The following is a 112,506-nucleotide window of genomic DNA, read 5'->3' on the forward strand; positions in this document are numbered from 1 at the left end:
TTGGTGACAGGCTGGTTCGAACGACCGGATCTTACACCACCGATGGGATGACCCCTCTGACCGAGGACTACCTTCTCGACGAGTTTGGTTCCGCACGCATTGAAAGCCAGCGCCGCGGCGATATTGTCGTTATCCAGGACATTCAAGCAGATAGTACGAGCGCAGAACCTGTCTGGGCGGCCCTTGATACACGCGGGGTGGTATCAGTGCCTTTGGTACGCGATGGCAGATTTGTGGCCGCGCTCTATGTGAACACCCGCCTGCCTCGCCTGTGGTCACCTGACGATGTGTCTCTGATCCAAGAAGTAGCCAATCGGAGCTGGGATGCTGGACAACGTGCAATAGCAGAGATGGCTCTCCGCGACAGCGAAGTCCAATTTCGGCTGATGGCTAATGCTGTGCCCCAGATCGTCTGGATTACTGACGACGAAGGCCATGTCGAGTTCATGAATAAGCAGTGGTTTGACTATATTGGCCAACAGCTCGTTCCCCCTTCCTCAGATGCCTTGATTGAAACCTATGTGCATCCCGATGACCAGAAGGCTACCTTCGCGGTCCTTGCTGAAACTCGCCGTACGGGCGCGCCATTTTCAATAGAGCACCGTCTTCGCGGCGGCACTGGCCAGTATCGTTGGTTCCTCGCCCGCGGCGAACCTCACCTTGATGACGCCTCGGGCAAAGTGTTGCGATGGTTCGCATCATCGGTGGATATCCACGATCGAAAGTTGGCCGAAGAGGAATTGCGCAGATTTAACGAACAACTGGAGCAACGGGTCGCTGAGAGAACGGCGGAGCGTGATCGCCTTTGGACGCTGTCACAGGACATGTTCGCCCAAGCGAATCTAGAGGGCATGATGTCCGCTGTCAGCCCTGCGTGGACGAAGATTCTCGGTTGGTCTGAATCGGAACTCACCAGCCGACCCTATGCGACGTTCATGCACCACGAGGATATGGAGCCAACACTGGCCGCGTTGGCCAGCATGGGTGAATCTGGCCAACCGAAGCGATTTGAGAACCGGATCGCTACCAAGGATGGCGATTGGAAGTGGATCGAGTGGACTGTTGCGCCTGAGCCTGATGGTCAGAACTTTATCGCGGTTGGACGCGACTTAAGCGCTGCTAAAGTTCGAGAACAAGAACTTGCTAGCGCCCAAGAAGCTTTGCGCCAGGCGCAAAAAATGGAAGCCGTTGGTCAATTGACTGGCGGCCTTGCCCACGACTTCAATAATATCTTGGCGGGGATCAGCGGTAGCCTTGAGATGATGACGAGCAGGCTCGCTCAGGGCAGGGTTGGGGAACTCGACCGCTACATTGATGGTGCTTCTGTTGCAGCAAAACGCGCTGCGAACTTGACACAGCGACTGCTTGCCTTCTCACGACGTCAAACGCTTGAACCCAAGCCGGCAAACCTCAACAATCTGGTCGCGGGCATGCTTGAGTTGATCCACCGCAGCGTCGGTCCCGGCATTGAGGTCGAGGCGGTTAGCGGCACGGGTTTGTGGCCAACTTTCGTTGACGTGGGCCAGCTTGAGAACGCACTGCTTAATCTTTGCATCAACGCCCGTGATGCCATGCCCGAGGGCGGCAAACTCACCATCGAAACGGCCAATCGGTGGATGGATGAGACGAGTGCCAAACGTCACAACCTGGATGCTGGACAATACGTATCGCTGTGCGTCAGCGATACTGGCACCGGCATGACGCCTGATGTTGTCGACCGCGCCTTCGACCCATTTTACACCACGAAACCCATTGGAGAAGGTACTGGGCTCGGACTTTCAATGGTTTACGGATCTCGCAGGTCAATCCGGCGGTACGGCGCGAATCCATTCTGAGGTGGATAGGGGTACGACGCTGTGCCTCTACCTGCCGCGACACCTAGGGAATGCTGATCCGGTAGAACTTACCGAGCACCTTCCTGAGCCAACTCGAGCTGATGAGAATGAAACGGTACTGCTCGTCGACGACGAACCACTTATTCGCATGATCGCTGCCGAGGCCCTCCAGGAACTCGATTACACGGTTATCGAGGCCTACGACGGTGCGTCGGCGCTCAAAGTTCTTAATTCAACGCAGAAAATCGATTTGTTGATCACTGATGTTGGGCTTCCCGGTGGCATGAACGGTCGCCAGATCGCAGACGCAGCTCGCGAGAGCCGCCCGGAACTACGTGTCCTATTCGTCACCGGTTATGCGGAAAAAACAGTTCTGAACCACGGCCACCTTGAAACTGGCATGCAAATCCTGACCAAGCCATTTCAGATGGACCAACTCGGAAGGAAGGTCCGGGAGTTAATCGAACAGTAAAATTTCGCAAGGTCCCGCATTTGTTAGGCGGTTCTATCCACGCACTATCCTTATCTGGATTGCTTAACATGCTCAGAACAGCGACAACCGGATTCACACCGAGGTGCCAGTGACAATACTCCAGCGAAACAACATTTCTATCGACGGTTCAGGCGAACGTACGATTGTCTTTGCGCACGGGTTCGGTTGTGATCAGAATATGTGGCGTTTTGTTGAGCCGTCTTTCCGCGGCCAGTTTAGGACCGTGTTATTCGATCATGTGGGCGCCGGGCGTTCAGACCATTCGGCCTATGATCCGAAGAAGTACGCCACGCTCGGTGGCTATGCCGCGGATGTCGTCGAGATCGGTCGCGAACTGGGTTTGAAGGATGCAGTATTTGTCGGCCATTCGGTTAGCGCCATGATCGGCGCCCTCGCCCAAATTGAGGCCCCAGAATTGTTCTCTGACCTCGTTATGGTGGGGCCATCCCCGCGATACATTGACGACGCGGACTACACCGGCGGCTTCAGTGAAGCGCAGATCGAGGAACTTCTTGCATCACTTGCGGACAACCACATGGGGTGGTCTGCGGCGATGGCACCGGCGATCATGGGCAATCTCGAAAAGCCCGAGCTCAGCGAGGAGTTGACCAATAGTTTTTGTCGGACCGACCCAGAGATTGCCAAGCAGTTCGCGCGGGCGACTTTCACTTCGGATAATCGCGCTGACCTGCGAAACGTCACGGCGCGCACTCTGATTCTTCAATGCCGAGACGATATCATTGCTGCTGAAGAGGTCGGCGAATATGTTCACCGTGAAGTGGCCGGCAGCCAAATTGTCTATCTCGACGCGAGTGGTCACTGTCCCAACTTGAGTGCGCCCCAAGAGGTCATCAACGCGATGGACGCCTTTGTCTGATCAGTTGGTGCCCGAGGACCTTGAAGACCTTTATGAGAATGCGCCTTGCGGATATCTATCGCTTTCGCCAAAAGGCCGTATCGTCAAGTTCAATGGCACCTTTTGCCGATGGACCGGTCTGAGGCCCGAAGATCTGCTTGAGAAGCGGCTACGGGATCTGCTGAGTGTGTCCGGTGCCATATTCTATGAAACCCACTTCGCACCGCTGCTGCGAATGCAGGGCTTTTTCGATGAGGTTGCTCTCGACATTATCAAGGCAGATGGTGAGCTTTTGCCAGTGCTGGCAAACGCTGCAGAGAAGCGCACCGAAGCCGGCGACGTTTTGTTTACGCGGGTGACAGTTTTCCGAGCCCATGAGCGCCGGCGTTACGAACGCGAGCTGGTCAATGCTCAAGAAACCGAGCGGGCCGCCAGATTGCAGCTCGAGAAGGCCAATGCTGCGCTCCAGGCCGACGCCGAGTTGCGGGAGCAGTTTATTGCCGTGCTGGGTCATGACCTGAGGAATCCACTGGCGGCCGTCGATGCGGGACTAGGCCAGCTGCTAAAACGCGGCTTTTCGGAGCGCACGCCGACGATACTCCAACTCATGCAGCGCAGCGTGTCACGCATGAGTGGACTGATTGAAAACATCCTGGACCTCGCTCGGACGCAGCACGGCGACGGTATGGTGCTGCATATTGAACACGGGCGGCCTCTTGAGCCGACGCTAACCCAGGTCATTGACGAACAGCAGGCGGCTTGGCCGGAACGTGAGTTTTCTGTCGACATTCGCATCGACCACAACCCACCAGTCGATCATGTCCGATTGGCGCAACTCGTTTCAAACCTGCTTGGAAACGCAGTCACGCACGGCGCACGAGATCTGCCAATTCGAATCCAAGCGGCGGGTAATGAAGAGATACTGGAAGTATCCGTTTCAAACGGCGGCAAACCCATTCCACCGGAGATGATCGGAGAGCTATTTAAGCCCTTCCGCCGTGGGTCGGTGAAATCGAATGCCAAAGGTCTGGGCTTGGGGCTCTATATCGCCAATCAAATCGCTGAGGCGCACTGTGGGCGTATCGATGTCATGTCAGACGCGACAGAAACGCGATTCACCTTCTCGATGTCGACGATAGACCGCAGTTCCAATACGCGTGATTTAGACGACTAATTGAACTGGCAATTCCCCCCAGTTTTCCGGCGTTTTCTCCAAAATTAGTGTGCTCGCTTGAAAGGTCGCCCCATACTCTTGGGCTTGAACAAAGCGTCTGGGAAATTCGTTGAGGTTTAGAATGCGCATTCTTCGAAAGCGTTATCTTGGAGCGCTAGCACTCGTGCTCGTCGGCATCATTGGCGCATTTGCGGCGATCATACTGGTCCCGGAACCACATGAGTTATCAGGACCCGTCGACACTGAGATGGTCGTTGGGTCCGCAGAATTCGAGCGCGCCATGCTTGGGCTTCACGGAGGCAGTAGCGATGACGGAAATGCCGTCGAAACGCTCCAAAATGGTGACGAAATCTTTCCGGCAATGCTCCAAGCCATCGCGGGCGCTGAGCACTCAATCAACTTTGAAACCTACGTATATTGGAGCGGCTCGATAGGGACCCGTTTTGCTAAAGCGTTGGCCGAACGCGCAGCTGCTGGAGTTGAAGTAAACGTGCTGCTTGACTGGCAGGGTAGCGTCTCAATGGATTACGGTCTGATACAGTCGATGGTATTGGCAGGCGCCAGTGTCGAGCGGTTTCGTCCCGTCGAATGGTTCACATTGGATCGCCTGAATTCGCGAACTCACCGCAAACTGCTGGTCGTCGATGGGCGCATTGGGTTTATCGGAGGCGTGGGAGTTGCCGACGAGTGGCTTGGCGATGCTCGCAATCCAGAGGAATTCCGCGATCTTCACTACCGTGTTGAAGGCCCTATCGTGAGGGGCATGCAGGGGGCTTTCGCATTCAACTGGGTGGAGGCCACTGGTCTGGTGTTGCAGGGAGAGGAGCATTTCCCTGAGACTGCCCCTGCCGGAAATGTACTCGCGCAACTGGTCTATTCAACAACGGGCTCGCGCAACGTTATGCACACAATGCTCATGACTGCACTAGCTAGCGCTCAGGATCACATTCGAATTGGCACGGCCTATTTTGTGCCGGACGAGATTGCCATCGCTCAGCTGATCGCCGCCCGGCGTCGCGGTGTAATGATCGATATACTTATTCCTGGCGAGCACCATAACAAGGATGTTGTTCGGTCTGCGTCCAGACACTTCTGGGGGAGCTGCTCGAAGCGGGCGTCAATTTCTACGAATATGAACCCACGATGTATCACGCCAAGATAATCGTAATAGACGAAAGCTGGACCTCCATAGGATCTGCTAATTTCGACGAACGGTCGTTCCGGCTCAATGATGAGGCAAATCTCAACGTGTACAGCCACGAATTTGCCACCGAACAAATAGCCATTTTTGAACAAGATCTGGCGCGCTCATCGCAGGTCGCGCCCAAGGATTGGGCGGGCAGGCCTCTGCTGCAAAAGATCACAGACTGGATCGCCAGCACATTACGTGTGCAATTGTAGACGATGCGAGGTGTCCTCGTGCGGCCAAAATCAAGGATCAACGTCGATGCACTCGTTGTGATCTAAACGATATTATCCCGCATCAAGCGATGCTTGATCATGCCCTGACTGGTGCACATCCGGCGCGCTGGTTTGGCGCCACCCCGCTGCGTAAGGTCAGTGAGGTAGGTTTCGCGGAAACTGGGATCTTTATGTAGGGCAAAGCGGTAGCCATCGACACGATGCAATTGCGCAAACTTACCAGTCTTTCCAGAGGCGCCGTCGGCAGCGAACGAGAAGAGGAATTATCCTATGACCGACGACATTTGGCATTGTCGGGATGTCTGTTTACACCGCCGCTCTCACTAAAGCCGCCAGTCCGCACGCCACCGGTTGTTTCCATTGTCGCGAGGTGAGCGGACAGTCCGTTTTCAGGAATCCAAGCGGACACAAATCAGGCGTCGAGTCAGAATGCCGAGCCTCAAAAGGGGCGGTGTGAGGCGAGCATGCCTTTTTCGCGAAGACGCTAAAGCTGCTGCAGAAGATACTCGGTTTTTACAGCGCTTCGGGGGTTGATGGGCACTCCGGTTTCGACGAACACGCCCCTTACGCCGGCGCGCTGCGCGGCCAGGATATCGGTATCGAGTTGATCGCCCAGCATGATTGCGGATTGCGCCTGAACGCCAAGCCGTTCCATTGCCAGATGGATGATGTCTGGTGATGGTTTGCCAATGAACTTTGGCGAGACACCCGCCGCCGTGGCGATAGAGTGTGCGATAGCGCCGGCGCCCGGTTCGAAGCCGTCATCGACAGGGCGGATGAGATCCGGATTGGTGCCAATGAGCTCGGCGCCGCCGAGCACGTTGCGCAGGGCGGCCTTCATCATCGAATAATCAAACTGGCGGTCGAGCGCGACGAGAACCACTTGCGCTGCCGTGCCTGTCAGCACGAAGCCAGCCTCTTCGACCCTGTTCTTGAATGACGGTGTACCGACAACATAAACCGGGGTGCCGGGGGCATAGCGGGCGCTCACATAGGCCAGGGTCACCTCTGCTGCGGAGACGACCTGATGGGGCGTGCAGGGTATGCCAAGTCCGATGATCTTGCTGGCGAAGTCGTCCGCTGATTTCTCGGCATTGTTGGTGATGAAGCAGTAGGGCAGGCCCTGGTCGTGCCAGCTTCTAAACCGCGCGACCGCACCTGCGATAGCGTCATCGCCCCGATAGACAATGCCATCAAGGTCCGAGAGGACAGCGGAGAACTCCAGTTCGTCAAGCGATTGGAGGCGCGTAGGGTTGTGGGGCTGCGTCACGCGATCTCGCCTTTAAGGTTTGGGTCGAGCATATCACGCAGCCAATCTCCAACGAGACTGATAGCGAGCGTGGTGAGGAAGATTACGACGCCGGCAGGTATGCCGATCCACCAGGCAGTGGCAAGGTAGTTTCGCCCTTCGCCCAGCAACAAGCCCAGGCTGGTACCAGGCGGCTGCACCCCCAGACCGAGGAAGGACAGGGAGGTTTCCAGCAGGATGATTTCGGGGAAATTCAACGTGATCTGTACCATGATGATGCTCAGCATATTGGGCAGTACATGGCGGAAATACACCCGCGCCGGGTGGACACCCAATGTGCGGATCGCGAAGGCGTAACCCTGGCCATTGGTGGAAAGGACCAGACCGCGCGCGATACGTGCATAGCCGTCCCAGCCGAACAGGCCGATCAGCACCACTAGCAGCACGAAATTGTTGCCGAAGAACGCCAGAACGGCCAGCGCCACGATCAGGAACGGTATGGCTGCCTGAAAGTCGACCAGCATCATGATCAGGTCATCGACCCAGCCACGGAAGTGAGCGGCGATAATGCCCAGAGCGGTGCCGACGGACGCGCTGATGACCGTGCCCATCACAGCAATGACAATGCTGGTCCGCATGGCATAGATGACCCGGCTGAGCACGTCGCGACCCAAACCATCAGTTCCAAGCAGATAGTCAGGGAGCCCACCCAGAAAGGCCGGCGGCTGCAGCCGCTTGAGCAGGCTCTGATCGGCATAGCCATGGGGTGCCAGAACTTCGGCGAACAGGGCGGCGATGAGGACAACAACCAGCCAGATGATCGACAGGCCAATCACTACGGGCGGACGCGTCTTCCACAATCGAGTCAGCCAACCAAGGCGCCGGAGCGGTATGGGGGCGGAAGAAAGAGGTATTGTTGTCATGCTTTGACGGCCCGCTTGTTATGGAGTTCGATGCGCGGATCGAGCCAGCCATAGGCGAGGTCGACACACAGATTGACCACCACCATGGTCAAGGCGATGAGCAGGACGACCGCCTGCACTACGGCAAGGTCGCGTTGGTTGACCGAATTGACGAGCAGCAAGCCAACCCCGGGCCAGGCGAATACCGTCTCGATGGTGACGGCACCACCAATCAGCCCGCCAATACGCATGCCGACCACAGTCACGACCGGAATAGCGGCATTGGGCAAGGCGTGACGCAGCACCCGCCTGTCGTAAGGGATGCCCTTGGCCTTGGCGGTGCGCATGAAGGGTTGGTGCAGGACGTCCAGCACCGACGAGCGCGTAAAACGCGCTATTGTCGCGGCGGCGCCAGTCCCCAGGGTTATTGCGGGCATTAGCAGGTGCCAGATTGTCCCGGTGCCCGAACTGGGAAGCCAGCGCAGGGTCATTGAGAACACCAGGATGAGGATGATGCCGAGGAAAAAATTCGGCACGCTGTGGCCGAAAATTGTTGCGGACATGGTCAGTTGGTCAACCAGCTTGCCCCGAGACAAGGCAGCAAAGATGCCCGAAGGAATGCCCAGGACCAGTGTGATCATGAAAGCTGTCGAGCCGAGCAATAATGTTACAGGAACGCGCTCCATCACCAGCTCGAGTGCGGGACGTCCGTCGCGAAAGGAGAGGCCGAAGTCACCCTGCGCGATGGCCGAAAGATAGGTCAGGTATTGTTCGAGATAGGATCGGTCGAGACCCCATCGTTGGCGGAACCTGGCGATGGCATCGGGGGAGGCTTCATCAGACATCATGATCTGGGCAGGGTCGCCCGAGGCGCGAAGCACGATGAAGACGAAGGTGACGGCGAGCAGCAGGGTCAGCGCGCCGCGGGCCAGCTTGGTAAGGACAAAAGTCAGTTTCATTGCGACCACGCCCCGGTGCCGGCTGTCCAACCGCAGTCGACGATGGTCTGACCATCGACGATCCATTGACGCAAATATTGTTCGTGCCCGTTGCATTCGGCGTGCAGGAGACGCGTTTCGACAAGTGGCACGAGACCAAAGCGCGGGTCAGCTCCCGCGAGTGCTTCGACCAGTGGGCGCCCTTCGGTGCCATCCAGAGGCAGCCCCATTGTCGTCAGCACTGTTGGCAGAATGTCGGGCAGCCAGCACGGCGCATCGGCGGTAAAGCCGCTGCGATAAGCGGGACCCTGCGCAGCCAGCACGGTTGAAAGCTCGCCCTTGTTCAGCCCCCCATGCATGCCGCCGCCGGGCGAAATCCAGGCGGCGAAAATGCAGGCGTCGATGTCCGGCCCATAGTTCTTGGAACAGTCGGTGGCGCGCAGCGTAAAGCCGATATCTGCGCCCCGCGCATGATTGTTACGGACGGCGCTCCAGGGGAGGGCGCCGGCAATGGGCGCGCCATTTGCTGCGGTGGCGAAGACCAGCCCGCAGAAATCCTGCCGGGTCAGCCAGTCAACCACCTCTTGTTTGTTCTGATCGCTCGTATCGTGCAGATACAGGCCGCTGAACGAGCCAATGGAGGCTCGACCGAATTCGGCTGGTATGATGTCCAGATTGGCCAGTTGGCGCTGACCCGTGATCTGGCCATGGTCCGACATGACAATGATGTTTTCGGGTCCGTTGCCGGCGCGCCACCAGTCAAGAATGCGACCAAAATTGTCGTCGCACCCTTTCTGGGCCTGCGCTGTTTGGGCTGCCGTCACGCCATAGGCGTGAGAACTCATGTCGGGATCATTCATCCAGTAGACGCAGAAGTCCGGATCATATGTGTCGTAGACCAGCCCGATCAAAACGTCAGTGGCATAGGTCATTCTGGCCGTGTTGGGCGCTTCCGCCGCGGGGATTTCGCCGAACCGGGTGAGGACTTGCTGGTGCAGATCCTGACTGGAAACGGGTGCGCCATGCATTGAAAACACCGGTTGGCTGAGCGCATGTGCGCTCGAATTCATCATCCGCGATGCGCCCTTGGTGGCCGTGCTGACCACCGCCATGGTGCGGCCTGCCTTCGCCATGTGCTGGCCCATGGTGGGCCGGTCAAGAAGCTGTCCGGCCTGCGCGGCCAGTTCGAGATCGTCCCATTCAGCGGTTCGGAACAGGCCGTCGGCGCGCACCGGGTGGATAAACTGGTTGGCTACCACGCCGTGGGAGCCTGGTGGACAGCCAGTCATGGTTGATGTGACAGCGACCCGCGTTTCGCTGGGAAAGACAGAACGGGAATTGATGAAATTGCTGCCTTCGCGCATGAAACGATCAAGATTGGGCATCAGGTCGGCCGTGGCGCGGTCCCGGCGCAGGCCGTCGAAGGTTACAAGCAGCGTTGATCCGATGCTCATGCCAGTGCCTCCGCTTGTCTGGTGGCCATGGCCACGTCATTGACCAACAGGCAGCTGACCCCTGACTGGGCGAGTTGCGCGATGTCTGTGCCCGTGTGATCGCCGCCCGCAAGGCCGGTGCCATGGCCGCCACTGGTGACCCAGACTTCGGCTCCAAGGCTGCGCAGGCGCTTTACCAGCGCGGGTGATGCATCGTTTTCCCAAAGCCGGATTGATCTTGCGCCGGCGTGCCAGAACGCTTCGGCCTGCTCGGGCGAGGGAATGAAACCCAGAATACTGGTCTCGCCCTGCGCGCAGAAGAACCGGACGGCTTCGAGCGAGTGGCAGCCAGCGATAAGCAGCGGACGCAGCGTTGCCGGCACCTCAGCACCTATTGTCTGCCATAGGCGGTCCAGAGCTTGCGGCGTTTCTTCCTTGAGATCGAGCAGAACCCGATTGCCGTCACGAACATAGCTTAGCACATCCGAAAGCAGTGCAATTCGGGCCCCGTCTGCATTCTCAAGTTTGGCCAGCTCTGCATAGGGCAGGGCGCTGACTTGCTCGGGCCGCTGAAACAGGCGGGCAAGATCGGCATCGTGGGCGCAAACACCGACGCCATCGCTGGAAAAACGGATGTCTGTTTCAATGGCGAAGGCGCCGGCCGCCAAGGCAGCGTCCCAGCTCTGGGTGGTGTTCTCGGCAAATCCGGCGCTGAAACCGCGATGGGCGATAATTCTCATGGAAAAACTCTGGTGTGGCGCTGTCTGCTCATGGCAGGGCGGCAAAGGTTTTGAGGTCGCGCTCGCGGCGCTGGCGAGGGGTGTCGGCAGGAATGGCAGCGAGCAGACGACGGGTGTAATTGTGCTGCGGTGCCTCAAAAAGCGTGCGCGCGTCACCGATTTCGAGCAGCTGGCCGCGATACATCACGCCGACACGATGGCTGATATGGCGGACAACGGAGAGGTCGTGGGAGATGAACAGCAGGGAGAGTTGCAGTCTGTCGCGGAGTTCAAGCAACAAGTTGATGATCTGGGCTTGCACGGAAACATCGAGCGCGCTGACGGCTTCATCGCAAACCAGCAATTTGGGCTGGAGCACAAGCGCTCGTGCGATCACGGCACGTTGTAGCTGTCCACCAGAAAGCTGGTGCGGCAGACGATTGCCCATGGTCCCGAGCCCGACAAGCGCAAGCATTTCCTGAGCACGATGATCGGCCTCGGCGCGGGCCAGGGTTTCATGGGTGGTCAGCGCTTCGCGAACCTGGGCGTGTATGGTCCAGCGCGGATCAACAACGGCGGCCGGGTTCTGGAACACCATCTGCACCAGCCGCCTCTGTCGGCGCCATTGTGCTGCGCCAACAGGCGCGTAGCGCTGGCCCCAGAAAGTCACGTCACCGCTGGTTGGTGCCTCAATGCCGGCAATCATCCGACCCAGTGTCGACTTGCCGCTGCCGCTTTCGCCGACGATCCCAAGGGTCTCGCCTTGCTCAAGATGGAAGCTGACGCCATCGACGGCGCGAAACTGTTCGCCACGGCCGAAAATAGTGCGACCCACCGGATAGGTTTGCACCAGATGGGATGCGACGACGCCCTGGTCAGGTGAGGGATTCATTGTGGCACCGTGGGCTGCGCGGGAAACAGATGGCAGGCGATCGTACCCGCGTTCGTCGAGGTGAGTGGGGGCTCGACCTGACACTGTGCCTGCACTTGCGGACAGCGCGGTGCGAAATTGCAGCCGGCAGGGCGGGAGGATGGTGCAGGCACCGTGCCCGCCACGGCATCAAGCGGGGTGCCGGGCTCGCGCTGAAAACCAATGCGGCAAGCCATCAAGGCGCGGGTGTACGGGTGGCGTGGGTCCTCAAACAGTGCGTCAACCGTTCCTGCCTCGACGACGCGTCCGGCGTACATGACAGCGACGTGGTCGGCGATCTCGGCAACCACGCCCAGGTCGTGCGTGACAAAGACAATTGCCAGTCCCAGCTCGTCCTGCAGATCGCGCAGCAAGCGTAAAATCTGCGCCTGAATGGTCACGTCAAGCGCCGTGGTGGGCTCGTCTGCGATCAGGAGTCTGGGACGACAGGCCAGTGCCATGGCGATCATCACGCGCTGGCACATGCCGCCGGAAAGCTGGTGTGGATAATAGGTCTTGTGGCGAGCGGCATTGGGAATGCCAACCTGATCGAGCAGTTCCACCACACGGCGATCCACTGCGCCGCCAACCAGATCCGTATGCTCCCGGATCGCTTCGGCGATCTGCTGGCCCACCCGCTTGACCGGGTTGAGTGCAGCCATGGGGTTCTGGAAGATCATGGTGACATCACGGCCGCGCATGGCGTTGAGAACGCGCTCGGGTGCGCCAAGGGTTTCCGTTCCAAACAGCCGCACCGAGCCACGGGCTGTCAGGCCCTCGTCGAGCAGACCGAGGGCAGACATGCAGGTGAGGCTCTTGCCGCAACCGCTCTCGCCGACAAGGCAAAGAGTTTCACCCGGCATGACGGCGAGGCTCACCTGCTCGACCAGTTCGAGATTGCCCGAAGACACCGTGAGGTTGGAAATCTGTAGGACCGGCTCGGCACCGGAATGCTCGGTGGAGCGCTGAGAGGCGGCACGAATGCCGCCTCTGCCCTGTGTGATCAAACTGGCCATCAGTCGCGATTAAAGCTGAGGTTTTCGGGCCGCAGGTCCATGTAGTAGAACGTGTACGGCTGCCAGTTCACGTCCTTGGCGACGCCATAGGTCTCGAGCGGCTGATAAAGGATCGTGCCGGGGGCATCGGTCTTCCACAGCTCGAGCATTTCCCAAGCCGCCTGCTGGCGCGTTTCGAGATCAACCGTGCTTTGCAGTATGGCCCCCAACTCGTTGAAACGGGCGAGGTTTTCTGTGCCAATCCAGCTCTTGTTCGCGCGCTGGGCGCTGCCAAATGGCCCCCAGACATTCCACAGGCCACCGACCGGGTCGGGATAACGTGTCGAATTGGACCAGGTCCGGACCTGAAGCGTTGAAGGGTCGATGCCCGAGAAGCTCTCGACAACGTTGAGTTCGACGTTGAGGCCGATTTCCTTCCACATCTCGATGATCGCCTGCGCGGCGGGCAGCGAGTTCAGATAGTAGTTGGGCTGGGTTGTGTAGCGGATGAGCTCGCCATTGTATCCAGCCTCGGCCAGAAGCGCCCTGGCGCGGTCGGGGGCGTATTCGAGCCCGACATGGTCAGGATTATACATGTCGCCGTATTCGGGGTACTGGTGCCCGTTCGGAACCACGGCCTGACCGCCCCAAAGCGCCTGATTGAGGAGCTCGCGGTCGATGCCCAGATTCATGGCCTGGCGGATCCGGATATCGTCAAGGACGGTGTCGGTGACGTTGTAGACCAGCACATGGGAGTTCGCCAGAACCACCGAGCGCGTCTCGATGTCATCATACCCGTTAATCTGGTCGATCTGGTCCGGTGCAACATTGGTGACAATGTCGAATTCGCCAGAGACCAGGCCCGCAACACGGGTCGAGGGCTCGGGGACCTCGCGGAAGGTCACCGAAGCGGCTGTTGGCATGCCGCCGAAATAGTCATCGAAAGCAACAAGGTGGATGGCCTCGTCAGCCTTGTAGCTTTCAAGCATGTAGGGGCCGGTGCCGACCGGGAACATCGGCACGCCACCATCGGTTGCCGCCTTGGCTTCCCAGTCTGCCTTGTTGACCACCCAGGATGCCCAGGATGCCAGACGCTGTTCCAGCAGCGGATCGGGTGCCTTGGTGACAAAGCGCACGGTAAGGGGATCAACTGCCACGACTTCATCGAGCACGGAGAAATAGGCCGGGCCTTCGGGAAGCAGCGCATTCTCGCCGCTGAGGCGCTCTGGCGAGAAGGTAAAAACGATGTCTTCAGCGGTCAGGGCGGCACCATTGTGGAAGGTAACACCCTCGCGCAGCTTCACTTCCAGTGTCAGGTCGTCGATGCGGCTCCAGCTTGTGGCCAGGCCCGGAATCAGGGTGGAGCCGCCGCCGCCTTCCGCCGAGAGAAAGTCGCGTCGGATCAGCGTGTCGAAAATGCTGTAATTGACGCGGGTGCCAACATTGGAAAGCTCTTTGCCTGGTTCGAGCGTTGCCGGCAAATCGGCTACGCCAACAACCAGATCATGTCGATCCTGCGCGAATGCCAGAGACGAGCATGTGGTAAGGAGCAGTGCTGCCGCTACCTTCGTGAGGTTCGTTGAGAACTTGCGAGTAAATGGCACTATGCGCCCCCTTCGTTGTTGAATGGGGTGCTGCTACGGTACCGCTATTACGTAAAGGCGACGGTGCAATGTCAGTTTGGTGACATTGCAGGACACTGCCAGTGCTTGCCTCGCCTGATCTGGGTACCGCCACCAGAATTTGGTTGAACAGATTCCGGGCTTCCCAGCACAGGTCCGGCCCTTACCCGCACTCTGGTGAGCGCTCGCCGCTAGGGGCGACGCGGTTTGAATGGTCCGCGCCGTGTGGCTCTGATCGCCCTGAAGCTGTGCTGCAGTTGCCGCGCTATTTCTGGCGCAGGTTTTGGCGCCATTGGTCGAGAAAAATCCGGCGTTTGTGCTGGTCCATGCCAGCCAGCAGAATGGGTGACAGGGCGATGGGGCGCAGGCTTGATGGTCCGCCCCCGGGCAGATCGAAGTCGGCGCCATCGGCTCCGCCGATCCTGACCACCAGTCGGGCCTCGCTCAGCGCGGTCTGGCCGGCGCTGGAGAGCAGAAAGTCGATGAAGCCGCCAGCAGCGCCGACATTTTTTGCGTGTTTGGGGATCAGCGCTGCGCGGGACAGGACCAGCGCGTAATCGCTGGGCGCCCGTACGCCGATGCGCGGGTCCTTGTCGGCGCGGGCCAGCGCGTAGGAACCCAGCACATTATAGGCGATCAGGTACCGGCCATCGGCCACCGCGTCGATCAGTTCGGCCGAACAGCAGGTGGCCACAGCGCCCGAACGGCCAAAAGCTTCAAGCAGCCGACCAAAAGTATTGGCCTGCAGGGAGTCCATGAAGGCGAACAGATAGCCCAGACCAGAGGCTTCGATATCATAGGTGGCGACGCGGCCGACAAAGCGGGAATCGGCGGGGCGCAGCAGGTCGATCAGGTCAAAGCGCGACAGGGGCACTTCGTCCGGCGCCACCAGCTGGGTGTTGTAGATCAACACCGCAGGTTCCTCGGTGATGCCGAAGATCTCGTTGCGCCAGTTGCGCGCGGCCGGCAGGGCGTCCGTGGCGGGCGATCTGTGCGCCACCGCGCAGCCATTGTTGACCAGCTGGACCTGCAGATCGACAGCCGAGCTGATGACCAGATCGGCGCTGCCGCTGCCTGCCGCGCAATGGCTGGCCGCCAGTGTCGCCAGATCGTTTGAGCCCCACTGTTCATAGGCAATGGCCAGATTGGGTCGACTGGCCAGAAAGTCGAGCATGACCGGCGCGAAGACGCCGATATCGGTGGTGCTGCGCACGACCAGTGTTTCGGTTGCCGTGGGCAGGCCGAATACCGCGGAGTCTTCCTGAGCCAGGCAGGCGGTACAGGCCATCATGGCAACAAACAGGGCCGAGACGATGCGGTTCATGGCGCGCGCTCCTCGTGCTGCAGCGGGATCGTCAGGCTGATGGTAAACCCGGTATTGGAGGCGATATCGACCGCCATCGTTGCGCCATGGGCATGGGCCACGGCGTGAGCGATGGACAGACCAATGCCGGTGCCGCTGGTGCGGTGCTGGTCGGCCGACAAAAAGCGCTGTCCGAGCAGGTGCGCTTGCTCGGCCGTCATGCCCTTGCCCTGATCATGCACGGTCAACACCGCCTGACCGCCTTGGCACAGCACGGCGATGGTCACTCTGCCAGCCCCATGCTGGAGCGCATTGCTGATCAGGTTCTTGACCGCCTCTTGCAGCGACAAGGCATCTCCGGCGACCCATGCCGGGGTCTCGCACAGGTCAAGATGCAGTCGCCCGGCTTCAAAGATCGCCCCATCATCAAAGACCTCGGCGGCGGCCATGGCGACGCGGCGCAAGTCGATCCTTTTGTGGGCGGCGCTGTCGCCGCGATGGATGACCAGTGCGCGGTTCAGCATCTGATCGGTCAGGCGGCTGAGGCCGACCGAGCGCGTCAGGATCTTGCTGACAATCTCGGACTGGCGGTGTGGGTCCTGTTCCTCGGCGGCCAATTGGGCCTGCGCCCGCAAGGCAGAAATCGGCGTGCGCAATTGGTGCGCGCTGTCGGAAATCAGGTTCTGCATGCCATCGATCTGGCGGTGCAGGCGGGTGATGAACCGGTTGATCGAATCGACGATGGCGCGCAGTTCGCGCGGCACCGCGATATCGAGCGGGGTGAGGTCCTTGGGGTCACGTGCCAGCAGGTCCTGACCGATGCGTTTGAGCGGCACAAGGGCCGAGCGGATCGAGAAAACGGCAAGGGCAACCATGCCGATCCCGGCCACGGCCAGCATCATCCAGGCATTGCGCGCGATATCCCAGGCCAGAGCCTGACGGGCAATGGTAGTGTGGGCAACAATGGTGGTCACGGTGCCGCTGAAGCCGCGTTCGGCGAAATGCCGTCGCACGGCCACCAGCCGGACCGGGTCGCCGGCAAATGTGCCATCGAAGAAGCTGAGATCGGTGTCGGTGGGGGGCAGCGCCAGATCGTCATAGCCGGTCAGGGTCACGCCCTGGGGGTCGATAACGCGATAGGCAATGCGATCTTCGGGCGCCAGAGCGAGCAGTTCCAGCGCGGTCACCGGCAGATCCACCAGCGGATCGCCTTCAACGATGGAGATCGAGGCCGAGATCTGGTTGGCCGCGCCCACCAGCAGGCGGTCAAAGGCATTGCGGGCGGCCTGATGGCCATAGGCCAGCGCCGCAGCGGTGACGATGATGCCGCCGGTCAGCAGGATCAGCCCAATGGCCAGAAACAGGCGGGAGGCCAGGGACAGGGGGCGGCCATTGCGGGCCCCGATATGCCGGAATGCGCTATTGACTGGCAAAGAGCTGATATCCCAATCCGCGCAGGGTCTTGATCGACACTTCGCCCCCGTCCAGCTTCTTGCGCAGCCGGGCGACATAGATTTCGACAGCGTTCAGGCCGACATCGCCCTGATCGAACGAAAAGATGCGCTCAAATATCTGTTCCTTGGAAATGACCCGGCCACGGTTGATCAGCAGCGCCTCAAGCACACCAAATTCGCGCCGCGTCAAATTGATCGGCTGACCGCCCAGGGTCACGACGCGCCCGGCAATATCGACTTCAAGATCCGCATAGGTGATTGTCGAGCCTTCGGAGGGATCGCGCTGCGCCCGTCGGGCCAGGGCGCGTACACGCGCTTCAAGCTCACGCAGATCAAAGGGTTTGACGAGATAGTCGTCGGCACCGCGATCAAGCGCGGCCACACGGTCATCGACCTCGAGCCGTGCCGTCAGCATCAGGATGGGGGTGGTAACACCCTGTCGTCGCTGGTCGGCGAGCAGCGACAGACCGTTGCCGTCGGGCAGGTTGATATCGAGGATGATCACGTCATAGCGCTGCAGGGCCAGCAGGTCATCGGCGGCGACCCGCGTCAGCGCATGATCCACCGCATCGCCGCGCCGGCCGAAGCTGGCGACGATGGCATCGGCGACATCGTGAGTGTCCTCAACCAACAGAATGCGAATGATGTGCGCCCTCCCAAGCGTGTGCGCAATTGAGCGCTTATGCACGGGGCTTGCAAGCCCAATGCCCGAAGTGGGGCGACGACAGCTTGATGACAGGTTGGCCTGTTAGACATCGAGCAGGCCCGCAAGACCGGTAATCGGCGGCGGGCACAAAATGAGGAGATTCCGATGAAGCTGCTTTCCGTGGCGAAAGCCACTTTTCTGGCTGCTGCGCTCAGCGCGGCTGCTTACGCGCCGGGCGCCATGGCGTTCGAGGCCAACAATACCGAATGCATTGCGCCAGCGGGCGCAGGCGGCGGCTGGGACTTCACCTGCCGTCAGGTTGGCAAGGCTCTGCAGGATCTCGATCTGATCCCAGGCACCATGCAGGTGACCAATCTGGCTGGCGGTGGTGGTGGCGTGGCCTTCGCTGAAGTCGTCAACAAGCGCAATGGCGAAGACAATCTGATCGTGGCGGCCTCTTCGGCAACCTCGACGCGTCTGGCCCAGGGGGCTTACCCCGGCAATGACATGAGCCAGGTACGCTGGCTGGCTTCGGTCGGTGCCGATTACGGCATCATCGCGGTGGCCAAGGATTCCGAGATCAACACGCTTCCCGAGCTGCTCGAGATGATCAAGGCTGATCCAACCAGTGTCTCGGTCGCCGGTGGCTCCGCTGTGGGTGGCTGGGATCACCTCAAGGTGCTCATCGCGGCCAAGACGTCGGGCATTGATGACGTGCGCAGCGTCAAATATGTGGCGTTTGATGGCGGTGGTGAGGCTGTGACCCAGCTTCTGGCTGGCAGCGTGCAGGCGTTTACCGGCGATGCGTCCGAAGCCAAGGGTTTCGTGGATTCCGGCGATATCAAGGTGATTGCCGTGCTGGCGCCTGAGCGTCTCGAAGGCGACTTCGCCTCCTACCCAACGGCCCGCGAGCAGGGCGTCGACGTGATCGGTGCCAACTGGCGCGGTTTTTACGGCCCCGGCGACATGTCTGACGAAGCCTATGATTTCTGGGTTGAGCAGATCGGTGCCGTTTATGACTCGGCCGAGTGGAAAGACACCATGGCGGCCAATGGTCTGGCGCCGCTCGACCTGCGCGGCGCTGACTTCGAGGCTTTTGTGGCCGAATCCGTGTCCAGCATCTCGACCCTGTCCAAGGAAATCGGCCTGATCGAATAGATCACGCCACATCCGGGGCCCGCGCATCGCGGTGCGGGCCTCGTTTTGCTGACCCCATGGGGGTCATGGTGTCATGTCGCAGGAGGGGGAGCCGATGAGGAATTCCAGCGATCGTCTGCTCGGAATTGCCGGTCTGGTGCTTTCGGGACTTATTATTTGGGGGGCTTTCCTGATCAAGGAGAGCTTTATCCAGGACCCTCTGGGTCCACGCGCCTTTCCGATTGTCATTGCTGTTGTTATCGGGCTCGCCTCGGCCACCATTCTGGTGCGGCCCGATGAAGAACCCGTCTGGCCCGCACTGCCGCGGCTGCTCGAAATCGGCGTCGCCGTGGTCGCGCTGATTGCCTATGCCCAGTTCCTGCCCATTGTCGGCTTTGTGCTGTCGACCGCGGTTTGCGGCGGGTTTCTGTCCTGGCGTCTGGGCACCCCGCCACTCAAGGCGGCGCTGGCCGGGCTGCTGATTTCAGGCGGCATCTTCCTGGTTTTCCGGATCATCCTTGGCCTTTCCCTCGCCAGAGGGCCCTGGGGTTTCTGACCCCGGCTAGAAAGACATAAAGACATGGATTCTCTTCAATCTCTCGCCGACGGCTTTCTGATTGCCCTGACCTGGCAAAATCTTGGACTGGCCCTGATCGGCTGCCTTCTGGGCACAATTATCGGGGCTCTACCGGGGCTCGGGCCCTCCAATGGCGTCGCCATCATGATCCCCCTGGTGTTCACACTGGGGCTGCCCGCCACGCCTGCGCTGATCCTTTTGACCAGCGTCTATTACGGCGCCATGTATGGCGGGCGCATATCCTCTATCCTGCTCAACATACCCGGTGACGAGCCGGCGCTGATGACCACGTTGGATGGCTATCCCATGGCCCGCAAGGGGCAGGCGGGTGAGGCCCTGTCGATCTCGGGGATTTCCTCGTTTGTTGGCTCGTTCTTTGCCACCTGGGGACTGGTGTTTCTGGCGCCGCAGCTGGTCAAGGTTGCGCTGCTGTTTGGGCCTGCGGAGTATTTCGCGCTGTTTACGCTGGCCTTTGCGACCCTGGGTGGTCTGGCCAGCCGCAATCAGGCCAAGGCTGCCTTTGCCGCCGCACTGGGGCTGGCAATCGCGCTGATCGGCGTGGATGGCCAGACCGGCGTGCCGCGCTTCACCTTTGGTGAAGTCCACTTCTATGACGGCATCGACTTCCTGGTCGCCATTGTCGGCATGTTCGCGCTCTCGGAGGTTTTCACCTTCCTTGAACACCGTGGCACGGCCAAGGCAACAGGCGGCGACGGGACCGTCAAGCTGGGCCGTATTACCCCGCCAGTTGCGATGCTGAAACAGACGTCTGGCTCCATGGCCCGTGGTACTGTGCTGGGCTTTATTGCCGGTGTGCTGCCCGGTGCTGGCGCGTCGCTGGGTTCGTTCATCGCCTATTCGTTCGAGAAACGTCTCAAGGACAAGAACGGCACGTTCGGCAAGGGCGATCCGCGCGGTGTCGCGGCACCCGAGGCGGGCAATAATGCGGCCGCCGGTGGTGCGCTTGTGCCCATGCTGGCCTTGGGCGTTCCCGGCTCGGGCACGACCGCCGTGCTGCTGGCCATGCTGCTGGCGCTCAACATTACACCCGGCCCCTTGCTGTTCCAGAACAATCCGGATGTGGTCTGGGGCCTGATCGCGGCGCTGTTCATCGCCAACTTCATGTTGCTGGCGCTCAATATTCCCATGGTCGGGTTCTTTGTGCGCCTGCTGATGATCCCGCCGCGCTATCTCATGCCGGGCGTCGCGATGATCTCGTTTGTCGGCATTTACGGTGTGTCAGGCTCGACATTTGATCTGATGGTGATGATCGCCTTCGGTGTCCTGGGTTGGGTGCTGCGCAAGCTCGATATTCCGCTGGTGCCGATCATTTTGGGCGTATTGCTCGGCGATCAGATGGAGAAAAACCTGCGGCGCGCCATGACCATTTCGGATGGTGATGTGATGACGCTGGTCGCTTCGCCACTCTCGATCGCGCTGTGGACGATGGCCATTGTCGGTTTCATCCTGCCGGTGATTGTGGGCCGCTATCTGCGTCCCAAGATCGCCGATAAGGATGACGTTGAAGGCGCCGATCCCGACTGATCGTACGCCAAGGGTCTGACAGACAAGAGGGCGCCGCATCACACGATGTCGGTGCCCTCATCCTCTCCCGGCATAGTGCCTGCGAATGCGCGTGGCGCTTCATCTCCTCCCGGCCCCCCCCGATCAAGGGGGACAGATTGAGTTCGTCGTGTAATTTCGCGCCAGCAACGGGCGGGCAATGCCGGTGCTGATAATGCCGGTCACCCCGATGATGAGAATACGCATGGTCGATCTCCGGATATGGGGGGATATGATCGGGCCCGCGGTGTGTGCCAGCGAGCCCGGGCCGTATCTGGGTTTTAGAGCCTAGCTGCGGTGGTCACGCGAGCCACGACGATGGAATTGGGCAAGCTTGGCCCACAGATCCTCGTGCACGAAGCGGGTATTGACGCTGTCGTAGACGCGGATTGGGCGGTACTTGCCGTTGTGGACATATTTCATCTGTTCATCAAACAGGGGCGCAGGCCGGTAGTCCCATACCCCCGCCTCGGGATCGAGGATGAGGCCGATACACGAGGAGTCACCGAGCGAGCGGTACTCCATGTGCGGATCGGTGCGCATATTGTACTCGATCACCTGCTCGACCAGATATTTGCCGATCTCGCCGCAGGGCGAAACCTTCTCGATCATCTCGGCATAGGTCACGCTCATGGTGCGATAGGCGGTCCGGGGCACCTGCCAAACGGTCAGCTTGGACTTCATCAGCACGTTGGCGGCGGGAATATCGTTGGACAGGTTGTATTCACGGCCACCAGCGGGCCAGTGGCCGCCGCCGATCCAGATCACGATGATATTGCGGTTCTCGATTTCGGGCTTGAGCAGCAGTGCCGAGGCGATGTCTGTCACCGGGCCATAAAAGGCGATGAACAGCGGACGGTCGTCGTCCTTCATGGCCTCCTCGATGATCAATTGCGCGCCGGGCGAGTCGACGGGCGTGGTCTCGTCGGGCATGGCATGGGTGGCGCCGTCCTCAACCCGAACCTTGCCTTCAAGATTCATCAGCTTGAGCACCAGCATGGTCTCGTCGTGACTGTCCTTCAGGCTGGTCTTGGACTTCTTGTCACCGAAATGGGCGGGAATGATGCCATGCAGTTCAAAGGACGGCGTAAGGATGGCCTGAACGATGGCAAACTGGTCGTCACATTCGTTCTTGGCGTCGGTGTTGACGATCACGCGCTGGCGCGCATGGGGCGGATAATCAACGTCGAACACGGTAAAATCGGTCATATTGGTCGGCCTCGGTAAAAAAAGTGATCATGGTCGGGTTGCTCGCCAAGTGCGCGAGCGACGGTTGGTCCGAGAGGGAAAAACCCCATCAGGCCTGACTTTCGGCGACGGGTGTTGACGCGCGAACGCTGGCATCCGGCCGCGCGTCATCGCATCCCCGCAGAAGGGGTTCAGTGGTGCTCCTCACCGTATGGACGCTGGCCGCTATGGGCGACAAGCTATCGTTTGTATTCGAATTGTGCGCAGGTTCGTCAGTCGCCAAAAAAATTCAATATAACGCCTATAATATGGGGTTTTGGTTGAATTTCTGGGTGTGGAAGAAGCGCATTCTCAATGAACCGGTCGTTCGGTTTATTTTGATTATTTTCGACTTTTGATTGTTGTCGCAACTTGCTGCCGCTGTCAATTGTCCAGGCCGCAGTCCGTGGGGTGGGGTGGGCAGACGTGTTGGCTTCCGGCGTGTGGGTGGGTGGTTTGCCTTGTCTCCAAGGTCGCTCACCATGGTCGGGGTGGTGTGATCGACAGGGGCGTTTCTTCAGCAAACTCAGGCTTTTCCCTACGTGTCAGAAATTTTAGGTAAGGTGCTGTTCATCCCCTCAGGGCTACGCTCACGGTGCCCAGAACGCCGAATGTTGAGACAAAACCCGATGGCTACACGTGTCGCCGTCATCGATGATGACCCGCTCTATATGGAATTTGTCGCCTCGTTGTTCACCAATGAGGGTAGTCTTCACGCGGTCAAAACCAGCACTTCCGATGAGTTGATGGCCTTGCTCAAGGTCGATCCTTCCATTGAGTGTGTGGTGCTCGACTATGATCTGGGCATCGATACCGGGCTGGCGCTGGGCAAGGCGATCAAAGACGGCTTCGAGGATCCCCCGCCGATCATAATGCTGACCGGGCAGGGCAGTGAGCGTACGGCGGTCAAGGCCTTCCGTATTGGCTTCAGCGATTATGTCTCCAAGCGCAATCTGGATCGCAGCGAACTGATCCGGGCCATTCAGGGCGCCATTGCGCGCCGCAAGGAAGATCGGCTGCGGCTGGCGGAAACTGACAAGCTGCGCAGCAATGCGCGCTTTGACAGCCTGACAGGGCTGCATTCGGCCAGCTATGTCGAGGCCCGGTTGAGCGATCTGCGCTTCCGGCACGCCCAGGACGGGTTCACGCTGATCATGGTGCGGCCAAAGCTGCTGCCCAAGATCCGCAGCGATCTGGGCTATGTGATCGCCGACAAGTTGTTGCGCAATTTCGCCAGCCTGCTGAAAGAGGCCACCGCCGAGAGCGCGTTGTGTGGCCATCTGGGGGCTGATCAGTTCGTCATCGTCTTCGAAGGGCGGACCGACCCCGATTTTGTGGCGTCCGCCTGCAAACGTATCTACGAGAGCGTACGGCTGTCCGAAGAACACAACCGCATGCAGATCGAAATCGAACCCGCCATTGGCGCAGCGACATTTCCTGCCGATGGCGATAGTGCCGATGCTGTCACCAAGGCGGCGGCAAAAGTGCTGGAGCAGGCCGAGCAGTTGGGACTGCCCTATGGCTTCACGCTCGACGAGCTGCCCGAAGGTGAACTCAGCCCCATCGTGGCTGAGACCATGTCGATGCGGCAGTTGGAAGAGATGCGCAAGGAGGCCCGCAAGCGGGTGCTCAAACGCGGCAAGATCATCATTGAGGGTCTCAACTCGGTGATTGATTGCTCGGTGCGCAATGTTTCAGAATCAGGTGCGCACCTGCGCATTGAGAGCTATTTTCAGGTTCCGGACCGATTCAAATTTCAGATCGTGGGTGTGGGCGCACCGCGAGAAGTTGAGAAGCGCTGGCAGGTCGGCGCGGATCTAGGGGTAGAGTATCGTGAGTAAGCGCCCATGACAGCCAAGGCAGAATTTGAAGCCAAGATGGCGGCTCTCAGCACGGCCTTTTCGCAGCGCACTGCTGGGGATGCCGCCGAGTTCGAAGCGCTTGGCGTTGCGCTGTGCAAAGCCGACGATCAGGCGCATCGCGACCGGATCCAGTATCTGGCACATCGGCTTGCCGGCGGCTCGGCGACATTTGGTCTGGTGACGCTCGAAGAGCCAGCCAGTCATCTCGAGACGCGTATTCTGGCGCAGGCCGATGCGACCGAGATCGGGGAGGGCAGTCAGGCGCTGGCCGAGACGATCCGACGGATCTGTGGTGAACCTGTCACCCAGAACGGGGGCAACCATGCTCCGGCCTGAAACAGAGACAGACGAGCCAGCAGCCAAGCTGATCTGCATCATCGATCACGCACGACAGACCAAGGAGCTGGCCGACAAGCTGGCGGGTCTGGGTTATGCGACAGTCGATCTGCAGCACGACATGCCGCCCGAAAACTGTCTGGCAGTGATCATCGGGCACAGCATTGATCCCGAACTGAAACTGGCGCAGGTGATGTCGGCCTATCACCCGGTGATCCTGGTGGGTGAAGAGCAGGGTTTTGCGGCCAATCTGGCAGCGGTGCGGGCCGGGGTGCGGGCCAGCCTGGCCCTGCCGCTCGATATGGTGGAACTGGGTGCCTGGCTGACCAGCCTGAGCCAGTCCGAAACCAAGCCCTATTCGATCATGGTTGTCGATGACGACGAAATCGCCGCCCAGACTTACGGTCTGGCGCTTGAGGCGGCGGGCATGGAAGCCACCATCGTCACTGATGCGGTCAAGGCGTGCGATGAGATTAATCGCTGCGCGCCTGATCTGGTACTGATGGATATGAACATGCCCACCGCTGACGGGCTTGAAGTCGCCAGCGTCATGCGCCTGTCGCGCAAGAACCTGTCGCTGCCCATCGTCTTCCTGTCGGCGGAAAAAGACATGGAACGCCAGCGCGAAGCACGCAAGATCGGCGGCGACGACTTCATCTCCAAGCCGGTGGATCTGGAGGGTCTGGCTTCGCTGATCGCCATTCGGGCGGAGCGGGCACGGGCGCTGCGTCAGGTCATGGACCGCGACAGCCTGACGGGCCTGCTCAACCATGCCCGGTTCAAGGATCGCGTGGCCGACGAGTTGGGCCGGTCGCGCCGTACGGGGTCGACCTTCTCGCTGTGCCTGCTGGACCTCGATCACTTCAAGCGGGTCAACGATACGCATGGCCATCTGTGTGGCGACCGGGTGCTGCGCACGCTGGCCCATTCGCTGCAGGGCACGCTGCGCCAGACCGACGTGATTGCCCGCTATGGTGGCGAAGAATTCGCGGTGCTGCTGGTGGGTACCGATGCAACGCGGGCGCAGATTGTCATGGACAAGGTGCGCACATCATTTGAGCAACTCAAATTTGATGGCCCGGAAACCTCGTTCTCCGTCACGGTCAGTGTCGGGGTAAGCAGTGAGCAAATGGGAAGCTCAGTGGAGGGGTTGATTGGGCGCGCCGACGAGGCGCTCTACATCGCCAAGGATAATGGACGCAATCGGGTGGTCATCGCGCCCACGCTGCAGGCACGCAGCGCTTAGGGCGATGAACCAGGTGAGGGCCATTCTGGCTCTCCGCAGCAAAAGGGCCGGTGCGCAGGTGAGTGAAACAAGACCAGTCGAGTATCGTTGGTTGAGACTGGCCGGACTTAGTCTGGGCGTAGCGTTGCTGTATGTGGTGACAGGTGTGCTTGGCCTGCGACTTGCGGTGCCGCCGGGCTATGCGACTATCATATGGCCCGCCTCGGGCATTGCCATTGCCGCGCTGTTGATTTTTTCCCCGCGCCTGGTGGTCGGCGTTTTCCTCGGCTCGTTCGTGGTCAATGCCTATGTCGGCGCTGTGCTGGGCGGCGACGGTATCGACTGGCGCGCCCTGGCAGTTGCCGTTGCGATTGCCGCTGGGTCCAGCCTCCAGGCCTTGGCAGCTGCATTTGCCGCGCGGCGGCTATTTGGTGTGCCGACCATTCTGAAATCCATCCGGGATGTGGTGGTCTTCGCAGGCGTGGTTGGTCCGATCGCGAGCCTGATCGCCGCCAGCGTTGGCACGGGCACGCTGCTAATTGCCGGTCTATTGCCGGCCGAGGCCGTCGCCACCAACTGGGTGACCTGGTGGATGGGCGATCTGATCGGTATTCTGGTCGTTCTGCCGCTGGCCCTGTTGGGGCCCTGGCGCAGCTGGGGCGCGGGCTGGTCGCGGGACAATGCCGCGGGCTTGCGGGCGGCCTCGATCCTGGCCTTGATGGTGCCGCTGGGCATGACCTTCTATGGCTGGATGTGGACCAGCGAAGCGGCCTATCAACGCGGACACGCAGCGTTTCATGGTCTGGCCAATGACAGCAAGCAGGCCCTTCTGCACCGCATGGATTCCTATGCGCAGGGCCTTGATGGCGCGGCTGGCCTGTTCATGGCCTCTTCCGTGGTCACGGCCGCTGACTGGCGCGCCTATGTCGACGCGCTCAATATTGGCAAGACGCTGCCTGGCATTAATGGCATCGGCGTTATCGACGATGTGCCCACCACAGAACTGGCCGACTTTTATGCGCGGATGAGGGCGCTGGGTGTTCAGGGGCTGGAGGTTCATCCCACCGAAGTGCCGCGCGACAATCATTTTGTCATTCGTTTCATCGAGCCGCTTGAACCCAATCTACCAGCGCTTGGTCTTGATATTGCTTTTGAAGAAAATCGCCGCGAAGCGGCCATAACGGCCCGGCAAACCGGGCGCTCGACAATTACCAAGCGCATTTTTCTGGTGCAGGACGAAGTTAGGCGCGCAGGCTTTCTGCTGCTCAAGCCATTGTACCAACGTTCGGTGCCTTTGCGTACGGTCGAGCAGCGTCGGGTTGCATTCCGTGGCTGGGTGTATGCCCCGTTCATCGGTGCGCGCTTCATGACGGATCTGACGTCGAGCCAGCAGGATACCCTGGAGCTGCAGGTCTATGATGGCCCGGTGGTCAACGAAGACCGACTGATCTATTCGAGCCAGTCCGGTGACGAAGCCCGCGGCGTGCCGACCTATACCATCAAGGAAACCATGCCGGTGATGGGCCAGTACTGGACCATCGTCTGGATCAGTACCGCGCAGTTCGACGCAGAAACAAAGAATAACGAGCCGATGGTGGTGCTGCTGGCTGGCCTGCTGGTCTCGGGGCTGTTTGCCGTGTTCCTGCTCAGCTATGCCCGACGCGAAGAGACCATCCAGCATCAGGTGGTGCAGAAAACCCTTGAGATTACAGCCCGCGAACAGGAGAACCGCGCTGTGTTCAACACGGCTGTGGTCGGCATTTTGCTGCTTGATGAACACGGGCGCCTGTTATCGGCCAATGAGGCGGCGCTGGAGATTTTTGGCGCCGAGGCCCAGGACATCCCCTCAATGTCGATCAGGGACCTGCTCAAGCTTGAGGGCGCGCGCTCGGTGGCCGAGCTTCTGGGCGCCCTGATGACGCGCACCACGCGAACCAAACCCGCTACCGGGCTGACCCGCGATGGCAAGCAGCTTGATCTGGAATTTCAGATCAACCCCTGGAAGACCGAAGAAGGGGAGATGCGGTATACCGCCATTGTGCGGGATGTGACCCGGCAGCGGCAGATCACCATCGCCCTTGAAGATGCCGAAGAGCGCTGGAGCAGCGCGCTGCGCGGGGCCCGGATTGGTGTGTTTGACGTCGATCTGGTCGCCGGAAAGTCAATTGTTTCAGATACCTGGATGGAGATGCTCGGCTTTCACGTCGACGACGCCATCAACCCTCAGGAAGAATGGCGCAAGCGGGTACATCCAGACGATCTGGCCGTTGTCGATGAAGCGGATGCTGCATGCTTTGCGGGGACGACGCCGCGCTCGGAATGCGAGTACCGGATACGTAAGAAGAGTGGCAACTGGATCTGGTTGCGGTCGGACGCTACCGTTACCCAGCGCGACGAAAACGGCGCAGCGTTGCGCCTTGTGGGTACGCAGACCGACATCACCGCGCTCAAGGAAGCCGAGGCGGCGCTGCGTTCAAGCGAGGAACGCCTGCGCAGCGCGATCGACAATGCGCCGATTGGCATGGCGCTGATCGACCCGCAAGGGGAGTGGATCAGCGTCAACGAGGCCCTGTTCGCGTTTCTGGGCTATTCGGGCGAAGACTTCCTCAAGCTGAACTTCCGCGAGTTGACCCATCCCGATGATGTCGGGTTGGACCGCGAACTGCTCAGTCAGCTGACATCCGGCGAGATCGCCGACTATCAGCTTGAGAAGCGTTATCTTCACAAGGAAGGCCACGCGGTGTGGGGCCTGCTCAGTGTTTCGGTTGCGCGCGGCCAGGATGGTCGGATTGACTATTTCATCGCCCAGATTCAGGACATTCAGGACCGCAAGGAAATGGATCGGATCAAGAGCGAATTCATTTCCAATGTCAGCCATGAATTGCGCACGCCACTGACCTCGATCCGCGGGTCGCTTGGGCTTGTGACCGGGGCAATGGCCGCCGAAATTCCTGCCGGAATCATGCGTCTTTTGACCATTGCGCACAAGAACAGCGAACGGCTGATCCTGTTGATCAATGACATTCTCGATCTTGAGAAGATGAACTCCGAGAAGCTGCAATTCGACATTGGAACGCACAAGCTGCTCGAAGAAATTGAGCTGGCGATGGATACCAACCAGAGCTATGCCAACCAGTTCGATGTGACCTTCGTGCTCGACACGCCCGATGTGGACATGGATTGCGATTTCGACGCAGCCCGCCTGCAGCAGGTGTTGTCCAACCTGATGTCCAATGCCGCCAAATTCTCACCGGCAGGTGGTACGGTGCATCTGAGCCTGTCCCGTGTGGGCAAGATGGCGCGGGTGAGTATTACCGATACTGGGCCGGGCATTCCGGCCAGTTTCCGCAGTCGCATCTTTTCGCCGTTTTCTCAGGCCGACGCTTCGGCCACGCGCGAAACAGGCGGCACCGGGCTTGGCCTGCACATCTCAAAGCAGATGATGGACAAGATGTTCGGGGGGTTGGATTACACCAGTGTCGAAGGCGCCGGCAGCACGTTCTGGATAGATCTGCCGCTGACAGCCGATGCGCCGGCGCAGCTTGAAAACGCCAGCAATGGCGCACAGTTGCCACGCGTGCTCCATGTGGAAGACGATGCCGGTTTCCGTGATTTTATCGCCACCGCGATGTCTGGTCAGCTCAACATCACGCAAGCTGCGACCCTGGGGAGGCTCGGGCTTATCTGGTGGGCCAGAGCTTTGATGTGATCCTGCTCGATCTGCAGCTTCCAGATGGCCATGGCATGGATTTGCTGGAGGGGCTGGATCTGCATACCGGCTGTCCGGTGATTGTGCTTACGGCCACCGAAAGCGTTGACGATGATCCCCGGGTGAGCGCTACCCTGGTCAAGTCACGCACGCCCGAAGATGCAATCGTCGCCCTCATTCTTGAGGCTGCAGCAGAATCCCAGCGGGCGCAGGCCCGCGGCCACTAGGGGCGTCGGCGCCCAATGCGCGCCGACAGCCGGTCTAGTTCTTCCAGCCCATCAATGTACTCACCTGTTCGGCAAGCGACATGGGGTCAAACGGCTTGGCGATGACGCCTGTCACGTCAAGTTCGAGCAGGCGCTCGACCTCGGAGGGTTGGGTGCGGGCGGTGACAAATACCACCGGAATATGAGTTGTTGCAGGATCATCGCGCAGCGCGATCCGCGTCATGGGGCCATCCATTTCGGGCATCATGACATCAAGCAGCACCAGATCAGGTTGCCAGTCGCGGGCGACCTGCAGGGCGTCCATGCCACTGGCACACTCCTGAACTTCAAAATTGTCGTTCAACTGCAGGCACATGACCGCGACAACCCGGATATCGGGCTCGTCATCAACATATAAAACGCGCATCGGCTTCCCAAATCATGCCGGCCGGTGACGCTTGCGTCGCGGCGGGGTTGTTGTCGCTAAATCCTACAGCACTCAGACGAATTTGGGTATCGGCCACAGCCCTTGGTGGGCAGATCAGCGTTGCTAGCCTTGCCAAATGCTTGACGCGGGCGCGCGTTGGTCCTAGGTACGCCCTCGGTTGCAGACGCCCGCCGCTCGCTGACCCATGGTCATGGTGAAGTTCTGCTTGATAACGATCATCAATCGTCCTCCGCATTTCGCGCGGATGGCAATGCGGGCTCCCATCCTCTCTGCGAAATGCTTGCCAGAGGAAGTTGGGATTGTGTCAAAACCCCCTGAGAATGCATTTACCCATGGCCCTATGCCGGCCATTTTCGCCAGGACCGCGCTGCCGATCATCTTTGTGATGGGCATGAACGGCCTGCTGACGGTAGCCGACGCCGTTTTCCTGGGCATCTATATCGGCCCCGAGGCGCTCGGTGCCGTTACGCTGATGTTTCCGATGTACATGCTGGTGGTCGCGCTGGCGACGCTGGTGGCCAGCGGCATGTCAAGCCTGTTGGCGCGCCATCTGGGCGGGCAGAGGCTGGATGCCGCCAAAGCCGTGTTCACCGGCGCGCACGGTCTGGCACTGGCCATCAGTGTCGTTCTGAACGTGTTGTTTGTGCTGGTGGGGCACCAACTGGTGCTGCTCACGGCCGGCGGGTCGGCTGAACTTGCGGCGCTGGGTGAGATCTATCTGCGCATTACAGTGCTGTTTTCGCCGCTGGTGTTTGTGCTCTCGGTCAATTCTGACGCGCTGCGCAATGAGGGCAGGGTAGGGCTTATGGCGGCGATGAGCCTGCTGGTGGCGCTGGCCAATATCGGCTTCAACTATGTGTTGATTGCCGTGCTCGATATGGGGGTGGCCGGCTCGGCCTATGGCACGGCCATGGCGCAGATACTGGCCCTTGCGATTATCGTGGTGTTCCGTCTGCGCGGGCAAACCGTGTTGCGGCCGCAGGTGCTGCTGGCGCACAGCTGGGTGTCGGGTTGGGGCCGTATTCTGGCGCTCGGCGCGCCGCAAAGCCTGGGCTTTGTCGGGCTGGCGCTGAACGCGGCGGCCATTGTCGCGGCGCTGCAACTCCATGGCGAGGGCGACTACGCCGTGACCATCTCGGCCTATGGCATTACCACGCGGGTGATGACCTTTGTCTATCTGCCGCTGCTGGGGCTGGGCCATGCCATGCAGACCATTGCTGGCAATAATTACGGCGCGCGCGATTTCGGACGCACCGATGCCAGCCTCAAGCTGACGCTTGGCATTGCGCTGATCTACAGCCTGACGTCGCAGATCATCCTTGTGCTGTTCGCCGCCCCGATTGCCGGCATGTTCGTCAGCGCACCGGCGGTCATCAACAGCGTTGTGCGCATCACCCCGATGATGACCGCGCTGTTCTTTCTGGCCGGGCCGCTGATGATGCTGGCCAGCTATTTTCAGGCCATCGGACAGGCCAGCCGGGCGGCGATACTAGGGTTGAGCAAACCCTATCTGTTTGCCCTGCCGCTGACCTTTGCCTTGCCGCTGGCCTTTGGTGAAACCGGGGTCTGGCTGGCAGGGCCCATGGCCGAAATACTGCTGGCGCTGGTGGCAATGGTCGTGCTGGCCCAGACCGCGCGATCACTGGGGCTGCGGCGTGGGTTGTTCTCCGCAGAGAGAGTGCAGCCAGCCTAGCGCGCCACCGGGATCAGGGATCTGGCGCCAGCCATTGGGCCAGGATCTCGGTGGCTTTCGGGCTTTCGACAAGGTCGAGATGCCCCAGATCGGGAACAATAGCGTATGTGCCGGCGCTGGTGTAGGTGCTCACCAGCGCCTGATAGGCATCGGCATAAAAGGCTTCATCATTGGCGCCAGCCAGCAGCAGGAAGGGCTGCTGCATCGCCGACAGGTCAGCTGCCAGATCACGGCGGGGGGAATAGCCGGTATTGAGGCGATAGCTATAGCTGGTGGTGGCCGTATGGCCCTGGGGGCCGTCCAGCACCGCCTGTGGGAAGGCAAAGCTAATCACCGGAAGGCCGTTTAATGCGGTAATGCCGATCTGGTTGAACAGCACCAGCCCGATGATCCGGCGGATTGCAACCTGGGCCCAGCCCCCGGAATCGGGGCGGCTGGTGGTGGCATTCTCGCCCAGAAACGGCGCCAGCAGCACAAAGCGATCGGCCAGCGCGCCATGGGTGCCGCCGGCAAACCGTACCACCAGACCACCGCCGGATGAGTGCCCGCCCAGCACGATTTCGGCGTCGGGCTGTACGGTTTGCAGCATGGCAATCAGATCGGCCAGATCGTCCTCATATTGCGCGATATAGTCGATATCGCCGCGCCGTTCCGGTTCGATGCCATGGCCGCGCAGATCGGGCACGATCACGGCAGTCTTGCCGGTCTCGGCCAGCGCCGTGGCCATGGTGTTGAACTGGGCGCCATGCCAGCCCGAGCCGTGCACGAGCACCAGAATACGAGGGGCATTGGCCAGCTCGCCATAGCTGCGGAATGGCAGATTGGCCCCATCACGGGCCTGATAGAATTGCTGCTCGGGCAGGGGATGCTGGGGGCTGTCGGCGATGCTGGCAAAATCGAGCCCACCGCTTGGCGTGGCCGGTGCCTGCGACGGCGCGTCGGTGAGCGTCAACAGCGTTGCCAGTCCCAGATATAGACACGCCAGCGCCAGCGGAATGATCAGAAACAGTTTCATGCAGGTGCCTGACTGGTTGGGCTGGGGCGCCGGGTCTCTCAATGAGGTGCTGCCTGTATAGTGTCTTTTATTGAACAGGGCCAACTACATATGCCCTGTTTCGGGCAGAGTTCGATGGAAAGCATCGCCTTGATTTGCTCGCGTGGCGCTGGTTTTCCCTGCTGGTCGCGGATCGGCGGACAATTGGGTGGCAGTGCTGGGCGCACGCGCGTCTATCTGGTAAGGCGTGGGTTCTCTTTTCGACTTCCAGCGAGTGCGGCCCCTGTGACTTACGAGCAGATTTTTCTCTTCACGCTTCTCGGTTTTGTCTTCGCGTTTCTGGTCTGGGGGCGCATTCGCTACGATCTGGTGGCGTTCTCGGCGCTGATCATTGCGGTGATTGGCGGGGTGGTGCCGATGGAGCACGCCTTTGAGGGTTTTGGCCATGAAGCGGTGATCATCATCGCGCTGGTATTGATCGTGTCGCGGGCGATGATGAATGCCGGGGCGGTCGAGCTGGTGGCCCGGCTGGTGATCTCGCCGGACCGGCCGCTGTCGACCCATATCGGCATCATGTCGGTGGTGGGGGCGGCCATGTCGGCCATCATCAATAATGTCGCGGCACTGGTCATGCTGATGACGCTGGATATCGAGGCCGCCAAAAAGGCCAAGCGTGCCGTATCGCGCTCGCTGATGCCGTTATCGTTTGCCACCATTCTGGGCGGCATGATCACGCTGATCGGTACCCCGCCCAATATCGTGATCGCCCAGTTCCGCGAGCGCGCGCTGGGCACGCCGTTCTCGATGTTTGATTTCTCTCCCGTGGGACTGGTCTGCGCCGTGGTCGGCATTGTCTTTGTGACAACCATTGGCTGGCGCCTGCTGCCCGAGGCAGGCACTGAAGGCACTGCCAGCGAAGCCAGCGATAGCGGGCTGTTTGTGGCCGAAGCGGCGCTGGACGAAAAGTCCAAGACGATGGGCCAGACACCGGGCGATCTGATGCCGTTGGCCGATGAGCACGATGTCACCATTCTAGGGCTGGTGCGCAATGGCAAGCGTCTGCCGGGCTTTGCCAGCAATGAGGAAATCCGGGCCAGCGATCTGTTGGTGCTCGAGGGTGACCCCAAGGCTATCGAAGCCTTTATTGGCGCGGCCGAGCTCAAGGCGCAGGGCGCCGAGGATCATGGTGGATTGCGCGGCAAGTCGCTGACGCTGGTCGAGGCGATCGTGCCCGATAATGCCCGCATTGTCGGGCGTACCGCTATGGGGCTGCGCCTGCTGTATCGGCGCGGGGTTACCCTGCTGGGCGTGTCGCGCCAGGGCAAGCGCTTCCGCGAGCGGGTGCGCAAGCTGCCGATCCTGCCCGGTGATGTGGTGCTGCTGCTGGGGCCCGAGGCCCGTGTCGCGGACGCAGCCGAATGGCTGGGCGTGCTGCCGCTGGCCGAAAAGAGCCATGTCGTGGTGCAACGCAACAAGGCGCTGTTTGCCATTGGCGCCTTCGGTATTGGCGTGGCCGCGGCCGTGGCCGGGCTGATGCCGCTCGCCATTGCGCTGGCGGCGGTTGTGGCGGTCTATGCGCTGACCAATATTGTGGGCGCGCGCGAGGTCTATGAGGCCGTCGAATGGCCGGTGATCGTGCTGCTGGCCTCACTGATCCCGCTGGGGCTGGCGCTGGAGAGTTCGGGCGGCACGCTGCTGATTGCCGAGGCGATCCTGTCGCTGACCGGCTCACTGCCGACCTGGGGCATTCTGGCGCTGCTGATGGTGGTCACCATGACCCTGTCCGATTTCCTGAACAATGTGGCGACAGCTTTGATCGCGGCGCCCGTGGGGCTGTCCATTGCGCAGTCGCTGGAAGTGTCGCCCGATCCGTTCCTGATGGGCGTGGCCGTGGCGGCCTCCTGTGCTTTCCTTACGCCGATCGGGCACAAGAACAACACCATCATCATGGGCCCCGGCGGCTACCGCTTTGGCGATTACTGGCGCATGGGTCTGCCGCTGGAAATCCTGATCATCGTGGTCGCCGTGCCCTCGATCCTGTTCTTCTGGCCGCTCTAGCGGCTGGAGGGACAAGCAGCTGGTGTTCAATGGATTAGAATGGTCGTGCACGCCGCTACGTTAATGCAACGACACCAACCGTCGATGATTTGCAGTCGCGACTAAAGCCGCCGTAAACAACTGTCGTGATATCGAGCCGATCAGTGCAATAATGATCGTGCGACCAATGCTGCGTCAAACCGAACAGATCGATGTCTACAAGGCCCTGGTATCAGCGCTTGCTGATAACCTGCTGCCAACGGTGGCAATTGGGGCGGCCTTTCTTGGCGTTGGACTTTACGCATTTAGCGAGACTGGCGCGGTTGCGGCACTGGGTATCACGATCCTTGGAGTCGTGGCCTCAGTCCTCAAGGCTGTATTGATCCTGTTTCATCGTCGCGCCCTTGCCCAGGGGGCGCCGACGCTCGCGGTCATCAAACGGTTCGAGGCCGCGCACGCGGTTACGACATGGTGCATGGCGGGGCTTATCGGTGCCCTGTGCGCGTTCTTGTTTTCGTTGCCCACGCTGTCCCTGCATCTGGTGGCAACCGCCTTGCTGTTTGGGTATTGCGCGGGCCTGGCGACCCGCATTTCAGTCCGCCCAAAGATCGCAATGGGCGCGGTCATCCTCGCCGCAGGCGTGGCAATTGTCGCAGCGATGGTCTTCACCCAGGATGCCCGGTTCCTGATCGGCGCCGTATTCGTGCTGTTTCTCGTCAGCGCCGTGGAGACCATTGCCTATCTGCATCGAAATGCCTGCGGCCTGATCACCATGCGCCTGCAGATGGCGCAACTGGCACGGCTTGATCCATTGACATCGCTGTCCAACCGTCTGGGCTTGCAGGAGGCCGTCGAAGAGTTGCCGCGTGATGCGTCTGGCTCGATTGCGGTGCACACTTTCGACCTGGATGGCTTCAAGGCGGTCAATGATCAGTTCGGCCATGCCACCGGGGACCGGCTGCTGCAGGCCCTCTCCGAACGGCTCCGCCGGCTTGTGGGTGAGAACGATATCGTCGCCCGCGTCGGCGGCGATGAGTTCGTGGTCTTGCAGCCAGATCTGGACGGGCAGTCCGACCCGGAACGATTGGCACAGCGTATCCATCGTAACCTGACCGAGCCTTATGAACTGGGCACCGACCAGCCAATCAGCGTGGGGCTCAGCCTTGGCTACAGCATTGCCCCCGTTCGCACAGCGTCACTGGACGCGCTGCTGCACGAGGCCGACGCGGCAAGCTACAAGGTCAAGAGAAATGGCGGCGGTTTTCGTCCCCATAACACTCCACCGTCCGGCCCCGGATCAGCGCGCAAGAACAGCGCGGCGAGGGCCGCCGCCAGCCTCGCGAGCTAGGCTTGGCCCGTTAGGGGGGGCTACTCACCCCGCGAAAAAGCCGCCGATAAAATAGGGCCAGAGGATCAGGCCGAGCACGCCCTGCCAGAAGCCAAGCTTGAGAAAGCCGATAGTGAAGAGCCAGCCGGCGAACCAGAAGGCGCCGAGCGAGCTGTGCTGGGTGATATGGATGCGGTTCATGGATCGATCTCCCTCTTGGTAACCCAATAGTGGTCCCTTTGCGCCAGACTGTCTTGATCAGGATCAAGCCAGTGGACGCTGGGCAAGCGACAGCAGTGACTTGATCGCGAGATTTCAGATGAGGGCCGGGGGCAGAGCCATGGATGCGAGCGATAGCGCGACGATAGCAGTACCGGGACCAAGCGGGCCGTGGCGGCGCATCAAGCGGGAGTGGTTTCTCGCCATTGCGGTGCTGACCTGCGCCATCTTTGTACTGTTTGGCGACGTAATTTTTGCAAGCCTGGGCAATTACCTGACACTGGGACTGGTGTTCGTCTGGTTGTTTGCCGTGGTGATCGGCTCAGCCCTGGGCGTTGTGCGCCACGCCGAAGCCATTTCGCGGCGTCTGGGCGAGCCCTATGGCACGCTGGTGCTGACCCTGTCGATTACCGCCATTGAGGTGATGAGCATTACCGCGGTGATGCTGCATGGCGAGAACAATCCGACGCTGTTGCGTGACACGATGTTTTCCGTGGTGATGATCCTGATGGGCGGCACGATCGGGCTATCGCTGCTGCTGGGGGCGCTGCGCCATCGCGAGCAATCGATCAATCTGCAGGGCGCCAATGCTTATCTCGGCGTGATCGTGCCACTGGCCGTGCTGAGCATGGTGCTGCCCGACTTTACCAGCACGACGGACGGTCCGACCCTTTCTTTGGTGCAACAGATCATGCTGGGCACGATAGCGGGTGGGCTCTATTTCACCTTCCTGCTGATCCAGACCGGGCGTCATCGCAGCTATTTCACCCAGCCCGATGCTGTCGACAGGGCCGAGGAACAGGCCTCTGGCGCGCTCCCGCTGCATTTCGGACTCCTGCTGGCCTATATCGTACCGGTCGTGCTGCTGGTGGAACAACTGGCCCGCCCGATCGACTACGTCATCGAGACGCTGGGGGCGCCACATATGGTGGGTGGTGTGATGGTGGCCATACTGGTGGCCACGCCCGAAGGGATTGGTGGCATCAAGGCCGCCCTGCGCAACGAATTGCAAACGTCGGTCAATGTGTTCCTGGGTGGTGTGTTGGCCACGATCGGGCTGACGGTGCCGATTATGCTGGTGCTGGCCCACATGCTGGGGCTCGACCTGATCCTGGGCCTGCAGTCGAGCAATCTGGTGCTGCTGATGCTGATGCTGGCGGTCAGCGTGATCACGTTTTCCAGTGGGCGCACCAATCTGCTGCAGGGTGCGGTGCACCTGCTGCTGTTCGGGGCCTTCCTGATCCTGCTGTTTGAGGGCTGAGCCCGGAGGTTTTTGGATTCTGGTTAGTTTTGCGCAACCAAACTGTTGTCCAATGCGCCACAACCCGCCTTAGACACAGCGCCCAGGCACGCATGGCCGAGCCATGGCCTGGGCGCCCAGCGAAAGTGCCTGAATTGATCGACAAGCTCCGTTCCGTCCTCGCCGCTCATCGGGCTATGCAATTGGTAACCGCGTCGCTACCGGACAGGCGCGCGATAGCCCTGCTGCTTGCGGTTATCTGTAATCTGGTTCTGGCCGGGGCGGCAACGGCCCAGAACGCAACGCCCCCGACACCGAGTGCAGCGCAACCGGTAACCGTTGGGTATCACGTCAGTCCGCCCTTTGTGATGCGCGACGGCGATGGGGCGCTGGGCGGAATGGCTATCGAGCTTTGGGAGGAGATCGCCCGGGGGCTCGGCTACAACTCCGACTATGTCGAATACCCAACCATTGGCGCCTTGTTGGCGGCGACCGAGGCGGGCGAAATCGACATTGCCACCAGCAATATCTCGATCACCGAGGATCGCGCCGCTGTGGTCGATTTTACCCAGCCCTGGTTTGACGGTGGGCTGCGGGTGATGATCGACGAGAGCGGCACCACTACGGCGGGCGATATCTGGAGCGGGCTGAGCAATGCTGGTTACCTCAAGGCCTATGGTTGGATTGTCCTGCTCATCGTTGCGGCCACGCTGGGGCTGACCCTGTTCGACCGGCGCTTTGACAAGGATTTTCCCAAGCGCTGGCGCGAGGGCGTGGCCGAGAGTTTTTATGCCATCATGCTGTTGGTGACCAAGGGGACCTTGCCCGGACGCACCCGCCTGTTTGGCTGGCTGGGGCGCATCTTCTCCGCCCTCTGGCTGATCATCGGCATCGCCGCCTTTGCCTATGTCACCTCTTCGGTGACCAGCGTGATGACCAGCCTGGCCATCGAAGGCACCATTAACGGCCCCGATGATCTTGAGGGGCATACCATTGGCGTGCTGGAGGGCAGTGTGGGCGAGCGCGCCATGCTGGCGGACTATGTCGACATTCGCCGCTTTGAGGGGATTGAAGCGGCTGTGCAGGCGTTGCGTGACAATCGGGTGGATGCGGTGGTGCACGATGCGCCGGTGCTGGAATACTATAAGCTGCAGCACCCTGATCTGAGCCTGGATGTGGTAGGACGAATTTTCCAGCCCGACAAATACGGCTTCTCGCTACCCTATGCCGACAATTCGCTGATCATTCCCGTGACCGTCAATCTGCTTGGCCTCAAGGAAGACGGCTTCCTCGATACGCTGGAAAACGCCTATTTCGGCGACGAGCGCTAAGCGCACTGGTTTGTCCGGTTTGCGGCGCTGGCTCCACGGGATCGTGGCCAGCGCCGTTTGCGTGTTCGGTCGTCAGATCCAGCCGGCCAGCACGCCAGCGCCCATCAGCGCACCAGTTGCGGCTGCGGCGCGCACCAGATTGGCGCCGTGACGGCCTGTCAGGCGGCGCAGGGTCCGCGTTGCCGCAACGCCGGTGGTGCAGATCATGGCCGTGGCCGCAGTAAAGCCCAGTGCATAATTCAGCGCGTCGCCACCCGCGGGCATTTCAGCGCCATGGGCATGGCCGTGGAACAGCGCGAAGCTGCCGACCAACGCCATGGCACCAGCCAGGGGAAGGGGGCGTTTGAGGGCCGCAGCCAGACCGATCACCACGCTGGAGAGCGCAATGGCCAGTTCCACATAGGGCAGGCCGATCTGCGCCACACCCAGGGCAAAGCCGGCAATCATCATCGCCAGAAAGCTCAACGGCACCAGAAACAGTGCGCGACCGCCTAGCACCGCCGCGAAAATGCCCACGACCAGCATGGCCAGCACATGGTCCGGCCCGGCCAACGGATGGCTAAGGCCAGCCAGCAGGGTCATTGTGGTGCCATGACCGGTATGAGCGAAAGCGAGGGTGGGGGAGGTGACCAGCAAGATCAGAGCGAGCAGAAGGCGCATCGGTTTCCTTCCGGGACCGGTTGGTCCCTGAGTGAACATGTCGGCAGCCGCCGCGGATTCCCAAAACTCGCCTGATCTTTATTGGCTGGCTGGCGGGATTTGTAAATGCCGGTCTGGTGCGATTGGCGGTGAACTGATCGGTTGTACTCAACGTTAGCAGTCTGCTAGCCCGTTCAGGCAACCTACCAAGGCTTTTCGTATGCTCGGCATCATCCTTCTCGTTCTGCTTCTGCTGCTCGTGCAGGTGCTTATGCCCGCCTATTACCTTACCCGGCAGGTGGGCCCCGAAAAGCAGATGGGGACGCGCGACGCGTTGCCCGAGCCGACCCAGCCGCTGGCGCGGTCGCGGCGAGCGCTGTCCAACCTGCAGGAAACGCTGCCGATTTTCCTGGTTCTGGCGGTGCTGTGCATTGTTCTGGGCGAGCAGGGCTGGCTGGCTTTGACCGGCGCGAGCGTCTATCTGCTCGGCCGGGTGGGCCATGTGGTGAGCTATATGGCCGGCTTATCCCCGTGGCGCTCGGTGTGCTTTACACTGGCGCTGGTCGGCACGGTGATGATGGCCCTGCCACTTTTGCCCCATATCTGGATGTAAGGCACGGAAGGGTCTTGCGAAGTCACCGCTTTGCCATTAGACACAGCCTCGCCTGAAGGGGTTTAGCTCAGTTGGTAGAGCATCGGTCTCCAAAACCGAGGGTCGTGGGTTCGAGTCCCCCAGCCCCTGCCAGGCACAATCAGTTCTACCGCTGATTTTCCGGTCGCCCTGGCCGCCGGACCTCCCACCCGAACCTTGTGACTATACCTGCAACGGCTTTCCGCGCCGTGGCCCATGGGATGGTTGGTAGAATTTTGTGCTTGCTGGCAACACTTTGGCCGCATTACTCGGCAGCGTTGCGGACCTTGTCGGTGTGTCGGGCCTTGAGCCGGTTGAGCTGATGGGCGGCATGCGCCAATAGCGCTGTGCGTACCTGCTCGGAAGCGACATGGCCGACATCGGCCTTGACCTTGAGGTCAAGTGGATAGCGGCTCACATTGCCCATGAAGTGCTCTTCGATCTGCACGCGCACGATGCCGGTAACACGGCCTTCAATGGCGGGGTGGGGCCCGAAATAGCGCAGTTCACACGCGGTGATCTCGAAAGACGCTGCAGTATCTGTCATCACACGCCTCCCGCTCGAAAATTAATTCCACTGCGGGTCATTAAAATCCCACACAGTCCGCAGATCAAGAACAGATCGATGTGACATGCGTGTGTCGTTAACTGGCGTGGTTAGCCCTGGCGCCTGGGTCCGCGCAGATTTTGCGGGGGGCTGCCAGATTCTTGGAGCACCCTGTTGCTTTTGACAGGGAGTTTCTCTAGATACCCACATTCCAGCCGTGCGGGATTCCTGCGCGGCCTTTGGTTTTGCACCAAAACACCAAAGTGAGATTCGCCTATGGCCCGTACGAACCCAATCACGTTCCTGCAGCAAGTGCGGCAGGAAGTTTCCAAGGTCACCTGGCCGGGGCGAAGCGAAGTCCTGATCTCCACGATCATGGTCATCGTGCTGGTGATTGCGGCGAGCCTGTTTTTTCTGGCAGCCGATCAGGTCATTTCATGGCTGGTCGCGCTGATGCTTTCGATCCGCTAGTCGGATCACGGACACATAACTACTAGGAGCGGCGACGCTTTATGGCCATGCGCTGGTATATCGTTCAAGCTTACTCGAATTTCGAGCGCAAGGTGGCGGAAGATATCCGTCAGAAGGTTGCGCAGAAGAAGCTCGAGCATCTGTTTGAAGACGTGATCGTGCCGACCGAAAAGGTCGTCGAGATCCGCCGTGGCCGCAAGGTCGACGCTGAACGCAAGTTCTTCCCGGGCTACGTGCTGGTGAAGATGGATATGACCGACGAGGCCTTCCATCTGATCAAGAACACGCCAAAGGTCACCGGCTTCCTCGGTTCGGACAACAAGCCGATGCCGATCTCGGAGAAGGAAGCCCAGGGCATTCTGCAGCAAGTGCAGGAAGGTGTTGAGCATCCCAAGCCATCGGTGTCGTTCGAAGTGGGCGAGAATGTCCGCGTGTCCGATGGTCCATTCGCCAGCTTCAATGGTGTGGTCGAAGAAGTCGATGAAGAGCGCGCCCGCCTCAAGGTGGAAGTGTCGATCTTTGGTCGGCCGACCCCGGTCGAGCTGGAATACGGTCAGGTCGAAAAGGTCTGACCCGCTGCTGCCTTCGGGCAGCATCAGGAATTCCGGCGTGAGCCGGATACGCCGGGGCAACCCGGTGAAATCTGTGGAAGAGGGCGGTGGCTGCCAGGCTGCCGGGTAAACCTCGGACCACAGCGTCAAACGGTCCGCGTGACAGCGGGCGAACATAGATAGGACGATTATGGCAAAGAAAATCGTTGGCTACGTAAAGCTGCAGGTGCCCGCGGGCTCCGCGACACCATCCCCGCCAATCGGCCCAGCACTGGGTCAGCGCGGTCTGAACATCATGGAATTCTGCAAGGCGTTCAACGCTGCCACGCAGGAAATGGAAAAGGGTTCGCCCATTCCAGTCGTGATCACCGCCTATGCCGACAAGAGCTTCACCTACACGATGAAGCAGCCGCCGGTATCCTTCTTCATCAAGAAGGCCGTGAACCTGAAGTCGGGCAGCAAGCTGCCAGGCAAGGAATCGGCCGGTACGATCACCGTGGCTCAGCTGCGCACGATCGCTGAAAAGAAGATGGCTGATCTCAATGCCGACGATATCGACGCTGCTGTGTCGATGATCGCTGGCTCTGCCCGTTCCATGGGCATTCAGGTCGAGGGTTGATAGATGGCTGGCAAGAATTTCAAGAAGGCCCTTGAGGGCATCGACCGCAACAAGCTGTACAAGCTTGATGAGGCCGTGAAGATGGTCAAGTCGCGCTCGACTGCAAAGTTCGACGAGACGATCGAAATCGCGATCAACCTGGGTGTTGACCCCCGTCACGCTGACCAGATGGTCCGCGGTGTCGTCAGCCTGCCAAACGGCACTGGCAAGACCGTGCGCGTTGCCGTGTTCGCCAAGGATGCCAAGGCTGATGAAGCCAAGGCCGCCGGTGCAGACATCGTTGGCGCAGAAGACCTGATGGAAGCCATTCAGGGCGGCAAGATCGATTTCGATCGTTGCATTGCTACCCCTGACATGATGCCGCTGGTCGGTCGTCTGGGCAAAATCCTGGGCCCACGCAACCTGATGCCAAACCCCAAGGTCGGCACGGTTACGCCTGACGTTGCTGGTGCCGTCAAGGCTGCCAAGGGCGGCGCTGTTGAGTTCCGCGTCGAAAAGGCCGGTATCCTGCACGCTGGCGTTGGCAAGGTTTCGTTCTCCGAAGAAGCTCTGCTGCAGAACATCAAGGCGTTCACCGACGCCGTGATCAAGTCCAAGCCAGCTGGCTCCAAGGGCACTTACGTCAAGCGCGTTGCCGTGTCCTCGACCATGGGCCCTGGCGTGCATGTCGAGCCCGCTTCGGCAATGTAATTCGAATTCCGGGCGGTTTCGACCGCCCGGATTTGCTGCTCTCTGAGTGGCAAAAGTCCTGTCCGAGACTGCCGGTGCCAGCCGATTTGGGTTGGCTTAATTTCGCAAGATGCCAGCATAGATGGGGTGAAGACCGAAATTTCTGTCCGCAAGGGCAGGGTGTCGGTTCGAACCAGGCCAGTTGCCCTGCCGGGCAGCACGGTTGACAGGCATGTAACCGTTGCTCCTCTCCTCCTTTATGGAGATCGGAGGGCAGCAATTGGCAATGGCCCGGCTGACTTTCGCCGGGCTCAATGTGGAGACTAGTTGTGGAAAGAGCGGAAAAGCGTGAGCTTGTCGCATCGCTTCAGTCAGCCCTCTCGGGTGCTGGATCGATCGTACTTGCGCAGAATACCGGTCTGACTGTGGCCAATCTGGAGACGCTTCGCCGCGAGGTGAAGGGTGCCGGTGGCTTTGTCAAGATCGCTAAAAACCGTCTTGCCAAGCTTGCTCTTAAAGAAACCGACAATGCGGACATGTCGGGCCTTCTCGTAGGCCCGATCGTCATCGCTTATGCGGCCGACCCCATGACTGCGCCCAAGATTGCGGCAAAGTTTGCTGAAAAGAACGCGAAATACGTCGTTCTTGGTGGCGCCATGGGGCAGACCGCTCTTGATGCTGAAAACGTCAAGGCGCTGTCGACCATGCCGTCGCTCGACGAACTGCGCGCCACGCTGGCCGGGATGCTCAAGCAGCCCGCTACGCGTATCGCTTCTGTCGTCGTGGCACCGGCTGGCGGCATTGCCCGCGTTTTGGCCGCGCATGCGGAAAAGAGCAACGAAGCAGCGTAACCCCATCGGTCCTTTCAAAGGGCCACTTTGGTTTGAACTGAACACGTAAAAAGAGAGATTTATCAAATGGCTGATCTCGCCAAGATTGTAGACGACCTGTCTGCCCTGACCGTTCTGGAAGCTTCCGAACTGTCGAAGATGCTCGAAGAGAAGTGGGGCGTTTCCGCTGCCGCTCCTGTGGCTGTTGCTGCTGCTGGTGGCGCTGCTGCCGGTGGTGCTGCTGCTGAAGAAAAGACTGAATTTGACGTGATCCTCGCCTCGTTCGGCGACAACAAGATCAACGTCATTAAGGAAGTCCGTGCGATCACCGGTCTGGGCCTGGGCGAAGCCAAGGCACTGGTCGAAGGCGCTCCGAAGGCTGTCAAGGAAGGTGCCTCCAAGGCCGAAGCCGAAGACATCCAGAAGAAGCTGGAAGCTGCTGGCGCCAAGGTCGAACTCAAGTAGTTCCGACTTTCGCCTTGAAATTTGCGAGATGGCGCGTTAAGTGCCATCTCGCTACGTCGTCTCTTAGAGATGATTCGCCGGGCCGATTGGATGGGCACCAGGCGCCAATTTGCGGAATATATGACGAATTTGATGTCTGAGGTGCGCTAACGTTCTTTAGACCTCGTGGCTGCTGGCCCGGGGTTTTTGGCGTTTTTGCATTGAATGCAGTTCCTGTGGCTCGGAGCAGCGCAATGACATCACCAGGCCTGATGACAAATTAACAGGGCAAATATCCTGATACCCGCCGGCTGATTGTCGGGTCTTTGGATATCTGCCTCCGAGACAATCGCTATAGAAACAGGAGCTTTCATGGCTACCACGTTCAACGGCCGCCGCAAGGTACGCAAGTCCTTCGGGTCCATTCGCGAAGTCACGGAGATGCCCAATCTGATCGAGGTCCAGAAGGCCTCTTATGATCAGTTTCTGCTCGTCGACGAACCCAAAGAGGGTCGTCCAGACGAGGGGCTTCAGTCCGTGTTCCGTTCGGTCTTCCCGATCACCGACTTTTCCAACACTGCATCGCTTGAATTCGTCAAATACGAGTTCGAGCAGCCCAAGTATGACATTGACGAGTGCCGTGCGCGCGACATCACGTTCGCTGCCCCACTCAAGGTGACGCTTCGCCTGATCGTGTTTGAAGTCGATGAAGAAACCGGCGCCCGTTCTGTCAAGGACATCAAGGAGCAGGACGTCTATATGGGCGACATGCCCTTCATGACGTCGAACGGTACCTTTATCGTCAACGGCACCGAGCGCGTGATTGTTTCGCAGATGCACCGTTCGCCTGGTGTGTTCTTCGATCACGACAAGGGCAAGACGCATTCTTCGGGCAAGCTGCTGTTTGCTGGCCGTATCATTCCGTACCGCGGTAGTTGGCTCGATATCGAGTTTGACGCCAAGGACGTGGTGTTTGCGCGTATCGACCGTCGCCGCAAGATCCCGGTAACGAGCCTGCTCAAGGCTCTGGGCATGGATACAGAAGAAATTCTGTCGACCTATTACAACACCCTCACCTTCGAGAAGACCGCAAGCGGCTGGCAGAAGCCATACGATGCGGAGAAGATGAAGAACGCCAAGCCAAACGCTGACCTGATCGACGCCAAGACCGGCGACGTGGTTCACGAAGCTGGCAAGAAGCTCTCGGCGCGTCAGGCCAAGAAGCTGGCCGAAAACGGCCTGACACACCTGCTGGCGGTCGATGAAGACCTCTATGGCATGTATGTCGCCGAAGACCTGATCAACATGCAGACTGGTGAAGTCTACATGGAAGCAGGCGACGAGATCGACGAGAAGAACCTCGAACAGCTGGGCGAACTGGGCTTTGACGAGCTGCCGATCCTGGACATCGATCACGTTTCGATCGGCGCCTACATCCGCAACACGCTGGCCGTGGACAAGAACGAGACGCGTGAAGACGCGCTGTTCGACATCTACCGCGTGATGCGTCCAGGTGAGCCACCAACCGTGGACACTGCCGAAGCCATGTTCCAGTCGCTGTTCTTTGACAGCGAGCGCTATGACCTGTCCGCTGTGGGCCGCGTCAAGATGAACATGCGCCTTGAGCTCGATGCGCCCGACACCATGCGCACCCTGCGCAAGGAAGACATTGTTGAAGTCGTCCGTACGCTGGTCGACCTGCGCGATGGTCGCGGCGAAATCGACGACATCGACAACCTCGGCAACCGTCGTGTGCGTTCGGTCGGCGAGCTGATGGAAAACTCCTATCGCCTTGGTCTGCTCCGCATGGAGCGTGCCATCAAGGAGCGCATGAGCTCGGTCGAAATCGACACGGTCATGCCGCAGGATCTGATCAACGCAAAGCCGGCTGCCGCCGCCGTGCGTGAGTTCTTTGGTTCGAGCCAGCTCAGCCAGTTCATGGATCAGACCAATCCGCTCTCGGAAATCACCCACAAGCGTCGCCTGTCGGCGCTTGGGCCTGGTGGTCTGACCCGCGAGCGTGCCGGCTTTGAAGTCCGTGACGTGCATCCGACCCATTACGGCCGTATCTGTCCGATTGAGACCCCTGAAGGTCCAAATATTGGTCTGATCAACTCGCTGTCGACCTTTGCGCGCGTCAACAAGTACGGTTTCATCGAGACCCCGTACCGCAAGATCGTGGACGGCAAGCTGACCGACGACGTGGTCTATCTCTCCGCCATGGAAGAGGCCAAGCACTACGTCGCGCAGGCCAACGTGACCTTCAACGACAAGCTTGAGCTCGAGCATGATCTGGTTGTGGCTCGCCACGCTGGTGACAACGGCCTGACGCCCAAGGAAAACGTCGATCTGATGGACGTTTCGCCCAAGCAGATGGTTTCGGTTGCTGCTTCGCTGATCCCGTTCCTTGAGAACGACGACGCCAACCGCGCTCTGATGGGTTCGAACATGCAGCGTCAGGCTGTGCCGCTGCTGCGCGCTCATGCGCCGTTCGTCGGTACCGGCATGGAAGCAGTTGTGGCCCGTGACTCCGGCGCCGCCATTGTGTCCAAGCGCAAGGGTATCGTTGACCAGGTTGACGCGACCCGTATCGTTATTCGTGCGACCGAAGAGACTGATGCGTCCAAGTCGGGCGTGGACATCTACAACCTGATGAAGTTCCAGCGTTCGAACCAGTCGACCTGCATCAACCAGCGTCCGCTGGTCGTGGTGGGCGATCACGTCAACGCCGGCGACATCATCGCCGACGGTCCATCCACCGAGCTGGGCGATCTGGCTCTGGGTCGTAACGTGCTCGTCGCGTTCATGCCCTGGAATGGCTACAACTTCGAAGATTCCATTCTGCTGAGCGAGAAGATCGCGATGCAGGACGTCTTCACCTCGATCCATATCGAGGAATATGAAGTGATGGCTCGCGACACCAAGCTGGGTCCTGAAGAAATCACGCGCGACATTCCAAACGTGTCGGAAGAAGCGCTGAAGAACCTGGACGAAGCAGGTATCGTGCATATCGGTGCCGAAGTGGCTCCTGGTGACATTCTGGTCGGCAAGATCACCCCCAAGGGTGAATCGCCAATGACGCCGGAAGAAAAGCTTCTGCGCGCCATCTTTGGCGAGAAGGCCTCTGACGTTCGTGACACCTCCTTGCGCGTGCCGCCAGGCGATGCTGGTACTGTTGTTGAAGTGCGCGTGTTCAATCGCCACGGCATCGACAAGGACGAGCGCGCCATGGCTATCGAGCGCGAGGAAATCGAGCGTCTTGCCAAGGACCGTGATGACGAACAGTCGATCCTGGACCGCAACGTGTATGCGCGTCTCAAGGAAATGCTGTTTGGCAAGGCTGCGACGGCAGGCCCCAAGGGCTATGTTGTTGGCACCAAGCTCAATGACCAGATGTTCGAAGCGCAGCCACGTTCGAAGTGGTGGCAGTTCGCGGTCGATGACGACAAGGTCATGACCGAGATGGAAGCCCTTCATGCACAGTATGAAGAGAGCCGTCGTCTGCTCGAGCAGCGTTTCATCGACAAGGTGGACAAGCTGCAGCGCGGTGACGAGCTGCCTCCTGGTGTGATGAAGATGGTCAAGGTGTTCATCGCGACCAAGCGCAAGATCCAGCCAGGCGACAAGATGGCCGGTCGTCACGGTAACAAGGGTGTGGTTTCCCGCATCGTTCCCGTTGAAGACATGCCGTACCTCGAAGACGGTACCTCGGTCGACATCGTGCTGAATCCGCTGGGTGTGCCATCGCGCATGAATGTGGGCCAGATCCTCGAGACGCATCTGGGCTGGGCTTGTGCCGGCATGGGTCGCAAGATCGATGAGATGGTTCGCGCCTATCAGCGAAATGGCGATCTCAAGCCACTCCGCCTGGAAATCCAGGACCTGTTTGCCGGTGATGAGTCCATTACCGACCTCGATGACGACGGCATGGTCCGTCTCGGCGAGCACCTCTCAAAGGGTGTTTCGATCGCGACGCCAGTGTTCGACGGCGCCAAGGAAGCAGACATTGTGGTCATGCTCGAACGGGCAGGGCTGAAGGCTTCGGGTCAGTCGACAGTGTTCGATGGTCGTAGCGGCGAGCAGTTCGATCGTCAGGTGACGGTTGGGTATATCTACATGCTCAAGCTCGACCACCTTGTGGACAACAAGATCCACGCGCGTTCGATCGGTCCGTACTCGCTGGTTACCCAGCAGCCACTGGGCGGCAAGGCCCAGTTTGGTGGTCAGCGCTTCGGCGAGATGGAAGTGTGGGCTCTGGAAGCCTACGGCGCGGCGTATACGCTGCAGGAAATGCTTACCATCAAGTCGGACGACGTGGCGGGTCGTACCAAGGTCTACGAAGCCATTGTGCGTGGCGACGATACGTTCGAAGCGGGTATCCCCGAGAGCTTCAACGTTCTGGTCAAGGAAATCCGTTCACTCGGTCTCAATGTCGAACTCGACATGCGCGAGATCGAAGACGGTTCCGAACAGGCCGAAGCGGAGCTCGCACCTCCTCAGGAAGCGGCGGAATAATCCGGCACTTCCTACCCCCATTCACTTCCGGAAAGGACCGGGCCATCGCCCGGTCCTGACGGAAAGAGGAGAGAATTGATGAATCATCATTCCCACGTCATGGACCCGTTCAATCCGGCTGTTCCGGTGCAGACCTTCGATCAGATGAAGATCTCCATCGCGTCGCCAGAAAAGATCCTGTCCTGGTCGTACGGCGAGATCAAAAAGCCGGAAACCATCAACTATCGTACGTTCAAGCCTGAACGCGATGGCCTGTTCTGTGCGCGTATCTTTGGCCCTGTGAAGGACTATGAGTGCCTGTGCGGCAAGTACAAGCGCATGAAGTTCAAGGGCGTCATCTGCGAAAAATGCGGTGTTGAAGTCACCCTGAGCCGCGTTCGTCGCGAGCGCATGGGTCACATCGAGCTGGCCGCGCCAGTGGCGCACATCTGGTTCCTGAAGTCCCTGCCGTCCCGTATCGCGCTGCTGCTCGATATGACGCTCAAGGACATCGAGCGCATCTTGTACTTCGAAAACTACGTCGTTCTTGATCCCGGTCTGACGCCGTTTACCCAGCATGAGCTGCTGAACGAAGAGCAGTTCCTGGACGCTCAGGACGAGTATGGTGCCGACAGCTTCACTGCCAAGATCGGCGCCGAAGCCATTCGCGACATCCTGCTGGCGCTCGATCTGGAAAAGATCGCGGCTAACCTGCGCGTTGAGATCGCCGAGTCGACCACCGAGCTGAAGCCAAAGAAGCTGGCCAAGCGTCTCAAGATCGTCGAGCAGTTCATCGTGTCGGGCAACAAGCCCGAATGGATGATCATGACCGTCATTCCGGTCATTCCGCCCGAGCTGCGCCCGCTGGTGCCGCTGGATGGTGGCCGCTTTGCCACGTCCGATCTGAACGACCTCTATCGTCGCGTGATCAACCGCAACAACCGCCTGAAGCGCCTGATCGAGCTGCGTGCGCCTGACATCATCATCCGCAACGAAAAGCGTATGCTGCAGGAAGCCGTTGACGCCCTGTTCGACAATGGTCGTCGCGGTCGTACCATCACCGGTGCCAACAAGCGTCCGCTGAAGTCGCTGTCCGACATGCTCAAGGGCAAGCAGGGCCGCTTCCGCCAGAACCTGCTCGGCAAGCGCGTCGACTATTCGGGTCGTTCGGTTATTACCGTGGGTCCGAACCTCAAGCTGCACCAGTGCGGTTTGCCAAAGAAGATGGCGCTCGAACTGTTCAAGCCCTTCATCTACTCGCGTCTTGAAGCCAAGGGCTTCAGCTCGACGGTGAAGCAGGCCAAGAAGCTGGTCGAGAAGGAAAAGCCCGAAGTCTGGGATATCCTGGATGAGGTGATCCGCGAGCATCCCGTTCTGCTCAACCGCGCGCCAACCCTGCATCGTCTTGGCATTCAGGCTTTCGAGCCCATGCTGATCGAAGGCAAGGCCATTCGTCTGCATCCACTCGTCTGCTCGGCTTTCAACGCCGACTTTGACGGTGACCAGATGGCTGTGCACGTTCCGCTGTCGCTCGAAGCACAGCTGGAAGCACGCGTGCTGATGATGTCGACCAACAACATCCTGCACCCTGCCAATGGCCAGCCGATCATCGTGCCGAGCCAGGACATCGTGCTGGGCCTGTACTACCTCTCGTTGATGAACGAGAAGGAGCCAGGCGAGGGCATGGCGTTTGGTTCGTTCGCTGAGCTCGAGCATGCCATCGACACCAAGGTCGTGACACTGCACACCAAGATCAAGGGTCGCGTTGCCTCCTTTGATGCTGACGGCAATGAGACCACCGAGATCGTGGAAACGACCCCGGGCCGTATGCTGATCGGGCAGATCCTGCCCAAGAGCGCCAAGGTGCCGTTCTCGACAGCCAACCAGTTGATGACCAAGAAGATGATCTCCAAGATGATCGACACGGTTTACCGTGGCTGTGGTCAGAAAGAGACCGTGATCTTCTGTGACCGCGTCATGCAGCTGGGCTTCAAGAACGCTTGTGACGCCGGCATTTCGTTCGGCAAGGACGACATGGTTATCCCAGCGTCCAAGTACACGATCGTGGAAGCCGCGCGTAAGCAGGTCGAAGAGTTCGAGCAGCAGTACAATGACGGCCTGATCACTCAGGGCGAAAAGTACAACAAGGTTGTGGACGCCTGGGCCAAGTGTGGCGACAAGGTTGCCGAAGAAATGATGGACGCGATCCGCACCGTGCAGATCGACGAGGAGACCGGTCGTCAGAAGCCGATCAACTCGGTCTATATGATGAGCCATTCCGGTGCCCGTGGTTCGCCAGCGCAGATGAAGCAGCTGGCTGGCATGCGCGGCCTGATGGCCCGTCCTGACGGCTCGATCATTGAGACCCCGATCACGGCTAACTTCAAGGAAGGCCTGAACGTTCTCGAGTACTTCAACTCCACCCACGGTGCCCGTAAGGGTCTGGCGGATACGGCTTTGAAGACGGCGAACTCGGGTTACCTGACCCGTCGTCTGGTTGACGTGGCGCAGGACGCGATCATCGTGTCCACCGATTGCGGCACCGAACGTGGTCTGACCATGGAACCGATCGTTGATGCCGGCCAGATCGTGGCCTCCATCGGCCAGCGTGTTCTGGGGCGTACCGCTGCTGACGATATCTTCCATCCGCTGACCGGCGATCTTATCGCTCCAAAGGGTCACCTGCTGGACGAGAAGGATGTTGATGTCATCGAGGACGCCCGGATCCAGTCGATCCGTATCCGTTCGCCGCTGACATGCGACATGCGTCAGGGCACCTGCGCGGCCTGCTATGGTCGTGACCTTGCTCGCGGTACACCCGTGAACATGGGTGAAGCCGTGGGCGTTATCGCTGCGCAGTCGATCGGTGAACCCGGCACTCAGCTGACCATGCGTACGTTCCATATTGGTGGTACGGCGCAGGTGGTTGACTCCTCGTTCCTTGAATCAGGTGCCGAAGGCACGATCCCGATCCGCAATCCGAACGTGGTCAAGGTCGAAGACAACAAGCTGGTCGTCATGGCCCGTAACGTGTCGCTCGTCATTCTGGACGCCGACGGCAAGGAACGCGCAAGCCACAAGGTGGCTTACGGTGCCAAGCTGCTGGTCAAGGAAGGTGATGCGGTTCGTCGCGGTCAGCGTCTGGCCGAATGGGACCCCTACACCCGTCCAATCCTGGCCGAAGTCGAAGGCGAGGTCGTATTCGAAGATCTGGTCGACGGTACCTCGGTTGCGGAAAACACCGACGAAGCGACGGGCTTTACCAAGCGCGTTGTCATCGATTGGCGCACCAATCCGCGCGGTGAAGGCCTCAAGCCGGCTCTGGCCATTGCACGTGATGGTGCAGTGCTGAAGGTGGATCGTGGTGGCGAAGCCCGTTACCTGCTCTCGGTTGATGCGGTTATCGCCGCTGAGCCGGGCGAGAAGGTATCGCCGGGTGACGTGCTGGCGCGTATTCCGCTGGAAAGCGCCAAGACCAAGGACATCACGGGCGGTCTGCCGCGCGTGGCGGAACTGTTCGAAGCCCGTCGTCCAAAGGATCACGCCATCATCGCCGAGATCGATGGTACCATCCGCTTTGGTCGCGACTACAAGAACAAGCGTCGCGTCGTCATCGAGCCACATGAAGAAGGTGCTGATCCGGTCGAGTATCTGATCCCCAAGGGCAAGCCATTCCATCTTCAGGAAGGTGATGCCATTGAAAAGGGTGAGTACATCCTCGACGGCAACCCTGCGCCACATGACATTCTGGCCATCAAGGGCGTGGAGGAGCTTGCTCGCTACCTCGTCAATGAAATCCAGGAAGTTTATCGTCTGCAGGGCGTGCTGATCAACGACAAGCACATCGAGGTGATCGTTCGCCAGATGCTGCAGAAGGTCGAGATCGTGGATCCCGGTGAGTCCGGTCTGCTCAAGGACGAGCAGCTCGACAAGCTGGACTTTGACGAGCTCAACGACGCTCTGGTCGCTGATGGCAAGAAGCCTGCAACGGCTAACCCCGTGCTGCTTGGCATCACCAAGGCATCGCTGCAGACCCGTTCGTTTGTATCGGCCGCGTCTTTCCAGGAAACCACACGCGTCCTCACCGAGGCTGCGGTTTCCGGCAAGGCCGATCTGCTCGAAGGTCTCAAGGAAAACGTGATCGTTGGTCGCCTGATCCCAGCCGGTACCGGCGCGGGTATCTCCTCGGCCAAGCTCATCGCCACCAAGCGCGATGATTTGATCCTGGATGAGCGCCGTCGTCAGGCCAGCACACCCAAGATCGCAGCGCCTGCCGCCGAGTAGGACTGAGACAGACAAGTTTGAGGGAAGGGGGCCGCAAGGCTCCCTTTCTTTTTGTCTTGTTGGGTGGCTGGTTTCAGCTGCGCCTGTCTATTCGAGGCCGACGCGATTGCAGCAAATGCCGCATGTTTTGGGCAATCTCCGACTTGCCTTCGATGCTGGCGAGCATGCGCCCCTGACGTCAAGTTTTGGGGCTAATTGTAGCCGATATGGGTAGCGAACTGGGCGATGACCTGGCGCCAGATATCGAACTGCGCGTCGAGCACCTTGGCATCGACGCCATTGGCCAGATCGAGGTCCATTTCGATCGAGGCATCCTGATCCTGATCGAGATAGGCGCGGCTAAAGCGTTTGGTGAAGTTCCATGCATTGATGGTCTCGAGGCTGGGCTTGATGTCCAGAAAGCCGAGATAGAAGTTCAGATCCTGACACTGGGTGTGATCGGTGCAGTTCAGGAAATAGACCTGATAGGTGATCCCCTCAATCTTGCCGGTAATCTGCGGGTCCCCGTTACCCTGCGCCACGAGTTCGGCGGCGCCATAACCTCGCGCGATATTGAGGATCGCGTCGGTGTCGTTCGCCTGAATGGTCTTGGCCTGGGGCGCGCCGGCGAGTGCCAAAGCGATAAGTGAACCGGCCACCAGGGTCGTGAACTTCATGGGTATCTCCTTGATGCGATGCTGCCAGGCAGGCCGAGCGCAATGGTGCTTAAGTCGTGCCGAGTCTATACAAGCATCAGGTCAGGGCAAACCAAACCCATCGATAACGGGGCAGGGCGAGTACCGCCCGGTACGGTTTGCCCCTTGCAGCATAAGGGTTCTTTGGCAAGCCGGTGCATAGCTCCAACCCGGATAATTCACGAAAGAATCCTTGACGCAAAGGCGAGTCGGTTCTAAACAGCGCCTACCTAAGCGGTCGGTCGTGAATGTCACACCGGGTTCCTGCCATCTTGTGCGGGCATCCAGGACACTCAAACACACTGTCGGGTAACTAGACGAAGCAAATCCTTGTGCGCATGACTGCCCGCTTTTTGGGGGTGGTCCGCTGCAATTAAGGCGCCGCCGGGCCCAGTTAGGGGTCGGATGAGCGCCGTTTTGGTTTGCTTAGGCTAGACCGCAATGAATTTTGGACGATGGAAAGAGCGAAATGCCCACCATTAATCAGCTGATCCGCAAGCCACGCGCCAGCAAGCCAAAGCGGAACAAGGTTCCGGCGATGGAAGCAAATCCGCAGAAGCGCGGCGTTTGTTCTCGTGTTTATACGACGACCCCAAAGAAGCCGAACTCGGCTCTCCGCAAGGTTGCTAAAGTGCGTCTGACGAACTCGCGCGAAGTGATTTCGTACATTCCGGGCGAAGGCCACAACCTGCAGGAGCACTCTGTGGTCCTGATCCGTGGTGGCCGCGTACGCGACCTTCCCGGTGTTCGCTATCACGTGCTCCGCGGCGTCCTCGACACGCAGAGCGTCAAGGACCGCCGCCAGCGCCGGTCCAAGTATGGCGCGAAGCGTCCGAAGTAAGGAGAGAGAGCTATGTCCCGTCGTCACCGCGCTGAGAAGCGTGACGTTATTCCCGACGCAAAGTTCGGCGATCTCGTCCTTACCAAGTTCATGAACTCGCTCATGAAGGACGGCAAGAAGTCGGCTGCCGAAAGCATCGTTTACGGTGCATTCGACATTGTCGAAGCCAAGGTCAAGCAGGACCCCATCGAGGTGTTCCACACTGCCCTTGAAAACATTCGTCCTTCGGTTGAAGTGCGTTCGCGTCGCGTTGGCGGTGCTACGTACCAGGTTCCGGTCGAAGTGCGTGCTGATCGTCAGCAGGCACTGGCCATCCGTTGGCTGATCGATTCTGCCCGCAAGCGCGGCGAGAACACCATGCGTGAGCGCCTCTCGGGCGAACTCATGGATGCTCTCAATGGCCGTGGTCAGGCCGTCAAGAAGCGCGAAGACACGCACCGTATGGCTGACGCCAACCGTGCATTCTCGCACTACCGCTGGTAGTAGGAGCGCCCCATGGCACGCGAATACCCAATTAAGCTTTATCGTAACTTCGGCATCATGGCTCACATCGATGCTGGCAAGACGACCACGACAGAACGCATTCTGTACTATACCGGCAAGTCCCATAAGATCGGCGAAGTCCATGACGGCGCTGCTACCATGGACTGGATGGAGCAGGAGCAGGAACGCGGCATCACGATCACTTCGGCTGCCACGACCACTTTCTGGAAGTCGCGCGAAGGCACGATGCACCGGTTCAACATCATCGACACTCCCGGCCACGTTGACTTCACCATTGAAGTTGAACGTTCGCTGCGCGTGCTCGACGGTGCCGTTGCTCTGCTCGACGCCAATGCTGGTGTTGAGCCGCAGACGGAAACTGTTTGGCGTCAGGCTGACAAGTACCACGTTCCACGTCTCATCTTCGTCAACAAGATGGACAAGATCGGCGCCGATTTCTATCGCTGCGTCGAGATGATCGGTACGCGTCTTGGTGCCAAGGCCGTTCCTGTCCAGCTGCCAATCGGCGCTGAGAACGAATTCAAGGGCGTTGTCGATCTGATCGAAATGAACGCTCTGGTCTGGCGCAATGAAGAGCTGGGTGCTCAGTGGGACATCGTTGAGATCCCTGACGACCTCAAGGAAGCTGCTGCGAAGTATCGCGAGCAGATGATTGAGGCCGCTGTCGAGCTCGACGACGACGCCATGGAAGCTTACCTCAATGGCGAAGTGCCGAACAACGACACCATCCGTCGTCTGCTTCGTCGCGGCGTGATCGATACCAAGTTCTTCCTGATCTATGCCGGTTCGGCATTCAAGAATAAGGGCGTTCAGCCTCTGCTGGACGGCGTTATCGACTTCCTGCCATCGCCACATGACGTTCCGGCTATCCAGGGCATCGACGCCCGTACGGAAGAGCCAATCGAGCGTCACGCTGACGATAGCGAGCCACTGTCGATGCTGGCCTTCAAGATCGCCAACGACCCGCACATGGGTTCGCTGACCTTCTGCCGCATCTACTCGGGTCACGTTGAGCAGGGCGCAATGCTGGAAAACACGGTCAAGGAAAAGCGCGAACGCGTTGGCCGCATGTTCCAGATGCACTCGAACAGCCGTGAACAGATCACCGAAGCTTTCGCCGGCGACATCGTTGCTATCGTTGGCCTGAAGGACACCACCACGGGTGACACGCTTTGTGCGCAGAATGCCCAGGTTATCCTTGAGCGCATGATCTTCCCAGAGCCCGTGATCGACATCTCGGTGGAACCAAAGTCCAAGGCCGACCAGGAAAAGATGGGCCTCGCGCTCAATCGTCTGGCTGCTGAAGATCCAAGCTTCCGCGTCAAGACCGATGAAGAATCCGGCCAGACCATTATTTCTGGCATGGGCGAGCTTCACCTGGACATTCTCGTTGACCGTATGCGTCGCGAGTTCAAGGTCGAGGCCAATATCGGTCAGCCACAAGTGGCTTATCGTGAAACCATTACCCGCGCTGCCGATGTGGATTATACCCACAAGAAGCAGTCCGGTGGTTCGGGCCAGTTTGCTCGCGTCAAGCTCTCGATTGAGCCAGGCGAAGTCGGCAAGGGTCTGGAATTTGTGAATGCCGTCGTTGGCGGTTCGGTGCCCAAGGAGTATATCCCGGGCGTTGAAAAGGGCGTGAAGTCCGTTATGGCTTCAGGCCCGCTGATCGGCTTCCCGATCGTTGATATCAAGGTGACGCTGACTGAAGGCGCCTACCATGATGTTGACTCCTCGGTGCTGGCCTTTGAAATTGCTGGTCGTGCTGGCTTCAACGAAGCCATCCGTAAGGCATCTCCAAAGATCCTCGAGCCGATCATGAAGGTTGAAGTTACGACGCCAGAAGATTACATGGGCGACGTTATCGGCGATCTTAATTCGCGGCGTGGGCAGATCCAGGGCACTGAAGGCCGTGGTGTCCTCCAGGTTGTGGATGCCTTCGTTCCGCTCGCGAACATGTTCGGTTATGTGAACTCGCTGCGCTCGATGAGCCAGGGTCGTGCACAGTACTCGATGACGTTCGATCACTACGAGCAGGTGCCGCAGGCAGTCGCCGACGAAGTCCAGGCCAAATACGCCTAACCAATAACTCAACTCAAGGTTGGCCTATTGGCTAACGAATACGGAGAATACGATGGGCAAGGAAAAGTTTTCCCGCAATAAGCCTCACTGTAACATCGGCACCATTGGTCACGTTGACCATGGCAAGACCTCTTTGACCGCAGCGATCACCAAGATCCTGGCGGAAACCGGTGGCGCTACGTTCAAGAACTATGCGGACATCGATGCTGCGCCTGAAGAAAAGGCCCGCGGCATCACCATCAACACGGCTCACGTTGAGTATGAGACGACAAACCGTCACTACGCACACGTCGATTGCCCAGGCCATGCTGACTATGTGAAGAACATGATCACCGGTGCTGCTCAGATGGATGGCGCGATCCTGGTCGTGTCGGCTGCCGACGGCCCAATGCCCCAGACTCGTGAGCACATCCTGCTCGCTCGTCAGGTTGGCGTTCCTGCGCTGGTCGTGTTCCTGAACAAGTGCGACATGGTCGACGATCCGGAACTGCTCGAGCTCGTTGAGCTGGAAGTGCGTGAACTGCTGTCCTCGTACGAGTTCCCCGGCGACGATATTCCAATCATCAAGGGTTCGGCTCTTGCTGCTCTGGAAGATTCCGACAAGAAGCTCGGTCACGACGCAGTTCTCGAACTGATGGCCGCTGTTGACTCGTACATCCCACAGCCAGAGCGTCCTGTTGATCAGCCGTTCCTGCTGCCGATCGAAGACGTGTTCTCGATCTCGGGTCGTGGTACTGTGGTTACCGGTCGCGTTGAGCGCGGTATCGTCAAGGTTGGCGAAGAAGTCGAAATCGTCGGCATCAAGGCTACCCAGAAGACCACCGTTACCGGTGTTGAAATGTTCCGCAAGCTGCTCGACTCGGGCCAGGCTGGCGACAACGTTGGCGCACTGATCCGTGGTATCGACCGTACTCAGGTTGAGCGCGGCCAGGTTCTCTGCAAGCCCGGTTCTGTGAACCCACACACCGACTTCGTTGCTGAGGCTTATATCCTCACCAAGGAAGAAGGCGGTCGTCACACTCCGTTCTTCGGCAACTACCGTCCCCAGTTCTACTTCCGTACCACGGACGTGACGGGCATCGTTACCCTGCCAGAAGGCACGGAAATGGTTATGCCAGGTGACAACATCAACATGAACGTTCAGCTGATCGTTCCGATCGCCATGGAAGAGAAGCTTCGCTTCGCTATTCGTGAAGGTGGCCGCACTGTCGGCGCCGGCGTGGTCGCGAAGATCCTGAAGTAAGCCTCATTGAGACATTCGCGGCGCGCGGATAAACGCGCGCCGCGATCCATTTTCGTCAGGATTTACAAAGATGAACGGTCAGAATATTCGCATTCGCCTCAAGGCGTTTGACCATCGCGTTCTCGACGCGTCTACGCGCGAGATCGTCTCGACGGCCAAGCGTACAGGCGCGCAGGTTCGCGGTCCAATTCCGCTGCCGACGCGAGATCGACAAGTTTACCGTGAACCGCTCGCCCCATATCGATAAGAAGGCACGTGAGCAGTTCGAGATTCGGACTCACAAGCGTCTCCTGGACATTGTGGATCCGACGCCTCAGACGGTTGATGCACTGATGAAGCTTGACCTCGCCGCCGGCGTTGACGTCGAAATCAAGCTCTAAAGTCGAGAAGTTTCCGCGCGTACCAGATAGAGGGTCCTCTGAAACCATGACCCGGTACAGCGCCAAGAGAGAAGGTAATAACCGATGCGTTCTGGATTGATCGCACAGAAGCTGGGCATGACCCGCATTTTCGCTGAGGACGGCTCGCACGTTCCAGTGACAGTGTTGGGCCTGCAGAACTGCCAGGTGGTGGGCCAGCGGACGGCTGATAAGGACGGTTACGTCGCAGTACAGCTTGGCGCAGGCCAGGCTAAAGCGAAAAACACGAGCAAGGCCGAGCGCGGTCAGTTCGCTGTTGCCAAAGTCGAGCCCAAGCGTCACGTCGCGGAATTCCGCGTTGATGAAGCAAACCTCATCGAGGTCGGCGCGACGTTGCAGGCAGATCACTTCATCGAAGGCCAGCTGGTGGATGTCACCGGTACGTCGATCGGTAAGGGCTTTGCCGGCGGCATGAAGCGTTGGAACTTTGGCGGCCTGCGTGCTTCGCATGGTGTGTCGGTTTCGCATCGCTCGATCGGTTCTACCGGTGGTCGTCAGGACCCGGGTAAGACCTTCAAGAACAAGAAAATGCCGGGCCACATGGGCGATCGTCGCATCACCACGCAGAACGTCAAGGTCGTCAAGACCGACGTCGAGCGCGGTTTGATCATGATCCAGGGTTCGGTTCCCGGCTCCAAGGGTGCCTGGATCCAGATCAAGGACGCGGTGAAGAAGCCTGCGCCACAGGGCGCTGCTTTCCCGGGCTCTTTTAAGGCCGCCGCTGAAGTCGCGGGGGAAGGTAACTAAATGGAACTCAAGGTCACAACCCTCGACGGTAAGGCCGCTGGCAATGTCCAGCTCGCTGAAGACGTCTTCGGTCTGGAAATCCGCCAGGATATCCTGCACCGCATGGTTCGCTACCAGCAGCTCAAGGCAATGGCCGGCACGCACGATGTCAAGCATCGTTCGGAAGGCTCGCTGACCGGCAAGAAGTTCGGCAAGCAGAAGGGTGGCGGCGGTGCTCGTCACGGCGATCGCAAGGCTCCACAGTTCCGTGGTGGTGGTCGCGCTTTTGGTCCGACGCCGCGTAGCCACGCTATCGATCTTCCCAAGAAGGTCCGTGCGCTTGCTCTCAAGCATGCTCTGTCGTCCAAGGCCAAGTCCGGCTCGCTGATCGTTGTCGACAGCGTCGCCCAGAAGGAAGCAAAGACCGCTGGTCTGCTCGCTACCTTCGGCAAGCTGGAATGGACCAACGCGCTGATCATCGACGGTGCAGCTGTCGACCAGAACTTTGTTCTGGCCGCTCGCAACATCCCGCATATCGACGTGCTGCCAGTGCAGGGGATCAACGTTGTTTCGATCCTCAAGCGTGACAAGCTCGTCCTGACCAAGGCAGCGCTGGAAGCGCTGGAAGCGAGGTTCGCATGAACAAGCTGAGCGCTTACGACATCGTTCGGAACCCCGTCGTGACTGAAAAGTCGACGATGGCTTCGGAGCACAATCAGGTCGTTTTCGACGTGGCGATCGATGCCAACAAGACCGATATCAAGGCTGCCGTTGAGCAGTTGTTCTCGGTCAAGGTCAAGGCAGTGAACACCCTGGTCCGTAAGGGCAAGGTGAAGCGCTTCCGTGGCAAGGTTGGCACGCGCAACGATGTCAAGAAGGCGGTCGTGACCCTCGTCGACGGCCAGTCGATCGACATTTCGACCGGCCTCTAAGGGAAGAGACAGAAAAATGGCTCTTAAGAATTACAATCCTACGTCCCCCGGCCGCCGTCAGCTCGTGACGACCGACCGTTCGGATCTCTGGAAGGGCAAGCCGGTCAAGACTTTGACCGAAGGCCTGTCCAAGTCCGGTGGCCGTAATAATCGTGGTCGCATCACTGCCTTCCATCGTGGTGGCGGTCATAAGCGCACCTATCGCATGATCGACTTCAAGCGCGTCAAGTTTGACGTGGTTGGTACGATCGAGCGTCTGGAATACGATCCCAACCGTACGGCTTGGATCGCTCTGGTGAAGTACGAAGACGGCGACATCGCCTATATCGTTGCGCCACAGCGTCTGTCGGCCGGCGACAAGGTGATTTCGTCGACAGGTACTGTTGACGTGAAGCCAGGCAATACCATGCCTCTCGAGAACATGCCGGTCGGTACGATCGTGCACAATATCGAGCTCAAGCCCCGCAAGGGTGGCCAGGTTGCCCGTTCTGCTGGTGCGTATGCCCAGTATGTCGGTCGTGACCAGGGTTGGGCGATCCTTCGTCTGAAGTCGGGCGAACAGCGCCGCGTGCATGGCACTTGCCTTGCAACGGTTGGTGCCGTTTCGAACCAGGATCATTCCAACACCTCGCTCGGCAAGGCCGGTCGTTCGCGTTGGTTGGGCCGCAAGCCTGTCAACCGCGGCGTGACCATGAACCCGATCGATCACCCTCATGGTGGTGGTGAAGGCCGTACTTCGGGTGGTCGTCATCCGGTTACGCCATGGGGCAAGCCGACTAAGGGCAAGCGTACCCGCAGCAATAAGGCAACGGACAAGTTCATCGTTCGCAGCCGTCACGTTAAGAAGGGCAGGTAAGCCATGACCCGTTCAATCTGGAAGGGGCCGTTTGTCGACGGCTACATGCTCAAGAAGGCCGAAAAGGCCCTCGCGTCTGGTCGCAACGATGTGATCAAGATCTGGAGCCGCCGTTCGACCATCCTGCCACAGTTCGTTGGCATCACGTTCGGCGTTCACAATGGCCAGAAGCACGTTCCGGTCAGCGTCACTGAAGACATGATCGGCCACAAGTTCGGCGAGTTTGCACCGACCCGTACCTATTACGGTCATGCCGCCGACAAGAAGGCCAAGAGGAAGTAAGATGGGCAAGCCAAAAACTGAGCGCGCTCTCAAGGACAACGAGGCTAAGGCTGTTTTGCGCATGCTGCGCATCAGCCCTCAGAAGCTGAACCTCGTCGCGCAGTTGATCCGTGGCAAGAAAGTCGAGAAGGCCCTGGCCGATCTCGAATTCAGCCACAAGCGCATCTCCGTGCAGGTCAAGAAGGTGCTTGAAAGCGCCATTGCGAATGCTGAGAACAATCATGGCCTCGACACCGACGCTCTCGTCGTTGCTGAAGCATTTGTTGGTAATTCGCTGGTAATGAAGCGCTTCACCGCTCGCGGTCGCGGCCGGTCATCGCAGATCCAGAAGCCATTCGCGCATCTGACGATCGTCGTCCGGCAAGTTGAGGAGGCCGCATAATGGGTCAGAAGATCAATCCAATCGGTTTCCGTCTGGGCATCAATCGCACCTGGGATAGCCGCTGGTACGCCAACAAGGGCGAATACGGTTCGCTGCTGCAGGAAGACTTGAAGATCCGCACAATGCTGCTGGAAGACCTCAAGGCTGCTGCGGTTTCCAAGATCGTCATCGAACGTCCGCACCGCAAGTGCCGCGTGTCGATCCACACCGCCCGTCCGGGCATCGTGATCGGCAAGAAGGGCGCAGACATCGACAAGATCCGCGCCAAGGTGAAGAAGTTCACCGATAGCGAAGTGCACATCAACATCGTTGAAGTGCGCAAGCCGGAAACTGACGCGACGCTGGTTGCCCAGGGCATTGCCCAGCAGCTGGAACGCCGTGTGGCATTCCGTCGCGCTATGAAGCGTGCTGTGCAGACCACTATCCGCATGGGTGCCGGTGGCATCCGCGTGAATGTTGGTGGTCGTCTGGGTGGCGCCGACATCGCTCGTACCGAATGGTACCGCGAAGGTCGCGTTCCGCTGCACACGCTGCGCGCTGACATCGACTACGGCACCGCCGAGGCAAAAACGACCTACGGCATCATCGGTATCAAGGTCTGGATCTTCAAGGGCGAAGTCCTTGAGCATGATCCCACTGCACATGAGCGTCGCGCCACCGAAGGTGGTGAAGGTGGTCAGCGTAGTGAACGTGGTCCGCGCTCTGAGCGTGGCGACCGTGACCGCGAACGCGCATAAGAAGGTTAGTTCATTATGCTGCAACCTAAGAAGACCAAATTCCGCAAGGCTCACAAGGGCCGTATCCATGGCGTTGCCAAGGGCGGTACCGATCTGGCATTTGGCCAGTATGCCTTGAAGGCCACCGAGCCAGAGCGTGTTACTGCTCGCCAGATCGAAGCGGCTCGCCGCGCGATCACACGCGAAATGAAGCGCCAGGGCCGTGTGTGGATCCGGATTTTCCCGGATGTGCCGGTGACCAAGAAGCCGACCGAAGTTCGCATGGGTAAAGGTAAGGGTTCGGTTGAACTCTGGGCCGCTCGCGTGAAGCCAGGTCGTATCGTATTCGAGATCGACGGCGTCCCTGAGGACGTTGCCAAGGAAGCTCTGCGTCTCGGCGCGATGAAGCTCCCGATCATGACGCGGGTTGTTACCCGCATTGCTGACTAAGGACGATGAGCATGAAAGCCAGTGATGTGCGGAGCAAGACCGCAGACGAACTGAAGGACCAGCTCGTCGACTTGAAAAAAGAACAGTTCAACCTGCGTTTCCAGCGTGCTACCCAGCAGCTCGAAAAGCCGACCGAGGTCAAAAAGGTTCGCCGCGATATCGCGCGGATCAAGACGATCCTGGCCGAAAAGAACGCAGCGAAGTAAGGAGCCGCGACCATGCCAAAGCGCGTATTGCAGGGGACTGTTGTCTCCGACGCCAATGATAAGACGGTCGTGGTGCGCGTCGAGCGCCGTTTCACGCACCCGGTTATGAAGAAGACCGTGCGCCGGTCGAAGAAGTATCAGGCTCATGATGAGGCCAATCTGGCCAAAATCGGCCAGATCGTTCAGATCGAGGAATGTGCACCGATTTCCAAGAACAAGCGCTGGACGCTTGTCACGGACACTGCGGCTCCCTCCGCGTAAGTTTAGATTTCAAGGTCGGCGAGCCGGGGACGGCGGGTCGATTTAACAAGAAGGCATCCAGTCATGATTCAGATGCAATCAAATCTCGACGTCGCGGATAATTCCGGCGCCCGTCGTGTCATGTGCATCAAGGTGCTGGGCGGCTCGCATCGCAAATACGCCTCGGTCGGCGACATTATTGTCGTTTCGGTCAAGGACGCTATTCCGCGCGGCCGCGTAAAGAAGGGTCAGGTCATGAAGGCCGTGGTGGTTCGCACCGCGTTCGACATTCGCCGCCCTGATGGCACGGTGATCCGTTTCGACAAGAACGCCGCGGTTCTGATTAACAATCAGAAAGAGCCGATCGGCACCCGTATCTTCGGACCAGTTCCGCGCGAGCTTCGCGCCAAGAACCACATGAAGATCATTTCGCTCGCACCCGAGGTGCTGTAATGGCTGCCAAGATCAAGAAGGGCGATAAGGTCGTCGTCCTGACTGGCAAGGACAAAGGCAAAACTGGCCAGGTCCTGTCGGTTATCCCGACCGAAACGAAGGCACTGGTTCAGGGTATCAACCTTGTTCGTCGCCACACCAAGCAGACCGCGTCGACCGATGCAGGCATCTTCACTAAAGAAGCGCCAATTCATCTGTCGAACCTCGCGATCGCCGACAAGGATGGCAAGCCCAGCCGCGTTGGTTTCCAGATCAAAGACGGCGTGAAGACGCGCGTCGCAAAATCGACCGGAGATTCGATCGATGGCTGAGACCGCTTACATTCCGCGTCTCCGGACCGAATATGACAGCACCATCAAGCCGGCCCTGCGCGAGCAGTTCGGCTACAAGAATGTGATGGAACTGCCGCGTCTGGACAAGATCGTCATCAATATCGGCGTCGGCGAAGCCGTCAACGATACCAAGAAGGTCAAGTCGGCTGCAGCCGAGCTCGAGAAGATTGCTGGCCAGAAGCCAGTCATCACTTATGCTCGCAAGTCGATCGCCGGCTTCAAGGTTCGTGAAGACATGCCCCTGGGTGTGAAGGTCACGCTGCGCAAGGTTCGTATGTACGAATTCCTTGACCGTCTGGTGAACATCGCACTGCCACGCGTTCGCGACTTCCGTGGGTTGAACCCCAATTCCTTTGACGGCAATGGCAACTATGCCATGGGCATCAAGGAACACATCATTTTCCCCGAAATCAACTATGATCAGATCGATCAGGTTTGGGGTATGGACATCGTGGTTGCCACGACGGCCAAAACCGATGATGAGGCGCGTGCGCTGCTCAAGGCATTCAACTTCCCCTTCCGCAAGTAAGCGGATAGGGAAGGGAAAAAGGATCAGGACATGGCAAAGACCAGCTCCACCGTTAAAAATGAAAAGCGTCGCGCGCTCGTTAAGCAGTATGCTGCAAAGCGTGCAGCCCTCAAGGCCGCGACCAAGGACCAGGCGCTTCCGTCAAACGAGCGTTTTGCAGCCCAGCTCAAGCTTGCTGAACTGCCACGCAATTCTGCGAAGGTCCGTATCCGCAATCGCTGTGAAGTCTCGGGTCGTCCTCGTGGCTTCTACCGCAAGCTGAAGCTGAGCCGTATCGCTCTGCGTCAGCTGGGCAACCTGGGTATGATCCCGGGCCTCGTGAAGTCGAGCTGGTAAGGAGAACCGAAGATGAGCTTTTCCGATCCAATCGGCGACATGCTGACCCGTATCCGCAACGCCCAGATGCGTCGCAAGAACACCGTTTCGACGCCAGCTTCGACCCTTCGTGGTCGCGTGCTGGACGTTCTCCAGTCCGAGGGTTTTATCCGCGGCTATTCGGAGACCAAGTTCGAGAACGGCGCTGCTGAGTATGAGATTGAACTCAAGTACTCGGACAATGAGTCGGTTATCCGCACGATCGAGCGCGTTTCGCGTCCAGGTCGCCGGGTATACGCCTCGGTCAAGAATATTCCGCAGGTCGCCAACGGCCTCGGTGTCTCGATCCTGTCCACCCCCAAGGGTGTGATGGCTGATCACGAAGCGAAGGCTGCCAATGTCGGTGGCGAGGTACTCTGCCGCGTCTTCTAAGGCGCGGTAAGACGATTACTCAAAGGTAGAAGTTAGAATGTCACGTACTGGCAAACAACCGGTTGCACCGGTCAGCGGCGTTACGGTTACGATCGATGGCCGTACCGTCACCGCAAAGGGCCCTAAGGGCGAGTTGAGCATCGTGCTCATGGATGTCGTTAATGTCGAGAATGGCGCCGATGGCGTAGTCGTTTCTCCGGCCAACGACACGCGCTTCGCGCGCGCCGCCTGGGGTACTACCCGTGCACTGATCCAGAACATGGTCACCGGTGTTTCTGCCGGCTTTGAAAAGAAGCTGGCAATCCAGGGCGTGGGTTATCGCGCCGCACTTCAGGGCAAAGATATCAAGCTGTCGCTTGGTTTCAGCCACGAAGTGATCTACGAAGCCCCCAAGGGAATCACGCTGACTGTCCCAGTGCCGACTGAAATCGTCGTCACCGGTATCGACAAGCAGCAGGTTGGTCAGGTTGCGGCTGAGATCCGCGCATGGCGCAAGCCAGAGCCCTACAAGGGCAAGGGCGTTCGCTATGCTGGCGAGTACGTCTTCCGCAAAGAAGGCAAGAAGAAGTAAGGAGCGCCTGCAATGGCTATCAGTGCAAAAGGTGCGGAACGCCGCAAGGCTCGTGTCCGCAAGGCGCTCAAGGCTCGTGCCTTCGGTCGTCCCCGTCTCAGCGTTTTCCGCTCGGACAAGAATATCTACGCTCAGATCATCGACGATGCGACCGGCCGTACGCTGGCTTCCGCTTCGACGCTCGACAAGGACGTCAAGTCCGGCCTCAAGAACGGTTCCACCGCGGCCGCTGCTGCAACGATCGGCAAGCTGATCGCCGAGCGCGGTTCCAAGGCTGGCGTTGGCGAAGTGATCTTTGATCGTGGTGCGTACATCTATCATGGCCGTGTGAAGGCCCTTGCAGACGCTGCCCGTGAGGGCGGCCTGCAGTTCTAGAACACGGCGAGGAAAGAAAATTATGAGAGACGTTCAAGAGCGCGACAGCGAATTCGTCGATCGCCTGGTCCACATCAACCGCGTGGCTAAAGTGGTCAAGGGCGGCCGTCGTTTCGGCTTTGCAGCACTCGTCGTTGTCGGCGACCAGAAGGGCCGCGTTGGCTTTGGTCACGGCAAGGCACGCGAAGTTCCAGAAGCAATCCGCAAGGCAACTGAAGCTGCCAAGCGCACCATGATCCGCGTTCCGCTGCGCGATGCACGTACGCTGCACCACGATGTGCAGGGTCGTCACGGCGCCGGTAAGGTCATTCTGCGTGCAGCCGTTCCCGGTACCGGTATCATTGCTGGTGGTCCGATGCGTGCTGTGTTCGAAACGCTTGGCATCAACGATATCGTTGCCAAGTCGCAGGGCACTGCCAATCCGTACAACATGGTGCGGGCTACCTTTGATGCGCTCAAGCGCGTTGATAGCCCACGCTCGGTTGCTTCCCGCCGTGGCCTCAAGGTTTCGGAACTTCAGGCTCGCCGCGGCGAGTCTGCGGTCGAAGCTTGATCGCTGAGATCAGGAGATAATCATGGCTGAGAAGAAAACCATTATCGTCAAGCAGGTCGGCTCGCCGATCCGTCGTGACAAAGTGCAGCGTGCGACCCTTATCGGTCTCGGGCTCAACAAGATGAACAAGCAGCGCGAGCTGATCGATACGCCTGAAGTGCGTGGCATGATCAACAAGTTGCCGCACCTCGTCCGCGTCGTCGGCGAGTAAGAGAGAAGGTCTTTCTGATGACCCGTTTGAACGAACTTCGCGACAATCCAGGCGCAAACAAGATCCGTATGCGCATTGGTCGTGGTATCGGCTCTGGCAAGGGCAAGACCGGCGGTCGTGGTGGCAAGGGCCAGACGGCACGCTCCGGCGTGGCGATCAACGGCTTTGAAGGCGGCCAGATGCCCCTTCACATGCGTATGCCAAAGCGCGGCTTCAACGCTTTCAATCCCAAGGATTGGAATGAAGTCCGTATTGACCGCATCCAGGCCTACATCGACTCGGGCAAGCTGGACGCCAAGGCTGTCATCGACGCCGAGGCTCTGATTGCTGCTCGCGTTATCCGCCGCGCCAAGGACGGTGTCCGTCTGATCGGTTCGGCCGGCTTCACGTCCAAGAAGGTGACCTTCAAGGTCAACTACGCGACCAAGGGTGCACTGGCTGCTGTTGAAGCTGCTGGCGGCAAGGTTGACGTTATCGAGGCGAAGGCGCCTTGGAAGAAAGCCCCACGCGCCGAGTAATCCACTTGGCTGGGCGTACCCGACTTGATGGTTGGGTGCGCTCTTTTGGTTTGTTGCGTTAGGGATGTGGTTCGTCTGCATCCCGAAACGTTCCGAGCGCACCTGGCCTTGAAGCCATAGGGAGCGATACATGGCGTCCGCAGCCGAACAGCTGGCACGTAATCTCAATTTTTCGACCTTCTCGAAGGCGAAAGCCCTGCAGCAGCGCATCTGGTTCACACTGGGAGCGCTGCTTGTCTATCGACTGGGCACTTTCATTCCGGTTCCGGGTATTGATCCTGATGCATTCGCTGCGACCTTTGCGCAGTCGGAGCAGGGGATCCTGGGCATGTTCAACATGTTTGCCGGCGGTGCCGTGCAGCGCATGGCGATCTTTGCCCTCAACCTGATTCCCTACATTACCGCGTCGATCGTGGTGCAGGTGGTGGCGACTGCCTCGCCGCGCCTTGAAGCTCTCAAGAAAGAGGGCGAGTCCGGTCGTCGCAAGATGAACCAGTACACCCGCTATCTGGCGGTCGTGTTCTGTGCGGTGCAGGCCTATGGCGTTGCGGCTGGTCTAGAGGCCAGCCAGGGCGTTGTGCTCAATCCAGGCTGGTTCTTCCGCATCTCGACCGTGATCACCCTGGTGGGTGGCACGATGTTCCTGATGTGGCTGGGCGAGCAGATCACCTCACGTGGTGTCGGTAACGGTATTTCGCTGATCATTTTCGCCGGTATCGTGGCCAATCTGCCATCGACTGTCGTGCAGACGCTTGAGCTGAGCCGTACCGGGGCCATCGCGCCAATCGCCGCCTTTGGCGTGTTGGTGCTGGCGTTGGTGGTGATTGCCGCCATCGTGTTCTTCGAGCGTGCCCAGCGCCGGTTGCTGATCCAGTATCCAAAGCGCCAGGTCGGCAACAAGATGTTCCAGGGCGATACCTCGCATCTGCCACTCAAGCTGAACACGTCGGGTGTTATCCCGGTGATCTTTGGCTCGTCGCTGCTGCTGCTGCCTGCTACCATTGCGTCGTTCGCGGCGCAGGGGGATGCGCCACAATGGCTGCAGGTGGTCACGGCACTGCTGGGTCGCGGTCAGCCGCTCTATCTGGCCCTGTTCGCGTTCTTCATCATTTTCTTTGCCTTCTTCTACACGGCGATTGTGTTCAATCCGACAGAGACGGCCGACAACCTCAAGCGCTCCGGCGGCTTCATTCCGGGTATTCGCCCCGGTGAGCGGACGGCCCAGCACATCGACTACGTGCTGACACGCATTACGGTTGTGGGTGCGCTTTACCTGACGGTGGTGGCATTGATCCCTGAGGTCGTGCACAACCAGCTTGCAGTCAGTCAGTTCATCGGTGGCACATCGCTGCTGATCATGGTGACGGTGACCCTTGATACGGTAAGCCAGATCCAGAGCCACCTGGTTGCCCAGCAATATGAGGGGCTGGTCAAGAAGTCCCGTCTTGGAGGAGGCAAGCGCCGATGAGGTTGATTCTGCTCGGACCACCGGGTGCAGGGAAGGGGACTCAGGCCAAGATCCTGGTTGAGGCCTATGGTATCCCGCAGCTGTCCACTGGTGATATTCTGCGTTCGGCTATTGCGGCCAAGACCCCATTGGGGCTCGAAGCCAAGGCGATTGTGGATCGCGGTGACCTGGTCAGCGACGCTGTCGTCAATGGCATTGTGTCAGAGCGTCTCGACGCTGAGGACTGCAAGCCAGGTTTCATTCTCGATGGCTTCCCGCGCACCATTGCGCAGGCTGAAGCACTCGACAAGATGCTGGTAGACAAGGGCGTCAAGTTGAACGCCGTTATCGAGATCAAGGCCAATGCTGACGAACTGGTGCGCCGCGTTATTCAGCGCGCCAAGGAATCGGGCGGAGCCCGTGCTGACGACAATGAGGAAGTGCTGCGCAAGCGCCTTGGGGTCTATCAGGAACAGACAGCGCCACTGGTTGCCTATTACGCCGATGAGGGTCTGCTCAAGACCGTTGACGGCATGGCACCGGTCGACGAGGTGACCGCGGCCATCAAGGCTGCGATTGCTCACTAAAGTTTGGGCTTGACTTGGCGGTTGACTCCGCTGAATCGAGCCCTTAAAGAACCGCTTCAGTCTCATGGATTATTGGGCTGGATTCGGTTCTCCAGAATGTTGGGGGTCGGATTCCGGTCCCTTGTTGTTTAATGGCGCCAGCCGTGATGGTTCGCGCTGAATGAAGGAGAGCAGACGTGGCTCGTATCGCTGGCGTCAATATCCCGACGAACAAGCGCGTTGTCATCGCGCTGCAGTATATCCACGGGATTGGCGACAAGTTCGCCCTGGATATCTGCACTCAGGTTGGCATTCCCGTTGAGCGTCGTGTGAACGAACTCACTGACGCGGAAATCATCCAGATCCGTGAAGCTATCGACCGCGACTATGTCGTGGAAGGTGATCTTCGTCGTAATGTTGCGATGAACATCAAGCGTCTGATGGACCTGGGCAACTATCGTGGCCTGCGTCATCGTCGTGGTCTGCCCGTTCGCGGTCAGCGCACGCACACCAATGCTCGTACTCGCAAGGGTCCGGCAAAGGCGATCGCTGGTAAGAAGAAGTAAGAACCCGATTTTTGGGTTCTTCGATGTAGCTGCCGGGGCAAGCTAAGGCTAACGGCAGCGCTGATATCGAATTGAGGAATTTGATGGCTAAGTCTGAGACAACGCGCGTCAAGCGCAAGGAACGCAAGAATATCACTTCGGGCGTTGCCCACGTGAATGCTTCGTTCAACAACACCATGATCACCATCGCTGACATGCAGGGTAACACGATTTCGTGGTCCTCTTCGGGCGTGATGGGTTTCAAGGGCTCGCGTAAGTCGACCCCTTATGCAGCCCAGGTTGCTGCTGAAGATGCTGCCAAGAAGGCTCAGGAACACGGCATGAAGACCCTTGAGGTCGAAGTGCGTGGTCCAGGTTCGGGCCGTGAATCGGCGCTCCGTGCGCTGCAGGCTGCAGGCTTCAACGTCACTTCCATCCGTGACGTCACGTCGATCCCGCACAATGGCTGCCGCCCGCGCAAGCGGCGCCGCGTCTAATCTAGACCGTTTAGAGAGCTCCCGGCCGATTGAATGGGCCGGGAGTCTTATTGCGTTTGCGGCGGAGCGGCTCGGGCTGGAGCCGCGATTTTGAAAGGACATAACCGTGACGATCCAGAGGAACTGGCAAGAACTGATCAAGCCGACCAAGCTGGAGATTGTTTCGGGCAGCGACAACGCGCGCGTGGCCTCGGTAGTTGCCGAGCCACTTGAGCGCGGTTACGGGCTTACCCTTGGTAATGCTCTGCGTCGCGTGCTGCTGTCGTCGCTTCAGGGCGCGGCAGTGACGGCAATCCAGATTGACGGCATCCTGCATGAATTCTCCTCGCTTCCAGGCGTGCGGGAAGACATCACCGATCTCGTGCTCAACGTGAAAGAAATCGCGCTGAGCATGGGCGGCGAAGGCCCAAAGCGCTTGGCTCTGTCCAAGCAGGGTCCGGGTGCTGTAACGGCCGGCGACATCAAGGTCACCGGCGACATCGAAGTGCTGAACCCCGAGCTGGTGATCTGCCATCTCGATGACGGCGCCGAGATCAATATCGAGTTCACCGTCGACACCGGCAAGGGTTACGTTGCCGCTGACAAGAACCGTCCCGAAGACGCACCGATCGGCTATATCCCGGTCGACTCGCTGTTTTCGCCAGTTCGTCGTGTGAGCTACAAGGTTGATGCGACCCGTGCCGGCGAAAGCCTGGACAAGGACAAGCTGACGCTGCAGATCGAGACCAATGGTGCGGTCACGCCAGAAGACGCCGTAGCTTTTGCTGCGCGTATTCTGCAGGATCAGCTGTCGGTATTCGTGAACTTCGAAGAGCCCAGCAAGGAAAAGGCCCAGGATTCGGTTCCTGAACTGGCCTTTAACCCAGCGCTGCTCAAGAAGGTTGATGAGCTCGAGCTGTCGGTTCGTTCGGCTAACTGCCTGAAGAACGACAACATCGTTTATATCGGCGACCTGATCCAGAAGACGGAAGCCGAGATGCTGCGGACACCGAATTTCGGCCGCAAGTCTCTCAATGAAATCAAGGAAGTCCTGGCACAGATGGGGCTTCATCTCGGAATGGACGTTGCCAACTGGCCACCCGAGAATATCGATGACCTCGCCAAGCGCTATGAAGATCACTATTGATCGCGCGCTGCCAAGCACTTTAGGAGACCACCATGCGCCACGGTAATTCAGGTCGCAAACTCAACCGGACTGCCAGCCACCGCAAGGCCATGTTCGCCAATATGTCTGCCGCGCTGATCAAGCACGAGCAGATCGTCACCACGCTTCCAAAGGCCAAGGACCTGCGTCCTATCGTCGAGAAGCTGATCACCCTGGGCAAGCGCGGCGATTTGCACGCTCGTCGTCAGGCGATCGCTCAGATCCGTGACGAAGGTCAGGTTGCCAAGCTGTTCGCAGTGCTTGGCCCACGCTACAAGGAACGCCAGGGCGGCTATATCCGCATCATGAAGGCTGGTTTCCGTTATGGCGACAATGCACCACTGGCCGTGATCGAATTTGTTGATCGCGACGTCAATGCCAAGGGCCTCGATAGCGGTCCTGTGCATGTTCGTGACGACGATGAGAACGAAGCAGCGTAAGCTTCGCTCACATTAGACATTTGAAGGCGGCTGCGGTTCACTCCGTGGCCGCCTTTGTTTTTGGCGGGGAGGGCGCATGCGCAGAAATCTGGTGTTGGTGACGGGCGCCAGCGGCTTTGTTGGCAAATGGACGGTCATCGAACTCCTACGCGCCGGTTATTCCGTTCGAGGGGCATTTCGCTCTGCGGAACGGGCGGAGAGCGTCAAGCAAGCCGTGATTGCGTACTTGGGCGACGAGGTGCTGTATCGTCTGAGCTTCGTCAAGCTCGACCTGATGCTGGACAATGGCTGGGCCAAGGCCATGCTCAAGGTCGATGCTATCGTGCATACGGCGGCAAAGGTGGTTACGCGCGAACCCAAGGATCCAGGCAAGGTCGTCGGGCCTGCTGTTGAGGGTACGGAGCGGGTGTTACGATTTGCAACGCGGGCCGGTGTGCGACGCATCGTGATGACTTCTTCGGTTGTCACAATCGGTTATGGCCATGGGCCGCGACGCGGGCCGCATATCTTTAGCGAGACTGATAATACCGAGCTTGATGGAATAGGCTTTCCTTGGGCCTATTGCGTGGCCAAGACCAAAGCCGAGCGCGTCGCCTGGGCCTATGCGCGCAATGAAGGGCTGGAGTTGACGACAATTCATCCGGGTGCGGTTCTGGGGCCCGCACTGGACGGTTATGTCAGCCCCTCCTTGCGTCTGGTCTCAGGTTTGCTCAATGGGTCAACACCAGCCCTGCCGCATTGCGGTTTTTCCATCATTGATGTGCGCGACGTGGCGGCCCTGCATGTTGCGGCGCTCAACCATGATGCGGCCATTGGCGAGCGCTATCTGGCAGCCTCGGACTATGTGAGTTTCTCGCAGATCGCGCAGATGTTGGCGGCGTCGTATCCGGCGCAGAATGTTACCCGGAAAAAAGTGCCAGACTGGGTGATCAAGCTGCTGGCGCGCTTTGGTGGGCCGTCACGGTTGATTGCCAATGATATCGGCAATGAGAAGCACTACACACGCGACAAGGGTGAGGCTTTGCTGGGCCACCCATACCGCTCGGCCGACAGCGCCATTCTGGCTGCCGCCGAAAGCCTCTTTGCCTTGGGCCTGCTTGAGCGGCATTCAGGCTAGGGGCCGTCCAGCCCCCAGGCGTCATAGAGCCGATTAACCTGTCGCAGCGAACGGCAGGTCACCAGCGGCAGCCCGCTCGGAGCGACCATGGCGTGGTAGCGGTCATAGCTGTTGCGGGTTTTCCAGATCCAGTGGATCATTGACCATTTCAGACTGTCCTGCGCCCCTGCAAGACTGCCGGGGCGATGTCTTTCGAAGAGGGTGCGGCGTATATAGCGGGCAAAGCGCAGTGTGTAGTGTTCATCAACGAGGATGGCGCCAGTCGCGCGGGCCAGCCGTTCAGCGATCAGCCCGCTGTAATTGCCATCCATGATCCAGGTTTCCTGCGCGATGGCGTCACGCTGCAGGCCGTGAAACTCCGCCTTGGGTCGCGCCACCCAATCGGTATTGGGTTGGTGGTGCAACTGGTCCAGATAGACAGGGGGCAGGTGCAATTTCGCGCTGATGGCTTTGCACAGCGTGGACTTGCCTGCATTGGTAGGACCCATGATGACGATGCGCGGCCCAAGGTTTTCCAGCGGCATAATGTCAGCCAATGATCCCTCCCAAAGCAAAATGGCCATCCCGTTTCCGGAATGGCCATGTAACTGCTGCGTTACCGATTACTCGGGCTGCTGATCCTTGCCGGTATAGGCTTCCTCGACCCAGAACTGGTCGCGGCGATCGAAGCCGTTGAACGGGGTGAGCGAGGCTTGGGTGTAGGCACCCATCAGACCGAATTCGATCCAGTCGTCCTCATCGATATCGGCCGGCAGGGTGAACACCTGAGGCAGCACGTCATAGCTGTCGCAGGTTGGACCCCAAATGGTGAAATCCGAGAATTCCTGCTCATTGTCATGCACCCGGGCGCCGCGCCATACGCGAACCGGCGGGGTGAAGTGCATGAATTTGACTTCCATCAGACTGCCATAGGCACCGTCGTTGACGTACACGGCCTGGCCGCCGCGCTGATGCTTGACGCGCAACAGAAGCGAGGTTGACGAGGTTACCAGTGCGCGGCCGGGCTCGATGATCAGCTCCGGCTTGTTCTTGTCGCCGAAATGGTCGTTGACGGCGTTGCCGATGGTCTCGAAGTAATAGTCCATTGGCGGCGCTTCGCTTGTCGGGTAGGGGGCCGGATAGCCGCCGCCGATATTGAGGCGCTTCAGTTCGATGCCGGATTCATCCACGATGCGCGATGCCGCAGCGATGTGGCGCTCATAGGCATAGGCGTCTTCGCACTGGCTGCCGACATGGAAGCAGAGGCTGGGCGTGTAGCCCATCTGCTCGACCATTGTGACGATTTCGGCGGCTGCCTGTTCCATGACGCCGAACTTGATGCCGAAGTCATAGGATTTAAGCGCCTTGCCGGCCTTGAAGCGGGTGGTCACTTCCACATCGCGCGAGGGTGAAAGCGATCGCGGCCAATTGGTCTAGCTGCTGGGGGTGATCGATGGTGAAGGAGCGCACGCCGAATTCTTCGTAGGCGCGGGCGATCTCGCGCTTGTTCTTGATGGGGTTGTTATAGTGCATCACGGCGCCGGGCGCGTAGTCGCGCACCAGTTCCATTTCGGTATTGGAGGCCACGTCAAAGGCCTTCAAACCTTCGCGATGCAGCTGGGCGATCACGTGCGGGGATGGGTTGCACTTGACCGCATAGGTCAGCAATCCGTCAAAGCCCTTCTTGAAGACCTTGGTGGCCTTGTGCAGTTCACGTTCAGAGAACAGGAAAGCCGGAAAATCGGGGGCTTCGGCCGCGATCAGCGCGGAGGTGTTCGGGTAAACGTGTTTCGGCTCGGTGGTCATGGACGACTGGCCTTTCGGGGCTGGGGAAAGCGAGAAAACGAGCGCTGCATATAGGGCCGAGTGCCCCCTCACGCAAACGATTATTTGGCGTCAAAATGCGTCACTTGCATGACGCCATTTTCATGCCCGATTCCGGGCGTTTGCCTGTCGGGCGCACGCTTGGGAAACCGGTGTGCCACCACTATGGCTGGAGGTTTGGTTGATGTCGATGCGCACGCTGGTAATGGCCGGAACCGCAATTGCGGTTCTGGCGATCGGAGGAACGCTGGCCTTTGCGCCGTGGAACGCCCCAAGCATCGCCCAGACCACCATTTCTCAGCTCAGCGTCGCGCCGCCTGCTGACGTTGTCCGCGCGGTTCCCACCAGTGATGGTGCGGTCAAGCTGAGCTATGCGCCTGTGGTCAAGACGGTGTCGCCCTCGGTGGTCAACGTCTATGCCACCCGCATCGAGCAGCAATCGGTGTCACCCTTCGCCAATGACCCGTTTTTCTCGCGTTTTTTCGGCCAGCGGCAGTTCCAGAGCCGGCCGCGCAGATCCCAGTCGCTGGGCTCGGGGGTGATCGTGGAAGCCGGCGGGGTGATCCTGACCAACCGCCATGTCATTGAGGGCGCTACCGATGTACGCATCGCGCTCTCGGATGGTCGCGAGTTTGCCGTCGATGTGGTGATCGAGGACGCCCAAACCGATCTGGCCGTACTGCGGGTGCAGCAGGCGGGCGATACAGAGTTTCCGGCGATCACCTTTGCCAATTCCGATGGTCTGGAAGTGGGCGATCTGGTGCTGGCGATCGGCAATCCGTTCGGGGTGGGCCAGACCGTGACTAGCGGCATTGTCTCGGCGCTGGCCCGTACGGGTGTGGAGCGTTCGGATTATGAGTTCTTCATCCAGACCGACGCGGCGATCAATCCGGGCAATTCGGGTGGCGCACTGGTCGATATGGACGGCCATCTGGTGGGCATCAATACCGCGATCTATTCGCAAAGCGGCGGTTCGGTCGGTATCGGCTTTGCCATCCCGGCCAACATGGCGCGGCTGGTGGCTGACGCGGGCGTTGCGGGCGGCGAGATCGTGCGGCCCTGGTTTGGTGCCAAGATGCAGGCGGTCAATGCCGATATCGCCGCCAGCCTGGGCATGGCCGCGCCGCATGGGGCACTGATCACCGAGGTGGCGCCAGATGGTCCGGCAGCGCAGGCCGGCTTTGTCTCGGGCGATGTGATCCTGAGCGTGGACGGGCTGGCCGTCGATGATCCCAGCGCGTTCAATTTCCGGCTTGCCACGCGGCCCATCGGTCAAACCACCGAACTGGCCCGGCTGCGGTACGGCACCACTACCAATGTGATCTTCACCATTCAGGCGGCGCCCGTGGCTGACGAAACCATGATCGCACAGATTGATGGCGACTCCCGCTTTGCCGGGACCAGTGTGCGCCAGCTTGATCCGGCTCTGGCCGAACTCAAGGGGCTTCCCTACGACGCGACAGGTGTGATCATCACGGACATTGCGGCGGGTTCCCCGGCTCAGGCCATGGGCTTGCGCGTGGACGATGTGATCATCTCGCTCAACGATATGGCGATGAATACCGCGCAGGCCTTCGCCGATACGGCATCAAAACGCGTACGGACCTGGCAGATCATCCTGCAGCGCGACGGGCGGGTAACGCGCAGTATTGTCAGCGGTTAGTTACGGTTTGGCGGATTTTGCGATGCTTGGCTGTTCTGGTGTTCACCGGCGCGCCTGATCCGCGCTGGTGAACAGTGATAGCGCGGCGGGATTACGTTGGCGCGTGGCAAACTGCTTCGATGTTGTTGCCGTCCGGGTCGCGCACGAATGCACCATAATAGCTGGCATGGTAGTGCGGGCGCAGGCCCGGCGCGCCATTGTCGGTACCGCCAGCTGCCATGGCGGCGGCATAGAATGCGTCGACCTCGGCCCGGTTCTGCGCCGAAAACGCAAAATGCGCGGGTGGTTTCTGGGCGCCGGCCTCGGTCAGCCAGAAGGCCGCGCTGTCGCGTCCAAAGCCGCCGACCTTGACGCCGCCGGTGTGCTCAGGTGGCACCTGCAGCAGAAATGAGGCGCCCAGAGGGGCCAGAGCCTGTTCATAGAAGGCTTTGGCCTGGTCAAAATCGCTTACGCTGATGCCGGAATGGTCTATCATGGTTGTCCCCGTCCAATTGATGGTGACGCTGAGATAGCGTCTGTTACTGACAGGGTGCGTCAGCAGAAGCGCTGCCCCCGGCGCGCTTGGCGCGACAAGAATGAAATGATGATTGTGCATGGCCGACCTTTTCGCAGCTGATCCCGATAGCGTCGTTGACAGCGACACTGCCCGCCCGCTGGCTGACCAGCTGCGGCCGCGTTCGCTTGATCAGGTGATCGGGCAGACCCATTTGCTGGGCCCGCAGGGCACGCTGCGGCGCATGATCTCGTCGGGTCGGCTGGGCTCGCTCATCCTGTGGGGGCCGCCGGGCACCGGCAAGACCACGGTGGCGCGCCTGCTCGCTGATCAGATCGGCTATAATTTCGAGCAGATTTCGGCCGTTTTTTCCGGGGTCGCCGACCTCAAGAAGGTGTTCGAGAAGGCACGCTTTGAGCGGCTGAGTGGGCACAAGACACTGTTGTTCGTGGACGAAATCCATCGCTTCAACCGGGCGCAGCAGGATGGCTTTCTGCCCGTGATGGAAGACGGCACGGTGGTGCTGGTCGGTGCAACCACGGAAAACCCGTCCTTTGAGCTGAACGCGGCTTTGTTGTCGCGCAGTCAGGTGTTGCGGTTTGAATCGCTGGGCGCCAGCGATCTGGAAGATCTGGTGGGGCGTGCAGAGGCGCTGACAGGGGCAACGCTGCCGCTGGAGCCAGAAGCGCGGGCCACGCTGCTGACGCTGGCTGATGGCGACGGGCGGGCCCTGCTGGGGCTTGTGGAAGAGGTGCTGGCATCGACCAAGCAGGGCGAGATGCTCGATGCCGCCGGTTTGCTGACCGTGGTGCAGCGCCGGGCACCCATCTACGACAAGGCAGCGGATGGCCACTACAATCTGATTTCAGCCCTGCACAAGACCATTCGCGGCTCCGACCCCGACGCCGCGCTCTACTATTTCGCCCGCATGCTCGACGCGGGCGAAGACCCGCTGTTTCTGGCGCGTCGGCTGATCCGCATGGCGGTCGAAGATATCGGGCTGGCTGATCCACAGGCGCTGCCGCAGGCCGTGGCGGCGCGCGATGCCTTTCAGATGCTGGGCTCGCCCGAGGGTGAACTGGCGCTGGCCCAGACCGTGGTCTATCTCGCGCTCGCGCCCAAATCGAACGCGGTCTACACCGCCTTCAAGGCAGCCAGCAGCGTGGCCAAATCGACCGGTTCACCGACGCCTCCCATGGTCATCCTCAATGCCCCGACCAAATTGATGAAGGGGGCTGGCTATGGCGATGGCTATATCTACGATCACGATACACCCGAGGGCTTTTCGGGGCAGCAGTATTTTCCTGAGACCATCGGCCGGCACAAATTCTATGAGCCAGTGGAGCGTGGGGCCGAGCGCAATTATCGCAAACGCGTCGACTATTTCGAGCGTCTGCGGGCCGCCAAGGCTGACAAGGGTGAATAGAACGCGCTAGCGCGCCTGCCAGCGCCCATTACGCCCGGCCTGATAGCCGTATTGGTAGAGTGCGCTCAGCCATTGTGGGCTGCCAAACACGCTGGTGCTTTCGGGGAAATCTGCCGGAATGGCGGTGAGCCCGAACGCCAGCCCCGCCTTGCGCGCGGCGTTGTCCAATTGCTCGAGATTGCTGCGCCCGAGATATTTGAGCAGGGTGGGCACGGCGCGCTCGAGCAGTGACATGCTGGAAATCTGCACGGTGGCCGGGCTGGGAGCAACCACGCCGTTGAAGATCACATAGAGCTTCTGCACGCCGCGGCGGTTTTTGACGAAGGCTTCGTAGCCGCCGGGCATCAGCAAGACCTGCTCGGTTACCCCGCCATCGACATGGAGTTCGTCATAGCTCATGCCCTGTGCGGCGACATCGAGCATGACGGGTGGAAACACGCCCGGCACTGCTGTTGAAGCAAGAATGATTTGATGCACCAGTTCGAGCCTGTTGGGCAGATTGCTGATGGCGATGGCGCCGATATCCCAGATCATGGGGCGCTGCGCGTTCAGATTGGTGGTGCCGACATAGAGCCGGCGGCCCTGCTTGTGTTCGACCCCAATGGCGTTGAGCGCCTGCGTGTCCACCAGCTTGCGGATGGCATCGAGCACCGGGACATTACTCATCACCGAAGGCGCGCCGAACAGGGCGCCCAGGAAATTGGCACCGGCCGAATTGTCCTTCTGGGTCAGGCTCGAGAACACGGTGCGCAGCCGGGCATCATAGTCCGAGCCGAGAAACGCCATGGGGGCGATCATAGCGCCCACACTGATACCGGTGACCACTTCGAATTCGGGCCGGCCGCCCTTGTCGGTCCAGCCCACCAGAAAGCCGGCGCCATACGCGCCATTGATGCCGCCGCCCGAGAGTGTCAAATAGTCGACATCGCCGTCAGGGCCGGGCGCGACTTGCGCCTGTATTCTGGCGAATTCGTTATCGTCGCCCCAATAGCGTAGGCGCTGATCGGCGTGAATGGTGGCCTCGGCAACCAGTTGGGGTGGAATCTGCTGCCGTGACTGCAGGGTGGCGCAGGCCGAAATGGCCAGCAGGGCCACCATGGCAAGAATGGATCGCAGGGCGGTGCTGATAGTCACTGGCTCGGGTCTCGCAGTTCAGGCTGGCACCCAGGCCAGATGATATCGGTATGCAGGTGGCCAAGCCTTGCATATGGAAGTGTTCAATTGGTTATTGGTGGAGCGGGGCAGAACATGCAGGCAATTTTGTTGGTCGGGGCGGGCGGCGCCATTGGCGCGATGGCGCGATTTGGCCTGGCCAGTCTGGTTGGACGCCTGCTACCGATGTCGTTTCCTTTGGCGACATTGTTGATCAACATCATCGGCTCGGTGCTGATGGGCGTCGTGGTGGGGCTGATGGCCCGCTTCCTGCCGCCGCAGGCTGAAGGTCTGCGCTTGTTTGTGGCCGTCGGCGCACTGGGTGGTTTCACGACGTTTTCCTCGTTTTCGCTCGATACAATCGTGCTCATTGAGCGCGGCGCACTGCCACAAGCTGGCTTGTATGTGCTGTTGTCGGTTGTGGTTTGCCTCATAGGGCTTTATCTCGGGCTTTTGATGACCCGAGGCGTGGCATGAGTGGCGTTCAACAACGGCAGGTAGAGAGTGACGAAGACGGCATGCGTCTGGATCGCTGGTTTGCCCACCATTTTCCCCAGCTTGGCTTCGGACGGCTGCAGAAGCTGATCCGCAATGGCGAGGTCAAGGTCGACAAGGCCAAGGTCACGACCAGCACGCGCCTGTCGCCTGGTCAGACCGTGCGCATTCCGCCCATTGATGATCCCGGCGTCGTCAAGCCGGTCAAGGTCAACAATGATGACGTCAATACCATCCGGGACATGATCCTGTACGAGGATGACGACATCTACGTGCTCAACAAGCCGCACGGCCTTGCCGTGCAGGGCGGTACGGGCATGAAGCGCCATCTCGACGGCATGCTCAAGAGCCTGCCCAACAAGAAGGGCGAGCCGCCGCGGCTGGTGCACCGTCTGGATCGTGATACGTCTGGCTGCCTGATCGTTGCCAAGACCAAATCGGCCGCCAGCCATTTTGGTGAAGTGTTCCGCTCGCGTTCGGCCCGCAAGATCTACTGGGCTATCGTGGCGGGCAATCCGCATCCGCAGCAGGGCGAGATTTCGTGCTTTCTGACCCGGCAGTCGACCGACGATGGCGAACAGATGGTCGTGGTCAAGAATGGCACGCCGGGTGCCCAGCACTCGATGAGCTATTATTCGACGACGGACACGGCCAGTCGCCGCTTTGCATGGGTCACCCTCAAGCCGGTGACCGGACGGACCCATCAGTTGCGTGTGCACATGGCGCAGCTGGGCACCCCGATCATTGGCGATCCTCGCTATTTCAACATCGAGAACTGGCAGGGCGCGCCAGGGCTGAGCTATGGCCTGCATCTGCACGCGCGCCGCATTGCCATTCCTCTGCGCAATGGCGATCGTCTCGACATTTCAGCGCCATTGCCACCGCATATGCGGCACAGCTTTGAAACGCTGGGCTTTGACCCCGATCGCTACAGCGTTGGCAGCGATCCCGAGGACGGCAAATGATCCTTGTCATCTTTGACATGGATGGCACGCTGATCGACACCCAGGCGCTGATCACCGAGCACATGACGGCGACATTTCACGGTCTGGGGCTTGAGGCGCCATCGTCGGAAAAGTCACGCCGGGTTATCGGGCTGTCTCTGCCCGTCGCCATGGCGCATCTCGCGGATACGCTGGATGCGGTGCTGGTTGACCAACTTGTAGAAGCCTATCGGGCGCACTACCGCGCATCACTGGTAACCGATGCATCACGCGAGGCGCTGTTTCCCGGTGCACTTGATGCCCTCAAACGGCTCAATGCCCGCGATGACGTGCTGCTGGGCATTGCCACGGGCAAGGGATTGACCGGGGTGCACCGCATTTTGGGGCTGCACGGTGTGGCCAACTACTTCACCACCTTGCAGACGCCCGATCACAACCCATCTAAGCCCCATCCGGGCATGGTCCAGTCGGCGATGGCGGAGACTGGCGTCGATGCTGCGCAGACCGTGATGATCGGCGATACGACATTCGACATTGAGATGGGCGTGGCCGCGGGCTGCAAGACCATCGGCGTGACATGGGGCTATCACGAGCCGCGCGAACTGATCGCGGTGGGTGCGAGCACCATGATCGACCGCTACGACCAATTGGACGGCGCAATCCGTCAACTCGTGGAGTAAGTGCATGCGCGACCAGCTCGAAGACATCCAGAAGCATCTCGATGATGGCTATGGCCGCGCGCAGCACCTGAACAAGGTCGAACTGCCCAAGCGCTTCTACAAGGAAGTGGCGGCCGGGCCGGTCGATGGTGGGTTCACCGTGACGCTTGATGGTCGCCAGGTCCGCACACCGGGCCGGAAGATCCCGGTGATCGTGCCTGCGGCGCCGATTGCCACGGCCATGGCCAGCGAATGGGCCGCACAGGGCGAATTCATCAATCCGGGCACCATGCCCACTGTGCGCCTGATCAATTCGGGCGTCGAAAGCGGCGAAGACAGCGTGCCCGCTTTTCGCGATGAGATCGTCAAATTCGCCGGTGGCGATCTGCTGCTCTACCGTGCCGAAAGCCCGCAAGGGCTGGTGAACGCGCAGGAGCAGCACTGGGACGACGCGCTGGTGCGTCTGGCGCGCCATTTTGGCGTCAGTTTCCAGCCTACCTTTGGCATTCTGCATCAGGCCCAGCCGCAGACGACGCTGGACCGGCTTGCCGAGGTCCTCGCGAACGAGCACCTGATTTCGCTGACTGCCATGGTGTCGATGACCGGCCTGACCGGTTCGGGCCTGTTGACGCTGGGCTATTGGCACAAGCTGATCGACGCCGATGCCGTCTGGGCAGCAGCCCATGTCGATGAGGACTACCAGATCACCCAATGGGGTTCTGACGAGGAAGCGGCCGACCGCCGGGCCATGCGCCGGGTCGAGTTCGACACTGCCGTGGCCGTATTGGAGGCGATGCGCGCCTAGTGCGCCTTCGCACCACCCGTTGCGATAACCCATTGCGTGGTTTCGGCATCGATCTCCGATAGCGGGTCGGTGACGAAGTCGCGCTCATGGGCGTGGGGATGGGGCAGGGTCAGCCGTTCGGTCGCCATCCGCAGCCGGTCATAGGCAATGATATCAATATCGATCAGGCGCGGCCCCCAGACCTCCTTACGCACCCGCCCCATGGCCAGCTCGATCTCCAGCAGGGCATCGAGCAGCGCGATGGGGGCCAGATCGGTGCTGATGGCGATGGCCATATTGGCGAAGTCGGGTTGATCAGTCTTGCCCCAGGGGGCGGTGGTCAGCACCGAGGATCGCGCCGTTACGCTGATCTCGCGATGGTTGCCAATGCGTGCCACGGCATCTGCCAGTTGCGCGCGAGGGTCGCCGATATTGGCGCCGAGGCTCAGCCAGGCGGTGGCCATTAGCGTGCGCTCCGCTGCCGATGCAGCTCAATGGCCGCTTCTCCGCGCACCATGGCGATGGGGGCTTCTGGCTTGCGCAGACGAATGATCACCCAGGTGACCGCCTCAAATTCGGAAAACAGATCATCGATGATATTCTGGGCTACCGCTTCGAGCAGCTTCATCCGCCTGGTCTCGAAGGCCGCTTTGACCACATCGTAGATGTCGGCATAGGAAATGCCCGCGCTGAGGCGGTCGGTGGCCGCTGCTGCGGTCAGGTCAGTGCCCAGTTCAAGATCGATGAAGAATCGCTGGCCGAGCTTCTCTTCTTCGGCGAACACGCCGTGATAGCCGTAAAAGCCCAGATCTTTCAGGATGATACGGTCGCCCGTGTATGGCTCAGCCATTGCTGTTACCCCAGTTCGGTGGGCGGACCATACAGCGTCGCCTCGGCGACGCGAAGGGCATCGCGATTGGCGCGCACATCGTGTACCCGGAAGATGTGGCCACCATTGATATAGCCGAGCACATTGCTGGCGATGGTGCCGGCCAGACGCTGGTCTGCCGGCACGTCGAGCAGTTTGCCGATCATGGATTTGCGCGAGGTACCCACCAGAATGGCGAAGGCTCCCCGGTGCCGTGCCGTGCCGGCGCAGGCCTGCCGCAGATTGTTCAGGATGGCGTAGTTTTCCGCCACCGATTTGGAAAAGCCGAAGCCGGGATCAAGGATCAGCCGCTCCCCGCTCAGTCCCGCCTGTTCGGCCTTGCCGATCGTCGCATCAAAGTAGCGGTTCATGCTATCGGTCAGTGGGGTATCAGGATCGCGCGCCTTGTCCCAGTGCATGGCAATTACCGGCACATCGTAAAGCGCTGCGACCGACGCCATTTCCGGCGCGCCGCGCAGACCATGCACATCATTGATGATGCAGGCCCCAGCCTGAATGGCCTGGTCGGCGACCAGCGGCTTATAGGTGTCGATGGAGATCGGAGCGGTTATGCCCTCGGCAATCAGGGCATCGATCACCGGCATGACCCGATCAAGCTCCTGTTGCACACCCACCAGTTCGGCGCCCGGCCGGGTGCTCTCGCCGCCAATGTCGATAATGTCGGCGCCCTCGGCCAGCATGAGCCGGGCATGGGCCAGCGCGGCCTCAATCAGCTGGTGCTGACCGCCATCAGAGAAGCTGTCGGGCGTGACATTGAGAATGCCCATGATGCGGGCGGTCTGGCCCAGCTGCAGCGGCGGGCGCTTGGGCAGGGCGATGGTGTGGGTGCTGTGCATTGGCAAGCCCTCAGAACGGCCAGACCAGCATTAGCATGGGCACGGCCACCAATACGACAATCAGCGAGAGCGGGGCGCCCAGTCGCCAGTAATCGCCAAACTTGTAGCCGCCTGGCCCCATGACCAGCGTGTTGCACTGATGCCCGATGGGGGTGAGGAAGTCGCAGCCGGCGCCAATGGCCACAGCCAGCAGGAAGGCTTCGGGCTGATAGCCCAGTTCGGTGGCGAAGGTCGCCGCGATCGGGGCCATGACCAGCACGGTGGCGGCGTTGTTGAGGAAAGGCGTCACGGCCATGGCGGCAACCATGATCAGCGCCAACGCGCCCCAGCCGGGCAGGGTGCTGGCGGTCAGTGAGAGCCAGCCGGCGATAATTTCGGTGCCGCCGGTGGTGCGCAGGGAGTCCGCGACCGGGATCAGGCAGGCCAGCATGATCAGGATGGGCGCGTCGAGCTGGTTATAGACATCGCGCAGCGGGATGGCACGGCTGAGGACCATGGCGACGGCCGCAGCGAAGAAGGCGGGCGCCACGGGCACCAGACCCAGCGCCGATGCGCCCATGGCGATAGCCAGAATGACCAGTGGCACAAGGCCATTGCGAATGCTGCCAAGGCGCAGACCGCGTTCGACCAGCGGCAGGCAATCCCACTCGCGCAGCAGTTCGGGCAGCCGCTTGATGTGGCCCTGGATCAGGATCACGTCGCCGTTCTGAAAGCGGATCTGGCCAAGTCGTTCGGTGAAGCGCTCTTCGCGGCGGCTGACGGCTAGCAGGTTCAGCCCGGTGCGATCAAACAGGGTCAGTTCCTGCGCCGTTGCGCCGATCAGCCCCGAACTTTCACCGATCACCGCTTCGATCACGCCGAAATCGGCCGCGTCCTTGGTGGCCGCACCGCGCCGCTCGGAGAACACCAGGCCGGACTGGTTGACCATCTTGTCGAGTGCTTCGGGCTCGCCGGCGATCAGCAGGATGTCGCCGGCCCGAAGCTTGGCGTCGGGCAGGGGTGTGCGGGGGCGGCCACCGGCACCGACGATGCGGGTCACCATGCCACGCCCATCAGCGAGTGCCTGAATGTCGCCAATGGTGCGACCAATGGCCGAGGAATCCTCGGTGACGCGCGCTTCGGTGGTGTAGTTCTTGATCTCGACTGCGCTGTCGAGGCCCTGGGTCTCGCGCTGGCGCACGGGCAAGAGCTTGTAGAACAGGGCCAGAAAAATCACTCCAACCACGGTCAGGGCCAGTCCCACGGGGGTGTAGTCGAACATCGAAAAGGCTTCGCCGGTCAGTTCCATGCGCACGCGCGAGACGATGATATTGGGTGACGTGCCGATCTGCGTCATCAGCCCGCCCAGTAGCGAAGCAAAGGCCATGGGCATCAGAAACAGCGAGGGCGACACGCCGGAGCGGCGGGCCATCTGGAAGGCAATTGGCATCATGATGGCCAGCGCGCCGATATTCTTGACGAAGGCGCTAAGCACGGCGACCACAGTGACCAGCAGGATCAGCTGCGCGCGCGGTCCTGATATATTGGGCGCAAAGCGGCGCACTGCCACTTCCATGATACCCGAGCGCGATACGGCAGCGCTGACGATCAGCGCGCTGCCGACAATGATGACGATATCGTCGGAGAAGCCGGAAAACGCTTCGGCGGGCGAGACGACGCCGATGGCGAGGGACGCAAGCAGGGCGGCCACGGCCACCACGTCATAGCGCCAGCGGCCCCAGATAAACGCCACCATCATGGCGCCGATCAGCAGGAAGGCCAAGGATTGCTGAAGTGTCATTGCGGTTCCATAGCAGCCTGTCAGCGCACAACTCAACCCAGAGCGAACGCGTAGACAAGAGACAAAATCGACATGGGCGACTATAATTGGCGGAATGGATTTGAAACTGCGGCGGATTGGACATGTCGATGCACCCAAAACAGCTTTTCACCACGCTGGGGCCGTTAACGCGGGATCAGCTGGGTAAGATCCTGCCGCACGAACATGTTTTTGTGGATTTGCGGACGCCGGACCAGCCGGGCTATGCGCAGGCCGATACCGCGGCTGTGGTGGCGCTGATGGCCCCGCAGATCGAAGCCATCAAGGCGCAGGGCATTACGGCGTTGGTCGAGTGTTCTACCGGTGGTGTCGGGCGGCGCGCCGATCTGGATCTGGCCGTGTCGCTGGCCACTGATTTCCCTATTGTGGTGCCCACTGGCAATTACCGTGAGCCTTGGATACCCGACTGGGTTGCGACCGCCAGCGAGGCGGCGCTGGAAAGGTGGATGCTCAAGGAACTCAATGAGGGCATCGAGGATACCGGGGTGCAGGCGGCGTGGATCAAGATCAGTGCCGGCGATGACGGCATAACGCCCCTTGAAGCGCGTATATTGCGGGCGGCGGCGCATGCGGCCAAGGCAACGGGGGCGGTGATCGGCTCGCATACGATCAAGGGGCGGGTGGTAATGGATCAGCTCGACATCATCGAGGCCGAAGGTGGTAGAGCCGACCGGTTCATCTCCATCCATACCCAGGCCGAACCTGATTTTGACATGCACAGGGCGGTTGCGGCGCGCGGCGCCTGGATTGAGTATGACCATGTCGGGCGGGCGTCCGATGACGAGGTGGTGGCGCTGATCCTGCGGGCGCTGGAGGCAGGATTGGGCAGGCAATTGCTGCTTAGTCACGACCGGGGCTGGTTTGACCCGGCCAAGCCTGGTGGTGGAGAGCCGCAGCCCTATACGCATCTGGTAGCGCATCTATTGCCCCGATTGCGGGCAGCGGGGGTGGACGACGACATGATCGTGCAATTGACCGAAACCAATCCGTTCGAGGCCTATGCCCGCTAGGCGAAAGCGGCGCGATACTGGCTGGGCGTGGTGCCTTTGAGCGCCTTGAACTGGCGGTTGAAATTGGCCAGCGAGTCATAGCCCACCAGCCCCGCGATCTGACCGATAGGCTGGCTGGTGGAGGAGAGCAGGGCACAGGCCCGACCAATGCGCAGGCGGATCAGATACTGGCTGACGGTCTGCCTTGTATGGCGCAAGAAGGTGCGGTGCAGGCCAGACGGGCTGAGCGCAGCAATATCGGCTAGTTGCGGCACGGTGAGTGGCTCGGCGAAATGGTCGTGGATATGGCTGAGCACCCGATCGATGCGGCCGCGATCGGTTGCAGCAGGGGCCAGTTCCGGCGCGGTGGCCGAAAGCGGCGTTGCCGCCCGATCCTGTGCCAGCACAGTCAGCACCCGGACCAGACTGAGAAAGCGATCCACCGCCGGCTGGGTGAACAGGGTCTGGATGAGCGGACGGGCGGTACTGGCCGTTTCAGGCGAGAAATGCAGCCCTGTTGCGGCTCGGTTGAGCATGGCGGCAACGCTGCGCAACTCGGTATTGGCTGTCAGCCGCTCGGCCCATTCGGGCAGGAACCACATGACAAGGGCAGTGTGCGGGGCGCTGCAATCAGCGCGATCAAGAGAATGCCAGGTGTGCGGCAGGTAGGGCCCGATCAGCACCAGATCGCCATCGTCATAGCGCCCGATATGGTCACCGATAAACCGTTGCCCCTTGGAGTTCAGCGTCAGGGTCAGTTCGAATTCGGGGTGGTGGTGCCACTGAAACGGAATGCCATCGTCGAGGCGCCGGTTCAGTGTGGCCCAGGACGCGTCATCATCGGGTGAAACATGTTCCAAATAGGGCTTCATTTGGCGCTCTGTCCCCTCGATACGCCAGAATAGTATCAGTATTGGCCTGCTGGGGGCAAGCGAACGCCAGCTTGAGCGGCTAGGCTTCTCTCACAAGCCAAACCCGAATGGGGACAGGACATGGGAGACCGACATGCAAGCAGCAACAACCAAGCGCGACAGCCATCCAACCACGCAGGTGGTGACGACCCAGCTCAAGGACATCGTCAAGAAGCTGCCCCTGCGGGTGCTGAGCCCGGCGGATTGGGAGCACTGGGTAACCAAGGGCTATGTGATTGTTCGCAATGCGGTTCCACAGGAAAATGTCGAGCGTCTCAAGGCTTTGCTCTGGGAATTTGAAGAAAAGAATCCGGCAGATCCGGACACCTGGTACACCCCGCAGCGGCGTGATCACATCATGAAGGAGCTCAACGGCACCGGCATGGTGGAGATCTACAACCACCAGTTGCTCTGGGATAACCGGATGGAGCAGCGCGTCTATGACGCCTTTGTCGATATCTGGGATATCGAGGAGCTCTGGACCAGTATCGACCGCGCCAATCTCAATGTCCCCAAAAAGGTCAAGGGTAACCCCAATGGCTTCATCCACTGGGATAGCGACACCTCGCTCGATCCGCTGCCCATCGGCGTGCAGGGCGTGCTCAGCCTGGTCAAGCAGGATGGCGATGTGGGTGGTTTCCAGTGCATTCCCGAGCTGTTCTATAATTTCGACGAGTGGGTGAAGACCCAGCCGGCCGATCGCGATCCGATGCATCCGGACACCACCGGGCTGACCATCACCAATATCGAGATGGAGCCCGGCGATCTGATGATCTTCAATACGCTGCTTGCTCATGGCGTGCGGCCCAACCATTCCGATGAGCGGGTACGCATGGCGCAGTACATTTCCATGTTCCCCGCTGATGAGGACAATGCCGCCGAGCGCGCCGAACGGGTGCGGTTGTGGCGTGGACTGGATCACCCGCAGCGCGATGCATTTCCCGGTGATCCGCGCGAATGGGAAAAGAAGAATGCCGCGGTCGCCAAACTGACGCCGTTGGGCGAAAAACTGCTCGGCGCGCAGAGCTGGCGCTGAGCTAAACGACGCGGATGGAATAGTTTTTCTGCCGTGTCGCCAATTGCGCAATAGCAGGCCTGTCCGAAGCGTTGGTGCTTCTGGAGGGGCCTGCTACACGACGCCATGTCCAGCGTCATCCCGTTTTTCATGCGCTTCGTGCCCGGTCTCGCCCCTGTCAGTCTGGGCGAGCGGTTGCGGGCGTCCCTTGGTGCCGTCATCGGTATCGTTATTACCGGTGCGGTCGCGACCCTGGCGCTGAGCAGCAGTGATGTGCCGCTGCTGATTGCGCCCATTGGCGCCTCCGCCGTGCTGCTGTTTGCCGTGCCGATGAGCCCGCTGGCGCAGCCTTGGTCCATCATTGGCGGCAATACTATCGCGGCCCTGATCGGTGTCACCTGCGCCCGCTATATCTCAGATCCCATGCTCGCGGCAGGTTTGGCCGTGGGCGCGGCCATCGCGATTATGATGGCGATGCGGTGCCTGCATCCGCCTAGTGGGGCGGTGGCACTGACAGCTGTGCTGGGCGGGCCTGCCATCACCGCGGCTGGTTATGGGTTCGTCATCTGGCCCGTGCTGATCAACTCATTGCTGCTGCTGGCGGTGGCTTTGGCCTTCAATAATCTGACGGGTCGCCACTATCCGCATCTCACCCCAGCGCCTGCAGTCAATCCGCACAAGACGGCTGATGCGCTGCCCAGCGGTCGGCTCGGTGTGTCGGCGGCCGATATCAGTGCCGTGTTGGCACAGCATGACGTGGTGCTGCCGGTGGCGGCCGATCAGCTTGAGGATATCCTTCACCGCGCCGAGATGCGCGCGTATGACCGCCGCTCGGCCGGGGTAACCTGTGCGCAGGTGATGAGCCGCGATGTGCTCTCGGTTGGCCCCAAGACCAGTCTGCGCGAGGCGCTGCGGTATCTGCGTGAGCATCACATCAAGGCATTGCCCGTGGTCGATCACGACAATCGGGTGATCGGCATCCTGACCCAGACCGATCTGCTCGACAAAGCCGATTGGGGCATGTCGGCGACGGGTTCTGGTCTGGGGTGGCGCCTGCGCGCGATAAGCAATTCAGATCGCTCGCTCAAGGGACGGGTGGAGGACGTTATGAGTACGCCGGTCAAGGCTGCTCATCCTGATACTCATATCGCCCAGGTAGTGCCTTATATGGCCGATGCCGGGCTGCATCATTTGCCCGTCACCGATGATGATCAGCGGTTGGTTGGCATGCTGACCCAGTCCGATGTGATGGCCGCCATGTATGCAGTGTCGGTCGGCGAGACCGCTTTGGCCGTAGCGCAGACCCCCGTGCGACCGGCCAGAAAAAAGGCGCTGCCCGTGAGTAGCGCCTGATAATTTGAGTCCGGAAACACCGCCAAGGTGTTGAAACTGAATCCTAGTTCAGAGTCGCGCTGGGCGTGGCGAACAGGTCGTATTCATCGCTGTCAGTCACCAGAACGTCGATCATGTCGCCGGGCTTGATGCCGGTGGCATTGGTGATGATGACCTGGCCGTCGATCTCGGGCGCATCCCATTTGGAGCGGGCAATCGCCTTGTTCTGTTCGGGCTGCACATCGTCCACCAGCACCTGAATGGTGCGGCCGACCTTCTTGGCCAGCTGGCCGGTCGAGACGTTCTGCGCCACTTCCATCAGCCGTTCGAAGCGATCCTGCATGACATCGTCGGGCACAATGCCTTCGAGTTCATTGGCAGGGGCGCCGGTGACGGGCTCATATTTGAAGCAGCCGGCGCGGTCGATTTCGGCTTCCTCGATGAAGTCGAGCATCATCTCGAAGTCTTCTTCGGTCTCGCCGGGAAAACCGACGATGAAGTTCGAACGCACGGTGAGGTCCGGAACCTGCTCGCGCCACTTCAGGATGCGGTTGAGCGTCTTGTCCTGATGGGCGGGACGACGCATGGCCTTGAGCACCTTTGGCGAGGCGTGCTGGAACGGAATGTCGAGATAGGGCAGCACCAGGCCTTCGGCCATCAGCTCCATGATCAGATCCACATGGGGGTAGGGGTAGACGTAGTGCAGACGCACCCAGGCACCCAACTGGCCCAGTTCCTTGGCCAGATCGTAGAACTTGGCCTTGACCGGGCGGCCACGGTAATTGGACTCGGCATATTTGATGTCGACGCCATAGGCGCTGGTGTCCTGGGAGATCACCAGCAGTTCCTTGACGCCATTGCGGACCAGACCTTCGGCTTCGCCCAGAATGCCGGCAGCGGGACGCGAGGCCAGATCGCCGCGGATCTGCGGGATGATGCAGAACGAGCAGCGATTATTGCAGCCTTCGGAAATCTTGAGATAGGCGTAGTGGCGCGGGGTCAGCTTGAGGCCTTGCTCGGGCACCAGGTCAACGAATTTGTTGGGCACGGGCGGCAGGTGCTCATGCACGGCGCTGACCACATTCTCGTATTGGTGCGGGCCGGAGATGGCGAGCACGGACGGGTGTGTCTGACGGATCAGCTCTTCTTCGACGCCCAAGCAGCCCGTGACGATGACGCGGCCGTTCTCATTGAGGGCTTCGCCGATGGCTTCGAGCGATTCCTGCTTGGCGCTGTCGAGAAAGCCGCAGGTGTTGACCAGGACGATATCGGCCCCGGCATAGTCGCGGCTGAAGGCATAGCCCTGGCTGCGCAGCGTGGACATGATGCGTTCACTGTCGACGAGGGCTTTTGGGCAGCCGAGGCTGACGAGGCCGATTTTAGGCGCTTGGCTCATGTGAGCTTCTTGTTCCGATGTGGGAAAGGATTGCGCGCGTCATACAGAGAATTTGATAGTTACGCAATGTGACCGCCCCTCGGCAGGTGGGTGGCTGCCGTGCTGTGACCGGCCAGCAGGCTGGCTATGAGTGCACTTCTGAACAGTGCGTTTGCATTTGAGCCGATATTGGAAACGCTCGCTATGCTTTAGGAGAGCGGCACCGGCGTCAGAAATCTGGCGCATCCGACCCCGCTCAAAGGAGCCTTGCCTTGTTCGATCGTCTCTCCACCTATTCGCCGCAGGCCCTTGGCGTGCTCCGTATCGCGACCGCCCTGCTGTTCATCGCCCACGGTACCCAGAAGCTGTTTGGCTTTCCTGTAGCGGCCATGGGCCCAACCGAAGGCCTGATGCTGATTGGCGGTCTGCTGGAAGTGTTTGGCGGTCTGGCCGTGCTGGTTGGCTTCTTTACCCGTCCAGTGTCGTTCGTGCTCAGCGGCATGATGGCCGTGGCCTATTTCCTGTTCCACTTCCCCGGCAGCTTCTTCCCGCAGGCCAATGGCGGCGACGCAGCCGTGCTGTTCAGCTTTGTGTTCCTGTATCTGGTGTTCGCCGGCCCCGGCGCCTGGAGCATCAACAAGCAGTAAGCTTGCCGAATTGAATCAAGAAGGCCGCCCAGATGATTGTCTGGGCAGCCTTTTTCTTTCGTGCCGCGCAGCGCGATCAGCTTTTGGCAGGTGGCGTGCGTTTGGCGGTGCGGCGTGGCTTGTGCGTCTCGCCGGGTTTGGTGGCGGGGGAGCGGGTTGCCGCTGGCTTGGGTGCCTCGGCTGGCTTGGCGCTGGCTGGCGGGACGTAAGGGGCGGGCTCGGTCGCCGGGGTGATGTATTCATCGGCTTCAGCGTAATCGGCGTCTTCGCCTTCCTCGGCCAGATCCCGAATGGCGTCGCGCACCTCGTCGATCAGGGACGAGGAATAACGCGAGCGGTTGACCGTCTCGCCGCTCTGCTCATGGGTCTTGAACCAGACCAGCAGGGCTTCACAGGTGACGCGCAGGATGATGAAGGCCAGCAGACCATAGACCGCGATCTCCAGCAGGCCCCACAGGCCCATGCCAAAGCCGAAGCTGAAGGTCAGGAACAGATGGCTGACGGCCCAGAGCAGAATGCCGCCCAGACCCAGCGCATAGAGAATGGGCACCAGCTTGGGCGACAGGATGGCGTCGAGCCGGAACAGGGTCTGGCGGGTGAACAGGCGCTTGAGGTCGTCCAGCGTCATGACGGGCTCCTTGGAAATGGCTTAAAACAGGGTTCGATTCGATTGTTACGCAAGTTGGGGGTCGGCGCCAGCCCCGACAAGGCTTGGCTCGGATGCGTCCACCGTGGGGCCGAAACGGGCCTCAAAGGTCTGCCGCAGCACCGAGATCGACCTCGGGCATGGACACCAGATGCCCCAGATCCTCGAAGCTGGTCACCCCGGCGTCGGAAATGCCGCAGGGCACGATGCCGTCATAGTGACCCAGATCGGGCGACACATTGAGCGAAATGCCGTGAAAAGTGACCCATTTGGACACCCGCACGCCGATGGCCGCGATCTTGTCCTCGGTCAGCACGCCCTTTTCCGAGCGCTTGACCCAGACGCCGATGCGCGGCGCCGGCTTGCTCTCGGCCTTGATATTGTGGGCCGCCAGCGTGTCCACCACCCAGTCCTCAAGCCCTTGCACCAGGCAGCGGATATCGCGGCCGCGCTGTGTCAGGTCCAGCATCACATAGGCCACGCGCTGGCCTGGACCGTGATAGGTGTATTGCCCACCCCGACCCGCATCGAATACCTCAAAGCGGTCTGAGAGCAGGTCTGCGGGCTGCGCAGAGGTACCTGCGGTGTAAAGCGGCGGGTGCTCGAGCAGCCAGATGGCTTCTTCGGCCGCGCCAGCGGCAATGGCGGCGGCGCGGGCCTTCATGGCGGCCAGTGCGACGGGGTAGGGCACGGGCTCGCCCGAAATCACCCATTGCACAGGCCGGGCGTCGTTCCGTGCCAATTTGCTACGGATTTCGCAGTGCGCGTCACCATTTGTTAACGGTTCCATAACCATGGGTGCCAGAGGATACCTTCACATAAGAGATTCACCGGCACCTTGAGCGGCGCCGCGACGGGGTTCAGATATATCTATGGGCACATTAGACAATATTGAAGTGGACATCACCGTCGAACTGGGTGCCACGACGATGCCGATCCATCATTTGCTGCGCATGGGCCGTGGTGCGGTGATCGAACTCGATGCCGGCGAGAACGATCCCCTGTGCATCTATGCCAATGGCACGCTGATCGCGCATGGCGAAGTCAGCGTCGAGGACGGGCATTTGCGCGTGCAGATCTCCAACAAAACCTCGCGTCACCGCTAGCCTCTCCACAGACATTTCCAAATCTCGATTTAAGCGCTTGAGGTTACGACAGACCTTTGCTACATCCCCACTCGCTTCGCCCGGTGGGCGTGGCTCTACCAGAATGCGGTCGTGGCGGAATTGGTAGACGCGCAGCGTTGAGGTCGCTGTGGGGTAACACCCGTGGAAGTTCGAGTCTTCTCGACCGCACCATCATCTCCGGATGATACGAAAAAATGGGCTGCCCCTCGGGGCGGCCCTTTTTGTTTGCGGTAGGTGCAGATTCGGTCCTGCTGCAGATGCAGGGAAGCTGCGCATTCCATCCCGATTGCTTTGTTTCTGGCGCCGCACTAATCCTAGCGAATTCAGCTGGTGCGGTGCGCTCCCAAATGTCGAAAAACTCTGAAAAGCCGCAGGGCATGGGCACTTTTGGCGGGGTGTTCACGCCCAGCGTGCTGACGATTCTGGGCCTGGTACTGTTCTTGCGGCTTGGCTATGTCGTGGGCACGGTGGGGCTGTGGCAGACGCTGCTGATTATCGGATTGGCCAGCCTAGTGTCGGTGCTCACCAGTATCTCGCTGGCGGCGGTGGCCACCAATATCGAGGTCAAGAGCGGCGGGGTGTACTACATCATCTCGCGCACGCTGGGCGTGGCCTATGGCGGGGCCATCGGGCTGGTGCTGTTTGTGGCGCTGGCGGTCTCGGTGGGGTTTTACTGCGTCGGCTTTGCCGAGGGCGTCACGGCGACTTTTGACATCACCACGCCCTTTGCTGCGCAGGGCATTGCGGCGGCCGCGGTGCTGCTGATGGCGGTGATCGCCTGGTTCGGCTCGGATCTGGCGACCCGGGTGCAATATGTCGTCATGGCCTTTCTGGTGTTTTCGCTGATTTCCTTTGGCATGGGCGCCTGGGGGCATTGGGACAATTCGCGGCTGGTTGCCGCGTTGGGTCCAAATCAGGGCTGGATCGGCTTCTGGCCAGCCTTTGCCATCTTCTTTCCGGCGGTCACCGGCTTCACCCAGGGGGTGAACATGTCCGGTGATCTGGCTGATCCGGTTCGCAGTATTCCCCGCGGCACTGCCTATGCGGTAGGCCTTTCCATCCTTGTCTATGTCGTGGTGGCGGTGCTGCTGGCGGGCGCGGTGCCACGCGGTATCCTGACCTTCGACTATGGCGCAATGCGCAATGTCGCCGCGTTCGGGCCGCTGATCGATGCGGGAATTTTCGCTGCCACGCTGTCCTCGGCGCTGGCGTCGCTGATGGGGGCTCCACGCATCCTGCAATCGCTGGCCAAGGACAAGGTGTTTCCGTTCCTGGCCGTGTTCGGGGTCGGGCATGGCCCGAGCGACAATCCACGCAACGGGATTTTGCTGATCGCGCTGGGCACGGTGGCACTGGGCAATCTCAATGTCATCGCCTCGGTCGTGGCCATGTTCTTCGTGGTGACCTATGGCCTGCTCAATTACGCAACCTATTTCGAAGCCAGCGGCCGCAGCCCGTCCTTCCGGCCGGCGCTGAGCTGGTATGATCCGCGCCTGAGCCTTGTCGGCGGTCTGGTATCGCTGGGGGTGATGCTGGCCATCAATCTGACAGCGGGGCTGGTGGCCATAGCGGTGATCCTGGCGGTCTATCAATATCTGCAATCGACTGCGACCGAGGCACGCTGGGCCGACGGGCAACGCTCCTATGAGCTGCAGGCGGTGCGCGACAATCTGCTGGCAGCGAGTGCGCGGCCCGAGCATGCCCGCGACTGGCGTCCGCAAATCCTGGCTTTTTCCAATGATGAAGCGCGCCGCGAGCGCCTGCTGCGCTTTGCTGCCTGGATTGAGGGTCATAGCGGCCTGACCACGGTGATCCGGATATTGGAGGGCAAGGGCAGGCGGGCCCGGCGCGAGCTGGCCCTTGCCGAAAAGGCGCTGGAGCGCGATCTGGCGGCCAAGGGGCTGACGGCGTTCCCGTTGGTGGTGTCAGCGACCGATCTGGATGTTGCCGTGCCGGTGGCCGTACAATCGGTGGGGATCGGGCCCACCCGCATCAATACCGTGCTGCTCAACTGGCTTGATCCGGCCAAGCGCACCGAGGATCCCGAACAGGCCAAACGCTTTTTGGGTAATCTGCATGCCTCGTTCCTGCTGGGTTTCAATCTGGTGGTGTTTGATGCCCATGAGGATGATTGGGAACGGCTGACCGCGACCAGGCCTGCCGCGCGCACCATCGATATCTGGTGGTCCGACAATGCGACCGGTCGGCTGATGTTGGTGCTGGCCTATCTGATGACCCGCAATACCGATTGGCGCGGTGCGCCGATCCGGGTGATCACGGCGCATGCCGAAACCGATGTCGACCTGCGCAAGGCCGAGCTTGAGGAAGAACTCAAATCGGTGCGCATCGCGGCCGAGGTCATTGTTCTGCCAATCGGGGACGACCGGCTGGAAGGCTTGATTGGGCAATCAGCCGATAGCGCCATTGTGTTTGTGCCGCTGGGTATTCGCGAGCAGGAGTTCACCGACTGGTTGGGCACGCCGCTGGCCAACATCCTGCCGCGCCTGCCAATTGTTGCGCTGGTGATGGCCGCCGAGGAAATGGACCTTTCTGCTGACCCTGATCAGGCGGAGATCTCCGACTAGTCGTCCGAGGCGGCCTGGGCGACACTTCTTGGCGGTTCTGACGAAGAATTCACTGCAAGGGTCGGAAATCGCTACGGCAAAGCTGGCGGATCATGGGCTGATTGGTTACAGCTGAAGAGCCCCGTAATCCCGGCGAAAAGGGCCTCCCGTGATCACAGACCCCGACAGCACCTCCGGCGAAGAGTCCGGCATCGATCCCAATGCCTTTCGCGATGATGATGATCGTATCAGTCCGCACTGGCTGGAGCGCTTGCGCGCCTTCCTGATTGCCGGGCGCAGCGAAGACATCGCCACGGTCATGCAGCCGCTCTATTCGTCCGATGTCGGCGACGTGCTGGAATCGCTCGATGCCGATGAGCGCCTGTTGCTGGTCCGCCTGCTGGGCGAGAATTTTGACTATTCCGCGCTGACCGAGGTCGATGAATCGATCCGCGTCGAGCTGATGGAAGAACTGCCCAACGCTGAAATCGCGCGCGGTATGGCCGGGCTCGATAATGACGACGCGGTCTTCATCCTCGAGGACATGGAGCAGGTCGACCGCGACGAGGTTCTGGCCAAGCTGCCGACCTTTGAGCGGCTCAGCCTCAAGCGCAGTCTGGACTTCCCCGAAGATTCCGCCGGTCGGCGGATGCTCACCGATTTCATCGCCATTCCGCCCTTCTGGACGGTGGGTCAGACCATCGACTATCTGCGGCGCGAGGTCGATCTGCCGGATGAATTCTACCAGATCTATGTGGTGGATGCGTCCTACTCGGTGCTGGGCACCATCCCGCTGGACAAGTTCATTCGTGCGCCACGCACCACATCGATTGAATCGATGATGAACACCAATCTGGTGCTGGTCGACGCCAATGAAGATCAGGAAGAAGCCGCCCGCGACTTCGAGCGCTACGATCTGGTCGAAATCGGCGTGGTGGATGAGAGCAATCGTCTGGTCGGCGTGCTGACGATCGATGACATTGTCGACGTGATCCACGAAGAGGCCGATGAAGACATCAAGCTGCTCGCGGGTGTGGGTGACGAGGATATTTCTGATTCCACCGCCGATACCGTGCGCAGTCGTGTGCCGTGGTTGATCGTCAATCTGTTCAGCGCTGTGATGGTGTCCATGGTGATCGGGCTGTTCAATGCCACCATCGAGCAGATGGTGGCGCTGGCCGTGCTGATGCCGATTGTCGCCTCCATGGGCGGCAATGCGGGCACCCAGACCATGACGGTGACCGTACGGGCGTTGTCGATGCGCGAACTCGATGGCCGCCGCCTGCGCCGGTTGATCACGCGCGAGATGGTGGTTGGCCTGTTCAACGGCGTGATTTTTGCCGTGCTGATCGGGCTGGTCACCTGGCTGCGCTTCAACAATCTGCAGTTGGGCGGGGTTATCGGTCTGGCCATGGTGATCAATATGGCCGTGGCGGGGACAGCCGGAATTCTCATTCCGCTGACGCTCGACAAGTTCAAGGCCGACCCGGCGATCGCTTCTTCGGTGTTTGTGACCACTGTCACCGATGTCGTTGGGTTCTTTGCCTTTTTGGGCATTGCCGGGCTGTGGTTCGGGCTGTTTTAGCGCCGTTTCACCCCCTTCAGAACGCGACTCGAAGAGACGTTCACGCCTGTGGACTGTGGCAACATCGCCGCTTGCAAAGCTTTTATGACGCGGTTAACGATTTGATACCGGACCTTGCGGGGACAGCTTTGTCTTCCTATTTGTCCGGAGTGAACGGCTGACAAGGAGCGATTTATGCGTGGTCAACCGAGAGCCACTTTGTGGCGTGCAGCAAGCTGGACAATGGTTTGCCTGCTCTCGATGGGATTGGTTTTCTCCGTGGTTGCTGGCGTCTAGGCGCTGGAGTTATTCACTTTCAAAAATTCAGGAAGGGCGCCCGGGGCACTTGGGCGCCCTTCTTTTTGTCTGGAGTTGCGGATGATCCATATGATCAAGCTGTGCGTGGGCGTATCGAGCTTTGAAGAGCTCGAGAGCTATCGCAATGAGCGCGCCCATTGGTGGGATGCCGATTACGGTGAGGATGTGCATGTCCACCGCACCCGCATGATGCCCAAACGCGCTGCGGAGATGGAGGGGCAAGCCTCGATCTACTGGGTGATTGGCGGGCAGGTGGTGTGCCGCCAGCCTATCCAGCGCCTGGCGCCCTATACCGATCCCGAGGGCAAGAATTACTGCGACATCATTCTGGCCCCAGACCTGATCCGCACCGTCCCCTATCCCAAGCGGCCCTTTCAGGGCTGGCGCTATCTCAAGCCCGACGATGCGCCGCCCGATCTGGGCGCCAATGAGAACGCAGATTCGCTGGCGCTGGCTGCCGACCTCGCCAAATTGGGACTGATCTAGGGGTTAAGATCGGTTAATCTTAAGCGCCTGTTAACCATAGCAGCCCTTGTTAGCAGTGTGCGTTTGAGCACTGATTTGGGGGGCGACGATGGCGCGAAACGGTGCGCATGTCATAGTGGTCGGAAATGAAAAGGGCGGGTCGGGCAAATCGACCACCGCCTTTCATCTGGCAATCTATCTGCTGCATGCTGGCCACCGGGTGGCCAGCATTGATGTGGATAGCCGCCAGCAGACCTTTACCCATTATGTCCGCAACCGGCGCGCCTATGCGCAGGAGCGCGGCATCAATCTGCTCAATCCGCAGCATTTTCATCTGCCATCGGCCTGGGGCGACTCGCGCCGCGAGAACGATCAGGCCGAGTTCGACGTGTTCCGCCGCGCTGTCAGCGAAGTGGAAAACCGCGCCGATTTCGTCATCATCGATACGCCCGGCTTTGATACCAATCTGACGCGACTGGCCCATTCGCTGGCCGACACACTGGTGACGCCGATCAATGACAGTCTGATCGACATCAATGTGCTGGCTCGGGTGGACGCGGAAACCGGTGTGCCAGTCGAAACCAGCCATTATGCACGCCTTGTGCAGCGGGCGCGGTCCGAACGCCTGTCAGTGACTGGCGAGAGCGTCGACTGGGTGCTGGTGCGCAACCGCATCTCCATGCTCGGTTCGCGCAATGCAAGGCAGGTGCATGCCACGCTTGATGCCATTGCCACGCGCTTTGGCTGCCGGGTATCGGATGGCATTGCCGAGCGGGTTATCTTCCGTTCGCTGTTTTCGAGCGGTCTGACGGTGTTTGATCCGCTCGATAGCGAGGGGGGCGGCGAACACGCCAGCGTCTCCCATGTCGCGGCCCGGCAGGAATATCGCAACCTGGTAGGGGCGCTCAATCTGCCCATCATTCAGCGCGCGGCCGAACCGATGCGGCTGTCGGCCTGATCACGCGTTAATCGTTTAACGATTATTCACCATCGGCACGCTTGCAAGCCTGCGCCGAAGGCCGGACAATTGCGCTCGGGTTTCGGGAGTGAAAAATGGCCGGACATGGCGTCCATGTCATCGTTGTAGGCAATGAGAAAGGCGGGTCGGGCAAGTCCACGACGGCCTTCCATCTGGCGATCTATCTGCTCTATCAAGGCTACAAGGTGGCCTCGATCGACGTGGATAGCCGCCAGCAGACGCTGACCCATTATGTGCGCAACCGCCGGGCCTGGGCCAAGGGGCGGGATCTGCGGCTGCCCCATACCACCCATTTCCATCTGCCGGTGGCGCGTGGCGACTCGCTGCGCGAGAACCACAAGGTGGAGTTCGACCTGTTCCGCCAGGCGGTGGGGGAGGTAGAGCACGATGCCGATTTCGTGGTGATCGACACCCCCGGCTTTGACACCAATCTGACACGGCTGGCCCATTCGCTGGCCGACACGCTGGTTACCCCGGTCAATGACAGTCTGATCGATCTCAACGTGATGGCGCAGATTGACCCGGTCACGGGTGAGCCGCGTGAGATGAGCCACTATTCTCGGCTGGTGCAGCGGGCGCGCTCGGAGCGGCTGGCGATTGACGGGAGAACCGTTGACTGGGTGCTGGTGCGCAACCGCATCTCGATGCTGAGCTCGCGCAATATGCGGCAGGTTCAGACCATGCTGGAGCGGATTGCGCTGCGGCTGGGTTGCCGGGTGGCTGACGGGATCGCCGAGCGCGTAATCTTCCGCTCGCTGTTTCCGGCGGGTCTGACGGTATTTGATCCGCTCGACGAGGACATGCTGGGCGGCGTGCCGTCAATGTCCCATACCAGTGCGCGACAGGAATATCGCAATCTGGTGGAAGCGCTGCACCTGCCTGTCAGCGAACGGGCCGAAGCGCGCAAGGCGCTCTCGGCAAGCCTGTCGCCACACAAGGATGGATCCCAGCGCTTCGTACACATGCTCAATAGCGAAATCTGAGGGCAGGCGGCCTAACGGTCGCCTACATTGAGCTTGAGTGCGCGGGCACCGCCAGGTGCAAACACGTCGATATCCACATTGACGGGATCCTGCACCATGCGGCGCGTGCGGGCCGACATGGCCATCACAACACCGAGCAGGTCACCCACACCGCGCTTGCGCGGCATCATGCGATCGGTAATTCCGGCCAGCACGCGATTGCGCGCGGCCATATCTTCATTGAGCAGACTCGAACGACCCACAAAGTTGGCCAGCTCGGTCAGGGCAGTACGTTCGCTCATTGGGCTACTCCAAACACAGGCACCAATTTGCTTCCCCTATTGGCCAGTGGCTCGGTGGCCCTGGCTCGTTTTCTTGTCGTCTCAGTTCAGCTCTGCATTGCCAGGCATGCCAGGTTCTGCTGCTTGAGCTGGTTGCACATGGCGGTCGCGTCGTCGCGGCCACCAAAGCCGATGAAGCGGGCGCGGTAGAACACGCTGCCATTCTTTTCAAAGCGCTCCACATAGGAGCGGAAGTCACCCAGATTGCCGGCCTTGCCAGCGGCATCGGCCAGCATGGCGCGGGCGCTGTCTTCGGATGGACCTGCGCCGATCTGCACGACCCAGCCGCCGGGCGCGGGGGCTGCGGCAGCGGTCTGCACACTGCCCGAGGTCAGCAGGTCGATAGGCTGGTTATTGGCCTGGATCGGTGCGGGGGGCTGCATGCCCAGCGGCGCCGATGGTGTGGTCTGGCCGAGCGCAGCGGGCGGCGCGCCCAGATTATAGGTATCGCTGAGCCAGGCGCCGATGACGTCTTCGCTGGGATAGGCCGGCTGTGGCGCCTGGGAAGGCGCTGCAAGCGTGTTGGCGGCCTGTACAGCAGGCTGCAGACCCAGATCGGCGGGCATGGGTGCCGGTACCGGTGCAATGCTGGCCACGGCCACCTGTGGCGCGACTGGGGTCAGCTGCGCCTGTGGCTGGGCGCCATTAGCGGCAACCAGCTGCGCCAGACGGAAGCCGGGCAGCGGCATGGGCATAACAAAGACGGGGGCAGCGGCGGGCGACTGGGCGACAGCCACCTGTGTGTTCCCCTGACGACCCGGCATCGGGATCATGGCGGTGCGCAGATAGTCGCCGCGGCGGCCCTTGGTCAGATAGGTCGACACCAGCTGGCGAACCTTTTCGTCACGCGAGGCGGACGAGTTGAAGCCAAAGGCAACAATCACGATGTGGCGGTTGTCCTTGCGGGCGGCGGTGAGCAGGTTGGACCCTGCGGCGTTGATATAGCCGGTCTTGATGCCGTCCACAGCGCCCATATAGCCCAGCACGCGGTTGTGGTTGCCATAGGTCTTCTTGCCGTAGCTGAAGCTCTTGGTCTGGAACAGTTCATAATAGCTGGGGAAGTGCTGGTAGATGGCGATGCCCAGAATGGCCTGGTCGCGCACTGTAGTCAGCTGAGCGCCATCGGGCAGGCCCGAGGCGTTGCGATAGGTGGTGCTGCGCATGCCAAGAGCACGGGCCGTTGCCGTCATCCGCTTGGCGAAATTCTCTTCGGAGCCCGAGATGTGCTCGGCGATGACGCGGGCCATATCATTGGCCGACAGGGTCACCAGCGACTTCATGGCGTCTTCCACCGTAATAGTGGAGCCAGCGCGCAGGCCAAGTTTGGTCGGTACGGCCGCGGCGGCATGGGCCGAAACGGTCATCTTGGTGGAGAGTTTGAGGTTGCCTGCGCTCAGTTCCTGGAACAGGACATAGAGCGTCATCACCTTGGCGACCGAAGCGGGGTAGCGCTTGCTGTCGGCTGCGGATTCATACAGCACATTGCCCGACTTGGCGTCGACGACAATGCCGGCATATTTGCGGAGGTTTTCGATTGCCTGTGCCGGTGCAGCAGCATGTGCACTGACCGCCAGGGCAATAAGGATTGCGGCAAAGGCGCGGACAAACGCGACGCGCCATGGGGTTTTCGCCTGGGAAGCCACCCGATACTCCAACTCTTACTCTCGGGCACTTCTGTGCCCGTACGCAACTACAACAACACAAAACTCAGGTCGGTCCGGGGAGCCCCACGCGCCCAGCTCGACCATGAATTTCCAAGTTCTACGTTGCGCCCCGTTACTATTCCGTAAAATGCCACCGATTTCCGGCAGGGTGTTGAAACGGTGTCACGCGGTCGTGATCAGGCAGGCATGGTTGCGGCGGAGACGCCGGGCTGTGAAGGGTGCGTGCAGGCCAGTGCAGGGGAACAAACCGGACGCCATGGCTCGACGTTTGTGGCGTTCAGACCCGGTGCTTTTTGCCACCTCACAAATTCGGGAAGTATGAGCCCTTAACACAGCGCCGATTTTGCCTACATAATGACCCTCACCATGCTGCTTCGTTTTCCTCACGACAGATGTATAGCCATGAACTTCGATGATCGCCTCGCCATGACCGATGCGGTGCCTGCGGTTTTCCGCCAGGTGCCCATGCCTGCCAGCGCGGGGCCCAAGGATGATGAACCCGGCAAGGGTGACACCGACACCGGGACCATCACCAAGACCCGGCCCAAGACCAAGCGCCCGAGCCTGTATCGGGTGCTGCTGCTCAATGACGATTACACGCCGATGGAATTCGTCATTCTCGTTCTGCAGGACGTCTTCAACAAATCGCGTGAAGACGCCATGCAGATCATGCTGCACGTTCACCAAAAGGGGGTGGGTGAGTGCGGCGTATATCCATACGAAGTCGCTGAGACCAAGGTCACACGCGTCATGGATACGGCACGCAAGAACCAGCATCCGCTGCAATGCGTGATGGAAAAGCAATAGGAACATCATATGCCCTCATTTTCTCGCGGACTTGAAAAGGCTCTGCATCAGGCAATGAACCTGGCGCGTGAGCGGAACCATGAGTTCGCAACGCTCGAGCACCTCTTGCTGGCCCTGACCGACGACCGTGAAACGATCGCCGTTCTGACCGGCTGCGATGTCGATGTCGACGCGCTCAAGAGCGACCTTGAAGACTTCATCAATGAAGAGCTCGACAGCCTGATCGTGCCCAATGGGCAGGATGCACGGCCGACGGCGGCTTTCCAGCGCGTGATCCAGCGTGCTGTCATTCACGTCCAGTCATCTGGTCGCGAAGAGGTTACCGGTGCCAATGTGCTGGTGGCGATCTTTGCCGAACGCGAAAGCCATGCTGCCTACTTCCTTGAACAGCAGGACATGAGCCGGCTGGACGCGGTCAACTTCATCAGTCACGGCATTACCAAGTCCGGTCCCAGCGAGGAGCGGAAGATCCATGGCGCCGAGGACGGCGAGAACCACGGGGAAGGTGGTGCGGAAGCCAAGAAGACCTCTGCTCTGGCCGATTTCTGCGTCAACCTCAATGAGAAGGCCCGTGCCGGCAAGATCGATCCGCTGATCGGTCGTGATGCCGAACTGCGCCGGACCATTCAGGTGCTGTGCCGCCGCTCCAAGAACAATCCGCTCTATGTCGGTGATGCCGGCGTCGGCAAGACTGCCATTGCCGAAGGTCTGGCCCGCAAGATCATTGAAGGCGATGTGCCTGAAGTGCTCAAGGAGGCGGTCATCTATTCGCTCGATATGGGCTCGCTGCTGGCGGGTACCCGCTATCGCGGTGATTTCGAGGAACGCCTCAAGGCCGTGATGAAAGAGCTCGAAAAGCTCCCCAACTCGGTGCTGTTCATTGACGAGATCCACACCATGATCGGTGCCGGCGCCACCTCGGGCGGCGCGCTCGATGCGTCCAACCTGCTCAAGCCAGCGCTGGCCAGCGGGGCGATCCGGTGCATCGGTTCGACCACCTACAAGGAATACCGCCAGTTCTTCGAGAAGGACCGGGCTCTGGTCCGTCGCTTCCAGAAGATCGACGTCAACGAGCCGTCGGTTCCTGATGCCATCGAGATCGTAAAGGGTCTGCGGCCTTATTTCGAAGAGTTCCACAAGATCAAGTACACCGATGATGCCCTCAAGGCAGCGGTGGAGCTGAGTGCGCGGTACATCAATGACCGCAAGCTACCTGACAAGGCGATCGACGTGCTCGACGAGACCGGCGCCAGCCAGATGCTGGTGAGCGAAGACAAGCGCAAGAAGGTCATTGATGTCGAAGACATCGAAGCCACCATTGCCACGATTGCGCGCATTCCGCCCAAATCGGTCTCCAAGTCCGATGCCGAACTGCTGGGCAGCCTTGAGCAGAACCTCAAGACTGTGGTGTTCGGTCAGGATGCGGCCATCACCGCGCTATCCTCGGCGATCAAGCTGGCCCGTGCGGGTCTGCGCGAGCCTGAAAAGCCCATCGGCTCCTACCTGTTCACTGGTCCGACCGGGGTGGGCAAGACCGAAGCGGCCAAGCAGCTTGCCGATACGCTTGGGGTGGAACTGCTGCGCTTCGACATGTCCGAGTATATGGAGCGTCACACGGTCAGCCGTCTGATCGGTGCGCCTCCGGGCTATGTCGGGTTTGACCAGGGCGGTCTGCTGACCGATGGCGTCGACCAGAACCCGCATTGCGTGGTGCTGCTCGATGAAATCGAGAAGGCCCATCCCGATCTCTACAACATCCTGTTGCAGGTGATGGATCACGGCAAGCTGACCGATCACACCGGCAAGTCGGTGGATTTCCGCAATGTCATCCTGATCATGACGTCCAATGTGGGCGCCATGGAGCTGGCCAAGAGCCCGATCGGGTTTGGGCGCAAGCGCGAGCAGGGCGACGATGAAGAGGCGATCAACCGCCTGTTCACGCCGGAATTCCGCAACCGTCTGGATGCGATCATCTCGTTTGCACCGCTGCCACGCGAAGTCGTGCGCCGCGTTGTCGAGAAGTTCGTGCTGCAGCTTGAAGGCCAGCTGGCCGAGCGCAATGTCACCATTGTGCTGCAGCCGGAGGCCGCCGACTGGTTGGCTGAACGGGGCTATGACGAGCATATGGGTGCCCGTCCGCTGGGCCGGGTCATTCAGGAGCACATCAAGAAGCCACTGGCCGAAGAGGTGCTGTTTGGCGAACTGGTCAATGGCGGCACGGTCACCGTGGCCGTGGTGGGCGAAGGCAAGGAAGCCAAGCTTGAGCTGATCGCGGCCCCGCCGCGCGCCGCCAAGCCCAAGGCGCTGCCCAAGCCCAAAAAACCCAAGGCAACCGCGACCAAGAGCTCGTAGCGTAACCTAGAAAAGAGACCCGGAGCGATCCGGGTCTTTTTTGAGGGCTTAGAGGGGGCAGCTTTGGGGTGGATTCCCGACAGTCCGCTTCTGGAACCGTCACCCGGAAAAGTAGACCTCCGGTGATTGGCGCGGTCGGGACCGGGCGGTCATCAAAGGCCAGCAAGCGCATCAGTTCTTGAGGGCTTCCCGGAGCGGCGGGCCGCTCAGCGCCATGTCTGGAAGGCAGAGTTGCGCGTCGTTTCGAATGAAGAGCTTCACACCCGGATTGAGCTTCGGCCGTTCGAACAGACATGGAGCAGACAAAATGTCACTTCCGTGCAAATTCCCAAATGACCGCATCACTCTATCAACGCCTCCAGCCAATCCAGAAATACCCCCAGACGCCGCAAGCCTGAGACGCGCGTCAGATACAGGGCAGAGATAGCCAGCGGTTCGGCCTGCAGTTGACTGGGAAATAACTCAACCAAATGCCCCGCGTGGATATCCTCTTCGATCATGAAGTCGGAAAACCGCGCGATGCCCAATCCGCCCAAAACCATCCGGCGTACGGCTTCTCCATTACCCGCGGTCATGGCGGGCGGCACCGTTACGGGGTCGGCCAGTCCGGCGAAGCGCAGCGTGTTGATGTGATCTGGCGCAGCGAAACGCACCTGCTCCAGCTGGGCGAGGTCAACGGGCGTCTCAGGCCATCCGTGGCGATCCAGATATTCCGGTGTGGCCACCAACTTCCATGACGTGCGCCCGAGCGGGCGGTGCAACATATCGCTATCGGGCAGCTGGCCAAGCCGGATAGCCACGTCAGCGTGACTGCCAATCAGGTCCACCAACGTATCCGTCATGTCGATTGACAACTGGATGTCAGGATACTTGGCGTGAAACTCGGCCAGGCGCGGGGCGAGGACATGTAGGACGTAAGAAACTGGTGCGTTGACACGCAGCGGTCCGGCCGGGGCCTGTCCACTTGTCGCGATCTCTTGCAGGGTTTCACTGCGGTCCAGGATCTCGCGCGCCTCGGCCAGTACGGCAGCGCCTTCGGGGGTAATTTCGATCGATCGCGTGGTGCGGCGCAGCAACGCGACCTTCAACTGCTCTTCAAGCCGCGTGACTGACCGGCTGAGTGTTGAGGCAGACACGCCCCTGCGCCGCGCGGATTCAGCAAAGCCGCCATCATCGACGATCCCGACAAAAGCGGCCAAATCCCCCATGCGCAGCAATTCGTGCATTTTCTGCAATGATCTGTTCCAAGCTTGCCTGTTCTCGCAATAGATAGCGGCTGGCATATACGGCGTCGACATCAAATTTGTTGGAGAAAACCGATGCCACTAGCCCTCTGGGCGCTGACCATCAGCGCTTTCGCAGTCGGAACGACCGAGTTCGTCATCGTCGGCTTGCTTCCCACCATTGCTGCCGATCTCGGCGTCTCAATCCCATCCGCTGGCCTACTGGTCAGCCTCTATGCGCTTGGTGTAACCATCGGAGCGCCGGTGTTGACAGCGCTGGCTGATCGAATGCCCCGCAAGACGCTGCTATTGGTCTTGTTGGCGCTGTTCATCGTCGGTAACGCCTTTGCCGCCTTCGCGCCGGATTATAATAGCCTTGTCATCGCGCGCTTTATTACGGGCTTGGCTCACGGCGTGTTCTTTGCAATTGCTTCGACTATCGCGACAGATCTTGTGGAGCCTGAAAAGGAAAGTTCAGCCATCGCGCTGGTATTTCTTGGCTTGACCGTTGCGCTGGTCACCGGAGTGCCATTGGGCACCTTTATCGGTCAGAATTTCGGTTGGCAGTCCACCTTCCTGGGCGTCGTCGTGCTTGGCGTGATCGGCTTCATCGCCTCAGCCCTGCTGTTGCCCGCCAGGCTTAGCCGTACTGCATCGCCGGGACTAAAAGCGCAGTTGCAGGTGCTGACCTCACCGCGCCTGCTGCTGGTCTATCTGATCACGGCTGTCGGCTATGGCGGCAACTTCATTGCTTTCACCTTCCTTGCGCCGATGTTGAACGAAATCACGGGTCTGTCTGCGGGCGCGGTGAGCCTTGTGCTGCTGCTCTACGGTGCATCTGTCGCCGTGGGGAACATCGCAGGCGGCAAACTGGCTGACCGTATCGGTGCGGTGGCGTCCTTGACCGTGATCTTTGTTGGCCTTGCGATATCACTGGTCGCACTCGGTGCGGCCCTCACCAGTCCGATTGCAGCCATCGCGGTTGCAGCCTTCTGGGGCGGTTTTGCCTTTGCCAACGTGCCGCCGCTGCAATCTTACGTCGTGCAAATCGCACGCGAGGTCTCTCCGGGTGCGGTTGATGTGGCGTCTGGTCTGAACATTGGTGCGTTCAACCTCGGGATCGCGGGGGGCGCATGGGTCGGGGGGCTTGTGGTGGAAGGCATCGGCCTTGCTGCTGCACCCTACATCGCCGCTGGCGTGGTGTTTGTCGCGATCGTTCTGGTGCGCCTGTCGGGTGGCCTGAACGCGCCAGGCCCCCAAGCCGTCGCAGCCGAATAACCTCGCTCGTCTCGCCGCATCATGGTGCGGCGAGACGAGCCAATGACATGGAGCTTCGTGTCATGTCCGCCCTGAATCTGATCTGCAAAGCCCGCCTGACCAACCCTCGGGCTGGTGTTGACGTGGGAATGGCCTTTGTCAGTCAACTCTGGATGGAGACTTCATGCCCAAGACAACCAAAATTGCTCTTGCTGCGTTCATCACCTTTTTCATGGCCCCGATCATTGGTGGTGTGATGGGGTTCATCAATGCCGGATCTGCTTTGTTGGCCCATTGGCCGGCATCATTCATCATGGCCTGACCGGTCGCCTTTATCGTCAGTCAGGCCGTGACCCGCTGGCGTTCAAGCTGGCCTTCATGGTGGCGCCGTCACGCAAGGCGTCACGTTGGGGTTACGGATTGGTTTGGGGCGGGCGGTTTGCAGTCCGACCCCGACCGCTCAGCCAGCAAACCTATCTGTGGGGCTCAGGCCATGACCTTGGCGGGGCGGCGCGCGATGAAGGCAATCAGAAAGCCGAGATAGACCAAAGCGGGCACCAGCAGGGCGTTGATGCCGAGCATGGCATAGCCCAGGCCGCCGATCAGCGCCCCGATCATCAGTGAGTTCCAGACCAGCAGGTGCTGCAGCCAGCGCCAGGGTGGCGCCAGTCCGCGCAGCGCACGGGCGAAGTCCTGGCCTGCGGCAAATAGCGTACCGGTCACGAAGGTTGTGCCCAACCGCACGGAGCCGGTGGCCGGCAGAATGGCATTCTGCGCGCCCGCGCCAGCAGCCAGCACCAGCATGAACTGGGTTGCCGGAAAACCCAGCATGGCCAGCGCCAGGGTCAGCAGCACGCTCGCCAGCACCAAAGCTGTGACCGCGCCCGATCCCCAGCGGGCCCCCGCCAGCAATGCCAGCATCGAGCCAATAAAGCTGCCGATCACAAACAGCAGCACCAGCGACGCAGCGGTCGCGGCGATGGACCAGCCGCCATGAGCCAGCGCGTCACCGAGCTGGGTGGTGTTGCCACTCATAAAGGAGGTGTAGTGGCCGCCCAGTTCGATGAAACCGATCGCGTCGGCGAAGCCGGCGGCAGCAGTCAGCAACAGCCCCAGACTTAATTGCGGGGTGGGGGTCATCGGGCTGGCGACATGGCAGTGAGACTCGCTGAGAGGAGGGTGATCAAAGACTGGTCGCTTCGATCCCGTGCGGCAAGGGTTTTGCGGCTTGCGTGCATCTCGATGTTAACAGTCTGCTAACCAGTGACCGCCAATCCCCGCTGTTCCCGCTAGTCACACTCGACAGGAACAAACATCGAACGTATAAGAACATCATAGCAACACGGGAGACGACGATGCTCACTTTCATCAAGGACTTTGCCGCATTCGTTACGCTGGGCGCCTTCACGATTGGTTCGCTCACCTGGATGGATATCATTGCCCGACTCGTGTGACGCTGGCTGTGGATTGCGGCATCGGGGCGGTATGATAATCGCCCTGAGCCGGTCATAAAGGTTCACCATGCACGGCCCCGGTTTTATCCATCTTCACGTTCACTCTGCCTATTCCCTGCTTGAGGGTGCGCTGCAGCTTGAGACCATTCTCAAACTCGCGGCCGCCGATGAGCAGCCGGCGCTGGGTATTGCCGATACCGGCAATCTGTTCGGGGCGTTGGAATTCTCCGAAAAAGCCAGCAAAAAGGGCATTCAGCCGCTGGTCGGGGTTGAACTGGCGATTGATTTTGCGGCCAGCGAAGAGCGCGTCAACGAACGCGGCCACGTCGCCTGGAGCGGCAAGTCCAGCGTGGTGCTGCTGGCCCAGAGCGAGGTGGGTTTCGGCAATCTGTCGCGACTGGTTTCGCAGTCCTATATCGAAGGCGACGGGGGCACGGCGCGGGCGCAACTGGACTGGCTTTCGCGGGAGCGGCTTGAGGGGCTGATCTGTCTCAGCGGCGGCCCTGAGGGGGCCATCGACATGGCCTTCGCCCAGGGGCAGGATGCCAATGCGATCAAGCGGCTGGACCGTCTGGCCGAGCTGTTTGGCGAGCGCTTCTACATCGAATTGCAGCGCCATGGCCGGGTGCAGGAAGCAGCCGTGGAGCCGCGGCTGGTGGATTACGCCTACCGCAAGGGCATTCCTCTGGTCGCCACTAATGAGCCCTTCTTCAAATCGGCCAAGGAATTTGAGGCGCATGATGCGCTGCTGGCGATTGCCGGCGGCACCGTGCTGGCCCAGACCGAGCGGCGCAAGCTGAACGATCAGTACTATTTCAAGACCCGGGCCGAGATGGAGGCGCTGTTCTCCGATCTGCCCGAGGCGCTGAACTCCACGGTCGAGATCGCCCAGCGCGTGTCCTACCGACCGCAGACCCGCAAGCCGATCCTGCCCAAATTCGCCGCAGCGCCAGATCTGAGCGATGAAGACGCCGTGGCGGCCGAGGCCGACGCGCTGCGCGCCATGGCAGAGGAGGGGCTGCGCAACCGCCTTGAAGCCACAGGTCCGGCACCCGGCAAGACCGAGCAGGAATACTGGGAGCGGCTGGAGTTCGAACTCGACATCATCCAGTCGATGAAGTTTCCGGGCTACTTCCTGATCGTGGCCGATTTCATTCGCTGGTCAAAATCGCAGGGCATTCCGGTCGGTCCCGGCCGTGGTTCGGGTGCTGGCTCGCTGGTGGCTTATGCCACCACCATTACCGACCTTGATCCGCTGGCCTACAATCTGCTGTTCGAACGCTTCCTGAACCCGGAACGCGTTTCGATGCCCGACTTTGACATCGATTTCTGTCAGGATCGGCGCGAAGAAGTCATTCGCTACGTGCAGCGCAAATACGGCACGGAGCAGGTCAGTCAGATCATCACCTTCGGTACGCTGCAGGCGCGCGCTGTGCTGCGCGACGTCGGGCGCGTGCTGCAAATGCCCTATGGCCAGGTGGACCGCATCTGCAAGATGGTGCCCGCCAATCCGGCCGACCCCTGGTCGATCGAGCGCACCATGACCGAGGTCCCCGAATTCAAGGCGCTGAGCGAAGAAGACGAAACCGTGGCCGATCTGGTGGCCATCGGCAAAAATCTCGAAGGTCTGTTCCGCCACGCCTCGACCCACGCTGCCGGTATCATCATTGGTGACCGGCCGCTGCATGATCT

111 protein-coding genes, 2 tRNA genes and 4 pseudogenes (2 of these 117 running past the window's edge) are annotated in these 112,506 nt (G+C 60.0%); 82 read left to right on the forward strand and 35 right to left on the reverse strand.

Annotation, left to right across the window (positions count from 1 at the left end; all coding sequences use genetic code 11):
• The 4 genes and pseudogenes from AC0L37_RS06755 to AC0L37_RS06770 form a co-directional block, all read left to right on the forward strand.
• A pseudogene (locus tag AC0L37_RS06755) lies at positions 1-2,307 on the forward strand (PAS domain S-box protein); it begins 982 nt to the left of the window's first position.
• A gap of 109 nt (positions 2,308-2,416) precedes the next feature.
• A complete protein-coding gene (locus AC0L37_RS06760; protein ID WP_269368708.1) occupies positions 2,417-3,205 on the forward strand; it encodes an alpha/beta fold hydrolase in 789 nt (262 codons plus the stop codon).
• Positions 3,198-4,358, forward strand: a complete 1,161-nt coding sequence (locus tag AC0L37_RS06765; RefSeq protein ID WP_282221625.1) for a PAS domain-containing sensor histidine kinase — start codon at positions 3,198-3,200, stop codon at positions 4,356-4,358. The genes AC0L37_RS06760 and AC0L37_RS06765 overlap by 8 nt, the downstream gene beginning before the upstream one ends.
• 361 nt (positions 4,359-4,719) lie before the next feature.
• Positions 4,720-5,759: pseudogene (locus AC0L37_RS06770) on the forward strand (phospholipase D-like domain-containing protein).
• A gap of 505 nt (positions 5,760-6,264) precedes the next feature.
• Here AC0L37_RS06770 and AC0L37_RS06775 read toward each other — a convergent pair.
• The 11 genes from AC0L37_RS06775 to AC0L37_RS06825 all read right to left on the reverse strand — a co-directional run bounded on the left by AC0L37_RS06775 (position 6,265) and on the right by AC0L37_RS06825 (position 17,948).
• Complete coding sequence (locus AC0L37_RS06775) at positions 6,265-7,050, reverse strand: HAD-IIA family hydrolase (protein ID WP_282221622.1); 786 nt, start codon at positions 7,048-7,050, stop codon at positions 6,265-6,267.
• On the reverse strand, positions 7,047-7,952 hold the full coding sequence (locus tag AC0L37_RS06780; protein WP_212657645.1) for an ABC transporter permease: 906 nt from the start codon (positions 7,950-7,952) through the stop codon (positions 7,047-7,049). The genes AC0L37_RS06775 and AC0L37_RS06780 overlap by 4 nt, the downstream gene beginning before the upstream one ends.
• The gene (locus AC0L37_RS06785) at positions 7,949-8,890 is read right to left on the reverse strand and encodes an ABC transporter permease (protein WP_282221621.1); all 942 of its coding nucleotides are present in this window, start codon (positions 8,888-8,890) and stop codon (positions 7,949-7,951) included. Before AC0L37_RS06785 ends, AC0L37_RS06780 begins: the two co-directional genes overlap by 4 nt.
• Positions 8,887-10,323: an alkaline phosphatase family protein gene (locus tag AC0L37_RS06790; RefSeq protein ID WP_282221620.1), complete on the reverse strand. Its 1,437-nt coding sequence runs from the start codon at positions 10,321-10,323 to the stop codon at positions 8,887-8,889. Before AC0L37_RS06790 ends, AC0L37_RS06785 begins: the two co-directional genes overlap by 4 nt.
• Positions 10,320-11,042: a glycerophosphodiester phosphodiesterase gene (locus AC0L37_RS06795; protein WP_282221619.1), complete on the reverse strand. Its 723-nt coding sequence runs from the start codon at positions 11,040-11,042 to the stop codon at positions 10,320-10,322. The genes AC0L37_RS06790 and AC0L37_RS06795 overlap by 4 nt, the downstream gene beginning before the upstream one ends.
• Before the next feature lie 28 nt (positions 11,043-11,070).
• Entirely contained in the window at positions 11,071-11,913 is an 843-nt protein-coding gene (locus AC0L37_RS06800) for an ATP-binding cassette domain-containing protein (RefSeq protein WP_282221618.1), read from the reverse strand.
• Entirely contained in the window at positions 11,910-12,947 is a 1,038-nt protein-coding gene (locus tag AC0L37_RS06805; protein WP_282221617.1) for an ABC transporter ATP-binding protein, read from the reverse strand. The genes AC0L37_RS06800 and AC0L37_RS06805 overlap by 4 nt, the downstream gene beginning before the upstream one ends.
• Positions 12,947-14,407, reverse strand: coding sequence for an ABC transporter substrate-binding protein (locus tag AC0L37_RS06810; protein WP_282221616.1), 1,461 nt, complete (start codon positions 14,405-14,407; stop codon positions 12,947-12,949). Before AC0L37_RS06810 ends, AC0L37_RS06805 begins: the two co-directional genes overlap by 1 nt.
• 406 nt (positions 14,408-14,813) lie before the next feature.
• Positions 14,814-15,872 (reverse strand): ABC transporter substrate-binding protein, encoded by a 1,059-nt coding sequence (locus AC0L37_RS06815; RefSeq protein WP_282221615.1) that lies wholly within the window; start codon positions 15,870-15,872, stop codon positions 14,814-14,816.
• On the reverse strand, positions 15,869-17,284 hold the full coding sequence (locus tag AC0L37_RS06820) for a sensor histidine kinase (RefSeq protein WP_282221614.1): 1,416 nt from the start codon (positions 17,282-17,284) through the stop codon (positions 15,869-15,871). Before AC0L37_RS06820 ends, AC0L37_RS06815 begins: the two co-directional genes overlap by 4 nt.
• Positions 17,271-17,948 carry a response regulator transcription factor gene (locus AC0L37_RS06825; protein ID WP_212659119.1) on the reverse strand — a complete coding sequence of 226 codons (678 nt, stop codon included), beginning with the start codon at positions 17,946-17,948 and terminating at the stop codon, positions 17,271-17,273. Before AC0L37_RS06825 ends, AC0L37_RS06820 begins: the two co-directional genes overlap by 14 nt.
• Positions 17,949-18,116: 168 nt before the next feature.
• Between AC0L37_RS06825 and AC0L37_RS06830 the strand changes: the two genes are divergently transcribed.
• The 3 genes from AC0L37_RS06830 (at position 18,117) to AC0L37_RS06840 (ending at position 21,210) form a co-directional block, all read left to right on the forward strand.
• Entirely contained in the window at positions 18,117-19,109 is a 993-nt protein-coding gene (locus AC0L37_RS06830; protein WP_282221613.1) for a Bug family tripartite tricarboxylate transporter substrate binding protein, read from the forward strand.
• A 94-nt stretch (positions 19,110-19,203) separates the two neighbouring features.
• Positions 19,204-19,644 (forward strand): tripartite tricarboxylate transporter TctB family protein, encoded by a 441-nt coding sequence (locus AC0L37_RS06835; RefSeq protein WP_212657653.1) that lies wholly within the window; start codon positions 19,204-19,206, stop codon positions 19,642-19,644.
• Positions 19,645-19,668: 24 nt separating this feature from the next.
• The gene (locus AC0L37_RS06840) at positions 19,669-21,210 is read left to right on the forward strand and encodes a tripartite tricarboxylate transporter permease (RefSeq protein WP_212657654.1); all 1,542 of its coding nucleotides are present in this window, start codon (positions 19,669-19,671) and stop codon (positions 21,208-21,210) included.
• 306 nt (positions 21,211-21,516) lie between these two features.
• On the opposite strand, the gene AC0L37_RS06845 is transcribed toward AC0L37_RS06840, so the two are convergent.
• Positions 21,517-22,437 (reverse strand): nucleoside hydrolase, encoded by a 921-nt coding sequence (locus AC0L37_RS06845; RefSeq protein ID WP_473314767.1) that lies wholly within the window; start codon positions 22,435-22,437, stop codon positions 21,517-21,519.
• A gap of 173 nt (positions 22,438-22,610) precedes the next feature.
• On the opposite strand from AC0L37_RS06845, the gene AC0L37_RS06850 reads away from it, so the two are divergent.
• The 6 genes from AC0L37_RS06850 (at position 22,611) to AC0L37_RS06875 (ending at position 29,814) form a co-directional block, all read left to right on the forward strand.
• Entirely contained in the window at positions 22,611-22,814 is a 204-nt protein-coding gene (locus tag AC0L37_RS06850; RefSeq protein WP_282221610.1) for a hypothetical protein, read from the forward strand.
• Between the two features lie 270 nt (positions 22,815-23,084).
• The gene (locus AC0L37_RS06855; RefSeq protein ID WP_282221609.1) at positions 23,085-24,296 is read left to right on the forward strand and encodes a GGDEF domain-containing response regulator; all 1,212 of its coding nucleotides are present in this window, start codon (positions 23,085-23,087) and stop codon (positions 24,294-24,296) included.
• 6 nt (positions 24,297-24,302) lie between these two features.
• A complete protein-coding gene (locus AC0L37_RS06860) occupies positions 24,303-24,653 on the forward strand; it encodes an Hpt domain-containing protein (RefSeq protein ID WP_212657657.1) in 351 nt (116 codons plus the stop codon).
• Positions 24,640-25,899 carry a GGDEF domain-containing protein gene (locus tag AC0L37_RS06865; RefSeq protein WP_212657658.1) on the forward strand — a complete coding sequence of 420 codons (1,260 nt, stop codon included), beginning with the start codon at positions 24,640-24,642 and terminating at the stop codon, positions 25,897-25,899. The genes AC0L37_RS06860 and AC0L37_RS06865 overlap by 14 nt, the downstream gene beginning before the upstream one ends.
• 58 nt (positions 25,900-25,957) lie before the next feature.
• The gene (locus AC0L37_RS06870) at positions 25,958-29,587 is read left to right on the forward strand and encodes a PAS domain S-box protein (protein ID WP_282221608.1); all 3,630 of its coding nucleotides are present in this window, start codon (positions 25,958-25,960) and stop codon (positions 29,585-29,587) included.
• The gene (locus AC0L37_RS06875; protein ID WP_282221607.1) at positions 29,566-29,814 is read left to right on the forward strand and encodes a response regulator; all 249 of its coding nucleotides are present in this window, start codon (positions 29,566-29,568) and stop codon (positions 29,812-29,814) included. Before AC0L37_RS06870 ends, AC0L37_RS06875 begins: the two co-directional genes overlap by 22 nt.
• A 34-nt stretch (positions 29,815-29,848) precedes the next feature.
• Here the strand turns inward: AC0L37_RS06875 and AC0L37_RS06880 are convergent, their stop codons facing one another.
• Positions 29,849-30,220 carry a response regulator gene (locus AC0L37_RS06880; protein WP_212657660.1) on the reverse strand — a complete coding sequence of 124 codons (372 nt, stop codon included), beginning with the start codon at positions 30,218-30,220 and terminating at the stop codon, positions 29,849-29,851.
• A 322-nt stretch (positions 30,221-30,542) separates the two neighbouring features.
• On the opposite strand from AC0L37_RS06880, the gene AC0L37_RS06885 reads away from it, so the two are divergent.
• A complete protein-coding gene (locus AC0L37_RS06885) occupies positions 30,543-31,934 on the forward strand; it encodes an MATE family efflux transporter (protein ID WP_282221606.1) in 1,392 nt (463 codons plus the stop codon).
• A 13-nt stretch (positions 31,935-31,947) separates the two neighbouring features.
• Here AC0L37_RS06885 and AC0L37_RS06890 read toward each other — a convergent pair whose 3' ends face one another.
• Positions 31,948-32,949, reverse strand: coding sequence for an alpha/beta hydrolase (locus AC0L37_RS06890; RefSeq protein WP_282221605.1), 1,002 nt, complete (start codon positions 32,947-32,949; stop codon positions 31,948-31,950).
• A 264-nt stretch (positions 32,950-33,213) separates the two neighbouring features.
• Between AC0L37_RS06890 and AC0L37_RS06895 the strand changes: the two genes are divergently transcribed.
• Positions 33,214-34,986, forward strand: coding sequence for an SLC13 family permease (locus AC0L37_RS06895; protein ID WP_212657663.1), 1,773 nt, complete (start codon positions 33,214-33,216; stop codon positions 34,984-34,986).
• Positions 34,987-35,137: 151 nt separating this feature from the next.
• Positions 35,138-36,313, forward strand: a complete 1,176-nt coding sequence (locus AC0L37_RS06900; RefSeq protein WP_473314789.1) for a diguanylate cyclase domain-containing protein — start codon at positions 35,138-35,140, stop codon at positions 36,311-36,313.
• Between the two features lie 24 nt (positions 36,314-36,337).
• Here the strand turns inward: AC0L37_RS06900 and AC0L37_RS06905 are convergent, their stop codons facing one another.
• Positions 36,338-36,493, reverse strand: a complete 156-nt coding sequence (locus tag AC0L37_RS06905) for a hypothetical protein (protein ID WP_212657665.1) — start codon at positions 36,491-36,493, stop codon at positions 36,338-36,340.
• A gap of 139 nt (positions 36,494-36,632) precedes the next feature.
• Here AC0L37_RS06905 and AC0L37_RS06910 point away from each other — a divergent pair, with 139 nt between their 5' ends.
• Both AC0L37_RS06910 and AC0L37_RS06915 read left to right on the forward strand, forming a co-directional pair.
• A complete protein-coding gene (locus AC0L37_RS06910) occupies positions 36,633-37,772 on the forward strand; it encodes a calcium:cation antiporter (RefSeq protein ID WP_282221603.1) in 1,140 nt (379 codons plus the stop codon).
• A gap of 134 nt (positions 37,773-37,906) precedes the next feature.
• A complete protein-coding gene (locus AC0L37_RS06915) occupies positions 37,907-39,082 on the forward strand; it encodes a transporter substrate-binding domain-containing protein (RefSeq protein WP_282221602.1) in 1,176 nt (391 codons plus the stop codon).
• A gap of 72 nt (positions 39,083-39,154) precedes the next feature.
• Here the strand turns inward: AC0L37_RS06915 and AC0L37_RS06920 are convergent, their stop codons facing one another.
• The gene (locus AC0L37_RS06920; protein ID WP_282221601.1) at positions 39,155-39,742 is read right to left on the reverse strand and encodes a HupE/UreJ family protein; all 588 of its coding nucleotides are present in this window, start codon (positions 39,740-39,742) and stop codon (positions 39,155-39,157) included.
• 199 nt (positions 39,743-39,941) lie between these two features.
• Here AC0L37_RS06920 and AC0L37_RS06925 point away from each other — a divergent pair, with 199 nt between their 5' ends.
• Positions 39,942-40,334, forward strand: a complete 393-nt coding sequence (locus AC0L37_RS06925) for an MAPEG family protein (RefSeq protein ID WP_212657668.1) — start codon at positions 39,942-39,944, stop codon at positions 40,332-40,334.
• Positions 40,335-40,390: 56 nt separating this feature from the next.
• Positions 40,391-40,466 (forward strand) — tRNA-Trp (locus tag AC0L37_RS06930).
• A 151-nt stretch (positions 40,467-40,617) separates the two neighbouring features.
• Here AC0L37_RS06930 and AC0L37_RS06935 read toward each other — a convergent pair.
• Positions 40,618-40,899 (reverse strand): hypothetical protein, encoded by a 282-nt coding sequence (locus tag AC0L37_RS06935; protein WP_212657669.1) that lies wholly within the window; start codon positions 40,897-40,899, stop codon positions 40,618-40,620.
• Positions 40,900-41,175: 276 nt separating this feature from the next.
• Here AC0L37_RS06935 and secE point away from each other — a divergent pair, with 276 nt between their 5' ends.
• The 8 genes from secE to rpoC all read left to right on the forward strand — a co-directional run bounded on the left by secE (position 41,176) and on the right by rpoC (position 53,261).
• On the forward strand, positions 41,176-41,370 hold the full coding sequence (secE, locus tag AC0L37_RS06940; RefSeq protein ID WP_282221600.1) for a preprotein translocase subunit SecE: 195 nt from the start codon (positions 41,176-41,178) through the stop codon (positions 41,368-41,370).
• 41 nt (positions 41,371-41,411) lie between these two features.
• Entirely contained in the window at positions 41,412-41,942 is a 531-nt protein-coding gene (gene nusG / locus AC0L37_RS06945; RefSeq protein WP_212657671.1) for a transcription termination/antitermination protein NusG, read from the forward strand.
• Between the two features lie 169 nt (positions 41,943-42,111).
• Positions 42,112-42,540, forward strand: coding sequence for a 50S ribosomal protein L11 (gene rplK, locus AC0L37_RS06950; RefSeq protein ID WP_212657672.1), 429 nt, complete (start codon positions 42,112-42,114; stop codon positions 42,538-42,540).
• A gap of 3 nt (positions 42,541-42,543) precedes the next feature.
• Positions 42,544-43,230, forward strand: coding sequence for a 50S ribosomal protein L1 (rplA, locus tag AC0L37_RS06955; RefSeq protein ID WP_212657673.1), 687 nt, complete (start codon positions 42,544-42,546; stop codon positions 43,228-43,230).
• Between the two features lie 308 nt (positions 43,231-43,538).
• Positions 43,539-44,060, forward strand: a complete 522-nt coding sequence (gene rplJ / locus AC0L37_RS06960; protein ID WP_212657674.1) for a 50S ribosomal protein L10 — start codon at positions 43,539-43,541, stop codon at positions 44,058-44,060.
• Positions 44,061-44,126: 66 nt separating this feature from the next.
• Positions 44,127-44,504, forward strand: coding sequence for a 50S ribosomal protein L7/L12 (rplL, locus tag AC0L37_RS06965; RefSeq protein WP_212657675.1), 378 nt, complete (start codon positions 44,127-44,129; stop codon positions 44,502-44,504).
• A gap of 351 nt (positions 44,505-44,855) precedes the next feature.
• A complete protein-coding gene (gene rpoB, locus AC0L37_RS06970) occupies positions 44,856-48,998 on the forward strand; it encodes a DNA-directed RNA polymerase subunit beta (RefSeq protein ID WP_269368664.1) in 4,143 nt (1,380 codons plus the stop codon).
• Between the two features lie 78 nt (positions 48,999-49,076).
• A complete protein-coding gene (gene rpoC / locus AC0L37_RS06975; protein ID WP_282221599.1) occupies positions 49,077-53,261 on the forward strand; it encodes a DNA-directed RNA polymerase subunit beta' in 4,185 nt (1,394 codons plus the stop codon).
• Positions 53,262-53,452: 191 nt separating this feature from the next.
• On the opposite strand, the gene AC0L37_RS06980 is transcribed toward rpoC, so the two are convergent.
• Entirely contained in the window at positions 53,453-53,917 is a 465-nt protein-coding gene (locus AC0L37_RS06980; protein WP_269368663.1) for a YbjN domain-containing protein, read from the reverse strand.
• Positions 53,918-54,404: 487 nt separating this feature from the next.
• Here AC0L37_RS06980 and rpsL point away from each other — a divergent pair, with 487 nt between their 5' ends.
• From rpsL to AC0L37_RS07140, 32 genes and pseudogenes are all read left to right on the forward strand, one after another.
• Entirely contained in the window at positions 54,405-54,776 is a 372-nt protein-coding gene (rpsL, locus tag AC0L37_RS06985; RefSeq protein ID WP_212657679.1) for a 30S ribosomal protein S12, read from the forward strand.
• 12 nt (positions 54,777-54,788) lie between these two features.
• Complete coding sequence (gene rpsG / locus AC0L37_RS06990) at positions 54,789-55,259, forward strand: 30S ribosomal protein S7 (RefSeq protein WP_212657680.1); 471 nt, start codon at positions 54,789-54,791, stop codon at positions 55,257-55,259.
• Positions 55,260-55,271: 12 nt separating this feature from the next.
• Positions 55,272-57,362 (forward strand): elongation factor G, encoded by a 2,091-nt coding sequence (gene fusA, locus AC0L37_RS06995; RefSeq protein ID WP_212657681.1) that lies wholly within the window; start codon positions 55,272-55,274, stop codon positions 57,360-57,362.
• A gap of 52 nt (positions 57,363-57,414) precedes the next feature.
• A complete protein-coding gene (gene tuf / locus AC0L37_RS07000; RefSeq protein WP_212657682.1) occupies positions 57,415-58,605 on the forward strand; it encodes an elongation factor Tu in 1,191 nt (396 codons plus the stop codon).
• Positions 58,606-58,675: 70 nt separating this feature from the next.
• Positions 58,676-58,985: pseudogene (rpsJ, locus tag AC0L37_RS07005) on the forward strand (30S ribosomal protein S10).
• Positions 58,986-59,069: 84 nt separating this feature from the next.
• A complete protein-coding gene (gene rplC / locus AC0L37_RS07010) occupies positions 59,070-59,771 on the forward strand; it encodes a 50S ribosomal protein L3 (RefSeq protein ID WP_212657683.1) in 702 nt (233 codons plus the stop codon).
• Entirely contained in the window at positions 59,772-60,392 is a 621-nt protein-coding gene (rplD, locus tag AC0L37_RS07015) for a 50S ribosomal protein L4 (protein WP_212657684.1), read from the forward strand.
• Positions 60,389-60,682: a 50S ribosomal protein L23 gene (locus tag AC0L37_RS07020; RefSeq protein WP_212657685.1), complete on the forward strand. Its 294-nt coding sequence runs from the start codon at positions 60,389-60,391 to the stop codon at positions 60,680-60,682. The genes rplD and AC0L37_RS07020 overlap by 4 nt, the downstream gene beginning before the upstream one ends.
• A 16-nt stretch (positions 60,683-60,698) precedes the next feature.
• Complete coding sequence (rplB, locus tag AC0L37_RS07025; RefSeq protein WP_212657686.1) at positions 60,699-61,538, forward strand: 50S ribosomal protein L2; 840 nt, start codon at positions 60,699-60,701, stop codon at positions 61,536-61,538.
• A 3-nt stretch (positions 61,539-61,541) separates the two neighbouring features.
• Positions 61,542-61,820 (forward strand): 30S ribosomal protein S19, encoded by a 279-nt coding sequence (gene rpsS, locus AC0L37_RS07030; protein ID WP_212657687.1) that lies wholly within the window; start codon positions 61,542-61,544, stop codon positions 61,818-61,820.
• 1 nt (position 61,821) lies between these two features.
• Positions 61,822-62,202: a 50S ribosomal protein L22 gene (gene rplV / locus AC0L37_RS07035; protein WP_212657688.1), complete on the forward strand. Its 381-nt coding sequence runs from the start codon at positions 61,822-61,824 to the stop codon at positions 62,200-62,202.
• On the forward strand, positions 62,202-62,939 hold the full coding sequence (gene rpsC / locus AC0L37_RS07040; RefSeq protein ID WP_212657689.1) for a 30S ribosomal protein S3: 738 nt from the start codon (positions 62,202-62,204) through the stop codon (positions 62,937-62,939). Before rplV ends, rpsC begins: the two co-directional genes overlap by 1 nt.
• A 15-nt stretch (positions 62,940-62,954) precedes the next feature.
• Positions 62,955-63,368 carry a 50S ribosomal protein L16 gene (gene rplP, locus AC0L37_RS07045; RefSeq protein ID WP_212657690.1) on the forward strand — a complete coding sequence of 138 codons (414 nt, stop codon included), beginning with the start codon at positions 62,955-62,957 and terminating at the stop codon, positions 63,366-63,368.
• A gap of 11 nt (positions 63,369-63,379) precedes the next feature.
• The gene (gene rpmC, locus AC0L37_RS07050) at positions 63,380-63,574 is read left to right on the forward strand and encodes a 50S ribosomal protein L29 (RefSeq protein WP_137152189.1); all 195 of its coding nucleotides are present in this window, start codon (positions 63,380-63,382) and stop codon (positions 63,572-63,574) included.
• 12 nt (positions 63,575-63,586) lie between these two features.
• On the forward strand, positions 63,587-63,835 hold the full coding sequence (rpsQ, locus tag AC0L37_RS07055) for a 30S ribosomal protein S17 (RefSeq protein WP_212657691.1): 249 nt from the start codon (positions 63,587-63,589) through the stop codon (positions 63,833-63,835).
• 63 nt (positions 63,836-63,898) lie between these two features.
• Positions 63,899-64,267 carry a 50S ribosomal protein L14 gene (gene rplN / locus AC0L37_RS07060; protein ID WP_035102635.1) on the forward strand — a complete coding sequence of 123 codons (369 nt, stop codon included), beginning with the start codon at positions 63,899-63,901 and terminating at the stop codon, positions 64,265-64,267.
• On the forward strand, positions 64,267-64,578 hold the full coding sequence (gene rplX / locus AC0L37_RS07065) for a 50S ribosomal protein L24 (RefSeq protein WP_212657692.1): 312 nt from the start codon (positions 64,267-64,269) through the stop codon (positions 64,576-64,578). Before rplN ends, rplX begins: the two co-directional genes overlap by 1 nt.
• Positions 64,571-65,128: a 50S ribosomal protein L5 gene (rplE, locus tag AC0L37_RS07070; RefSeq protein WP_212657693.1), complete on the forward strand. Its 558-nt coding sequence runs from the start codon at positions 64,571-64,573 to the stop codon at positions 65,126-65,128. The genes rplX and rplE overlap by 8 nt, the downstream gene beginning before the upstream one ends.
• 30 nt (positions 65,129-65,158) lie before the next feature.
• Positions 65,159-65,464, forward strand: a complete 306-nt coding sequence (gene rpsN, locus AC0L37_RS07075) for a 30S ribosomal protein S14 (RefSeq protein WP_212657694.1) — start codon at positions 65,159-65,161, stop codon at positions 65,462-65,464.
• 12 nt (positions 65,465-65,476) lie between these two features.
• Entirely contained in the window at positions 65,477-65,875 is a 399-nt protein-coding gene (gene rpsH / locus AC0L37_RS07080) for a 30S ribosomal protein S8 (protein ID WP_212657695.1), read from the forward strand.
• Positions 65,876-65,912: 37 nt separating this feature from the next.
• Positions 65,913-66,446: a 50S ribosomal protein L6 gene (gene rplF, locus AC0L37_RS07085; RefSeq protein WP_212657696.1), complete on the forward strand. Its 534-nt coding sequence runs from the start codon at positions 65,913-65,915 to the stop codon at positions 66,444-66,446.
• 12 nt (positions 66,447-66,458) lie between these two features.
• Entirely contained in the window at positions 66,459-66,821 is a 363-nt protein-coding gene (rplR, locus tag AC0L37_RS07090) for a 50S ribosomal protein L18 (RefSeq protein ID WP_212657697.1), read from the forward strand.
• A gap of 22 nt (positions 66,822-66,843) precedes the next feature.
• Positions 66,844-67,374, forward strand: a complete 531-nt coding sequence (rpsE, locus tag AC0L37_RS07095; RefSeq protein ID WP_212657698.1) for a 30S ribosomal protein S5 — start codon at positions 66,844-66,846, stop codon at positions 67,372-67,374.
• Between the two features lie 22 nt (positions 67,375-67,396).
• Positions 67,397-67,585 carry a 50S ribosomal protein L30 gene (gene rpmD, locus AC0L37_RS07100; protein ID WP_269368662.1) on the forward strand — a complete coding sequence of 63 codons (189 nt, stop codon included), beginning with the start codon at positions 67,397-67,399 and terminating at the stop codon, positions 67,583-67,585.
• Positions 67,586-67,602: 17 nt separating this feature from the next.
• Entirely contained in the window at positions 67,603-68,103 is a 501-nt protein-coding gene (gene rplO / locus AC0L37_RS07105) for a 50S ribosomal protein L15 (protein WP_212657700.1), read from the forward strand.
• Positions 68,104-68,233: 130 nt separating this feature from the next.
• Positions 68,234-69,571, forward strand: coding sequence for a preprotein translocase subunit SecY (gene secY / locus AC0L37_RS07110; RefSeq protein ID WP_212657701.1), 1,338 nt, complete (start codon positions 68,234-68,236; stop codon positions 69,569-69,571).
• Complete coding sequence (locus tag AC0L37_RS07115; protein ID WP_282221598.1) at positions 69,568-70,137, forward strand: adenylate kinase; 570 nt, start codon at positions 69,568-69,570, stop codon at positions 70,135-70,137. The genes secY and AC0L37_RS07115 overlap by 4 nt, the downstream gene beginning before the upstream one ends.
• A 176-nt stretch (positions 70,138-70,313) precedes the next feature.
• On the forward strand, positions 70,314-70,682 hold the full coding sequence (gene rpsM / locus AC0L37_RS07120) for a 30S ribosomal protein S13 (protein WP_212657703.1): 369 nt from the start codon (positions 70,314-70,316) through the stop codon (positions 70,680-70,682).
• 83 nt (positions 70,683-70,765) lie between these two features.
• A complete protein-coding gene (gene rpsK, locus AC0L37_RS07125) occupies positions 70,766-71,158 on the forward strand; it encodes a 30S ribosomal protein S11 (protein ID WP_212657704.1) in 393 nt (130 codons plus the stop codon).
• A 100-nt stretch (positions 71,159-71,258) separates the two neighbouring features.
• On the forward strand, positions 71,259-72,284 hold the full coding sequence (locus AC0L37_RS07130; protein WP_269368837.1) for a DNA-directed RNA polymerase subunit alpha: 1,026 nt from the start codon (positions 71,259-71,261) through the stop codon (positions 72,282-72,284).
• Positions 72,285-72,316: 32 nt separating this feature from the next.
• On the forward strand, positions 72,317-72,742 hold the full coding sequence (gene rplQ / locus AC0L37_RS07135) for a 50S ribosomal protein L17 (protein ID WP_212657706.1): 426 nt from the start codon (positions 72,317-72,319) through the stop codon (positions 72,740-72,742).
• A 76-nt stretch (positions 72,743-72,818) separates the two neighbouring features.
• Positions 72,819-73,859, forward strand: coding sequence for an NAD-dependent epimerase/dehydratase family protein (locus AC0L37_RS07140; protein ID WP_212657707.1), 1,041 nt, complete (start codon positions 72,819-72,821; stop codon positions 73,857-73,859).
• Here the strand turns inward: AC0L37_RS07140 and AC0L37_RS07145 are convergent.
• The 3 genes from AC0L37_RS07145 to AC0L37_RS07155 all read right to left on the reverse strand — a co-directional run bounded on the left by AC0L37_RS07145 (position 73,856) and on the right by AC0L37_RS07155 (position 75,644).
• Entirely contained in the window at positions 73,856-74,395 is a 540-nt protein-coding gene (locus tag AC0L37_RS07145; RefSeq protein WP_282221597.1) for a P-loop NTPase family protein, read from the reverse strand. The genes AC0L37_RS07140 and AC0L37_RS07145 overlap by 4 nt on opposite strands.
• A gap of 66 nt (positions 74,396-74,461) precedes the next feature.
• Complete coding sequence (locus AC0L37_RS07150) at positions 74,462-75,229, reverse strand: type III PLP-dependent enzyme domain-containing protein (protein ID WP_282221596.1); 768 nt, start codon at positions 75,227-75,229, stop codon at positions 74,462-74,464.
• Positions 75,195-75,644 (reverse strand): type III PLP-dependent enzyme domain-containing protein, encoded by a 450-nt coding sequence (locus AC0L37_RS07155; protein ID WP_282221595.1) that lies wholly within the window; start codon positions 75,642-75,644, stop codon positions 75,195-75,197. The genes AC0L37_RS07150 and AC0L37_RS07155 overlap by 35 nt, the downstream gene beginning before the upstream one ends.
• A 202-nt stretch (positions 75,645-75,846) precedes the next feature.
• Between AC0L37_RS07155 and AC0L37_RS07160 the strand changes: the two genes are divergently transcribed.
• Positions 75,847-77,325, forward strand: coding sequence for a Do family serine endopeptidase (locus tag AC0L37_RS07160; protein WP_282221594.1), 1,479 nt, complete (start codon positions 75,847-75,849; stop codon positions 77,323-77,325).
• 91 nt (positions 77,326-77,416) lie between these two features.
• On the opposite strand, the gene AC0L37_RS07165 is transcribed toward AC0L37_RS07160, so the two are convergent.
• Positions 77,417-77,800 (reverse strand): VOC family protein, encoded by a 384-nt coding sequence (locus AC0L37_RS07165; RefSeq protein ID WP_282221593.1) that lies wholly within the window; start codon positions 77,798-77,800, stop codon positions 77,417-77,419.
• 118 nt (positions 77,801-77,918) lie between these two features.
• Here AC0L37_RS07165 and AC0L37_RS07170 point away from each other — a divergent pair, with 118 nt between their 5' ends.
• Positions 77,919-79,244 carry a replication-associated recombination protein A gene (locus AC0L37_RS07170; protein WP_282221592.1) on the forward strand — a complete coding sequence of 442 codons (1,326 nt, stop codon included), beginning with the start codon at positions 77,919-77,921 and terminating at the stop codon, positions 79,242-79,244.
• Positions 79,245-79,250: 6 nt separating this feature from the next.
• On the opposite strand, the gene AC0L37_RS07175 is transcribed toward AC0L37_RS07170, so the two are convergent.
• Positions 79,251-80,378 carry a patatin-like phospholipase family protein gene (locus AC0L37_RS07175; protein WP_282221591.1) on the reverse strand — a complete coding sequence of 376 codons (1,128 nt, stop codon included), beginning with the start codon at positions 80,376-80,378 and terminating at the stop codon, positions 79,251-79,253.
• A gap of 114 nt (positions 80,379-80,492) precedes the next feature.
• Here AC0L37_RS07175 and crcB point away from each other — a divergent pair, with 114 nt between their 5' ends.
• The 4 genes from crcB to AC0L37_RS07195 are packed head-to-tail and all read left to right on the forward strand — an operon-like array spanning position 80,493 to position 83,299.
• Positions 80,493-80,873, forward strand: coding sequence for a fluoride efflux transporter CrcB (gene crcB, locus AC0L37_RS07180; RefSeq protein ID WP_212657712.1), 381 nt, complete (start codon positions 80,493-80,495; stop codon positions 80,871-80,873).
• Complete coding sequence (locus AC0L37_RS07185; RefSeq protein ID WP_269368654.1) at positions 80,870-81,856, forward strand: RluA family pseudouridine synthase; 987 nt, start codon at positions 80,870-80,872, stop codon at positions 81,854-81,856. The genes crcB and AC0L37_RS07185 overlap by 4 nt, the downstream gene beginning before the upstream one ends.
• The gene (locus AC0L37_RS07190) at positions 81,853-82,515 is read left to right on the forward strand and encodes an HAD-IA family hydrolase (protein ID WP_282221590.1); all 663 of its coding nucleotides are present in this window, start codon (positions 81,853-81,855) and stop codon (positions 82,513-82,515) included. Before AC0L37_RS07185 ends, AC0L37_RS07190 begins: the two co-directional genes overlap by 4 nt.
• A gap of 4 nt (positions 82,516-82,519) precedes the next feature.
• Positions 82,520-83,299: an ATP12 family chaperone protein gene (locus AC0L37_RS07195; RefSeq protein WP_282221589.1), complete on the forward strand. Its 780-nt coding sequence runs from the start codon at positions 82,520-82,522 to the stop codon at positions 83,297-83,299.
• On the opposite strand, the gene folK is transcribed toward AC0L37_RS07195, so the two are convergent.
• The 4 genes from folK to AC0L37_RS07215 are packed head-to-tail and all read right to left on the reverse strand — an operon-like array spanning position 83,296 to position 86,783.
• A complete protein-coding gene (gene folK / locus AC0L37_RS07200; RefSeq protein ID WP_282221588.1) occupies positions 83,296-83,742 on the reverse strand; it encodes a 2-amino-4-hydroxy-6-hydroxymethyldihydropteridine diphosphokinase in 447 nt (148 codons plus the stop codon). The two genes, AC0L37_RS07195 and folK, sit on opposite strands and share 4 nt — an antisense overlap.
• On the reverse strand, positions 83,742-84,128 hold the full coding sequence (folB, locus tag AC0L37_RS07205; protein ID WP_282221587.1) for a dihydroneopterin aldolase: 387 nt from the start codon (positions 84,126-84,128) through the stop codon (positions 83,742-83,744). Before folB ends, folK begins: the two co-directional genes overlap by 1 nt.
• Positions 84,129-84,133: 5 nt before the next feature.
• Positions 84,134-85,003, reverse strand: coding sequence for a dihydropteroate synthase (folP, locus tag AC0L37_RS07210; protein ID WP_212657718.1), 870 nt, complete (start codon positions 85,001-85,003; stop codon positions 84,134-84,136).
• Between the two features lie 10 nt (positions 85,004-85,013).
• The gene (locus AC0L37_RS07215; RefSeq protein ID WP_212657719.1) at positions 85,014-86,783 is read right to left on the reverse strand and encodes an SLC13 family permease; all 1,770 of its coding nucleotides are present in this window, start codon (positions 86,781-86,783) and stop codon (positions 85,014-85,016) included.
• A 122-nt stretch (positions 86,784-86,905) separates the two neighbouring features.
• Here AC0L37_RS07215 and AC0L37_RS07220 point away from each other — a divergent pair, with 122 nt between their 5' ends.
• Positions 86,906-87,832 carry a phosphotriesterase family protein gene (locus tag AC0L37_RS07220; protein ID WP_473314847.1) on the forward strand — a complete coding sequence of 309 codons (927 nt, stop codon included), beginning with the start codon at positions 86,906-86,908 and terminating at the stop codon, positions 87,830-87,832.
• Here the strand turns inward: AC0L37_RS07220 and AC0L37_RS07225 are convergent.
• Entirely contained in the window at positions 87,829-88,683 is an 855-nt protein-coding gene (locus AC0L37_RS07225) for a helix-turn-helix domain-containing protein (protein ID WP_282221586.1), read from the reverse strand. The two genes, AC0L37_RS07220 and AC0L37_RS07225, sit on opposite strands and share 4 nt — an antisense overlap.
• A 133-nt stretch (positions 88,684-88,816) precedes the next feature.
• Between AC0L37_RS07225 and AC0L37_RS07230 the strand changes: the two genes are divergently transcribed.
• Positions 88,817-89,758, forward strand: coding sequence for a phytanoyl-CoA dioxygenase family protein (locus AC0L37_RS07230; protein ID WP_282221585.1), 942 nt, complete (start codon positions 88,817-88,819; stop codon positions 89,756-89,758).
• A gap of 105 nt (positions 89,759-89,863) precedes the next feature.
• Entirely contained in the window at positions 89,864-91,090 is a 1,227-nt protein-coding gene (locus AC0L37_RS07235) for an HPP family protein (protein WP_282221584.1), read from the forward strand.
• Positions 91,091-91,133: 43 nt separating this feature from the next.
• Here AC0L37_RS07235 and rimO read toward each other — a convergent pair whose 3' ends face one another.
• Complete coding sequence (gene rimO, locus AC0L37_RS07240) at positions 91,134-92,465, reverse strand: 30S ribosomal protein S12 methylthiotransferase RimO (RefSeq protein WP_282221583.1); 1,332 nt, start codon at positions 92,463-92,465, stop codon at positions 91,134-91,136.
• A 251-nt stretch (positions 92,466-92,716) separates the two neighbouring features.
• Between rimO and AC0L37_RS07245 the strand changes: the two genes are divergently transcribed.
• Positions 92,717-93,091, forward strand: coding sequence for a DoxX family protein (locus tag AC0L37_RS07245; RefSeq protein WP_212657725.1), 375 nt, complete (start codon positions 92,717-92,719; stop codon positions 93,089-93,091).
• A gap of 76 nt (positions 93,092-93,167) precedes the next feature.
• Here AC0L37_RS07245 and AC0L37_RS07250 read toward each other — a convergent pair whose 3' ends face one another.
• On the reverse strand, positions 93,168-93,719 hold the full coding sequence (locus tag AC0L37_RS07250) for a DUF4282 domain-containing protein (protein WP_269368645.1): 552 nt from the start codon (positions 93,717-93,719) through the stop codon (positions 93,168-93,170).
• A 45-nt stretch (positions 93,720-93,764) separates the two neighbouring features.
• Positions 93,765-94,533: pseudogene (lipB, locus tag AC0L37_RS07255) on the reverse strand (lipoyl(octanoyl) transferase LipB).
• Between the two features lie 76 nt (positions 94,534-94,609).
• Here lipB and AC0L37_RS07260 point away from each other — a divergent pair.
• From AC0L37_RS07260 to AC0L37_RS07290, 7 genes are all read left to right on the forward strand, one after another.
• Complete coding sequence (locus AC0L37_RS07260) at positions 94,610-94,843, forward strand: FliM/FliN family flagellar motor switch protein (RefSeq protein ID WP_212657728.1); 234 nt, start codon at positions 94,610-94,612, stop codon at positions 94,841-94,843.
• 105 nt (positions 94,844-94,948) lie between these two features.
• Positions 94,949-95,035 (forward strand) — tRNA-Leu (locus tag AC0L37_RS07265).
• A 176-nt stretch (positions 95,036-95,211) separates the two neighbouring features.
• Entirely contained in the window at positions 95,212-97,449 is a 2,238-nt protein-coding gene (locus AC0L37_RS07270) for an amino acid permease (protein WP_282221581.1), read from the forward strand.
• 151 nt (positions 97,450-97,600) lie between these two features.
• On the forward strand, positions 97,601-99,013 hold the full coding sequence (mgtE, locus tag AC0L37_RS07275; protein ID WP_282223009.1) for a magnesium transporter: 1,413 nt from the start codon (positions 97,601-97,603) through the stop codon (positions 99,011-99,013).
• A gap of 357 nt (positions 99,014-99,370) precedes the next feature.
• Positions 99,371-99,796 (forward strand): DUF1489 family protein, encoded by a 426-nt coding sequence (locus tag AC0L37_RS07280; protein WP_249327590.1) that lies wholly within the window; start codon positions 99,371-99,373, stop codon positions 99,794-99,796.
• 88 nt (positions 99,797-99,884) lie between these two features.
• On the forward strand, positions 99,885-100,733 hold the full coding sequence (locus tag AC0L37_RS07285) for a division plane positioning ATPase MipZ (RefSeq protein ID WP_212657730.1): 849 nt from the start codon (positions 99,885-99,887) through the stop codon (positions 100,731-100,733).
• Positions 100,734-100,828: 95 nt separating this feature from the next.
• Complete coding sequence (locus AC0L37_RS07290; protein WP_212657731.1) at positions 100,829-101,737, forward strand: division plane positioning ATPase MipZ; 909 nt, start codon at positions 100,829-100,831, stop codon at positions 101,735-101,737.
• Positions 101,738-101,748: 11 nt separating this feature from the next.
• Here AC0L37_RS07290 and AC0L37_RS07295 read toward each other — a convergent pair whose 3' ends face one another.
• Together AC0L37_RS07295 and AC0L37_RS07300 are read right to left on the reverse strand one after the other, a co-directional pair.
• Entirely contained in the window at positions 101,749-102,018 is a 270-nt protein-coding gene (locus AC0L37_RS07295) for a hypothetical protein (RefSeq protein WP_212657732.1), read from the reverse strand.
• A gap of 86 nt (positions 102,019-102,104) precedes the next feature.
• Positions 102,105-103,700 (reverse strand): serine hydrolase, encoded by a 1,596-nt coding sequence (locus AC0L37_RS07300; RefSeq protein WP_282221580.1) that lies wholly within the window; start codon positions 103,698-103,700, stop codon positions 102,105-102,107.
• Between the two features lie 486 nt (positions 103,701-104,186).
• On the opposite strand from AC0L37_RS07300, the gene clpS reads away from it, so the two are divergent.
• Both clpS and clpA read left to right on the forward strand, forming a co-directional pair.
• On the forward strand, positions 104,187-104,528 hold the full coding sequence (clpS, locus tag AC0L37_RS07305; RefSeq protein WP_249327755.1) for an ATP-dependent Clp protease adapter ClpS: 342 nt from the start codon (positions 104,187-104,189) through the stop codon (positions 104,526-104,528).
• Positions 104,529-104,537: 9 nt separating this feature from the next.
• Positions 104,538-106,880, forward strand: coding sequence for an ATP-dependent Clp protease ATP-binding subunit ClpA (gene clpA, locus AC0L37_RS07310; RefSeq protein ID WP_282221579.1), 2,343 nt, complete (start codon positions 104,538-104,540; stop codon positions 106,878-106,880).
• A 341-nt stretch (positions 106,881-107,221) separates the two neighbouring features.
• Here the strand turns inward: clpA and AC0L37_RS07315 are convergent, their stop codons facing one another.
• Positions 107,222-108,106 carry a LysR family transcriptional regulator gene (locus AC0L37_RS07315; protein WP_282223008.1) on the reverse strand — a complete coding sequence of 295 codons (885 nt, stop codon included), beginning with the start codon at positions 108,104-108,106 and terminating at the stop codon, positions 107,222-107,224.
• Between the two features lie 93 nt (positions 108,107-108,199).
• Here AC0L37_RS07315 and AC0L37_RS07320 point away from each other — a divergent pair, with 93 nt between their 5' ends.
• Together AC0L37_RS07320 and AC0L37_RS07325 are read left to right on the forward strand one after the other, a co-directional pair.
• Positions 108,200-109,381, forward strand: coding sequence for an MFS transporter (locus tag AC0L37_RS07320; RefSeq protein WP_282223007.1), 1,182 nt, complete (start codon positions 108,200-108,202; stop codon positions 109,379-109,381).
• Positions 109,382-109,544: 163 nt separating this feature from the next.
• Positions 109,545-109,682, forward strand: coding sequence for a hypothetical protein (locus AC0L37_RS07325; protein WP_212657736.1), 138 nt, complete (start codon positions 109,545-109,547; stop codon positions 109,680-109,682).
• A 164-nt stretch (positions 109,683-109,846) separates the two neighbouring features.
• Here the strand turns inward: AC0L37_RS07325 and AC0L37_RS07330 are convergent, their stop codons facing one another.
• Positions 109,847-110,500 (reverse strand): YoaK family protein, encoded by a 654-nt coding sequence (locus tag AC0L37_RS07330; protein WP_269368638.1) that lies wholly within the window; start codon positions 110,498-110,500, stop codon positions 109,847-109,849.
• 381 nt (positions 110,501-110,881) lie between these two features.
• On the opposite strand from AC0L37_RS07330, the gene dnaE reads away from it, so the two are divergent.
• Positions 110,882-112,506, forward strand: the 5' portion of a protein-coding gene (gene dnaE, locus AC0L37_RS07335) for a DNA polymerase III subunit alpha (protein ID WP_282221578.1). Its footprint extends 1,831 nt past the window's final position; the window shows 1,625 of its 3,456 coding nt (coding positions 1-1,625); its start codon is at positions 110,882-110,884; its stop codon lies beyond the right edge, outside the window.

Source organism: Devosia sp. J2-20, from assembly GCF_055808475.1.

Excerpts from the sequence above, each read along its gene's own strand:
- AC0L37_RS06780 (WP_212657645.1), bottom strand. The coding sequence starts at position 7,952 with ATGACAACAATACCTCTTTCTTCCGCCCCCATACCGCTCCGGCGCCTT.
- AC0L37_RS06785 (WP_282221621.1), bottom strand. The coding sequence starts at position 8,890 with ATGAAACTGACTTTTGTCCTTACCAAGCTGGCCCGCGGCGCGCTGACC.
- AC0L37_RS06790 (WP_282221620.1), bottom strand. The coding sequence starts at position 10,323 with ATGAGCATCGGATCAACGCTGCTTGTAACCTTCGACGGCCTGCGCCGG.
- AC0L37_RS06795 (WP_282221619.1), bottom strand. The coding sequence starts at position 11,042 with ATGAGAATTATCGCCCATCGCGGTTTCAGCGCCGGATTTGCCGAGAAC.
- AC0L37_RS06800 (WP_282221618.1), bottom strand. The coding sequence starts at position 11,913 with ATGAATCCCTCACCTGACCAGGGCGTCGTCGCATCCCATCTGGTGCAA.
- AC0L37_RS06805 (WP_282221617.1), bottom strand. The coding sequence starts at position 12,947 with ATGGCCAGTTTGATCACACAGGGCAGAGGCGGCATTCGTGCCGCCTCT.
- AC0L37_RS06815 (WP_282221615.1), bottom strand. The coding sequence starts at position 15,872 with ATGAACCGCATCGTCTCGGCCCTGTTTGTTGCCATGATGGCCTGTACC.
- AC0L37_RS06830 (WP_282221613.1), top strand. The coding sequence starts at position 18,117 with ATGAAGCTGCTTTCCGTGGCGAAAGCCACTTTTCTGGCTGCTGCGCTC.
- AC0L37_RS06835 (WP_212657653.1), top strand. The coding sequence starts at position 19,204 with ATGAGGAATTCCAGCGATCGTCTGCTCGGAATTGCCGGTCTGGTGCTT.
- AC0L37_RS06840 (WP_212657654.1), top strand. The coding sequence starts at position 19,669 with ATGGATTCTCTTCAATCTCTCGCCGACGGCTTTCTGATTGCCCTGACC.
- AC0L37_RS06845 (WP_473314767.1), bottom strand. The coding sequence starts at position 22,437 with ATGACCGATTTTACCGTGTTCGACGTTGATTATCCGCCCCATGCGCGC.
- AC0L37_RS06855 (WP_282221609.1), top strand. The coding sequence starts at position 23,085 with ATGGCTACACGTGTCGCCGTCATCGATGATGACCCGCTCTATATGGAA.
- AC0L37_RS06860 (WP_212657657.1), top strand. The coding sequence starts at position 24,303 with ATGACAGCCAAGGCAGAATTTGAAGCCAAGATGGCGGCTCTCAGCACG.
- AC0L37_RS06865 (WP_212657658.1), top strand. The coding sequence starts at position 24,640 with ATGCTCCGGCCTGAAACAGAGACAGACGAGCCAGCAGCCAAGCTGATC.
- AC0L37_RS06880 (WP_212657660.1), bottom strand. The coding sequence starts at position 30,220 with ATGCGCGTTTTATATGTTGATGACGAGCCCGATATCCGGGTTGTCGCG.
- AC0L37_RS06890 (WP_282221605.1), bottom strand. The coding sequence starts at position 32,949 with ATGAAACTGTTTCTGATCATTCCGCTGGCGCTGGCGTGTCTATATCTG.
- AC0L37_RS06900 (WP_473314789.1), top strand. The coding sequence starts at position 35,138 with ATGATCGTGCGACCAATGCTGCGTCAAACCGAACAGATCGATGTCTAC.
- AC0L37_RS06905 (WP_212657665.1), bottom strand. The coding sequence starts at position 36,493 with ATGAACCGCATCCATATCACCCAGCACAGCTCGCTCGGCGCCTTCTGG.
- AC0L37_RS06910 (WP_282221603.1), top strand. The coding sequence starts at position 36,633 with ATGGATGCGAGCGATAGCGCGACGATAGCAGTACCGGGACCAAGCGGG.
- AC0L37_RS06920 (WP_282221601.1), bottom strand. The coding sequence starts at position 39,742 with ATGCGCCTTCTGCTCGCTCTGATCTTGCTGGTCACCTCCCCCACCCTC.
- AC0L37_RS06925 (WP_212657668.1), top strand. The coding sequence starts at position 39,942 with ATGCTCGGCATCATCCTTCTCGTTCTGCTTCTGCTGCTCGTGCAGGTG.
- AC0L37_RS06935 (WP_212657669.1), bottom strand. The coding sequence starts at position 40,899 with ATGACAGATACTGCAGCGTCTTTCGAGATCACCGCGTGTGAACTGCGC.
- secE (WP_282221600.1), top strand. The coding sequence starts at position 41,176 with ATGGCCCGTACGAACCCAATCACGTTCCTGCAGCAAGTGCGGCAGGAA.
- nusG (WP_212657671.1), top strand. The coding sequence starts at position 41,412 with ATGGCCATGCGCTGGTATATCGTTCAAGCTTACTCGAATTTCGAGCGC.
- rplK (WP_212657672.1), top strand. The coding sequence starts at position 42,112 with ATGGCAAAGAAAATCGTTGGCTACGTAAAGCTGCAGGTGCCCGCGGGC.
- rplA (WP_212657673.1), top strand. The coding sequence starts at position 42,544 with ATGGCTGGCAAGAATTTCAAGAAGGCCCTTGAGGGCATCGACCGCAAC.
- rplL (WP_212657675.1), top strand. The coding sequence starts at position 44,127 with ATGGCTGATCTCGCCAAGATTGTAGACGACCTGTCTGCCCTGACCGTT.
- rpoB (WP_269368664.1), top strand. The coding sequence starts at position 44,856 with ATGGCTACCACGTTCAACGGCCGCCGCAAGGTACGCAAGTCCTTCGGG.
- rpoC (WP_282221599.1), top strand. The coding sequence starts at position 49,077 with ATGAATCATCATTCCCACGTCATGGACCCGTTCAATCCGGCTGTTCCG.
- AC0L37_RS06980 (WP_269368663.1), bottom strand. The coding sequence starts at position 53,917 with ATGAAGTTCACGACCCTGGTGGCCGGTTCACTTATCGCTTTGGCACTC.
- rpsL (WP_212657679.1), top strand. The coding sequence starts at position 54,405 with ATGCCCACCATTAATCAGCTGATCCGCAAGCCACGCGCCAGCAAGCCA.
- rpsG (WP_212657680.1), top strand. The coding sequence starts at position 54,789 with ATGTCCCGTCGTCACCGCGCTGAGAAGCGTGACGTTATTCCCGACGCA.
- fusA (WP_212657681.1), top strand. The coding sequence starts at position 55,272 with ATGGCACGCGAATACCCAATTAAGCTTTATCGTAACTTCGGCATCATG.
- tuf (WP_212657682.1), top strand. The coding sequence starts at position 57,415 with ATGGGCAAGGAAAAGTTTTCCCGCAATAAGCCTCACTGTAACATCGGC.
- rplC (WP_212657683.1), top strand. The coding sequence starts at position 59,070 with ATGCGTTCTGGATTGATCGCACAGAAGCTGGGCATGACCCGCATTTTC.
- rplD (WP_212657684.1), top strand. The coding sequence starts at position 59,772 with ATGGAACTCAAGGTCACAACCCTCGACGGTAAGGCCGCTGGCAATGTC.
- AC0L37_RS07020 (WP_212657685.1), top strand. The coding sequence starts at position 60,389 with ATGAACAAGCTGAGCGCTTACGACATCGTTCGGAACCCCGTCGTGACT.
- rplB (WP_212657686.1), top strand. The coding sequence starts at position 60,699 with ATGGCTCTTAAGAATTACAATCCTACGTCCCCCGGCCGCCGTCAGCTC.
- rpsS (WP_212657687.1), top strand. The coding sequence starts at position 61,542 with ATGACCCGTTCAATCTGGAAGGGGCCGTTTGTCGACGGCTACATGCTC.
- rplV (WP_212657688.1), top strand. The coding sequence starts at position 61,822 with ATGGGCAAGCCAAAAACTGAGCGCGCTCTCAAGGACAACGAGGCTAAG.
- rpsC (WP_212657689.1), top strand. The coding sequence starts at position 62,202 with ATGGGTCAGAAGATCAATCCAATCGGTTTCCGTCTGGGCATCAATCGC.
- rplP (WP_212657690.1), top strand. The coding sequence starts at position 62,955 with ATGCTGCAACCTAAGAAGACCAAATTCCGCAAGGCTCACAAGGGCCGT.
- rpmC (WP_137152189.1), top strand. The coding sequence starts at position 63,380 with ATGAAAGCCAGTGATGTGCGGAGCAAGACCGCAGACGAACTGAAGGAC.
- rpsQ (WP_212657691.1), top strand. The coding sequence starts at position 63,587 with ATGCCAAAGCGCGTATTGCAGGGGACTGTTGTCTCCGACGCCAATGAT.
- rplN (WP_035102635.1), top strand. The coding sequence starts at position 63,899 with ATGATTCAGATGCAATCAAATCTCGACGTCGCGGATAATTCCGGCGCC.
- rplX (WP_212657692.1), top strand. The coding sequence starts at position 64,267 with ATGGCTGCCAAGATCAAGAAGGGCGATAAGGTCGTCGTCCTGACTGGC.
- rplE (WP_212657693.1), top strand. The coding sequence starts at position 64,571 with ATGGCTGAGACCGCTTACATTCCGCGTCTCCGGACCGAATATGACAGC.
- rpsN (WP_212657694.1), top strand. The coding sequence starts at position 65,159 with ATGGCAAAGACCAGCTCCACCGTTAAAAATGAAAAGCGTCGCGCGCTC.
- rpsH (WP_212657695.1), top strand. The coding sequence starts at position 65,477 with ATGAGCTTTTCCGATCCAATCGGCGACATGCTGACCCGTATCCGCAAC.
- rplF (WP_212657696.1), top strand. The coding sequence starts at position 65,913 with ATGTCACGTACTGGCAAACAACCGGTTGCACCGGTCAGCGGCGTTACG.
- rplR (WP_212657697.1), top strand. The coding sequence starts at position 66,459 with ATGGCTATCAGTGCAAAAGGTGCGGAACGCCGCAAGGCTCGTGTCCGC.
- rpsE (WP_212657698.1), top strand. The coding sequence starts at position 66,844 with ATGAGAGACGTTCAAGAGCGCGACAGCGAATTCGTCGATCGCCTGGTC.
- rpmD (WP_269368662.1), top strand. The coding sequence starts at position 67,397 with ATGGCTGAGAAGAAAACCATTATCGTCAAGCAGGTCGGCTCGCCGATC.
- rplO (WP_212657700.1), top strand. The coding sequence starts at position 67,603 with ATGACCCGTTTGAACGAACTTCGCGACAATCCAGGCGCAAACAAGATC.
- secY (WP_212657701.1), top strand. The coding sequence starts at position 68,234 with ATGGCGTCCGCAGCCGAACAGCTGGCACGTAATCTCAATTTTTCGACC.
- AC0L37_RS07115 (WP_282221598.1), top strand. The coding sequence starts at position 69,568 with ATGAGGTTGATTCTGCTCGGACCACCGGGTGCAGGGAAGGGGACTCAG.
- rpsK (WP_212657704.1), top strand. The coding sequence starts at position 70,766 with ATGGCTAAGTCTGAGACAACGCGCGTCAAGCGCAAGGAACGCAAGAAT.
- rplQ (WP_212657706.1), top strand. The coding sequence starts at position 72,317 with ATGCGCCACGGTAATTCAGGTCGCAAACTCAACCGGACTGCCAGCCAC.
- AC0L37_RS07140 (WP_212657707.1), top strand. The coding sequence starts at position 72,819 with ATGCGCAGAAATCTGGTGTTGGTGACGGGCGCCAGCGGCTTTGTTGGC.
- AC0L37_RS07155 (WP_282221595.1), bottom strand. The coding sequence starts at position 75,644 with ATGACCACCGAGCCGAAACACGTTTACCCGAACACCTCCGCGCTGATC.
- AC0L37_RS07160 (WP_282221594.1), top strand. The coding sequence starts at position 75,847 with ATGTCGATGCGCACGCTGGTAATGGCCGGAACCGCAATTGCGGTTCTG.
- AC0L37_RS07165 (WP_282221593.1), bottom strand. The coding sequence starts at position 77,800 with ATGATAGACCATTCCGGCATCAGCGTAAGCGATTTTGACCAGGCCAAA.
- AC0L37_RS07170 (WP_282221592.1), top strand. The coding sequence starts at position 77,919 with ATGGCCGACCTTTTCGCAGCTGATCCCGATAGCGTCGTTGACAGCGAC.
- crcB (WP_212657712.1), top strand. The coding sequence starts at position 80,493 with ATGCAGGCAATTTTGTTGGTCGGGGCGGGCGGCGCCATTGGCGCGATG.
- AC0L37_RS07185 (WP_269368654.1), top strand. The coding sequence starts at position 80,870 with ATGAGTGGCGTTCAACAACGGCAGGTAGAGAGTGACGAAGACGGCATG.
- AC0L37_RS07190 (WP_282221590.1), top strand. The coding sequence starts at position 81,853 with ATGATCCTTGTCATCTTTGACATGGATGGCACGCTGATCGACACCCAG.
- AC0L37_RS07195 (WP_282221589.1), top strand. The coding sequence starts at position 82,520 with ATGCGCGACCAGCTCGAAGACATCCAGAAGCATCTCGATGATGGCTAT.
- folK (WP_282221588.1), bottom strand. The coding sequence starts at position 83,742 with ATGGCCACCGCCTGGCTGAGCCTCGGCGCCAATATCGGCGACCCTCGC.
- folB (WP_282221587.1), bottom strand. The coding sequence starts at position 84,128 with ATGGCTGAGCCATACACGGGCGACCGTATCATCCTGAAAGATCTGGGC.
- folP (WP_212657718.1), bottom strand. The coding sequence starts at position 85,003 with ATGCACAGCACCCACACCATCGCCCTGCCCAAGCGCCCGCCGCTGCAG.
- AC0L37_RS07215 (WP_212657719.1), bottom strand. The coding sequence starts at position 86,783 with ATGACACTTCAGCAATCCTTGGCCTTCCTGCTGATCGGCGCCATGATG.
- AC0L37_RS07220 (WP_473314847.1), top strand. The coding sequence starts at position 86,906 with ATGTCGATGCACCCAAAACAGCTTTTCACCACGCTGGGGCCGTTAACG.
- AC0L37_RS07225 (WP_282221586.1), bottom strand. The coding sequence starts at position 88,683 with ATGAAGCCCTATTTGGAACATGTTTCACCCGATGATGACGCGTCCTGG.
- AC0L37_RS07230 (WP_282221585.1), top strand. The coding sequence starts at position 88,817 with ATGCAAGCAGCAACAACCAAGCGCGACAGCCATCCAACCACGCAGGTG.
- AC0L37_RS07235 (WP_282221584.1), top strand. The coding sequence starts at position 89,864 with ATGTCCAGCGTCATCCCGTTTTTCATGCGCTTCGTGCCCGGTCTCGCC.
- rimO (WP_282221583.1), bottom strand. The coding sequence starts at position 92,465 with ATGAGCCAAGCGCCTAAAATCGGCCTCGTCAGCCTCGGCTGCCCAAAA.
- AC0L37_RS07250 (WP_269368645.1), bottom strand. The coding sequence starts at position 93,719 with ATGACGCTGGACGACCTCAAGCGCCTGTTCACCCGCCAGACCCTGTTC.
- AC0L37_RS07260 (WP_212657728.1), top strand. The coding sequence starts at position 94,610 with ATGGGCACATTAGACAATATTGAAGTGGACATCACCGTCGAACTGGGT.
- AC0L37_RS07270 (WP_282221581.1), top strand. The coding sequence starts at position 95,212 with ATGTCGAAAAACTCTGAAAAGCCGCAGGGCATGGGCACTTTTGGCGGG.
- AC0L37_RS07280 (WP_249327590.1), top strand. The coding sequence starts at position 99,371 with ATGATCCATATGATCAAGCTGTGCGTGGGCGTATCGAGCTTTGAAGAG.
- AC0L37_RS07285 (WP_212657730.1), top strand. The coding sequence starts at position 99,885 with ATGGCGCGAAACGGTGCGCATGTCATAGTGGTCGGAAATGAAAAGGGC.
- AC0L37_RS07290 (WP_212657731.1), top strand. The coding sequence starts at position 100,829 with ATGGCCGGACATGGCGTCCATGTCATCGTTGTAGGCAATGAGAAAGGC.
- AC0L37_RS07295 (WP_212657732.1), bottom strand. The coding sequence starts at position 102,018 with ATGAGCGAACGTACTGCCCTGACCGAGCTGGCCAACTTTGTGGGTCGT.
- clpS (WP_249327755.1), top strand. The coding sequence starts at position 104,187 with ATGCCTGCCAGCGCGGGGCCCAAGGATGATGAACCCGGCAAGGGTGAC.
- clpA (WP_282221579.1), top strand. The coding sequence starts at position 104,538 with ATGCCCTCATTTTCTCGCGGACTTGAAAAGGCTCTGCATCAGGCAATG.
- AC0L37_RS07315 (WP_282223008.1), bottom strand. The coding sequence starts at position 108,106 with ATGCACGAATTGCTGCGCATGGGGGATTTGGCCGCTTTTGTCGGGATC.
- AC0L37_RS07320 (WP_282223007.1), top strand. The coding sequence starts at position 108,200 with ATGCCACTAGCCCTCTGGGCGCTGACCATCAGCGCTTTCGCAGTCGGA.
- AC0L37_RS07325 (WP_212657736.1), top strand. The coding sequence starts at position 109,545 with ATGCCCAAGACAACCAAAATTGCTCTTGCTGCGTTCATCACCTTTTTC.
- AC0L37_RS07330 (WP_269368638.1), bottom strand. The coding sequence starts at position 110,500 with ATGACCCCCACCCCGCAATTAAGTCTGGGGCTGTTGCTGACTGCTGCC.